Source organism: Chitinophaga niabensis (assembly GCF_039545795.1).
Lineage (GTDB): Bacteria > Bacteroidota > Bacteroidia > Chitinophagales > Chitinophagaceae > Chitinophaga > Chitinophaga niabensis_B.
In genome coordinates this window covers 5,001-120,343 of sequence record NZ_CP154260.1, presented here as the reverse complement: position 1 = coordinate 120,343, position 115,343 = coordinate 5,001, and the positions used below count along the sequence as shown (strand labels likewise).

General features: G+C 46.0%; 90 protein-coding genes, 2 rRNA genes and 1 pseudogene (2 of these 93 cut by a window edge). 37 read left to right on the top strand and 56 right to left on the bottom strand.

Annotation, left to right across the window (positions count from 1 at the left end; genetic code table 11):
* The 3 genes from AAHN97_RS00470 to AAHN97_RS00460 all read left to right on the top strand — a co-directional run.
* Positions 1 to 2,127 carry the 3' portion of a gliding motility-associated C-terminal domain-containing protein gene (locus AAHN97_RS00470; protein WP_343305622.1) on the top strand. The gene continues 465 nt to the left of window position 1, outside the view, so 2,127 of the gene's 2,592 nt are visible here — the last part of the coding sequence; the start codon falls outside the window, past its left edge; it ends in the stop codon at positions 2,125 to 2,127.
* 163 nt (positions 2,128 to 2,290) lie between these two features.
* Positions 2,291 to 4,183 (top strand): T9SS type B sorting domain-containing protein, encoded by a 1,893-nt coding sequence (locus AAHN97_RS00465; RefSeq protein ID WP_343305621.1) that lies wholly within the window; start codon positions 2,291 to 2,293, stop codon positions 4,181 to 4,183.
* 12 nt (positions 4,184 to 4,195) lie between these two features.
* On the top strand, positions 4,196 to 4,948 hold the full coding sequence (locus AAHN97_RS00460) for an SDR family NAD(P)-dependent oxidoreductase (protein ID WP_343305620.1): 753 nt from the start codon (positions 4,196 to 4,198) through the stop codon (positions 4,946 to 4,948).
* 422 nt (positions 4,949 to 5,370) lie between these two features.
* Here AAHN97_RS00460 and AAHN97_RS00455 read toward each other — a convergent pair whose 3' ends face one another.
* A complete protein-coding gene (locus AAHN97_RS00455) occupies positions 5,371 to 5,871 on the bottom strand; it encodes a DinB family protein (RefSeq protein ID WP_343305619.1) in 501 nt (166 codons plus the stop codon).
* A gap of 152 nt (positions 5,872 to 6,023) precedes the next feature.
* Between AAHN97_RS00455 and AAHN97_RS00450 the strand changes: the two genes are divergently transcribed.
* Positions 6,024 to 7,121, top strand: coding sequence for a glycoside hydrolase family 26 protein (locus AAHN97_RS00450; protein ID WP_343305618.1), 1,098 nt, complete (start codon positions 6,024 to 6,026; stop codon positions 7,119 to 7,121).
* Positions 7,122 to 7,179: 58 nt separating this feature from the next.
* Here AAHN97_RS00450 and AAHN97_RS00445 read toward each other — a convergent pair whose 3' ends face one another.
* The 5 genes from AAHN97_RS00445 to AAHN97_RS00425 all read right to left on the bottom strand — a co-directional run bounded on the left by AAHN97_RS00445 (position 7,180) and on the right by AAHN97_RS00425 (position 22,999).
* Entirely contained in the window at positions 7,180 to 9,822 is a 2,643-nt protein-coding gene (locus tag AAHN97_RS00445; RefSeq protein WP_343305617.1) for a hypothetical protein, read from the bottom strand.
* 4 nt (positions 9,823 to 9,826) lie between these two features.
* Positions 9,827 to 10,336 carry a DUF4402 domain-containing protein gene (locus tag AAHN97_RS00440; protein WP_343305616.1) on the bottom strand — a complete coding sequence of 170 codons (510 nt, stop codon included), beginning with the start codon at positions 10,334 to 10,336 and terminating at the stop codon, positions 9,827 to 9,829.
* Between the two features lie 11 nt (positions 10,337 to 10,347).
* The gene (locus AAHN97_RS00435; RefSeq protein ID WP_343305615.1) at positions 10,348 to 21,522 is read right to left on the bottom strand and encodes a LamG-like jellyroll fold domain-containing protein; all 11,175 of its coding nucleotides are present in this window, start codon (positions 21,520 to 21,522) and stop codon (positions 10,348 to 10,350) included.
* Between the two features lie 48 nt (positions 21,523 to 21,570).
* Positions 21,571 to 22,407, bottom strand: coding sequence for a fimbrial biogenesis chaperone (locus AAHN97_RS00430; protein ID WP_343305614.1), 837 nt, complete (start codon positions 22,405 to 22,407; stop codon positions 21,571 to 21,573).
* A gap of 79 nt (positions 22,408 to 22,486) precedes the next feature.
* Entirely contained in the window at positions 22,487 to 22,999 is a 513-nt protein-coding gene (locus tag AAHN97_RS00425; RefSeq protein ID WP_343305613.1) for a DUF4402 domain-containing protein, read from the bottom strand.
* Between the two features lie 615 nt (positions 23,000 to 23,614).
* Between AAHN97_RS00425 and AAHN97_RS00420 the strand changes: the two genes are divergently transcribed.
* From AAHN97_RS00420 to AAHN97_RS00405, 4 genes are all read left to right on the top strand, one after another.
* Positions 23,615 to 24,673, top strand: coding sequence for a response regulator (locus AAHN97_RS00420; RefSeq protein ID WP_343305612.1), 1,059 nt, complete (start codon positions 23,615 to 23,617; stop codon positions 24,671 to 24,673).
* Positions 24,674 to 24,992: 319 nt separating this feature from the next.
* Positions 24,993 to 26,222 carry a PAS domain-containing sensor histidine kinase gene (locus AAHN97_RS00415; RefSeq protein ID WP_343305611.1) on the top strand — a complete coding sequence of 410 codons (1,230 nt, stop codon included), beginning with the start codon at positions 24,993 to 24,995 and terminating at the stop codon, positions 26,220 to 26,222.
* Between the two features lie 12 nt (positions 26,223 to 26,234).
* On the top strand, positions 26,235 to 27,287 hold the full coding sequence (locus tag AAHN97_RS00410) for a response regulator (protein WP_343305610.1): 1,053 nt from the start codon (positions 26,235 to 26,237) through the stop codon (positions 27,285 to 27,287).
* A 162-nt stretch (positions 27,288 to 27,449) separates the two neighbouring features.
* Positions 27,450 to 27,974: a CAP domain-containing protein gene (locus AAHN97_RS00405; RefSeq protein WP_343305609.1), complete on the top strand. Its 525-nt coding sequence runs from the start codon at positions 27,450 to 27,452 to the stop codon at positions 27,972 to 27,974.
* Here AAHN97_RS00405 and AAHN97_RS00400 read toward each other — a convergent pair whose 3' ends face one another.
* The 5 genes from AAHN97_RS00400 to ruvA form a co-directional block, all read right to left on the bottom strand.
* Positions 27,975 to 29,162: a hypothetical protein gene (locus AAHN97_RS00400; RefSeq protein WP_343305608.1), complete on the bottom strand. Its 1,188-nt coding sequence runs from the start codon at positions 29,160 to 29,162 to the stop codon at positions 27,975 to 27,977.
* A gap of 2 nt (positions 29,163 to 29,164) precedes the next feature.
* The gene (locus AAHN97_RS00395) at positions 29,165 to 31,444 is read right to left on the bottom strand and encodes a TonB-dependent receptor (RefSeq protein WP_343305607.1); all 2,280 of its coding nucleotides are present in this window, start codon (positions 31,442 to 31,444) and stop codon (positions 29,165 to 29,167) included.
* Between the two features lie 124 nt (positions 31,445 to 31,568).
* The gene (locus AAHN97_RS00390; protein ID WP_343305606.1) at positions 31,569 to 31,892 is read right to left on the bottom strand and encodes a hypothetical protein; all 324 of its coding nucleotides are present in this window, start codon (positions 31,890 to 31,892) and stop codon (positions 31,569 to 31,571) included.
* Positions 31,893 to 32,028: 136 nt separating this feature from the next.
* The gene (gene sprA, locus AAHN97_RS00385) at positions 32,029 to 39,300 is read right to left on the bottom strand and encodes a cell surface protein SprA (RefSeq protein ID WP_343305605.1); all 7,272 of its coding nucleotides are present in this window, start codon (positions 39,298 to 39,300) and stop codon (positions 32,029 to 32,031) included.
* A gap of 37 nt (positions 39,301 to 39,337) precedes the next feature.
* Positions 39,338 to 39,928 (bottom strand): Holliday junction branch migration protein RuvA, encoded by a 591-nt coding sequence (gene ruvA, locus AAHN97_RS00380; protein ID WP_343305604.1) that lies wholly within the window; start codon positions 39,926 to 39,928, stop codon positions 39,338 to 39,340.
* 90 nt (positions 39,929 to 40,018) lie between these two features.
* Here ruvA and AAHN97_RS00375 point away from each other — a divergent pair, with 90 nt between their 5' ends.
* A complete protein-coding gene (locus tag AAHN97_RS00375; RefSeq protein ID WP_343305603.1) occupies positions 40,019 to 41,020 on the top strand; it encodes a beta-ketoacyl-ACP synthase III in 1,002 nt (333 codons plus the stop codon).
* Positions 41,021 to 41,186: 166 nt separating this feature from the next.
* Here the strand turns inward: AAHN97_RS00375 and AAHN97_RS00370 are convergent, their stop codons facing one another.
* The 3 genes from AAHN97_RS00370 to AAHN97_RS00360 all read right to left on the bottom strand — a co-directional run bounded on the left by AAHN97_RS00370 (position 41,187) and on the right by AAHN97_RS00360 (position 42,851).
* A complete protein-coding gene (locus AAHN97_RS00370; RefSeq protein ID WP_343305602.1) occupies positions 41,187 to 41,456 on the bottom strand; it encodes a hypothetical protein in 270 nt (89 codons plus the stop codon).
* A gap of 208 nt (positions 41,457 to 41,664) precedes the next feature.
* Positions 41,665 to 42,348, bottom strand: coding sequence for an NUDIX hydrolase (locus AAHN97_RS00365; protein ID WP_343305601.1), 684 nt, complete (start codon positions 42,346 to 42,348; stop codon positions 41,665 to 41,667).
* 8 nt (positions 42,349 to 42,356) lie between these two features.
* Positions 42,357 to 42,851: a DinB family protein gene (locus AAHN97_RS00360; protein WP_343305600.1), complete on the bottom strand. Its 495-nt coding sequence runs from the start codon at positions 42,849 to 42,851 to the stop codon at positions 42,357 to 42,359.
* 72 nt (positions 42,852 to 42,923) lie between these two features.
* On the opposite strand from AAHN97_RS00360, the gene AAHN97_RS00355 reads away from it, so the two are divergent.
* Together AAHN97_RS00355 and AAHN97_RS00350 are read left to right on the top strand one after the other, a co-directional pair.
* Complete coding sequence (locus tag AAHN97_RS00355) at positions 42,924 to 44,126, top strand: trans-sulfuration enzyme family protein (RefSeq protein ID WP_343305599.1); 1,203 nt, start codon at positions 42,924 to 42,926, stop codon at positions 44,124 to 44,126.
* Entirely contained in the window at positions 44,123 to 44,596 is a 474-nt protein-coding gene (locus tag AAHN97_RS00350; protein ID WP_343305598.1) for a GNAT family N-acetyltransferase, read from the top strand. Before AAHN97_RS00355 ends, AAHN97_RS00350 begins: the two co-directional genes overlap by 4 nt.
* 41 nt (positions 44,597 to 44,637) lie before the next feature.
* Here AAHN97_RS00350 and AAHN97_RS00345 read toward each other — a convergent pair whose 3' ends face one another.
* The 5 genes from AAHN97_RS00345 to AAHN97_RS00325 all read right to left on the bottom strand — a co-directional run bounded on the left by AAHN97_RS00345 (position 44,638) and on the right by AAHN97_RS00325 (position 48,304).
* Complete coding sequence (locus tag AAHN97_RS00345) at positions 44,638 to 45,030, bottom strand: hypothetical protein (protein ID WP_343305597.1); 393 nt, start codon at positions 45,028 to 45,030, stop codon at positions 44,638 to 44,640.
* A gap of 56 nt (positions 45,031 to 45,086) precedes the next feature.
* On the bottom strand, positions 45,087 to 46,181 hold the full coding sequence (locus tag AAHN97_RS00340; protein ID WP_343305596.1) for a hypothetical protein: 1,095 nt from the start codon (positions 46,179 to 46,181) through the stop codon (positions 45,087 to 45,089).
* A 60-nt stretch (positions 46,182 to 46,241) separates the two neighbouring features.
* A complete protein-coding gene (fabD, locus tag AAHN97_RS00335) occupies positions 46,242 to 47,150 on the bottom strand; it encodes an ACP S-malonyltransferase (protein ID WP_343305595.1) in 909 nt (302 codons plus the stop codon).
* A 115-nt stretch (positions 47,151 to 47,265) separates the two neighbouring features.
* Positions 47,266 to 47,871, bottom strand: coding sequence for a GTP cyclohydrolase I FolE (gene folE, locus AAHN97_RS00330; RefSeq protein WP_343305594.1), 606 nt, complete (start codon positions 47,869 to 47,871; stop codon positions 47,266 to 47,268).
* 19 nt (positions 47,872 to 47,890) lie between these two features.
* Positions 47,891 to 48,304, bottom strand: coding sequence for a 6-pyruvoyl trahydropterin synthase family protein (locus tag AAHN97_RS00325; RefSeq protein WP_074240296.1), 414 nt, complete (start codon positions 48,302 to 48,304; stop codon positions 47,891 to 47,893).
* 74 nt (positions 48,305 to 48,378) lie between these two features.
* Here AAHN97_RS00325 and mqnB point away from each other — a divergent pair, with 74 nt between their 5' ends.
* Together mqnB and AAHN97_RS00315 are read left to right on the top strand one after the other, a co-directional pair.
* Positions 48,379 to 49,026 (top strand): futalosine hydrolase, encoded by a 648-nt coding sequence (gene mqnB, locus AAHN97_RS00320; protein WP_343305593.1) that lies wholly within the window; start codon positions 48,379 to 48,381, stop codon positions 49,024 to 49,026.
* An 8-nt stretch (positions 49,027 to 49,034) separates the two neighbouring features.
* Complete coding sequence (locus AAHN97_RS00315; protein WP_343305591.1) at positions 49,035 to 49,823, top strand: 1,4-dihydroxy-6-naphthoate synthase; 789 nt, start codon at positions 49,035 to 49,037, stop codon at positions 49,821 to 49,823.
* 59 nt (positions 49,824 to 49,882) lie between these two features.
* On the opposite strand, the gene AAHN97_RS00310 is transcribed toward AAHN97_RS00315, so the two are convergent.
* From AAHN97_RS00310 to AAHN97_RS00270, 9 genes are all read right to left on the bottom strand, one after another.
* Positions 49,883 to 51,169 carry a cryptochrome/photolyase family protein gene (locus AAHN97_RS00310; protein ID WP_343305590.1) on the bottom strand — a complete coding sequence of 429 codons (1,287 nt, stop codon included), beginning with the start codon at positions 51,167 to 51,169 and terminating at the stop codon, positions 49,883 to 49,885.
* Between the two features lie 2 nt (positions 51,170 to 51,171).
* Positions 51,172 to 52,002, bottom strand: coding sequence for an aminotransferase class IV (locus tag AAHN97_RS00305; RefSeq protein WP_343305589.1), 831 nt, complete (start codon positions 52,000 to 52,002; stop codon positions 51,172 to 51,174).
* A 15-nt stretch (positions 52,003 to 52,017) separates the two neighbouring features.
* Entirely contained in the window at positions 52,018 to 52,674 is a 657-nt protein-coding gene (locus tag AAHN97_RS00300) for a 3-oxoacid CoA-transferase subunit B (protein WP_343305588.1), read from the bottom strand.
* A gap of 11 nt (positions 52,675 to 52,685) precedes the next feature.
* Complete coding sequence (locus tag AAHN97_RS00295) at positions 52,686 to 53,378, bottom strand: CoA transferase subunit A (RefSeq protein WP_343305587.1); 693 nt, start codon at positions 53,376 to 53,378, stop codon at positions 52,686 to 52,688.
* 19 nt (positions 53,379 to 53,397) lie between these two features.
* Positions 53,398 to 53,853 (bottom strand): DUF4296 domain-containing protein, encoded by a 456-nt coding sequence (locus AAHN97_RS00290; RefSeq protein WP_343305586.1) that lies wholly within the window; start codon positions 53,851 to 53,853, stop codon positions 53,398 to 53,400.
* Positions 53,854 to 53,857: 4 nt separating this feature from the next.
* Positions 53,858 to 54,772, bottom strand: coding sequence for a DUF4835 family protein (locus tag AAHN97_RS00285; RefSeq protein ID WP_343305585.1), 915 nt, complete (start codon positions 54,770 to 54,772; stop codon positions 53,858 to 53,860).
* Complete coding sequence (gene coaBC, locus AAHN97_RS00280) at positions 54,765 to 55,964, bottom strand: bifunctional phosphopantothenoylcysteine decarboxylase/phosphopantothenate--cysteine ligase CoaBC (protein ID WP_343305584.1); 1,200 nt, start codon at positions 55,962 to 55,964, stop codon at positions 54,765 to 54,767. The genes AAHN97_RS00285 and coaBC overlap by 8 nt, the downstream gene beginning before the upstream one ends.
* A gap of 76 nt (positions 55,965 to 56,040) precedes the next feature.
* A complete protein-coding gene (locus AAHN97_RS00275) occupies positions 56,041 to 56,340 on the bottom strand; it encodes a DNA-directed RNA polymerase subunit omega (RefSeq protein ID WP_234979687.1) in 300 nt (99 codons plus the stop codon).
* A gap of 10 nt (positions 56,341 to 56,350) precedes the next feature.
* Positions 56,351 to 57,154 carry an outer membrane protein assembly factor BamD gene (locus tag AAHN97_RS00270; protein ID WP_343305583.1) on the bottom strand — a complete coding sequence of 268 codons (804 nt, stop codon included), beginning with the start codon at positions 57,152 to 57,154 and terminating at the stop codon, positions 56,351 to 56,353.
* A gap of 350 nt (positions 57,155 to 57,504) precedes the next feature.
* On the opposite strand from AAHN97_RS00270, the gene mraZ reads away from it, so the two are divergent.
* The 13 genes from mraZ (at position 57,505) to ftsZ (ending at position 73,558) form a co-directional block, all read left to right on the top strand.
* Positions 57,505 to 57,972: a division/cell wall cluster transcriptional repressor MraZ gene (gene mraZ / locus AAHN97_RS00265; RefSeq protein WP_153663893.1), complete on the top strand. Its 468-nt coding sequence runs from the start codon at positions 57,505 to 57,507 to the stop codon at positions 57,970 to 57,972.
* 10 nt (positions 57,973 to 57,982) lie between these two features.
* Positions 57,983 to 58,891, top strand: coding sequence for a 16S rRNA (cytosine(1402)-N(4))-methyltransferase RsmH (gene rsmH, locus AAHN97_RS00260; protein WP_343305582.1), 909 nt, complete (start codon positions 57,983 to 57,985; stop codon positions 58,889 to 58,891).
* Positions 58,892 to 58,971: 80 nt separating this feature from the next.
* Positions 58,972 to 59,349 carry an FtsL-like putative cell division protein gene (locus AAHN97_RS00255; RefSeq protein WP_234979689.1) on the top strand — a complete coding sequence of 126 codons (378 nt, stop codon included), beginning with the start codon at positions 58,972 to 58,974 and terminating at the stop codon, positions 59,347 to 59,349.
* A gap of 83 nt (positions 59,350 to 59,432) precedes the next feature.
* A complete protein-coding gene (locus tag AAHN97_RS00250) occupies positions 59,433 to 61,484 on the top strand; it encodes a penicillin-binding protein (protein WP_343305581.1) in 2,052 nt (683 codons plus the stop codon).
* Entirely contained in the window at positions 61,484 to 62,950 is a 1,467-nt protein-coding gene (locus AAHN97_RS00245) for a UDP-N-acetylmuramoyl-L-alanyl-D-glutamate--2,6-diaminopimelate ligase (protein WP_343308263.1), read from the top strand. The genes AAHN97_RS00250 and AAHN97_RS00245 overlap by 1 nt, the downstream gene beginning before the upstream one ends.
* An 80-nt stretch (positions 62,951 to 63,030) precedes the next feature.
* Positions 63,031 to 64,227 carry a phospho-N-acetylmuramoyl-pentapeptide-transferase gene (gene mraY / locus AAHN97_RS00240; protein ID WP_343305580.1) on the top strand — a complete coding sequence of 399 codons (1,197 nt, stop codon included), beginning with the start codon at positions 63,031 to 63,033 and terminating at the stop codon, positions 64,225 to 64,227.
* A gap of 5 nt (positions 64,228 to 64,232) precedes the next feature.
* Complete coding sequence (murD, locus tag AAHN97_RS00235) at positions 64,233 to 65,567, top strand: UDP-N-acetylmuramoyl-L-alanine--D-glutamate ligase (protein ID WP_343305579.1); 1,335 nt, start codon at positions 64,233 to 64,235, stop codon at positions 65,565 to 65,567.
* 15 nt (positions 65,568 to 65,582) lie between these two features.
* Positions 65,583 to 66,743: an FtsW/RodA/SpoVE family cell cycle protein gene (locus tag AAHN97_RS00230; protein ID WP_343305578.1), complete on the top strand. Its 1,161-nt coding sequence runs from the start codon at positions 65,583 to 65,585 to the stop codon at positions 66,741 to 66,743.
* Positions 66,724 to 67,863: an undecaprenyldiphospho-muramoylpentapeptide beta-N-acetylglucosaminyltransferase gene (gene murG / locus AAHN97_RS00225; protein WP_343305577.1), complete on the top strand. Its 1,140-nt coding sequence runs from the start codon at positions 66,724 to 66,726 to the stop codon at positions 67,861 to 67,863. Before AAHN97_RS00230 ends, murG begins: the two co-directional genes overlap by 20 nt.
* Position 67,864: 1 nt before the next feature.
* Positions 67,865 to 69,217 (top strand): UDP-N-acetylmuramate--L-alanine ligase, encoded by a 1,353-nt coding sequence (murC, locus tag AAHN97_RS00220; protein ID WP_343305576.1) that lies wholly within the window; start codon positions 67,865 to 67,867, stop codon positions 69,215 to 69,217.
* Position 69,218: 1 nt separating this feature from the next.
* Positions 69,219 to 70,247 carry a cell division protein FtsQ/DivIB gene (locus AAHN97_RS00215; RefSeq protein ID WP_343305575.1) on the top strand — a complete coding sequence of 343 codons (1,029 nt, stop codon included), beginning with the start codon at positions 69,219 to 69,221 and terminating at the stop codon, positions 70,245 to 70,247.
* A 14-nt stretch (positions 70,248 to 70,261) separates the two neighbouring features.
* The gene (gene ftsA, locus AAHN97_RS00210; RefSeq protein WP_343305574.1) at positions 70,262 to 71,677 is read left to right on the top strand and encodes a cell division protein FtsA; all 1,416 of its coding nucleotides are present in this window, start codon (positions 70,262 to 70,264) and stop codon (positions 71,675 to 71,677) included.
* A 108-nt stretch (positions 71,678 to 71,785) separates the two neighbouring features.
* On the top strand, positions 71,786 to 73,558 hold the full coding sequence (gene ftsZ / locus AAHN97_RS00205; RefSeq protein WP_343305573.1) for a cell division protein FtsZ: 1,773 nt from the start codon (positions 71,786 to 71,788) through the stop codon (positions 73,556 to 73,558).
* An 83-nt stretch (positions 73,559 to 73,641) separates the two neighbouring features.
* Here the strand turns inward: ftsZ and AAHN97_RS00200 are convergent, their stop codons facing one another.
* The 3 genes from AAHN97_RS00200 to AAHN97_RS00190 all read right to left on the bottom strand — a co-directional run bounded on the left by AAHN97_RS00200 (position 73,642) and on the right by AAHN97_RS00190 (position 78,893).
* The gene (locus AAHN97_RS00200) at positions 73,642 to 75,363 is read right to left on the bottom strand and encodes a DUF4091 domain-containing protein (RefSeq protein ID WP_343305572.1); all 1,722 of its coding nucleotides are present in this window, start codon (positions 75,361 to 75,363) and stop codon (positions 73,642 to 73,644) included.
* Between the two features lie 56 nt (positions 75,364 to 75,419).
* Entirely contained in the window at positions 75,420 to 77,387 is a 1,968-nt protein-coding gene (locus AAHN97_RS00195; RefSeq protein WP_343305571.1) for a KUP/HAK/KT family potassium transporter, read from the bottom strand.
* A gap of 141 nt (positions 77,388 to 77,528) precedes the next feature.
* On the bottom strand, positions 77,529 to 78,893 hold the full coding sequence (locus AAHN97_RS00190) for an OmpA family protein (RefSeq protein WP_343305570.1): 1,365 nt from the start codon (positions 78,891 to 78,893) through the stop codon (positions 77,529 to 77,531).
* Between the two features lie 427 nt (positions 78,894 to 79,320).
* Between AAHN97_RS00190 and AAHN97_RS00185 the strand changes: the two genes are divergently transcribed.
* The 3 genes from AAHN97_RS00185 to AAHN97_RS00175 all read left to right on the top strand — a co-directional run bounded on the left by AAHN97_RS00185 (position 79,321) and on the right by AAHN97_RS00175 (position 82,591).
* Positions 79,321 to 80,286, top strand: coding sequence for a polyprenyl synthetase family protein (locus AAHN97_RS00185; RefSeq protein WP_343305569.1), 966 nt, complete (start codon positions 79,321 to 79,323; stop codon positions 80,284 to 80,286).
* 134 nt (positions 80,287 to 80,420) lie between these two features.
* The gene (gene recJ, locus AAHN97_RS00180) at positions 80,421 to 82,124 is read left to right on the top strand and encodes a single-stranded-DNA-specific exonuclease RecJ (protein ID WP_343305568.1); all 1,704 of its coding nucleotides are present in this window, start codon (positions 80,421 to 80,423) and stop codon (positions 82,122 to 82,124) included.
* A 107-nt stretch (positions 82,125 to 82,231) separates the two neighbouring features.
* On the top strand, positions 82,232 to 82,591 hold the full coding sequence (locus tag AAHN97_RS00175) for a hypothetical protein (protein WP_343305567.1): 360 nt from the start codon (positions 82,232 to 82,234) through the stop codon (positions 82,589 to 82,591).
* Positions 82,592 to 82,615: 24 nt separating this feature from the next.
* Here AAHN97_RS00175 and AAHN97_RS00170 read toward each other — a convergent pair whose 3' ends face one another.
* The 3 genes from AAHN97_RS00170 to htpG all read right to left on the bottom strand — a co-directional run bounded on the left by AAHN97_RS00170 (position 82,616) and on the right by htpG (position 86,096).
* Complete coding sequence (locus tag AAHN97_RS00170; RefSeq protein ID WP_343305566.1) at positions 82,616 to 83,323, bottom strand: hypothetical protein; 708 nt, start codon at positions 83,321 to 83,323, stop codon at positions 82,616 to 82,618.
* Positions 83,324 to 84,139, bottom strand: a complete 816-nt coding sequence (locus AAHN97_RS00165; protein WP_343305565.1) for an alpha/beta hydrolase-fold protein — start codon at positions 84,137 to 84,139, stop codon at positions 83,324 to 83,326.
* Positions 84,140 to 84,272: 133 nt separating this feature from the next.
* Positions 84,273 to 86,096: a molecular chaperone HtpG gene (gene htpG / locus AAHN97_RS00160; RefSeq protein ID WP_343305564.1), complete on the bottom strand. Its 1,824-nt coding sequence runs from the start codon at positions 86,094 to 86,096 to the stop codon at positions 84,273 to 84,275.
* Between the two features lie 172 nt (positions 86,097 to 86,268).
* Between htpG and AAHN97_RS00155 the strand changes: the two genes are divergently transcribed.
* The 5 genes from AAHN97_RS00155 (at position 86,269) to AAHN97_RS00135 (ending at position 91,376) form a co-directional block, all read left to right on the top strand.
* Positions 86,269 to 89,502 (top strand): Ig-like domain-containing protein, encoded by a 3,234-nt coding sequence (locus tag AAHN97_RS00155; protein ID WP_343305563.1) that lies wholly within the window; start codon positions 86,269 to 86,271, stop codon positions 89,500 to 89,502.
* Between the two features lie 166 nt (positions 89,503 to 89,668).
* Positions 89,669 to 90,022, top strand: coding sequence for a 30S ribosomal protein S6 (gene rpsF / locus AAHN97_RS00150; RefSeq protein WP_074240326.1), 354 nt, complete (start codon positions 89,669 to 89,671; stop codon positions 90,020 to 90,022).
* A 3-nt stretch (positions 90,023 to 90,025) separates the two neighbouring features.
* The gene (gene rpsR, locus AAHN97_RS00145; RefSeq protein WP_074240327.1) at positions 90,026 to 90,292 is read left to right on the top strand and encodes a 30S ribosomal protein S18; all 267 of its coding nucleotides are present in this window, start codon (positions 90,026 to 90,028) and stop codon (positions 90,290 to 90,292) included.
* Positions 90,293 to 90,298: 6 nt separating this feature from the next.
* The gene (rplI, locus tag AAHN97_RS00140) at positions 90,299 to 90,745 is read left to right on the top strand and encodes a 50S ribosomal protein L9 (protein ID WP_074240328.1); all 447 of its coding nucleotides are present in this window, start codon (positions 90,299 to 90,301) and stop codon (positions 90,743 to 90,745) included.
* A 217-nt stretch (positions 90,746 to 90,962) separates the two neighbouring features.
* Positions 90,963 to 91,376 carry a hypothetical protein gene (locus AAHN97_RS00135; protein ID WP_343305562.1) on the top strand — a complete coding sequence of 138 codons (414 nt, stop codon included), beginning with the start codon at positions 90,963 to 90,965 and terminating at the stop codon, positions 91,374 to 91,376.
* A 36-nt stretch (positions 91,377 to 91,412) separates the two neighbouring features.
* Here AAHN97_RS00135 and AAHN97_RS00130 read toward each other — a convergent pair whose 3' ends face one another.
* From AAHN97_RS00130 to AAHN97_RS00040, 19 genes and pseudogenes are all read right to left on the bottom strand, one after another.
* A complete protein-coding gene (locus AAHN97_RS00130) occupies positions 91,413 to 92,687 on the bottom strand; it encodes an ABC transporter permease (RefSeq protein WP_343305561.1) in 1,275 nt (424 codons plus the stop codon).
* A gap of 101 nt (positions 92,688 to 92,788) precedes the next feature.
* Positions 92,789 to 94,165: an NADH-quinone oxidoreductase subunit N gene (locus tag AAHN97_RS00125; RefSeq protein ID WP_343305560.1), complete on the bottom strand. Its 1,377-nt coding sequence runs from the start codon at positions 94,163 to 94,165 to the stop codon at positions 92,789 to 92,791.
* A 20-nt stretch (positions 94,166 to 94,185) separates the two neighbouring features.
* Positions 94,186 to 95,625: a complex I subunit 4 family protein gene (locus AAHN97_RS00120; protein ID WP_343305559.1), complete on the bottom strand. Its 1,440-nt coding sequence runs from the start codon at positions 95,623 to 95,625 to the stop codon at positions 94,186 to 94,188.
* A gap of 25 nt (positions 95,626 to 95,650) precedes the next feature.
* The gene (gene nuoL, locus AAHN97_RS00115) at positions 95,651 to 97,549 is read right to left on the bottom strand and encodes an NADH-quinone oxidoreductase subunit L (protein WP_343305558.1); all 1,899 of its coding nucleotides are present in this window, start codon (positions 97,547 to 97,549) and stop codon (positions 95,651 to 95,653) included.
* 24 nt (positions 97,550 to 97,573) lie between these two features.
* Positions 97,574 to 97,891, bottom strand: coding sequence for an NADH-quinone oxidoreductase subunit NuoK (gene nuoK, locus AAHN97_RS00110; protein WP_126249360.1), 318 nt, complete (start codon positions 97,889 to 97,891; stop codon positions 97,574 to 97,576).
* 44 nt (positions 97,892 to 97,935) lie between these two features.
* Entirely contained in the window at positions 97,936 to 98,430 is a 495-nt protein-coding gene (locus tag AAHN97_RS00105; protein ID WP_343305557.1) for an NADH-quinone oxidoreductase subunit J family protein, read from the bottom strand.
* 12 nt (positions 98,431 to 98,442) lie between these two features.
* Positions 98,443 to 98,964: an NADH-quinone oxidoreductase subunit NuoI gene (gene nuoI, locus AAHN97_RS00100; RefSeq protein ID WP_343305556.1), complete on the bottom strand. Its 522-nt coding sequence runs from the start codon at positions 98,962 to 98,964 to the stop codon at positions 98,443 to 98,445.
* A gap of 24 nt (positions 98,965 to 98,988) precedes the next feature.
* Positions 98,989 to 100,047, bottom strand: a complete 1,059-nt coding sequence (gene nuoH, locus AAHN97_RS00095; protein ID WP_343305555.1) for an NADH-quinone oxidoreductase subunit NuoH — start codon at positions 100,045 to 100,047, stop codon at positions 98,989 to 98,991.
* Positions 100,048 to 100,055: 8 nt separating this feature from the next.
* Positions 100,056 to 101,159: a 2Fe-2S iron-sulfur cluster-binding protein gene (locus AAHN97_RS00090; RefSeq protein ID WP_343305554.1), complete on the bottom strand. Its 1,104-nt coding sequence runs from the start codon at positions 101,157 to 101,159 to the stop codon at positions 100,056 to 100,058.
* Between the two features lie 56 nt (positions 101,160 to 101,215).
* Complete coding sequence (gene nuoF, locus AAHN97_RS00085) at positions 101,216 to 102,583, bottom strand: NADH-quinone oxidoreductase subunit NuoF (RefSeq protein WP_343305553.1); 1,368 nt, start codon at positions 102,581 to 102,583, stop codon at positions 101,216 to 101,218.
* A 408-nt stretch (positions 102,584 to 102,991) separates the two neighbouring features.
* Positions 102,992 to 103,501 (bottom strand): NAD(P)H-dependent oxidoreductase subunit E, encoded by a 510-nt coding sequence (locus AAHN97_RS00080; protein ID WP_343305552.1) that lies wholly within the window; start codon positions 103,499 to 103,501, stop codon positions 102,992 to 102,994.
* Between the two features lie 28 nt (positions 103,502 to 103,529).
* Positions 103,530 to 104,744, bottom strand: coding sequence for an NADH-quinone oxidoreductase subunit D (locus AAHN97_RS00075; protein WP_343305551.1), 1,215 nt, complete (start codon positions 104,742 to 104,744; stop codon positions 103,530 to 103,532).
* A 25-nt stretch (positions 104,745 to 104,769) separates the two neighbouring features.
* Positions 104,770 to 105,294 carry an NADH-quinone oxidoreductase subunit C gene (locus AAHN97_RS00070; RefSeq protein WP_343305550.1) on the bottom strand — a complete coding sequence of 175 codons (525 nt, stop codon included), beginning with the start codon at positions 105,292 to 105,294 and terminating at the stop codon, positions 104,770 to 104,772.
* A gap of 19 nt (positions 105,295 to 105,313) precedes the next feature.
* Positions 105,314 to 105,877 (bottom strand): NADH-quinone oxidoreductase subunit B, encoded by a 564-nt coding sequence (locus tag AAHN97_RS00065; protein ID WP_343305549.1) that lies wholly within the window; start codon positions 105,875 to 105,877, stop codon positions 105,314 to 105,316.
* Positions 105,878 to 105,944: 67 nt separating this feature from the next.
* Positions 105,945 to 106,340, bottom strand: a complete 396-nt coding sequence (locus tag AAHN97_RS00060) for an NADH-quinone oxidoreductase subunit A (RefSeq protein WP_074240343.1) — start codon at positions 106,338 to 106,340, stop codon at positions 105,945 to 105,947.
* 374 nt (positions 106,341 to 106,714) lie between these two features.
* A complete protein-coding gene (locus AAHN97_RS00055; RefSeq protein WP_343305548.1) occupies positions 106,715 to 108,463 on the bottom strand; it encodes a tetratricopeptide repeat protein in 1,749 nt (582 codons plus the stop codon).
* 309 nt (positions 108,464 to 108,772) lie between these two features.
* Positions 108,773 to 109,285 (bottom strand): hypothetical protein, encoded by a 513-nt coding sequence (locus AAHN97_RS00050; protein ID WP_343305547.1) that lies wholly within the window; start codon positions 109,283 to 109,285, stop codon positions 108,773 to 108,775.
* Positions 109,260 to 110,498: a tetratricopeptide repeat protein gene (locus tag AAHN97_RS00045; RefSeq protein WP_343305546.1), complete on the bottom strand. Its 1,239-nt coding sequence runs from the start codon at positions 110,496 to 110,498 to the stop codon at positions 109,260 to 109,262. The genes AAHN97_RS00050 and AAHN97_RS00045 overlap by 26 nt, the downstream gene beginning before the upstream one ends.
* Positions 110,499 to 110,535: 37 nt before the next feature.
* Positions 110,536 to 111,404 (bottom strand): annotated as a pseudogene (locus AAHN97_RS00040) (substrate-binding domain-containing protein).
* Positions 111,405 to 112,006: 602 nt separating this feature from the next.
* Here AAHN97_RS00040 and AAHN97_RS00035 point away from each other — a divergent pair.
* The 3 genes from AAHN97_RS00035 to AAHN97_RS00025 are packed head-to-tail and all read left to right on the top strand — an operon-like array spanning position 112,007 to position 113,812.
* A complete protein-coding gene (locus tag AAHN97_RS00035) occupies positions 112,007 to 112,438 on the top strand; it encodes a low molecular weight protein-tyrosine-phosphatase (RefSeq protein ID WP_343305545.1) in 432 nt (143 codons plus the stop codon).
* A 31-nt stretch (positions 112,439 to 112,469) separates the two neighbouring features.
* Positions 112,470 to 113,468: a histidine--tRNA ligase gene (locus tag AAHN97_RS00030; protein ID WP_343305544.1), complete on the top strand. Its 999-nt coding sequence runs from the start codon at positions 112,470 to 112,472 to the stop codon at positions 113,466 to 113,468.
* A 35-nt stretch (positions 113,469 to 113,503) separates the two neighbouring features.
* The gene (locus tag AAHN97_RS00025) at positions 113,504 to 113,812 is read left to right on the top strand and encodes a His/Gly/Thr/Pro-type tRNA ligase C-terminal domain-containing protein (protein ID WP_343305543.1); all 309 of its coding nucleotides are present in this window, start codon (positions 113,504 to 113,506) and stop codon (positions 113,810 to 113,812) included.
* 109 nt (positions 113,813 to 113,921) lie between these two features.
* Here the strand turns inward: AAHN97_RS00025 and AAHN97_RS00020 are convergent, their stop codons facing one another.
* The 3 genes from AAHN97_RS00020 to AAHN97_RS00010 all read right to left on the bottom strand — a co-directional run.
* Entirely contained in the window at positions 113,922 to 114,878 is a 957-nt protein-coding gene (locus tag AAHN97_RS00020) for an SDR family oxidoreductase (RefSeq protein ID WP_343305542.1), read from the bottom strand.
* Positions 114,879 to 115,011: 133 nt separating this feature from the next.
* Positions 115,012 to 115,123, bottom strand: a 5S ribosomal RNA gene (gene rrf / locus AAHN97_RS00015).
* Positions 115,124 to 115,213: 90 nt separating this feature from the next.
* Positions 115,214 to 115,343, bottom strand: a 23S ribosomal RNA gene (locus AAHN97_RS00010) (it continues 2,753 nt past the right edge of the window).

Below are 115,343 nucleotides of genomic sequence, written 5' to 3'. Positions count from 1 at the left end.
GGTAATCATAACGGTTTTGATACGAACAGCAGCCCCTCCTTTTCAAAAGAAAGGGGCGTGATCGTTTGTGCCAATAACAGGTTCAAATATGATTTCGCCGCGGAAGATCCGAATGGTGATTCGCTGGCCTACTCATTTTCTACCGCATTTACAGGAGCAACCAGGGATGATCCGAAACCAGATATATCTGCCCCTCCCGGCCAGACTGTTACTTACAAATCGCCCTTTTCGGCCAACCAGCCATTGGGAGATAAAGTAACCATCGATCCTGTAACCGGCGTTATTTCCGGTATTGCCCCCAGAAGCGGCCTGTACATTGTAACAGTTACCGTGAAAGAATACCGTAATGGTATTTATATCGGTGAATCCCGGAAGGAATTTCAATTCACGGTAGAATCCTGCGTGCGGCAGGTAGTAGCTGCGATGCCGGATAAGTATAATGACTGTGATGGCTACACGATCACCTTCATCAACAACAGTACACCGAACAAAGAATATGTATGGGACTTTGGTGATGGTAATACTTTAACCACTACCAGCCGTGATCCTTTTCAATACACTTACGCTGTTCAAAACACCTATAATGTAAAGCTGACTGTAGACAAGAACAGTAGCTGCGGCGACAGTGCTTTTGCCAAAGTACTTGTTTACCCTGTATTAAAACCTTCTTTTGATGCCAGCGGGCTTTGCATCACCAAACCTACACAGTTCATCAATACTTCCACTAACGACATCGGTAATTTTGAATACTACAAATGGGATTTTGGTGATGGAGCCATCCTGAATGATACGGCGAATGTGAGAACAACGAGCTGGCAATACACCCGGCCCGGCGATTACATCGTTAGTTTATATACGAGAACAGACAGAGGTTGCGAGAAAACATTTAAAGACACACTTAGCATTTATGATAAACCGCCATTCACCACTACCAATGATACACTCCTTTGTATCAATGACGGATTAAGGCTGAGGGCGGAAAGTGCGCTGCCGGGATCTTATCTCTGGGGGCCAACACCATTATATAATATCACAGGGGAAACTACCCCCAATCCATTTGTAACACCAAAAGTGGATTATACCTATAATGTTACGTTCACTGATAATACCGGCTGTACCAATACCAAAGAAGTGAAAATAGATGTGCGGGATAAACTATTGGTACGTACCGGGGCAGACAGTGTAATCTGTACCGGGGACCCTGTGAACCTACAGGCAGTAGCAGACGGCGCTTATCAATTCACCTGGACTGATCTTGACACCCGTGCCATTATGGGTACCACACCCAACATAACAGTAACGCCCGCACGATCAAGTACTTATGAAATAAGAGTAAACCTCGGCACCTGTACTGCAGCAGATTCCATCAACTTCAGAGGGGTAGATCCACCCAATGCTTTTGCCGGTTTGGATACCGCCATCTGTTATGGAGAAAAGCTCTGGCTGCATGCCAGCGGTGGCGCTTATTATTCCTGGACACCTCCCGGCACCCTTACCAGTCCACGGCTTCCCAGCACATTGGCCTGGCCTAAAAACACCACTACCTATGTGGTAACCGTTACGGATACACTCGGTTGTCCCAAACCGGTCACTGCATCCAGAACCGTTACCGTGATTCCTCCCGTTCCTGCTTTTGCCGGGAATGATACCATTATTACCAAAGGCCAGTTATTCCATATGCATGGAAGTGGCGGATACAGCTACACCTGGACGCCGGCAGACGGTCTGACCAATCCGAATATTGCTGACCCTGTCACCAATATCAACCGCGATTTCACTTATCACCTGGTAGTCAGAACGATAGAAGGATGTGTGGGAGAAGACGATATTAAGATCCGGTATATGACCGGCCCTGAAATTTATGTACCCACTGCGTTTACTCCTAACGGTGATGGTGTGAATGATGTATTCCGGCCCCTGCCGGTAGGGATCACCAAACTGGAATCCTTCCGGGTGTATAACCGCTGGGGAGAAGAGGTTTACAGCACCAATGAATACATGAAAGGATGGGATGGCACCCGCCGCGGTCAACGGATAGATTCCGGTACTTATGTATGGATCGTAAGAGGTATGAATGAAGCAGGCGTTATGATGGAACGCCGGGGAACGGTTGTGTTGATCCGCTGATAAATGATAATAACTCACTAAGAAAGCATTACACTTGAGCTTCTTTTTTATGTGCGGATAAGCCCGCCGATCGCACTTAAAACCCTTTATTTTCCGTAAATTCAGAGAGCACAACAAGCCTTACCCCATGGGCAAATTTGTATTCCTCGTTATCTTGAATTGCATGCTTTTTTGCATCGCAAACGCCTATCACATCATCGGCGGGGAGATCTTTTACCGCAACGTAGGATTCAATGCGCTCAATGGTAATTTCCGCTACGTAGTTACGCTCAAATTATACCGCGATGGTGATTTTGTATGCGGCAGCCGGCAGGGCTGCCTGGATTATTTTGAGAATCCCGTGCCGATCAACATCTTTAATGCAGCAGGTAACCGCGTAGGGCCTCCCAAAATACTGAACATACAATACACCCGTCCTTTGAGGGACACCCTGAAGAATCCCTGCCTTGCCCCACAGACCATTTACCTGGAAGTAGCTTTTTATATCAGTGATACCATAGACCTTGCTCCCGTTGCCGGCGGATATTATATTTCCTATCAACGTTGCTGCCGCGGGGAAGCCCTCACCAATATCTACAATTCAGAAAGAGAAGGCTCTACTTTCTATACTGTTATACCAGGAACCGGATCAAGGCCCGGCAATAACAGTGCTTATTTTGGTATAGATGAAGCGCCCGTGATCTGTGCTGGCCTTCCCTTCCGTTATAACTATTCTGCCACAGATCCTGACGGTGATAGTTTAACGTATGAACTCTGCAGCGCCCTGGCGGGAGGCAATACCCGGAACAATGAATCTGTTTCTCCACCACCATACACCACAACAGTCAGTTATATACCTCCTTATCATGGAGGCGTTCCTATGGGAGGAAATCCCGCCATGGCTATTGACAACAATGGTCTTATCACGGGCATCCCGGACAGGCCCGGGAAATTTGTTGTATCCGTATGCGTAACGGAATATGACCGGGTTACCAAACAATCGCTGGGCACACATCATAAGGACCTCCTGATCACGGTGTACAATTGTGTCACGCGGATCACTGCGTCCACTCCTTCCCTGCTCAATAACTGTAGTGATACCTTAGGATTTTCCGTGCCCATTACCAATAACAGCGTGGCAGGTTTTACCTCTACTTTCCTGTGGACGTTCAGTGATGGTACGGATACAGTCACTAATACCCGTGATGTATTCTTCCACCAATTCCCTGATACAGGAGTATATCGTGTTAAGCTGGTTGTGAATCCTGGGTTGCCCTGTACGGATAGTACCACCGGCAGGATCAACAATTATCCCGGACTGCGTGCAGGCTTTACCGTAGATGGTTTGTGCCGGGAGAACCCAGTGTACTTTAATGATACCTCTTCCTACCGGTACGGCCGTATTACCAGCCGGAAGTGGGATTTTGGGGTACCCAATACGAGACTGGATACTTCTCTTGCACAAAATCCGGTATATAAATTCCCTAAGGGAGAGGTGTATACGGTCAGGCTGATGCTGCAAACCAACCGGGGTTGTGAAGCAGAAGTAACAAGGAACCTCAGGCTTTACGAAGTGAATCCCTTTGCGGGGAACGATACCATCCTTGCCCGTGGGGAAACGTTGAAATTCCAGGCATCCGGAGGGGATACCTATGCCTGGTGGCCCCCCACAGGACTTAGTGATGCCAACATACGTGATCCGCTCTTACGCTGGAACAATGAGATAGATTTTGTGCTGCGGGTATCCACCCAGCAGGGATGTGTGGGTTATGATTCCATCAATGTTAAATATTACACCGGCCCAGAGTTCTATATCCCCAATGCTTTCACACCTAACGGGGATGGTACAAACGATTACTTCCGGTTCATTCCGGTGGGGATCAAAGAGTATCATTTCTTCCGCATCTTCAACCGCTGGGGGGAACTGATGCACAGCTCCCTGGACTTCCGCAGAGGATGGGACGGTTATTTCAAAGGCCGTCCGGCTGCCATAGACACCTATCTCTGGATACTGGAAGGGGTAGACATGAATGGCAGGAAACTTTTCAGAAAAGGAACGGTAACTTTGTTGCGCTAAAATGAACGTAACATGAAAATTGCCCTGATCACCGGCGCCACTGCCGGTTTTGGAGAAGCATGCGCAGAAAGGTTTGCCAAAGAAGGATACCATCTTGTGATCACCGGCCGCAGGGCAGAGCGGTTACAGGAAGTGCAGCAGCAACTGGAACAGCGATATAAAGTAAAGGTTAAAACCCTGGTATTTGATGTGAGGAATAAAGGGGCGGTAGCAACTGCACTGGGTTCCCTGGAAGAAGAATGGCGTGCAATAGATGTATTGGTGAATAACGCAGGCCTTGCCCTGGATCTTTCCACCATTGATGAGGGTAATACGGAAGACTGGGATACCATGCTGGACACTAATGTAAAAGGCCTCCTTTATGTTTCCCGTACCGTGATCCCCTGGATGCGTGAGCGGCTTAAGGGCCATATTGTGAATATTGGTTCCACTGCCGCTAAAACCGTTTATGCAAAAGGGAATGTATACTGCGCAAGCAAAGCTGCCGTGGATGCACTTTCCCAGGGTATGCGGATAGACCTCCTCCCCTACAATATCAAAGTAACCGCAGTACATCCCGGTGCCGCGGAAACGGAATTCTCTCTGGTACGCTTCAAAGGAGACGCCTCCCGCGCCAAAGATGTCTACAAAGGATTCACACCCTTAAGCGGGAAAGACGTGGCTGACGTGGTGTTTTACTGCTGCTCCCTGCCTCCGCATGTTTGTATTAACGACCTGGTGGTGACGCCAACGGCACAAGCCAACGCTTATTATATCCACCGGTAAAAAATTACACATACGTGTTATATTACAGTTTATGATTATTATATATATTTGAAATCCCGGGTAATATTAGTGTAGATACGATACTGTAACGGCCACGGAGCCGGATGCCTTATAAATACCACCAAGTAGAACGAGAGTATACATTGCATTGAAAGGATGCAACCATCAAACGAGCCTATTGATAATCCTATATACCATATCCCTATGCTAACTTTTGTTACTATGTACGTCATCAGACTGTACTATCCTAGATGGAAAGAATTCTTTAGTTTCTATTTTGACAGCTCCCGTAGAAACAATTATGGCCGTTGGGCCATGCGTCAAAGCTGGAAGGGCGAAAAACAGTACTCCTTCGGCTATAGCTGAAAAAACATTCGTTTTTCATAAAAAAGGCTTTCGTTCATGCGAAAGCCTTTTTTGTTTTATGCGGTGATTGCCTTGTAGATGTTATTCAATTGATGGGTGTGCCGTTTTGTATGCACTATCATAAAATTAAGCCACTCCAGGCGGGTAAGATGGCCGGCACCGGGTAATTCAAAATCCAGGCAGGTTTTAGTAAGGTCCAGCGTGCTGCCAGCCTCGGCAATTTCTTCCCAGATCTTTTCCAGTTTACCGGTTAATCTTTGTTTCTCATGCGGCCCGTCTGAAGGGATGATAAAATCCGGCGCCTTCATTTTTGTATTGAAGTCCAGGAACTGGTCCCGCAGCGGTTTTACCATTACATCCGGTGGCCTTTCTGTTTCTGTTGTATTGCCGTACAGCAGACCGGCAGATACTGCTTTGATCAGGTGTTCGCCTACCTGCCCTGCCGTCCAGCTGCCTTCAAAGGGTATCTTGTTCAATTGCTCTTCGCTGAAAGCATTCAGTGTTTGTAATAAGGCTGTTTGGGTTTCTTTGATTTCCGTATTTAGTTCAGTTGCCATAATGTGCGTATTTTATACCTGCAAGGTAAGTGCTATACTTTTTTTGAAATGGGGGGAATGCGTTAATAAAGAGGCTTTTTGCGACATAATTGACAAGGATTGGGAAAAAAAGTACTAATACGGGATACCGTAGATGTTTATTTTTACCTGTTATGAAAACACTCTTCTTCCTTTGCTGCTGTGTGCAGATCAGCATGGCGCAAACTATCGACAGAAAGGCCACTCCTGAAACGAAGGCATTGTTCAAAAACCTTCTTCAACTCTCTAAGGAGCATGTGTTATTTGGCCATCAGCATGCTACGGAGTATGGGCATGGTTGGGCAAATGAAGCAGACAGGTCTGATGTAAAGTCTGTAGTGGGCTCTCATCCTGCAGTGATAGGTGTTGATTTCATGGGCTTCTCCGGCAATTCTCCGGAAGCGGTAAAACAGGCAAAAGAACTGGTCAGAAAAACAGTGACAGATGCTTATGACCGTGGTGGTGTGATCACAGCTGCATGGCATTTCTCCAACCCGGTTTCCAAAGGTGGTTTCTATTGGGTGGACTCTCTTTCCTTGCCGGCAGTTAAATATATTATTCCCGGCGGCAGTGCACATCACACTTATAAAGAAATCCTTCGCGGTATTGGAGAGTGGGCACATAGTGTAAAGGGAAAGAATGGAACCCTCGCGCCGGTTATCTTCCGCCCCTTTCATGAATTTGACGGGGATTGGTTCTGGTGGGGGAAAGGCCATACCTCCCGGGAAGACTTTATTTCATTATGGCGCTTTACGGTTTCTTACCTGAGAGACAGCCTGCAGGTGCATAATTTCATCTATGCTTTTTCACCGGATAATAAATTCAATACGAGAGATGAGTTCCTGGAACGTTATCCCGGAGATGAATGGGTAGATATGGTAGGCATGGATAATTACGGGGATATGGGAAGAGACCGGTATGACCTGGAAACGGCTGCGCGTAAGTTAAAGATCGTATCTGACTATGCACTCGAAAAAGGCAAGCTGGCCGCCTTCACGGAAACAGGATTGGAATCCATTCCCAATACAAACTGGTGGACAGGTACGCTTTCAAAAGTATTGAAAACACCGGGGCTGCAATTGAGTTATGTGTTGGTGTGGCGAAATGATATGAAGAGCCCTACGCATTATTATGCACCCTTTCCGGGGCAGGTGAGTGTACCGGATTTTAAACTGTTCTATGATGCTCCGTATACTTTGTTTGAGAAGGATCTGAAGGGGATCTACCGGTAAAAAATTACCCCCCGGGGAGCCGGGGGGGCTCATCTTTGTTAAACCCTATTTATAGTACTTATTTATTTTGTTCCTCCGTATGCTGCAATGACTGTAGCCGGAAATCCAAACCCTCCACCACATCACCTTCATTGCTGTCTTTAATTTTGAATGGAATGCGAATAGGCTTTGCCGTCATTCCCAATTTTCGCAATTGTGTTTCATCAAGACTGGCAGTATAGTTACCGGGAACAAGCCCCATAAAACTAAAAAAGCCATCAGGTTCAGTCAGGATGCGTGCAGCAAGGCTACTGTCGCTTCTGAAAAAAGACACTGTGATACGGCCCAATCCCTTTTCGCCGTTGCCTTCCTTCAGGTATACTGTGCCTGATGCTTCTCCCATCACTACAACGGGCACTTCAACCAGCTTTACCCGGTTAGGTTCAATAACAACACTTATAACCGGATATCTCATCTTCCAGGCCAGGTGTTCAAAGTTGCTTCTTTTCAGATCAACGATATAATTTGCGTATGGCTCCAGCTCTAATATACTAATGGAAGTATCTCTTCTGTTACGCATGATCCGGCCGCCATTTACCGCTATCTGCAGGCCATCTGCTTTTGGTTCGTCCGCATCTCTGCGCCCGTTGGCATTCCGGTCAAGGTAAGCCTGAAGAATAATACCTCCCAGGCCTACGCTGCTCCGGTTACTGAAATTCACACCAGATCCGCCCCCCATTGACAAACCGCCCCTGGCAGATTGTACCAGCGTGTTTTCGTCATTGTTCCGCCATGCGGAAAGCCCTATCTGCGAGAAAGAAAAATCAAACCGGATACCTATCCCCACGTTTGTTAAATTGCTTTTAAAGTTCTTCTCATAAGATATGTTCATGTAAGCATGGCGGAGCAGGTATTTCCCTACTTCCGTTCTTACTGACATTACCTTGTTATTACTGTATTCATACTGTACCTGTGGAGTTATTACTATCTGGTATGGCAGCCGGAAAGAGAATGATAAATTACTGTATACATAAGGATCTACCTGTTCTGTTAAGATCGCATAAGTAGTGAGATTGGCGCCTATACCCTTTACAGCGCCGGACATCAACCATTCCGCAGTGCCGTATGTTGCTCCCGGTAAAATGATCTGATTCAGCGTTAGCCTTGAAAACACCGCCATGTTCTTGCCAACAAAAGGCTTGGATACTATCAGCTTACGCTCTTCCAGGTAATTATAATTAATGGCCCGCTGCCCCTTTTTATACCTGGAATAATTCAGTTCAAACTGGAGATTGGAAGGCAAACGGTAAGTCATGATCCCACGCGCTCTGACATCATAAACATAGTCTCCGGAGAAAAGGAGGCCAGGCGCCAACCGCATGGAGGCATTTATAAAAGGCATCGCTTTCCCGGTAGTTACAGAAGAAAGGTATTCCATCCCTCCACCCATTGTTAAGTGCTTTCCTGCACCATAATTAAGGCTGACACGTCCAAATCTGCTGTTAACGCTGTCTTGCACCATTCCGGCGCTGGCTGTATATTCAAATTCGCGGTGAGGAAGGAAGTTAAAAGGGATGCTGATATGTTCTTCACGAAAACGTTCTTCACCCCAGGGGCCATAAAAACGCAGCTTTATCAGTGAGTTGCCATATACCAGGGGGACTTCGAATGTAAAAAAACCGGATGCATCCGCCTTCTTAAAATCAACCAGCTCATTGTTCACATACAACTCCACAGACCAGCCGGGTTCTGTAAAATTGCTGAGGGTATAAGACCCGAAAGAGCGCCTGTAGGTAGAAGGCGTGTTGGTGAACTGAACACCTATAACAGGATCATAAATGGAAGAAAAGGATTGTGCGAAGATCTTTCCTGCCGTTACCTGCCGCAAGCCCCTGTTATTATTATTAACAAAACGCCAGCGATAAAACTGCAACCGCTCATCAAAGGGTTTAATGAATTGATAGTTGCTATCATGAATAAGCGACTGCTCTTGTTTTGAGTAATTATTGTAGTTGAGTGATACACTCGCTTCTCCTCCTGCCAGTGTAGCTCCCAATGCAAGATTCAGCCTTGTATCACTTGCCCCTTTAGAACGTTGTGTTGCAATTACAGACCAGTCCGCCATCCCGAACCGGAAGAATGGATAACTTCTGTTAATAATTGTATCTGCTTTTAGCTCGCCTTTCAGGCGGCTGATATTGCGGTACATCTTTTCCTGCCGCTTTTCACGGATAGCAGGCAATTCCAGGTTTGTACGCATACTTACCGAAAGGCTGCGGAAATTGAATTTGCAATCCAATCCGAATATCCGGCCGAAGAGCGCTGTTTGCATAAACAGGTGACCGGCAGTAGTGATAAGCGCATCGGGCTGTAATTTAATGACCTTTCCCTGGTAGGTGATCTGCTGATGTTTTTTATCAATGATAAAAAGCGCCTCCTCCGTAATAAAAGCACCGGACACGGTATCTCCCGATGCGGATAGGGTATTCCTGATCTTTAGAAAACTGAATATTTCTGTTATGGAAAGATATCCTGAGTCACGATAAACGATCCCTGAAACCTCTGTTCCGCCAATGCCTTCCACTGTCAGGAAAATGGATGTTTCATAATACTCCTGGTCCTTCTGCTGGCCAAATGAAGCAAAGGTAAAGCCTGCAATGATTGTCAATACAATGCATAACACGCGAAATACAAAAACTATATGCGCAACACAGGTGATCATTTATTTATTCCTGGATGAATGTGACTGAAAAAGATCCGCTATAGGAACCTTCCGGGTTGGCCAGCGGGCTTCCTATCGTAAGCGTTCCACCAATCCTTACCTGTGTGCGGCCCGGCGGAGTTGTTGTAACAATAAAGGGAGACCCTGTACTGGCGGTGCCAATATGCAATTGTATATTCCCACCATTACTGCCTGACAACAATACATCCGGACCATTCAGAATGGAAACGAGCGTACCTGGGTTAGCTTCTACTTCAAAGATGGCCGGTGAAAAAGGGAAACCAAGGTTGGCCTGCATAATAGTACCGGTTACAGCACGCGAACCATCCGGATAAACGATCACCGTACCACCTGAAACACCCTGAAAAAAAGCGCCAAAGATCAGCCCCTGTGCAGGGTTCACATAAATAGAGATCGGGCGTGGGGGAGGCTGTTGTGCATACGCAGCAAGGCCATTAAAACACAACAGCAAAGCGGCCAGTTTTACAGTGGATAATATTCTCGGACTCCTCATTGTTTGCATAATTAATGGCTGATAAATACTTTTTTAGAAACCATTTGTTGCTTTGTATAAAAGCTCACGATAAATATCCCGTTGGTGAATTGTGATCCCAGGTTGTGACGGCCATTGCCAAAAATTCGCTTTCGAAGGATGATCTGCCCCAGCATATTAGTGATCACAACATCACATTTTTCATCCTGCATATCGCTGATATCCGCATACAGGTTCCCTCCCATTGTATAGGTATTGAATGTTCCTGTAACAGGGGTGGCTGGTGGCACATCTTCCTTCGTCCGGAAAACCAGGAAGAACCTGTTCTCATATTTACCAGCCTCTAACATCAGGCGGTATTTTGGTATTTTCTGCAGGTCCTGCTTAATGCCTGTTTTTACATCATACAGGTAAACATACTGCCCTGCGGGAATTCTTTCCATCGTAACGGTATTAAAGGTGATCCATCCCGTACGTTCTATTTTCAGCCCAAGTGGAATAATAGTGCTGTCCTGCACGTTTGGCCAGGCACTGATAGAAAGTTTTGCCGTATCAGTTCCACGCATGTATAAGCTGGGCACCCGTACATCTGTGTTCATCAATTTGAGCGCATCCATTTCCTGGTCAAATACCGGTTTGGCATCAGCGTCAAAATAAACAACGGCATGGTCCACGGCATTTCCTTCATCAGCAAATCCCGCGCTTATCCGCAAGAGCGGAGCGGTCAATGGCATAGGCCGGTGAAAGTCAGGCAGGAGGTTATTAATACGTGCGTTATTATTAATGGATAAAGTAGCCTGTACCGGGAAGGCACCATCGGAAACATGCACAAAAAATCCCTGCATGGCAGCAATCACATTACCTGCTATTCCATTGCTGGAAATACCGTTTATGTAAGAGCTGTATGTTCCGGTATATTGATCCGTAGTACCGTTATCAAAATAATAAACCGCATCATCAATACCTGGACGGCTCCATCCGCTGGAAGCATTCCAGTCGATCGGTGAAGGATATGGATTGCCTACCAGATTAAAGCCCAGCGTATAGATCCTGTTGTGATTGTACAATGTGGTGCTGATAGTATTGTTGTTGACCACGCCGGTCACATCCACCGTTTTGGGAGAGGAAGATGTACCAAAGTTGGCCGCATATCCTTCACCAGGATTCAGTACGCCGGAAGCATTCACATAATTAACCCATCCGGAAGAAACCAGGTTTTCATCATACCTGTAAAAAGTGGGGAAAGAAGCGCCCAGATCAAGGTCGTCTGAAAATTCACTGACGGTTGCGGCCTGGAATGGGGAACTAAAATATTTATAACCGAAACCGGAAGCAAGATAACGCTGCATGGTAACATTACCCAGCACATCCCCTGCTCCGCGGCCATCTATCAATGCTGTTTGCGCAGCGGTTGAAACGAGCGTAAGGTTTCCGCCGGCATGCAACTGACCGTTGGAGGCCAGTAATATTCCGGTGAGTTGCAGTGGGCCTGCCAGGGTTACACCTTCAATATTATTAATAGTAAGATCTTCTATTTCATTTCCTGTGAACGCAGCTGCGGGAATTGTTTGTGCTTCCTGCCCATTCATCACAATCCTCCCATCATTCGCAACAAACGTTCCATTGTTGCTGATATCGCCACCGATCTGTAAGGTCTGGCCGTTTATGTCTAACGTTCCGGCAGTAACCATTACATCATTACTTACTGCGAGATCTGTTCCCTGAAGCAGTGCTGTAACATTGGAACTGTTTACCTGCAGATTATACACGGGGTTTGTTGAAGTAATGATCATGGTCTGGCCAGAAGGAGTGGAAGCATTCCCTATTTGCAGCGTACCATCTGTAAAGCCAGGCCCGGCGGCCGACAGGTTATTATATGCCAGGTGCTGACCTGTACTGCCACCGGCCCGCTGAATGCTGATGGTACCTCCGGACACATCAAATATGCAGCCTGCCGCATCCATATTAAAGGGTGCAATCCCTGCAGTTGTACTTCCAAGAGTATTAACGTTCAGCGTTCCTCCTTTCATCAGCATGGACCATGTTGCGCCGGGATTACTGATCCGGGAAGCAAGGTTGAGCACGCCGCCTGAAAGATTGAAGATGGCTGTGCTCTTTGGTATCGCCACATTGTCCGCCACGCTGCCTATATTCATTATTCCACCCGTAACCTTTACCAGGCCGGCTATCGTCCAGTTCATATTGGCGGCGTTAATTGTTCCGGCATTTACCCATAAACCAGCAGTGGCAGGTATTAAGAAACTGCCTGTAGTAATGTCCGTATTAAATGGCGTGATGCTCACACCATCACTGTTCAGATTAAAGGATCCGTTGTTAAGGGTAAGGAAGCCGGATGGCGCAGAAAAGTTAGTGGCTGCAACATCCAGGTAATTGACATTATTATCGCCAAGGTTAATGTTGACAAGGTTGAAACTTGTGATAGCTCCGGCCCCGGAAACTGACTGATTTCCGTTCTTATTAAATGTTACATTACATAAGCTATTGGCATCCGACCGGAGATTAAGTGTGCCGTTGTTCAGCACATCGCCGCCCACCGTTAATAAATGTGTAGCATCTGAGGTACTGGCTACGTTAAGCATAGCCCCGCCGGCAACTGTTATATTCCTGCCTACAGTTATTGTTTTGGGTACTGCATTATCTCCGAGGCTGACTGTTCCGGCTGTAATGCTCAGATCATTATTGATGGTTGCATCAAGGAGTTTAACCACTCCCCCTGTGTTTGCCGCATTGAGGTTATAATAGGGTATGTTTAAAACGGACTGATCAGCAGAACCGTTATAACTGATGGTGGAAGAATTAGCTGTTGCGTTTATAGTGGCAGCTCCTGTTATGGATAACGTTCCTGCAATACCTGTTGAGCCAACGCTCATAAACTTTTCTCCGGCATTACTCAGAACAAGGTTCTGATAATTAAAAACAGCCACTGTTTGCATGCCATTTCCATTAAAATCAATCGTACTGCCTGTGGTCGTATAACTATTGCTGCCTGGCGTAAAAGCGCCTGCAATACCAATGGAACCACTGGCCGTCAAAACTCGCCCTCCTGTTGAAGTACTGGTTAGATTGTTGTAATTGTGTGCAGGAATTGTTTGCGTGCCGCTACCGGTAAAACCTACTGTACCTCCCGACAGATCAATTGTTCCGGAAATAGCAGGGAAGGCTGCCGCAGTATTAAACGTACCATCTGTCAACGTAAAGTTGCCGGATACCGTAAGTGAATTACCCGGGGTGGTGGTTAGTACAAGATTGGCGTTATTCAGCAGCAGGTTGTTGGTGGTGGCCGCTACGTTGATATTTATTGTATATGCGCCAGTGAGTTCCACATTATCTGTAGCAGTAGGCACGCCATCAATATTCCAGTTCGCAGCATCTCCCCAGTTATTTGTTCCTGCGCCGCCATCCCAGGTTTTCACATAATTATTCAACTGGCCGATCTGGAAATCGAAGAATGCAGCAAGCCCAACAGCCTCTGTACTTGTAGGTGTAACAAGGCCAATTTCAGGATACGTCCAGGAACCATCGTTATACCTGCCTGCGATCAATGCATTTGTGGTTACACCCGCATCCCGGTCTCCTTCAACATAATTAAAAGTGACATTATAGCTCGTGAACACGATCCCGCTATTTGACAAGGTCCAGAACCTGTTCACACTTTTGGCAGCATTGATGGTAGAATTATCAATAGCAGGGTGATCACCTGATGTAGTGGATACGGTAAGATCACCCGCGGTGGTAACACTTGAAAACACTACAGAAACAGGCGTATAATTCAATGAATCGCCCACTGCAAATGTGGCTTCAGTAGCCCCGGTGCCGATATGTTTCCGCAGGCGGCCAAATACCCATCCGGAATTCTGGCCTGCATTGGTAATTGTTCCGGAAGCAGGCTGAATGAGAAGATTGTTATTTGTCGCGATATTCCCTGCAACAAAATTCAAAACACCATTCACTGTTACATTAGAAAGCTGGATAGTTGATCCGGCTGTTTTGTTGATGGTAAGATCATTAAAGGCAGATATCGTATTAATTTCCTGTAAGCCTGTTCCATTCAGTGTAAAACCGGAAGTTCCGCTGTTAATAACTCCCGGGGCGGTTAAATTGCCGCCCAGGGTATGCACATAATTGCCGGCATTCAAAATAGCGCCGGTGTTGACGGTTAGATTATTTTTCATCTTCCAGGCAGACGAAGGAGTTATACCAGCGGGATTTGTATTCGAAATAATAACATTATGAAATGAATCAGGTACCCCTGCAAGGGTCATTGCGCCGGCTCCCCCAAAAACCACTGTTCCGGTGCTTGAAAAATCGTTTCCAAGATTAACCGTGGCTGCCGTACCCGGGATAAAATTCAATGTGCCGGTGCTGGTAATTTTCCCATTGTTCGTAACCGCGCCCAGCATGCTGTGTGTAGTAACGCCTCCATTAAATGAAGCGCCGGGACCTACTACCAGTGAATACAGCACAACCCAGTTAACACTCGGGTTGATCCCCCCTGTGTTATTTATATTAAGATAACCGAATTGAGGCGGGGAAGTGGAATTAAGCACCGGAGGAACAGTGCCATTAAAATTCACCCGCAATGCGACTGTGCTGACGGCATTGATCAGGCTGAGTGTTTGCACAGTGTTTCCTGAATAAGTAGTGGTTCCCAGGGTGTATAATGTGCCACTGTTGATCAGGTCTCCATGTAATACGGTATGTATGGTGGGCCCGCCGGATAACGATCCCGTACTTGTAATATTCAGCAGGCCATTGAATGTTACATCATTAATGATCGTATAACTTCCAAAAACCGTTAGCTGGTTAAAGGTGGTATTTCCTTGTATGTTCTTTGAAGTACCATTACATAATACGGTACTGGCAGAGGGGATAAAAGTACCATTGTCTACCCAGTTCCCGTATAATGTAATGGTATTTGCGCCGCCGTCAAAAACTGCTCCGCTCTCTATAGTTAAACTGCCTTTAACGGTAACAGGCGAAGCCAATGTTTTAACACCGCCATTGCGCATGATAAGATGCCCGAAACTGACATTTGGTAAAAGCAATGTCTGCGCGGCGATGCCTGCAAAGATCACTGTGCTTGAATCGTCCAATACATAATCTGTAAAATTACCGGGAGCATTCTCTGCACCAATGATAATAGTACCTGCGCCGCCAAGCGTGGCGGCTCCTCCTGGTGTACTCCGGTTACAGGCAAACACCTGGATATCGAACGTGCCGGATGTTACCGTGATGTTCCCATTTATTATTATACTATCCGTTAGCCTCGCTATGGAGCCTACCGGTTTATTGACGATCAGATTATTAAATGTTGAAGCGGAAATGGTTTGCGTTCCGGTACCGTCAAAAATGATAGTGGACCCCTGGCCGGAATAAGTTCCGCTATTTAGCCAGTTGCCGCCAATATGCAGTGTTCCGGTATTTTGCACCAAGGCTCCCGGGGAGATAGTAACATTTCCGGCTATTGTTGCTACATCCATATTATCCAAATTACCGGCCATTATCAAAACATTTCCCTGCACATCCATGGAATCACGGATAGCTGCGATCCCACCCGCTTTATTTATGGTCAGGTGATTATAGGTCAGATGTGCAACGTCCTGATTCTCGTTTCCGTTGTAGAGCACTGTTCCATTTCCGGGGCTAAATATTCCTCCTGTGTGATTGAAATCTTTAAAAATGCTTAGTGTTCCGGTACCACTGCAAGTTATACCGGCATTTCCCGACTCTGTCAGTGAACCTAAGACACTGATAGTTCCTGCAGCCACATTAAGATCAATGGAGTGATCATTCACGCCATCGCTCAGATTTAAATCCCCGTTCACGGTAAAGGTTTCATCATTTACATCGATGGTATGCACTACCGGAGCACTCCAGGTACCATCCACGTTTCCGGAAACTGTAAGTGATCCGCCAGTGGCAATTGTCAATGTTACCTGCTGAGCGCTTCCAAAATGAATATTCTTGGCATTTGCGCCGGTACTGATAGTCGGCTGGAAATTAAAGGAGGCTGTTCCTAAATTCACAATGTCTGAAGCAGAGGGGGGTGCGGAAGGTGCTCCTTCCAGGGCTGTCCAGTTTGCAGCATTATTCCAGTCAGTGCTCACGCTTCCATTCCATTGAATCAGGTTGGCGGCCCCGGATAGTGTCCAGCGGCCTGTGATATTTGTTATTCCGCTGAGTTCTACATAATTGGAGGTTGTACTGTTAGCCGTTTTGCCAACAGAGGACCAGGAAGCGCCATTATATCTCCACAGGGCCATAGCGGCTTCATCATTACCGTTTAGCTGTGTTTCCTCATAATCAAGACTAAGGGTAGCATTATATGTGCCTGACGGAACAACCACCGTGTACTGCTGGTTAATGGCGCTACCAAAAGGAAAATCATCAATGTGCGTATCTGTAATGGAAACCGTGATACTGGTCACCCCGGATACAGATGAAAAAGTGACGGTATTATACTGGCCACCAAAAGCATATGGAACACCCGTTGTAAAACTATGTGTACGTTGAATGTTCCCCCTTATCCTGCCGCTGCCGTTCCGCGTATCTGTAATAGTGAGCGTATGGGTATCCGTGAAGATCTTACCCATGGTCATATTAACAACAGCAGCAGTTATATTACTTTCCAGGATCGCTTCTATTGCGGAAGTGGAATTATTTATCGTGAGTATATTAAAAGTGGTATTACCCCGTATATGGGATGATGCCGGGCCAAGGAATTGAATGGTACTGGTACCGGCTGTAAAACTTCCATTGTTTATCCAATCCTTATAAATAGAATGTGTGAACCCGCCCGGCACAAATGTAGTGCCGCTTTCAATGGTGATATCCTTATTCACGGTTATATTCCCAACGGCCGTTTTGCTGTTCCCATTGGAAAGCACAAGGTTTTCATAAGTAATAGCATTGATATACTGTGCTCCGGAACCGTTGAAATTTACGGTATTGTTCGCAGATGATGTGACATCCAAAATACCGGATGTAATGTTTAATACATTAGCAATTCCTAAAACGGAATTGGCGGACAATTTCAGAGATGTGCCATTAACGGTAGCATTGTAAAGGTTTGCTGTTCCGCTGAAGGTGGATGTTCCGGTAAATGTAGCCGTACCTGCAGTAGCGGATAAACTTCCATTTATGACAATACCTGATGATATCGAAAAATCAGTGTCTGTTACAATTGAACCGGGAACAGTCAATAAACCGAAATTCTTAACCCCTGTTCCCGAAATGGTTTTTGAAACACCGCTCAGTATAACAGTTCCTGCATTTCCGGTAAAACTCCCACTTATGGATAGGTTACCCGTAATGGTTAAGCTGGCTGAAGAACTCACGGTTCCGCTAATGGTTAGATTATCCGGGGAAATCCCTTCGCCGGTAATAGTTGAGCCGCCCCCCGTCATCACTATCGTTCCACCGGAAGCCTGGCTAAAAGTACCAGCTCCCGTGGTGGCAAGATTACCTGATAAGGTGATAGTGCCCGCAGAAAAAGTGACCATTGATGCGGCAACGGTAAGGTTATTAAAATTTTGCACACCTGATCCGTCAACTGTTTTTCCTGCACCTGTAAAAGTAACGGTGCTGGTATTCCCGTTAAAAGTCCCGTTGTTCAGCCAGGCCCCGCCAATACTGTGTGAATAGCTGCCTCCGTTAAATACGGTGGAAGCGCCGATGGATACATTCCCATTGACGGATACATTGGATGCAGCCGTGAATGTAACGGAAGTGCCTGCATCCAATACGCTGGTGAGGTTACCGATAATGGACAATGCCGTAGCGGGGAATGTTTTAACTGCTGCACCGCCTGAACTGCTCAGCGTGAGGTTACCATAATTCTGATTTGCGATGGCTTGGTTAGTGCCCGCATAGGATACAGTACTGGCCACTACCAATGTATTAATAGTATAATTAGCCGGGTAGGTATTAGTTCCTCCTATTTTTAAGGTGGCATTATTCGAGACAGTTAACACACCGCCTTCGGTAAGCCGGTTGGCCGTATATACACCCAGATCCAATATTCCGCTGGATACGGAAAGGTTATTCTTTATACTGATATTGGTATTCAAAGTAACTCCGGCAGTATTGGCAATCGTTAGATTATTAAACGTAGTGGCAAACGCTCCACCAATTGTCTGTGCCGCTGTTCCATTCAGAGTGAGGGTACCTGTTGCACTAAGTCCGCTGATTCCGGCATCGTTTATCCAATTGCCCCCTACGGTGAAATTAAAACCGTTGGCAGACAATGTTCCGCTGGAAATAGTCAAATGATTACTCACCGAAATGGGGCCTGGTAAAAGGAGACCGGCGCTATTGCTGAGTGTTAAGTTATAGAATGAGGAAACACCCGAAAATGTCTGCTGGCCGGAAGTACCATTGAAATTCACCGTTCCTCCATTGGTGAAAGTGCCGCTGTTGGCCAGGGCCCCGGCAATATTTAAAGTACCGGCAGCAGAAATAGTGAGTGTGGCGCCGGCATTGACGGTAAGATTGTTACAGGCAATACTGCTGGTAACAGATGGCATCCTTGTTGCGCCGGCTGCGATAATAACATCTGTTGCGGCGGTGGGTACAGTACCTGTGCACCAGTTTGCTGCATCTGCCCAATCCGTACTTACATTCCCTGTCCATTGTCCTGAGCTGCCTGAAGTAGCTACATTGGTATAAGCCATTGCCGTACATCCTGATGCTGTTACCGTCAAAGTATATACGCCGCTTCCTGCAATGGAGTAAGTAAAAGAAGGGTTCTGCTGAGAAGAGGTAAAGCCATTCGGCCCTGACCAGGAATAGGTGGCACCACCTAAAGTAGTAGCGCTAAGGCTTACAGGAGAACCAACACAGGCAGGCCCATTGTTTCCTGCCCCGTCCGGCGAAGTATATAATATGGCTACTTCCGTGCTGTTCAGAGCTCTGTTATATATCAACACATCGTCCAGCGAACCATTAAAATAAAAACTGGATGGTTGAGATGTCCATCCATTCAGATTATCAAAACCTAATTTCCAGTAACCGGTATAATCCTCACCGGTGGTAACGGAAACATTGGCACCAACCTGTGTACCATCAATATATAAAATCATGCCTGTAGTGGCAGACAAAGTTGCAGTTGCCAGGTGCCATTTATTATCATTATAGGCCTGCGCGGAGCTGACAACTGTTACGCCTGATCCATATGTACCGAAATAGATCTGACCGGCGTTGTTCATATAAATATGACGGTCATACTGCCCGCTTGAACCAATACGTTCTCTTCCGAAACCGATTATTTTACCACCTGTGGTAGTCGCAGTTTTAAACCAGACGGATATGGTGAAATTGTTGGGATTTGTATATGCATTCGTTGTTGACATGTATTGAGAAGTGCCGTTAAATGCATAGGCCCGGTTAGCGTTGCCGAACCGGTCAGTTGTCTGTGACGGTGCATTCTGCAATGTACCGGTGTTATTGGTAGCATGGTCATTTGCATCACCGGTGAAAGTATACTTAGATATAAGGTTGGTTTCCGGTATCTGGGATATGCCGGGAGAAGTTACGTTAACAGTGATGGTAGCCGGCAGGCTCACACAACCGTTAACGGTTTGCGTGACCTCATAATGGGTGGAACCCTTTTTAAGTGTTGAGGGCGTTGGCGCGGTAGGAGAACCGGCATTGGCGATAAACTGGATATTATTAAAACATCTGCTCCCTGCTGATGAAACGCCGGTAACATTGATCGTTCCCGTGGGCTCCGTTATAGGAAATACCGGGTCATCACTTCCTATAACGCCTGATCCGGATAAGACACCAATACTATAATTTCCAGGAGTTACGATATTATAATTAAACAGGCTGGTTTTAGTAATAGATGCACCGCTCGCCGTTTGAGTAAGCGTAGTGGAGGAAGTGGCGATAACAGTACCTGTACTGTTATAAAGCGCCAAAACAAGGCCATTCACAGACTGATAAGGAGGAATATAGCAATCAACAGAAGTGATCGTAACATTAGATACGGTGGTTGTGAAATGGGTCTTTTTATTATTATCGGTATATACGCCATCCACATAAGTAAGAGTAGGTAACGTACTGGTACCTCCGGCAGATCCGGATACGGTAGTGCCTGTGCTCCATAAAAGATTTGTTCCTGTAGCAGATAATGGCACAGCAACAGCATTCTGGCAATACGCAACAGGACTTGTAACGGAGGGCGCGGCGGGTGTTGAGCAGGAGGTAGCATTGCTGCCACTTAAGGCACTACTTAATCCTCCTTCGGTAATAGCATATACTTTCCAGTAATAGATAGTGTTTGCTGATAATGCGGTTTGAGCAGAGTTGGTAGCATTGGCTGCTGTTTGTGCTGCAAAAGTATAATTTACACCATCAGTTGATCTGTAAATAACAAAGCCTCTTTCATTAGAGGACAGATCATTCCAATGCAGCGTCATAGTGCTATTGGTCACATCAGTAAATGTAAGGCTACCAGGAGCTGCCGGAACCGGCGGGGTAAAGGCATAAGTTCTTCCCGTGGTGCGTTTGGTAGTTATATTTGCCTCCGAAGTTGAACTGGCGCTATTCCCTGTATTATTAACAGATAGAAAATTACCGGACCCCGTTCCGGTAGCGGTAATACCAATGGATCCGGAAGGGCTGTTAGCGGAACCTGCATCTGATCTATATACAAATTCTATTCTACCGGTACTTTCATGAAGCTTTACCTGGAAAGAACAAACGGCACCTGAAGCCTGGTAATTCCATTTGATATTCAGATATTGCACGGTAAAAATGCGGCTCCCTGCAGCACCGGTTGTTTTATAGGTAACATTTGAAAACGCAACTACATCCAGGTCATCCCACAAAGGAGCGATCACAGGCCTTGGAGCGCCTCCCGAACTTAAACTATTGGTATAGACATCATTCGTCTGAACAGTACCGAGAGATAGCCAGCCGTTTGTACTGGCTGCTACAGAGGTATAATGAACACCCATATACCAGAAATCAAATCCTATAGGTATAAGTGCAGATACGGCATCATCCGTTGATCCGGACCAGGTAGTAGTACTGGGAGTGGTTAAAGCAGTAAATGTACCGTTCGATGCACTGAAAGAATAACTGGTAACTGTTTGCGCAGTTGCAGGCAGGTTGGTTAAGATGAATAGGAAAACAGGTACTATAATCTTATACCCCAAGGAGGATATGTAAATGTTTTTCATACAATACGGGATTAAATCACGCCTTCATAGCACGTATTCGCCGCACAATTAAAATAATGCGTATTCCGTTTCCGCAATTTTAGATGATTTAGCGTCTGCGGGAGACGCGTATATAATCTGCAATTTTCCACTCTTGTAATTAATCCCGGGCTTTTCATTCAGAAGGATGCTTAATCTTCTCCTGGCCGTAGGTGTATAAACGGCAATCCCATTTATTTCTCCTACCAGTGTTATTTTCCCGGTTGATGAAATGTGGTTAACCTTCAGGTCTCCGTACACAGACCTGTTGCCCATACGGTTGAATGTCATATTTAGCTGATATTTTTTGTCTTCCCCCATTGACAGGGATACCTCTGAAATGTTCATGCTGGCGGTAGTTCCCCCCACCCGAACGATAACAGGTATGGTAATCCCAAATACAGGTTTTAACCGCACAGATATACCGGAGCTGTCTTTAACAGGAAGTTGCTCTCCCAATGGTTTTTCAACAGGTATTGCCCGAAAGTAAATATGCGAACGGTATTCAGCAGGAGGAAGCTGATTGCTGTTTATTAACTGAAGTTTTACCGATTGCGCTTCGTTGGGAGCAAGTGTTATACTTCGTGGGAAAATCCGCAGGTTATTTTTAGCAAAAAACTGTCCGGAGTCCGGCGTGGTTACCTGCTCAAAAGTGCCGTTCTCATTCATTCTGATATCAATGAAAGAAACCTGGTACGTGGCGGTATCTGTACCATTATTTGCCAGGTTAAGCTCCTGTATCCTCTTTGAACCCTCAAAAACAATCCTGCCGGGAGTAACTAACAAGCCTCCCTGTGCTGATGCGTTTGTATAAAAGAAAAAAGAGAATATGCCTACAACGCCGCATCTGATTGCACATTTTTTCATTGATACTGATAATTAAAGCACTGAAAATAAAAATCCGGATGCAGTACAATGTCAGCTGCATCCGGAAGAAGACACATGATCAATTGTAATTTACGGTTACATCAAAAGGTACAGTTGAAACATATGTACCTGCGGGTTGTGCTGCACTTACGTTAAGGGTAGCGCCAACAGTAAGCGTTTGTGAACCGGAAGACAGCGTTCCAACGGCGGAAGGGTTGCTGGTGAATGCGTTAACCGTCATTGTATTAGCGCCACTGGTAATAGTCAAATCTGTTGACGGCAGCGTGATACTGTAGGTATAGTTGCCAGTGCCTCCTATTGTAAAAGCAGCTGCAGCAACAGTACCATTGTTTGCCGGCAGCGTAACGCCACCAGTTGTGGTACGCGCTCCAGCAGGAGTGAGGATCACTGATCCGGCTGTACTTGATCGAACAGCCACATTACCGAAATTCATGTCAGCGGTTTTAGTAATGCTGATAGGAGTGACAATTGTAGCGGTTGCTGTGGCACTTGCTGTTTCCTGAGCAAATGCCCCGGTAGCAAATCCTGACATTGTAAATACCGCCAGAAAAAACCAGAGAGTTCTTTTCATAGATAAATTTTAAGTTGAGAAAATGAGGATAGTTTTACCTGAAAAACTCCACTAGCTGAAAACTACCAAAATACAGTGGGAGAATGGGTTTAAAATCCGGAGATTATATTCCTCTCATTTGACCTCCTTTTTTTAATCGCTGAAGTACTAAAAGTCTATATATAGGATATGATAAAAAGCCGTTGTTGCAGGTATAGGAATATGTCTGGTGTTTCGTTATTTATATACAAAAATAAAGTAATCGGGAATCCCCACCGATGATTGTCATCATCCCCCCGATGATTGTGATCAGCGCCATGGACCTGATTCTTAGAAAAACAAGACCTGAATCTTGAACAATTTTACTGCTGTTATTGTTTAATACTTCTATCTAATGAAAATTGATATGAATAACTTATATTTATAGTACCACGATTAACTGTTATAAGAAGTACCTGTTATAAACATAATATTATATGATTTCGAGAATGAGCCAAGCGCAGTCTTCCATGCGCTGAATACGCATATGCGCCATATCCGTAATAACAAATTTATTCGCTGTAAAATACTGCTATAGTCCAATAGTTGACTGATGGAGGTATGATTACAATTAACCCTACTCTAAATTGTGTATTAGTGAAAAGGATCTTAATAATAGAAGACAACGATGAAATCAGGAATAACCTATCCGAAATTCTTCAACTGGCAGGTTATTCCACCTTAACAGCAGTAAATGGAAAAACAGGAATAGAAACAGCCATTGCCGAATTGCCTGATCTGATCATCTGTGACATCTCAATGCCTGTACTGGATGGTTATGGTGTATTACACCTGCTACATAAGAATAAAGCGTTAAGGAATACGCCATTCATCTTCGTGTCCTCAAAATGTGAAAAAGATGAGATCAGAAAAGGCATGGAAATGGGGAGTGATGACTATATCACCAAACCCTTTAATGCAACAGAAGTGCTGAATTCCGTGGCCATGCGGTTAAAAAAAGCAGACCGGATCAAACAGGACCTGGCACCCAATTTCAAAGGCCTGCAGTCCCTTTTAAGTGCTGCAACAAATAAGGATGTACAGAAATCGATAAAAGAAAGCGGAAGTATTCAGCGTTATCAAAAGAGCCAGGAAATATATGTGAAAGGTCAAACGCCCTCCTGCCTTTATTTTATTCTTAAAGGAAAGGTTCGTACCTATAAGCGGAACGATGATGGCAAGGAGCTGATCGTTGGTCTGTATAATGAAGGCGATTTCTTCGGGTACACTGCGTTACTGGAGCAAAGAGCATACAGTGAAAATGCAGATGCACTTGAAAATGCAGAGCTGATCACAATTCCACGGGAAGATTTTGAAACCCTTCTTTTTAATAATTATGGCGTCCTGCATAAGTTTATGCAGTTGCTTTCGAAGAATGTTACTGAAAAAGAAGAACGGTTGCTGGGGATCGCCTATGATTCCCTCCGCAAAAAGGTGTCCACAGCCCTGCTGTTCCTGTATAAAAAATACAATCCTTCGGGCACGGAAAAATACAGCATTGAGATGAGCAGGGATAGCCTTGCTGCATTAACGGGCGTGGCCAAAGAGTCCCTTATCCGTACACTTGGTGATTTCAGGGATGAAAAAATGATAGAGATTAGGGAAGGAGCGATATTCCTGATCGATAAAAAGAAACTGGAGCGCATATTAAACTAATGAGAGCCTGGTTATCAAGGCTCTCATTCATAAGCATTGCGGCTCTCTATAGGATATGGAAAATTAAGCTGTATAAATATAAGTATAAGGAATAGGACCAGGTATAGGGGAACCTATTTGTTCACCATTTCAATGCAAAGATACGTGGATGCAATAGGGTGAACAATGATCACGATCCTTTTTAAAATGATTGTGATCACCTGAAACTACTGCTGTTACAGCTGTTAACACCGAAGGCAGGAAAAATCGCCTATATTACATGTAGGCGTATGGTTTATATCCGGCAGCTATTTAACCCTTTCCCTCATATTCCATGTATATGAATTATAGCCATGTTATTGATTCTAATGTGCTCTTCAATAATGCTACTATGGGTATCATTATTGCAGACGAATCGGGTTGTATCCTGATGGCTAATCCTTTTCTGTTAAACGAGTTTGGGTACAGTGAATCGGAAATCAACGGTCAAAAAATAGAGAAACTGATCCCCCAGCGTTTTCATTCACAACATCAACAGCTTAGGGAAGTTTATAGCGCGAATCCCCGCAACCGGACAATGGAAGAAAAGCAGGACATTCTGGCCGTTAGAAAAGATGGAAGTGAAGTACCTGTAGAAGTGAGCCTGGGTAGTTATAAAACAGATGGGAGGCAGTTTTTCATTGCTTTTGTAAGTTTTATACCTGGCAGGAAGAATGCTGAAAATACATTGAAACAGTTAAATACAGAACTCGAGAAAATAGTAACGGCGCGAACTGAATCATTAATGGAAACAGTCAGGCAATTAGGAGAACAAATTAAAGAAGCAAAAGCGAAAGACGCAGAATTACAGCGGGTGAATAATTTTCTGAATGAATCTCTCGAAAAAGAAAAAGAACTAAACCAACTAAAATCACGTTTTGTATCCATGGCTTCCCATGAATTCAGAACACCCCTTAGCGCTATCCTCTCTTCCGCCTACCTGGTTAGCCAATATAATGATCAGGCAGAACTACAGAAACGGGAAAAGCATGTCCAGCGAATTGTTTCCTCCGCAACCTTGCTGACAGGTATACTTAACGACTTCCTCTCCGTGGGAAAGATCGAAGAAGGAAAAATTACCGAAAAGAAAGTTGACTTTAACCTGGAAGATCATATTATGACTATCATCAGTGAAATGGACGGGCTTAAAAAAAACAAGCAAAAGATAGCATACCATCATACAGGGAATGTCATCGTACAATCAGATCCCATCCTGTTAAAACACATTGTGCTGAACCTCGTATCCAATGCTATCAAATTCTCTCCTGCAGATGGAGAGATTGTTTTACAAACAAGCGTTTCAGAAAAAACATTGGTATTGTCCGTTAGCGATAATGGGATGGGCATTCCTGAATCAGACATGCAGCATCTGTTTGAACGGTTCTACAGGGGAAGTAATGTATCTAATATACAGGGCACCGGGCTGGGATTACATATTGTAAGGAAATACGCTGAGGTTATGAATGGTTCTATCAGTTGCCGGAGTGAATTAAATAAAGGCACTGAATTTTCGATCACTATCCACCTCTAAAATCAGTTCCGCTTGAAAAAGATATTAATTATAGAAGATAACGTTGAGATCCGGGAAAACATCGCGGAGATACTTGAACTGGCCAGCTATACCGTTTTAACTGCTGAGAATGGAAAAGAAGGCATGGAAACGGCCATTGCGCACTTACCGGACCTGATCATCTGCGACATTATGATGCCTGTGCTGGATGGATATGGGGTATTACACATGCTCCAGAAAAACGAGCAGTTATGGAATACTCCCTTTATTTTCCTTTCCGCAAAGGCAGAAACAGCAGAGATCCGGAAAGGAATGGAAATGGGGGGAGACGACTATATTACCAAGCCCTTTAATACCACAGATCTTTTAAATGCAGTAGCAAGCCGGTTGAAAAAAGCAAGGCAGATCAGCAAAGTAACATCCCTTACCCTATATGGATTGAACACCCTTATTCATGCCGCAACCAATAAGGAGATACAGGAGTCAATGAAAGAAAACAGTGAAACGCAGCGGTATAAAAAGAAACAGGAAGTATACATAGAAGGTCACCGCCCCTGCTGCCTTTATTATATCATGAAAGGGAAGGTCAGGACCTACAAGCGGAATGAGGAAGGAAAAGAGCTTGTCATTGGCTTATATAATGAAGGTGATTTCCTGGGGTATACAGCTTTACTGGAACAAAGGGCTTATAGTGAAAATGCAGATGTACTGGAAGATGCGGAACTGGTGATCATCCCCAGGGAAGATTTTGAAGCCTTGCTTTTTAATAACCTGGGGATCCTCCATAAGTTCATTCAGCTGCTTTCCCGGAATGTCACAGAAAAAGAGGATCAACTATTGGGGATTGCCTATAATTCGCTCCGGAAAAAAGTATCTATTGCTCTTTTGTCCCTGTATAAAAAATACAATCCTTCCGAAAGCGAAAATTATAGTATCGATATGAGCAGAGATAGCCTGGCTGCGTTGACAGGTGTAGCCAAGGAGTCATTGATCCGAACCCTGGGAGATTTCAGGGATGAAAAAATTATCAACATAAAAGAAGGACGGATCTATATTACAGACAGAAAGAAACTGGAATTAATTTAAGCTGTTTCCAATCCCTATCACCGGTATTGATGATCACCATCATCTGAAATCCCCGTTCTCATCAGAACAATTCAGCACAAAACTCATTCCCCCCGTTGCCTGACGTCATCATTTAAAGATGTCATCCTTCCTACCTTTACTGCCAATTAAATAATAAATCTGATGAGATGTACGATCCCTGTGTTAATGTTATTTATACTGGCTGGTTGTTCCAAAGAACCATTAACAATAATGAACCCTCCGGCAAAAGTTGCTACAGCGATAGCGGATACAGCATTTGCATTCGACAATCCTGTGAACAAAGCACTATTGCTTGAACTGATCAATGATTACAGAAGCAAAGGTTGCAACTGCGGAGACACCTTTATGGCGCCGGCTGTTCCCCTCACCTGGAATAAAAACCTGGAAAGAGCTTCCTGGCTGCATAGCAAAGAGATGAGTGACAGCGGTTATTTTAGCCATGCGGGCAGGAATGGCAGCAGCCCGGGAAGCCGGATCGCAGCAATGGGCTATAAATGGAAAGCATATGAAGAAAACTTAGCGCTGGGGATATTAACAGAGGTTACACTTGTTAAAGGATTGATGGGCAGTGTCGTACACTGTAAAGCCATGATGAACCCTAAAGTGAACGAAACCGCCGTTGCCCTGTATAAGAATTTCTGGACACAGGAACTGGCTGCTCAATAGCTACAGCGTCACTAACTGTACACACACTTGTTCCCGTTTCCCTTTCACTTTTTTATACGCCACTAACACCTTGCCTTCCCCAACCGTTTTCAACACCGGGAAGTTAGCATAAACACCTGCCGGTGTAATAAACCCGGCAGCAATCTTTTCACCGTTACCTGCTTTGTGCTGAATCCCGATCCTGCTGCCGCTGGTATCTACTGCTTCGTCCCATACCAAAGCAAGGTCTCCATTCTTCAAGGCAGCCAGTTGTGGATGTTTGGCAGTAGGCAATGCACTGATACTTTCTCTCCGCGTGTAGGTGATACCGTTATCAGGGGATTGGCAATAGAAAACGCCTTGCCCTCCTCCCATGGTGAACCACGCAAAGTGCAGGCCCTGCGCATTCTTCACTAATGCAGGCCCCGTATGCGGACAACCATTGATAGCCCAGTTATCTGCGCTGATCCGTACAGGCGGGGAAAAAGTAGCACCGCCATCTGCAGATACAATATGTACCATATCCCGGATCGTATCATTGATGATGTCTCTGAATGTTGCATGTAATCCGCCATCAGCGTCTACATACAAGGCAGTACGGCAGCATTGGCAAACCGTTTGTGCAATCTGCCTTTCTTTCTGGAAGCCTGGTTCTTTGCCGGTAGTGGCGATGTATAAAGTTGAACCTTCTTTTGTATCGTTCTTCCGGTTATCCAGCCATATGGTAACCGCTTCGCCGGAAGGCAGTAAGGCCATATCAAAATAGCGCTGATCATAACTGGCAGTATCTGTTACCAAAGGTTGTGCAGGCAGCCAGTTTTCACCGGCATCAGTGGATCGGGTGTAATATACTTTGCCTGCATATTTATTGCGCGGGTCACCGCTTTGTATGCCATACATGGCTATTACTTCACCATTAGGCCTGAATACCATTTTAGGCATGTTCTCTGCGTGTGCCTGGATGCCAGCTGTGGCAGGGATCAGCTTTCCTTTTGAAAACGTCAGGCCTTCATCCGGGGAAACGGCATAGTATAACTGCTCATTTTCCACCCAGCTTACTACGATCTGTCCTTGTGCATTGCGCGTCATATAAGTACAGGAGGCATCGCGGGAAGTATCTGATAACACCAGTTCTTTTCCTTCTGTAAATGATGTTGTTTTTGTATCACATGCTGCTAAGAAAAGCAATCCTATCAACCAATATCTCATGTTTATTTTTTTGCGCTGAAGGTATAAGCCACTCCAACATTAAAAGTTCTATTCGGGCCGGGGCGGTAACTTTTGCCAAAGGCACTTTTATCTACAGTTACAGCATACATTACATCTGCCACGTTGCGGCAGTTCAGCCAGCATTCAAAGCCCCCGATACTATATCCCACGCGGGCATTCAGCAGATCATACCCTCCATATTCTTCTGTATTCGCCGGGTCCATAAAGTATTTACCCACGTGCTGCCATTCCAGTCCAGTGCGGAATCCTTTCAGGAAAGCAGGTTTCCAGGTGATCTCTGTATTGGTGATCACAGCGGGGGCACCATTCATGCGGTTACCGCCGAACTGTTTCCCCTTGTCTTCATACGCCACAAAATCATGTACGGCATAAGTGCCACCGGTACGGAAAAGGATGGAAGGAACAGGTGCATAACGCAGGTTCCATTCTACTCCGCTGTGGCGGGTTTTACCGGCATTCTGATTTTCGGAAGAACCATCCGGCAAACGTACACTTACTATTTCATTTGTACCATCCATGCGGTAAAGGCTCACATCCACATATCCTTTGTTCTTTGCGAAAGAGAACCATCCGCCGATCTCGTAGTTGTTGTATGTGGCAGATCTAAGGGTGGGTACTTTTACACCGCGATAGAGTTCCGAGATATTAGGAGGTGCAAAACCCACGCTGTAATTGGCGTACAATCCACGGTCCTGACCAAAATCGTACGTCAATCCCAGCTTAGGCGTCCAGGCATGAAAGTAATTACGTTCATCGGGAGAACCAGTAAAAGCGGAAGGAGGAAGATGATTATCAAAATTGTAATCCATCCTGTCGTAACGCAATGCGGCAATTACTTTCATGTGCGCTATGGGGCTCATCTCAGCCTGCGCATACAAGGCTGTATTTAATAAACCGGCATGGTAATCCGTTAATACGGAATCTGTTGGGGTGTAACCGGTAAAATATCCGGCCGCATCTCTGTCAACATCAATATAGTTAGCAAAATATTCTGCGGGGCTGTAATCTGCACTGAACCCGGTTATCAGCGAAGCATTCTTCCAGCTGAAACGTTTCTTATGCTGTATGAGCAGACCATAACTCTGAAAAGCATCACTGTTTATTTCACCGCGGGCCTTTAAGGGATTGTTGGTGGTTTTGATGGCATAGAAAGGGTTCTGCCCTATTTCATTATGGCGATAGAAGGCTGTGAAACTGGTGAAGTTATTGGCATTCCACTGATGCTCCAAAGTGCTGCGCACCCTGAAAGCTTTTACCATCCTGTAAGAGAAGGTGTGAAAGCTTTTGTAGTTTTTGGAGAAGAAGTTGGTGCTGTCTACCCCGCCTGTCTGATCTGTTTGGTAATCTACCAGAGAGATCCCGTTCGTCCAGGTAGTGCGGTCGTTGATCTTGTATTCGGTTTTTAAGGTGAGTGCCAATTTGTGGAAGTCGCTATGTTCAATATATCCGTTGTGCTGATTGGCATAATAACCTCCCAGGATCACGCCCAGTTTGCCTTTAGTGCCAGATATGCTGAAGTCTGTGCGTTTGTATCCCCAGTTGCTCATTTCCGCCTGCACTTTGGCTGTAGGTAATAAAGTAGGAGATAATGTGATGAAGTTCACGGCGCCACCAACAGCTTCGCTGCCATATAAAGATGAGGCCGGGCCGCGGATCACTTCTATTGTTTTCAGCGCAGCCATATTTATTTCAATGAGTGCATTGTGGTTAAAGTCTCCCGTGGTGCGGATGGGAATACCATCTTCCAGGTAGAGGAAAAGACTGCGATAACCAATGGGCTGGCGGATAGCCATGGTATGTTGTTCATTTCCGAGGTCTACCATGTACACGCCGCTCACTTTGTTCAATACCTGTTCCAGTGAAGTAGCTTTTGTTTCTTTGAGCTGCTGGGTGGAGATAGCACTGATAGCGATCGGTGCTTCCGTGCGGAACTGTTTATCCCTTCCGGCAGTAACAATCACTTCATTTAAACGGGTGGAAAGCGGTTCCATGTAAATGACCATCTCTCCTTTTTGTGCGGCGGGCATGCGTTTAGCAACATAGCCAATATATGATACCTGTATAGAATCGATCAGGTGTGGTTCTGAGAGTGTGAACCTCCCCTGCGCATCTGTTGTGCAGCCGTTGGCATTGCACTGGATGGTAACACCGGGGAGTGCTTCCCTTGTTTGCGCATCAATTACCCGGCCCTGTAGTTGCATTTGGGCGGCGGTGGGTATGCAGGGAAGGGTTAATAAAAAAAGTATAAAAATGCGAAGCATGTTTTAGCTTTTAGCTTGTACGTATTGGGGTTACTATGCGTTGCCAGCAGGGCACGCTTTATGGATGCAAAGATGCATTATACCCGGGGCCCAGGTAAGTTGAAGATGTTTGAATTGCCCGTAATCAGGCCTGAGGTGGGTGAAATACCGCATGAAGGGGATCGCGGTGTGCGCCGCCATTATAAGCGGTAAAGAGTTCTTTAACAGCTATGGAAGGGCTGAGATGGAATGAAGTGTTGATCACTGCGAAAACCACTTCGTACTTATCTTTCAGGGCATTGCCGTTCTGTTCTTTCTTCGTTTCCTTCTCCATCTGCTTCATCAGCTGACACTGACCATGGCAGGCCAGCTGGGGTTTGGCTTTGTTAATACACAGCACTTTAGCAATGTAATCCCTGTTCATCATGAATTCCGCCAATACCAGCCCCTTGCTGAATGTTTGCAGCATAAGGCTTGTTAAAGTGATTATGACGAATACGTATTTCATGAGAAGAATACGCAAATGTAGGGATTAACCAGACTTATACAATGATTTTCATCATCACCAAAAACGGGGACCCGGTGTTGCCGGGCCCCCTGGAATATTATTGTGCGAGCATGAACCGTAACGTCAAACCTCCGCGGGTAGTGGTGATCGGGTAGGCTGTAGAGATCACCGGAATGGTCTGACGGCGGTCATAGAAGAACTTGATATTTAAGCGGTTGTTCACCACATAGTCTATTGTAGGCTGAATACCGATCACTTTCTGACCGCTGGTGGGGATCACCAGGTCAGCATCCAAACGGTTGTTCACGGTTTTATCGTCACGGAAACTCAGGTCCAGGCGGAAGTTGAGGTCGTTTTCCAGACGGTTACCGCCATCTTTGCCAACTTTGAATGGCAGCGGGAATCCGCGAACACGGTATCCTGCGCCCATGGTTATTTCGCTGGAACGCATTTCACTCAACTGGTAATCGATCAGGCTAAGACTCAGTGTACGGCTGCGTTTGAAGCCCAGGCGCACGTTCAGGCTGTTGGTAAAGGTCATATCTGCTTCCAGCAATGGTGCAAACTGTTCCGTAATGGTCATGTTCGGCAGCAGGAAGTAAGGTACGTAATTACCGGAAACAGAGTCGCGGAAGGCCGGATAACCTAACAGCAATGGATCATAGAACATCAATGCGGTATTGTAGGAGTTCATGCTGAGGGCTCCTACGTATGCATGTGTTAAAGTGAAGTTGGTCAGGAAATCTGTGAATGGTTTCACCCTGCTCAATCCATTATAAGTGATCCGCCAGTTAGGTCTTGGCAGGATGTTCTTGAACGGATTGGATCTTACGTTGGTTGCGCCCTGTTTCAACAAACCGATGGTTTCAGGGCTCTTACCGGTGTAAGCTGCCAGGAATGCAGGGATCAGTACATCCTGCGCATAGCGGCCATAACCATAACGGTACTCCGGATCTTTAGGATCAAATTCAGGTACGGAACCTCCACCATTATAAGGGTTCTCTTTACCTAAACGGGCAGAGATGATCTTACGGTAAGACTCAAAATCCTTGAAAGTGGTAGATACACCATTCTCTGTATTGATCTTACCCCACATGGTTTTAATGGCAATGAAAGTTATTTCAAAACCACCGGCATCATATGGATTGAGGTGACCGAAAGCACCATTACCGATGGTATCCTTATAGAGTTCAGAGTGCGTTTTTGTGAATGACTTGGTGAGATTGAGGTCTATCCGCAGATCGCGTACCGGCTCAAGGTTCACCTGTACATCCAGCTTTTGCGTGAACTGTTGTTGGAACTGGATATTGAAAAGGGTGTCGCGGGAAAGGAGACCTTTCTTCGAGAAGTCGTCCATCCATTTCTTATCAGGCTGGTAACCGAATACAAATGGAAGACCCGGAGCCATAGATGCAAAGTTCATCCCTATCAGTTTCGTACTATCCAGGTAACCGGGTAAACGGGTACCGGCGTTTTCTGAGTAGTTGATCGTTGCTCTCTTTAAAGACATGGCTACACGCATCAGTGCTTTTACGAAACCTGATACCTGCGCATCTTCTTCAGCTGCTTTTGGTGCTGCTTTTGGTGCAGCAGCATTGTTCATGATCGGCGGCTGTACAAAATCGCTACCGGAAGAAGCATTCATCTTCCTCAGCCATTTACTCTTATTATAGAGGTCTGTGAACTTCAATTCGGCATTCACCATTTTCTGATGAGAGTTCTCAATGGCGTTACCAAGGTACATTGCCAGGCGGGATGCGCCTATCCACCTGTATTCTGTTCCATAACTTACGGCTACGTTCGTCCAGCTCAGGAGCGGGAATTTTGCAGTAGGCAATGTATACGTAATGGTGGCATTGTGGAAATAGTTGGTGGTACGGCCTAACTTGAAGAAGTTATTACGCACACTATCTTTCTTTGGCCCGGTATTGATACGGCCTGTTGGTTCATCGATGCGTGCCATATTGGTGGCATTGAAATCGAGGGACAGGTTACGGCTGATGTCCAGTTTGAAGATATAGTAACGGTCGAAGGTGAAATACTTATCGTATGTTTCCTGTAAAAGGAATGGTCCGCCACCTACGTTACGCATGCGGGTTGCACCAAACTGCCTGGTCACATCTGCACGGAAGCTGATGATAGAAGGAATGTAGTTAAAGTTGAATTCTTTCACCAAACCAAACCAGGGAGATTTACTCTTGATCAGTTTCCTGAACGGTTCAATGAACTTAGGTGTTCCTGCAAAGTTGTAACCTAAACCACCACGGTGACGGGTGAGCACATCACTCTGGATAACAGGGTTGTGCCGGTTGATCTGTGAATAGGAGTAGCTGATATCAAAGTTCTCAATATCCCAGAGGCGGCTCTTCGATTTACCAACTGCCATTTTACGCACATTGGTAAAGTTGAGACTGGTGATAGAGGTAAAATCCTGTGCATTCTTACGGATAGAATCCCTTTGTTCTTTATCTCTCGCCAGTGCCAGTTTATCTTTCAGTTTGATGTCCAGATCATATGGATCATATTCCGGATTGCTCACGGTTTGAGAATATCCTGCGTAAACCGGAACCGTGATGCCGGTACGTTTTGGCAATAATTTTCCAAGATCAAGATTCGTGGCTACATCATATTGCAGGTAGTTATCACGGAAACGTTCATTCACCCGCTGATCAATTCCTCCAAAACCTGCGGTATGCATATTACCGCTGAAGGTAACAGAACCCAGGTCTGCCAGTTGCAGGTCCATCCGTGCTAAAGCAGCATAACCGCCTTTTTCATCCAAACCGGTGAGGCGCAGTTCATTGAACCATACTTCCGTACATAGTGGCATCCCATCATTCTGTGGATTCAATACACCGATCATGATACTGCGTACATCCCCTAAACTTGGATTACCCATAATAGCAATGAAGTTATTACCATCTGCCTGTACGTATGGGATCAATGGAGATGCTCCATCATTATTACGTTTCTGTTTCAACTGGCTGAAACGGTCCAGCTGAAGATCGAGGTTGTTGAGATCAGGCCATATGGCAGCTTCCGTAGTAGAATTCCAAGGCGTTACTTTCAACGGAATGCGGTATTCGTAGTAGTTCTCTGTAAAGTCACTACCCACCCGCACGATCGCCTGCAGATCATTATCCTTTAAAGAAGTGGGAACGTTTACGGCTTCCGCGTGTATGAACATCTGGATGCGGCTATATTGACGAAGGTCCAGGTTCAGGTTTTTATACAATGCCCTTGTATCACCATCTTTCAGATCGCAGATCTGTGCGGACAGGGATTGTTCATTGAGCAGGATGTTTGTATTATTTGTACTCAGGGTATTCTGACGCAGGATACCGGGAGGCAGTACATAAGGAATAGGTTTGCGGCGGGAGTTCTCTTCAATGTTCACGGCGGACGCATTGAAAGCTGTTGTTTGATCTACCGGGATAGGATCACCTGGTTTCAGTTCATACAGGTAACGGCGCCATTGGTTACGTACGAGGTCCAGTTTTGCAAAACGCAGCACAACGGAATCTTCAAAGCCGGTGAGGAACATCCGCATGAAACGGATGGATTTGAAATCCGGGATATTACCCACTTTTCTGTCGTACTGGTTCACAGGTACTTTGAACTGGTACCATACTTCATCATGTGTGGAATTATCAGGGTACTGTACCGTGGTGGTAAATTTGTCCACCAGGTAATTGCTACCCACCTGCATATTGGGTGTAATGTTCACCCGGTACTGGAAGTACTCTTCCGTTTCGTTCATGGTGTTATCCCTGTTCAGGTCTTCTGATTCAGGATAGTTGGTAGCAGCCTGTGAGAACTGTGAGTTATTATCAGAAACCGGGGAGTTGCCTTCCGGCCCGTTAATATATTTATACCTTCCCAGGATGCCGGTACCTTTTCCACCGGTAGGGTTTGGCGCCGCATCATAATCTCCATGACGGTACCATTTGTAATTATCGTTGGAAGGATCTTTTATGGCATTGCGGTAAGCATCAGAACTGGCGCCGAAAACGGCTAAGAGATCGTTCAGATAGGCAGCGCGGAAATGTTGTTCATCATCATCCAGCAAACCATCGAAACCAACATCCTGGTAACGGCGGATGGCGGGGTCGTTATCGAAAGCCTGCGTGATCTGCTGCTGGAATTTGGGAACACGGCCCCAGCGGCTGGAGTCCAGTTTGTTCCTGTCTGTTATTGGATTAGGTAATCCGTTCTCAAAAGCTTTCCGGGAATCCTTCAGTACATCTTCAGAAACGTTACCTAAGTTGAAATATAACTGACCGCCTGTGCTGGTTTGATTGGTGATGAAAGGATCCTGGATCCAGAATTCGATGAACTCAATATTCGCCGTTTCAAAGTCACTGTTATCGATGGCGCGCATCATACCTCCCCAGCGGGACCTTGGGTTACGCAACCTGCCGTTCGGGAACAATGCCAGCGGTGAGGATTCAAAGTTGTAAGGCCCTTTTTCTTCCGGATAATAAGCAAGGTCCAAAGTACTTAACTGGCTCTGGCCGAAATCTGTGGAACGGTTCGGGAACACATCTTTCTGGTAAACGAGGCGGGTACGCGGATCACTTTGTGATGGGCCTACGCCTGGTGGCAGATTCGGTGAGTTCGGGATCTGTAAAGTAGGTTCAATAATATACCAGGCCAGTAATGCCCTGTTGCGGCCATAAGGCAGTGTATCATTTAAAGCAGCTTCGGGGAAAAGGATATTACCGTTTGCATCCGTAGCATCTCTGGGTGTAGAAGCCAAAGCCCAGCTGGTAGAAGGGAATTTGAGATCATATCCGTTGCGTGCTCCTTCAAAATCGTCTATCATTACCTGCCCCTGTTTGCTACCGGCTGCATTCACGAGTTTGCTGTGGCCTGGGAATAAACGGGCCACCTCTCCTGTGAAATTAATGGTGGCAGGGCGGGTGGATTGGAAGTTGGGTAATTTATCCAGCATGCGGGTAAGGCCGCGCCATTCTGAAACATAGTTTGCATCCAGCCCCACTACGGTATTCTTGATCGGGTCATCCCCATAATTCACTTTCTGGTAGTAAGGTCTTTCACTCATTCTTACTACCGTACCACCAATGTTCAATTTATCGTTCACAAAATAATCCAGGCGCGTACCCATGTAGTTACGGACCTGTTGACCGAAGAGGGCATTATTTTCAAACTGCACATTGATGGGAACACCTGAACTCAATACACCTCCGTTGATGATCTTGATCCGGCCCAGGTTATAATCGATAATGAAATCCACGTTCTCGCGCAACATCTGGCCACCGGCTGTAACAGTTACAGAACCTGGAGGGATGTTATAAGCGTTCAGTGAAATTTCAGAAGAGTTGGAAGATTTATAGGAACCTTTGAGGATGTACCTGTTCAGGTTCGGGAATTGCTGTGCGATCACTTTGATGGAGTCGTACAGCATGGGGTAGAGATATTGTTTTTCCAGTACGGGATCTCCCTCAAATGCTCTCCGCAGGCCTTCCGAGAAAGGTTCCAGCACGGGGAAGATCACCTTCCCGTTCATGGAGTTGATCGTATATCCTTCCACGTAATCGAACACCCCATCCGGTTGGGGGTCGTTCTGGTTGTTGAGCCTGTCCAGGTTGAGGATGGTAATGATCGGTGCGCCTGCAAACTGGCCTTTGGCATCGGGGAGGTATCTTTTTTCACTCGGCACCCTGTCTCCTACTCCTGTTCCGGTACCCGGGTCTTTGAATAAAACATCCAGTTTAAAATCCTGCCGGTTGATCTGGAAGGCGTTGGTGGCGTAGATGTTTTTCATCATCAGGTCCCAGATAGGTAATGCGGGACGGGCGGATGTAGCTTTGAGGAGTTTCAGGAACAGGATCCGCTGGTTGGCGGAATTATTCTGGTCTGGCGGTACATCCTGTGAAAACTCACCCACTTGGTAAACACGGCCATTATAAGAATACTGATACGCTACGGCCAATACCTCATCCGGCTGCAATTGCTGGTTGAGCGAAATGAAACCCAATTGACGGTTCACTACGTAATCCGCAGAATCCAGTTTACGGGCAAAAGTTTTTTCAAACTCCTGCACCGGTTGCAGGCCCATTGCCAACAGGCGGCTTACCACAGTCCCTGAATTCCTGGCCCCGGGATCGCTTACCAGGTTGGAATAGAGGATATTGGTTCCGTTGTTGGGCTTACGGTCTGAAGTGGTAACAGTAAGGCTGGTATTAAAAGGACGGAATTCTCCAAGGTCCATCAGACCTACGATATCCCTTGTATCTGTGGTGGCCCCTGTTTTATTGGTCACCCAAACTTCCACCCGGATGATATTCGTTTGGGTACGGATAACGGGCAGGGTGGCCATGGCATAATTAAAGGTATCGCGGAAGAACTGGCCCATCAGGAAGTGCCGGTTGTCTTCGTATTCATCTGCTTTGATAGTAAAATCCTGGATACTGTTTCCTCCCCGCAGCACCATGTTCTGCTTTTGGGATTTTTGATTACTCAGTACACTGGTTACCGTGAGGCGGCCAAATTGCAACTGGGTTTTGACCCCAAAAAGGGATTGCACCCCGGAGATCAGGGAGCTGCTGAGCGGAAAACTTACGTTACCCGCTTCTATTTTTTTAATGATCTCATCCTGGTAGCCGGTATATTCCAGTTTTACCTGGTTTTCAAAGTCGAAGGTGGACTGGGTATTATAATTGGTGATCAGCTTCAGCTTCTCCCCGATCTTCCCGGTCACGTTCATATTAATATCTATGTCGAAATCGAAACCTCCGTTCTTACGGGCCCGTTCCACCAGCACGGGGTTCTTTACGTTCTGCCCCTGGTAACCAAAAGTAAGTCCCAGTGATCCCTGTGGTTTAATATCCACTTTGGTCCCCCCGAAAACCCGGTCGAACAATTTATCACCATAATATAACTGGGGAGCGGTAGTCCTTTGGTTGAGGTTACCGATGGTATTGGCCCTTTTTTGCCAGTAATCCTGTTCGCTTTGTTGTGCCTGGAGGCGGTAAAAATCGGCAAAGCTCATCACGGTAGGCTGCCGGTAGTTTTGGCTGCCGATCTTTTCCGTAACGATATATTGTTTTGTAACGGGGTCGTATTCAACCTCTTTTCTGATGAGAGCGGGATCTTTCAGATCGATCGCATTCTTCACGGGGTCGGTCACAGCGCTGCCCCTCCGGTCACGGATGGGGAATTTCAGCGTGTCAGGCTTCGCAGTAGTATCTGGCTTCGCGATATCAGTTTTCCGGTTAACCGCAATCTCACTATTACTTTTATAGGTATTTCCCGAACTATTTCTTGGTCTGGCGGCCGATTCCACAATGATAAAAGAGACAACACCTATTACTGCAATAGCACCATAGTAATTCTTTCTTGGCAAGCGATCTTAGGTTTTATAGAGGTCAAGGACTATAAATTTATAAACTTTTGAGGGATTTCTTTATAAGTACCTCCAATTCATTTAATTGAGGCTCTGCTTTCAGTACCCTCTGTACTGCCTGCTCAGCCATATTACGGGCAATACCCAAGGTTACCAAAGCATTTAACGCGTCATCCTGTATTGTATTGTGAGAAGTTACAGATAAATGTAATACATCCTCCTTACCGTGTTTCTTCATTTTGTCTTTCAGCTCAAGAATGAGGCGCTTGGCCGTTTTAGCCCCTATTCCTTTTACCCCTTCCAGCATTTTTTCATTTTCCATGAGGATGGCCCGCTGAATGTCTTCCGGATGGAGGGAACTGAGCATCATCCTGGCTGTGCTGGCCCCAATGCCGGAAACGCCGATCAATTGGAGGAACATACTGCGTTCCGCATCATCAAAAAAGCCGTACATGGTGTGGGCGTCTTCCTTGATATGTACGAAAGTGAGCAATTTGCAGGTTTCCAAATGCTGGATCTGTGACCAGGTGTGCAGGCTGATCTGAACTTCGTACCCCACTCCATTAACATCCAGATGCAGGAGGGTGGGTGATTTATAAGCCAGTTTGCCGTTTAAATATGCAATCATAATAATTTATCAGGAGGTAAATTTAAATCATAAATAGAAATATTCGTTTAAGTCGTACTTTTACGCCCATTTTAAACTTATCCAAATATTATGAGCAAAATAACGGCCGCCATCACGGCGGTGGGTGGGTATGTTCCCGAGTATGTACTGTCTAACCAGGAATTAGAGAAACTAGTAGAAACAACAGACGAATGGATCACCACCCGAACCGGCATCAAAGAAAGGAGGATACTGAAGGGCGAAGGGAAAGGTACTTCTGAGTTATGCGTACCCGTAGCCCTGGAAATTTGCAAAAAGAGAGGCATCAGCCCGGAAGACATAGACCTGCTGATAGTGGCCACCGTAACGCCGGACATGGTATTCCCGGCTACAGCCAACGTGGTAACGGATAAGATCGGTGCGAAAAATGCATTTGGGTTTGATATCAGCGCAGCCTGCTCCGGCTTCCTGTATGCACTGGATACCGGTGCAAAGTTCATTGAAAGCGGGCGCTATCAAAAAGTAATGATCATTGGAGCAGATAAAATGAGCTCCATCATCGACTATACAGACAGGGCAACCTGCATCATTTTTGGCGATGGCGCCGGTGGTGTATTGCTGGAGGCTAACACAGAAGGCTATGGGGTAATTGACAGCATCCTGAAAAGCGATGGTCATGGCCGCGAGTTCCTGAACATGAAAGCAGGAGGTTCCAGCCGCCCTGCCACCCAGGAAACCGTAGCTGCCCGTGAGCACTATGTATACCAGGAAGGTAAAACAGTGTTCAAATATGCTGTGGCAAACATGTCTGACGCGGCCCGTGGGGTAATGGAACGTAACCACCTTACCGCAGATGACATTGCCTGGCTGGTACCACACCAGGCCAATCTCCGGATCATCAACGCCACTGCCAGTGCAATGGGTTTACCGGAAGAAAAGATCATGATCAATATTCAGCGTTATGGTAATACCACAGCCGGCACTATTCCTTTATGCCTCTGGGATTGGGAAAGCAGGCTGAAAAAAGGAGATAACCTGGTATTGGCTGCCTTTGGTGGTGGTTTTACCTGGGGGGCCTGCTATGTGAAATGGGCTTACGATTCCAAGAATTAACAGAAAACTATAGTGAAAAGGGGATGTTCCTGAAGGGAGCATCCCCTTTTCTTTTGCCGAAGGAGTAACAAACTCTAAGCCTATGTAAAGCCTATGTCAAGCCTATCTCAGGTATAAGAAAAGGCTACTCCTGGTGAGGGTAGCCCTGTAATTTTATCCGGCTGGTTTAAAAGAAACCGGGTTCTTCGTTAATGTAAAAATCAGAGCGGTAAAACCCATACAGGTCTGTGCCACAGAAAGGGCAATAACGGATGCTGATATGGTTGACAACTTTCTTCTGTCCTTCTTTATATCCGGGCGTCAGGTAAAACCGGTAGACGTTATGGGTATCCATCCGGAATTCCGGATAAGGTTTCACGATCCTTAAATTGATCCCTTCTTCACGGGATACCTCATGTCTGATGCCAAACCTGGCGCAGCAGTACTTACGATACATATTCGGGCCATTTTCTTTCGTAGTTAGGTTATAATGGTAAAATAGGGGGGCTTGCGGGGCAGGGTCTGTTAAGGAGCATTCAACATTACATAATAACCTTTATATACCGGATGCAGATTTGCTACGGAAAATGAATATGGGTGCCATATCGGGTGAAACAAACACATCCCTGGGTTTCAATAATTACTATGTAAAACGTGACTCCTTCTTAAATCTCAAATACCAGCCCATGCTCCGTGAGGGCGTTATACTTCTTTTTGTCGAACCGGTAAAGGTGTGCCCCTTTTTTAGAAGTGCTCTTATCTTTTTCGTCTAGTTTTTCCAATATATCCATTGCCAGTATCTTCTTCCTGAAGTTACGTTTATCTAATGGACGCTGGTATATTTCTTCGTATAAATTTCTCAGTTGCGGCAGGGAGAACTTCTCTGGCAGCAGCTCAAAGCCAATGGGGTGGAAATGGGCCTTGTCCCTCAAACGGGCCAGGGCATCATTCAGCATTTGTGTATGATCAAAGATGAGTTCCGGGATCTGGTGAAGGGATAACCAGTGTGCGCCATGTTGATTGGCCAGGATACGGTCGTGCTCACTGATGCGGATCAGGGCATAATAGGCCACTGATATTACTCTTGCGCCGGAATCCCTTTCCACATCACCATAACACATCAGCTGGTCCATATAAATATCCTGGATACCCGTTGTTTGTTGCAACACACGGGTAGCAGCATCATTGGTACTTTCACCTTCCTGCACAAAACCTCCCACCATAGACCATGCCCCCTCCATAGGAGCTACTTTTCTCTTGATAATGAGCAATTTCAGTTTCCCGTCCTCAAAACCAAAGATGATACAATCTACCGCAACTAAATGTCGGGGCGCGCTTTCGTATGGCATGCTGATGATTATTTTTTGATCCTTGTATATTCTATAAAATCCGTCTGCGGTATCTTTGTAATCCCCGTCTGGCGCAGCATGGTAACCAGCTGGCCCCGGTGATAGGTGGAATGATTGAACGCAGACAGGATCACATGTTCCACCGCCGATTTACAAATGCCTCTCACCGCATGATGATATTCAATGGTATGCGCCAGCTTGGCATCCGAAGCTGTTGCTATAAAATCTTTCAGCAACTCGCTTTGCCGGGAGAACAGCTGCACAAATTCTTCCCAGCTCCCGGAAAAATCCCTTGTTGGCAAAATAACCTGCGCAGCCAGGTGTAACCGCTGATACCAGACACTCTCCGAATCCCATATATGGTAAATGGTTTTTCTCATGGAAGAGAAACTGCTGCCAAGATCTTTGTCCAGCTGCTCTTTCGTTAAACCATTCAGTAAAACAATGATCCGCTGGTTAGCCCAGATATTATACATCGCATACCTTAGTAGGAGATCCTTCATCTAAATCTTATTTTTACAGCGATAAAACATTAACAAGATAATCAATACCCGAAAACAATACAAAATCAAACCATGAAACAAGCTCCGCTTACCGGTTTCAGTTCAGTATGTGTTCATGCCGGGCATGAACAGGACCCGCAATATGCCCATCTTACACCCATATATGCTTCTTCCACTTATGTATATGATTCTGCAGAACAGGGCATGCACCGGTTCAGCGGGAAAGAAGATGGTTATATCTATACGCGCTGGGACAGTCCTAATTTCCGGGAGGCGGAAGAAAAGATTGCAGCACTGGAGGGTTTCGGGCTTTCGCTGCCATTGAAGGCCAAACTGCATGCATCCGGTATGGGCGCGCTTTCCACCTTGTTCTTTTCGAACCTTACCGCAGGGGATAAAGTGATCTCACATTATTCATTGTACGGCGGTACAGATGAGATGTTACGGAAAACATTGCCGCCATTGGGTATTGAGACCATCTTCATAGATATGCAGGACCTCAACAAAACGGAAGAGATCATTAAAGCAGATCCCTCCATTAAGATGATGTACCTGGAAACACCCGCCAATCCTACATTGAAGTGTGTAGACCTGGAAGCATTGTGCGGGCTTGCGCAGCAATACAAACTGATCTCCGCCGTAGATAATACATTCGCTACCCCCTATCTTCAACAGCCTTTCGCTTATGGTGCAGATTATGTATTCCATTCCACCACCAAGTTCCTCAATGGCCATGGTACTGCAATTGGCGGTGTATTGGTAGGAAAGGATATTGAGATGATGAGAGGGCCGGTAGAAAAAATGGCCCGTATGCTGGGCGCCAACAGTAATCCTTTTGATTCTTTCCTGCTCACACAGGGCATCAAAACACTGGAAGTACGCATGGAACGCCATTGCCATAATGCCATGGAAGTAGCAGGTTTCCTGGATGGGCATCCGGCAGTGGCCAGGGTGAATTACCTCGGGCTTGCAGATCATCCGGATTTTATGATCGCTTCCCGCCAGATGAAACATGCCGGTGCTATGCTGAGCTTTGAGCTGAAAGACGGACTGGAAGCAGGAAAACGTTTCATTGACCGTTTGCAGATGTGCCTGCGTGCAGTATCCCTGGGAACCTGCGACACGCTAATATGCCATCCTGCATCCATGACGCATTACAGCGTACCAAAAGAACTGCGGGAGAAGTATGATATCACGGATGGTTTGATCCGTGTGAGTGTTGGCATTGAAGCAGTAACAGATATTTTAAACGACATCGAACAGGCTTTAGCATGAGTATAGTTATCAGAAAAGCAGAAAGAACAGATTGTGTAAGAATGATGGAACTGGTGCGGGAACTGGCTTTATATGAAAAAGCGCCGCAGGAAGTAACGGTTACACAGGAACATTTTGAAGAAAGCGGGTTTGGCCCGAACCCCGTATGGTGGGCATTTGTAGCAGAAGTAGATGGCGTGGTGCAAGGTATTGCGCTGTATTATATCCGTTATTCCACCTGGAAAGGATGCCGCATGTTCCTGGAAGACCTGGTTGTGTCTGAAAACGCCAGGGGTAAAGGATTGGGGAAGTTGTTGTTTGACAGGCTGATAGAAGAAGCGAAAGAAAAGAACTTCTCAGGCATGGTATGGCAGGTATTGGAATGGAATGAACCGGCTATTAATTTCTATAAAAAATACAATGCAAAGTTTGATCCGGAATGGTGGAACGGTAGTATTGAGTTTACTGTTTCCCGAAAAAGCGAAGTTTGATCGAAGCTAGGAAATGGTAGTATTGAGTTTACTGTTTGATGTTACTGTTTCTCAAAAATAAGTTCTGAGGAAAGACCACCTGGATCCACGAAGAAACGGCCGATCCTGAAGCTCTTTTTATCTTCCGCCATTTTGAAATAGAAGCGTTGCTGACGGGTTTTGAGCAACAGGCTATCACCCTCAATGGCATAAAAGTAGATACCGGATTCATTGGCGCGGCTTACATATTCCGGTAGTTTGCGGGATTGAAAAAAGAAACTGCCTTCCGTTCCATCAGCATTGGTCATGGGTAAGGAAGGTTGTGCATCATGTTTAAATACAATCACTTCTTCACGCTGGCTGGTTTCTACCCAGCGTTCTTCATACTTGTCTGATTTACTGCAGGAACACAGTGCGATAAAGCTTGATAAGGTAAGGACTAATGCTGCGCGCATGGGATTAGTTTGTGTTCATAGAACGGGTATAGGGTCCCAAAAGTTACAGGTCACCACTACTGATTGGTTTCCAGCTTTCTAAGCCGGGCCTCCTGTTCTGCCAGTTTTTTCTGTTGTGCCTGGATCTGCTTATTTTGCTCTATCATATAAAGCGTTAACTCCTCTATTTTCTGTAGCAATTTAGCCTGGTTATCCCCAAGATCTATTCCTTTTTCACTCACTTCTTTAGCGGATGGTATTTCCGGAAGATGTTTATTTTTTTGGATAAAGGACTCCAGCTGCATAAGGGAAGGAAGCTGATAAGTTGGTGCAAATACAAAGTCTGGCCATGCAGCCGGGCTTATTGTCACCTTTACTTTTCTGGCCTGAATAGTTCCATTTACAGAAAGTTTTTCCTGAGGATAAGATGTTCCAATACCTACATTACCTCCGCCTGTATTAAAAAGGACATTATTTCCGTCTCTGTTAATAACAAGCGGCTTGCTGTTGTAAGACTGAATAAGTGCAACAGCCTCGTTGCCACCTAATGCCAGATAGCTGGAATTCTGAGTTATCATGAAAGCATAATTCCCTTCGTTGGTAGCTGATTCTGCTGAATAAACGTGGAGTTTTGCAGTAGGCCCGGTTAAACCAATCCCTACATTTCCGTTTGAACCATTGATGTACAACCTGTTTTGGGAAACGCCTGAATTATCAGCCAGATTAAGGAAGAAACGGCCTTCATATCCATTGCGTGAAATGGCCATACTCCCTATTTCATGCGGGAGGTCCTGCAAAAAGCTGATCTTACTGCCATAGTTAGCGGTATTGTTGATCAATCGCAAAGCATCTCTCTGGCCGGCAACATCAGTACCGATGAGTTTTGTAAAACCATTTAATATAATAGCCCCTGTTACAGGATTTAGCAGGATGTCTTTCCCATACATTCCAATATCCCGGTATTGCAATGCTCCTCTATCATATCCCTGAATAAAACCATTGCCATCGGCATATCCAATTTCTACTCCAGCTCCTGAAGCGGGGCTTCTGTTTGCTCCGGTAACCCGGATCATGTTATCTGTTGAATTTCCTGCGTTAGTAACGTCTTGCAGTTGTGCAAAAGAAGAGAGGCCTGTTAACACAATCAGGCAGGTTAAAACAAACTTCGGCATAGGTATTATATTTTCGATAAAGCTAAAAAAAACCGGGGAAGTTCATCCCCGGATCTTTAATTATTTCGCCACGGCTTCTTCCAAACCTGTGGAAATGCCGTCTGTAACAGCTGTCTTATCAATCTTGGCAATCAGCCCCTGCAATACTTTACCGGGCCCAACCTCTGTAAAACGTTGAGCACCATCTGCTATCATGGCCTGCACACATTGCGTCCAGCGAACGGCTCCCGTGAGCTGGCTGATCAGGTTCTTTTTTATCTCTGCCGGATCAGACACTGCTTTTGCCACCACATTCTGGTAAACAGGGCAGGTTGGCGTATTAAAGGTCATTTTTTCGATCGCTGCCTGTAGCTCTGCCTGGGCAGGAGCCATTAACGGAGAATGGAAAGCCCCACCCACAGGCAATAACATAGCCCTTTTGGCACCTGCTGCTTTCATGAGTTCCATCGCACGTTCCACTGCAGGAACTGTTCCGGAGATCACCAGCTGGCCCGGGCAATTATAGTTGGCCGGTACAACCACATCATCTGTAATAGTAGCACAAACCTCCTCTACTTTAGCATCTTCCAGTCCCAATACAACTGCCATGGTGCTTGGTGTAGCTTCACAGGCTTTTTGCATGGCATTGGCGCGGATGGCTACCAGGCGCAGTGCATCTTCAAAAGCCAGGGTGCCATTGGCCACCAGGGCAGAAAATTCTCCCAGGGAATGGCCGGCAGTCATAGCTGGTGTTGGATTATCCAGGCAAAGGAAGCCGATCACAGAATGCAGGAACACAGCGGGCTGCGTTACTTTGGTCTGTTTAAGGTCTTCATCCGTTCCGGTGAACATGATATCAGAAATGCGGAAACCCAGAATTTCATTGGCTTTCTCGAACAAAGATTTCGCTTTGGGATTATTGTCGTAAAAACTTTTGCCCATTCCCTGGAACTGGGAACCCTGGCCTGGAAAAACGTAAGCGTGTTTCATTGGTTACGATTTGTATTACATTAATTATCAGCGAGCAAATATATGTAAAAAAATATGGTTTAACCTAGCAACTGAAAGTTAGCCTGGTTAAACCATAGGAATTTTGAGATGGTTTCTATCTTCTGCTGATGAGGTCTGAGCTGATCAGTTTCATGAATTCTGCACGGGTGGCAGCATGTTCAAACTGACCGCTGAATGCGGAAGTAGTGGTAACAGAGTTCTGTTTGGATACGCCGCGCATCATCATGCAAAGATGTTGTGCTTCGATCACCACTGCCACGCCCTGTGGTTCCAGTGTTTCCTGGATCGCATCCAGGATCTGGTGTGTTAAACGTTCCTGCACCTGCATGCGGCGGGAGAACACATCCACCACCCTGGCAATTTTGCTCAGGCCAGTGATATAACCATTAGGGATGTACGCAACATGTGCTTTCCCGAAAAAAGGTAGCATATGGTGTTCGCACATCGAGTACAATTCAATATCCTTCACAATCACCATTTCGCTGTAAGCCTCTGTGAACTTAGCGCCGTTGAGGATAGCTTTAGCATCCAGGCCGTAACCCTGTGTGAGGTACTGCATGGCTTTTGCCATACGTTCCGGGGTTTTGAGCAACCCTTCCCTTTCCGGATCTTCTCCCAACAATTCAATCGCTTCCCTGTAATTTTCTATTAGTCCGGATGTAACTTTCTCATCGAATGATTCTTCCTTCTTGTAAGCCATGTTCTGTATTTGTTATCGCTTATTTGCCTCCGAAGTACTCCACGTAGATCTTGGCAGTTTCGTGGAGTTTAATACAATGTAACTGAACTGTTTCCGGCAGTGCCTTTTCCAGTTGTTCCCATATGGCGATGGCCACATTCTCTGCAGAAGTGAATTTACCTGCCATGAAATCTACGTCCAGGTTCAGGTTTTTATGGTCCATCTTCTCGATAATGAGGTCTTTGATGAGTACGCCTAATGTTTTGGCATTGAATACGAAACCTGTTTCCGGGTCAGGATTGCCTTTAACGGTTACATGCAGGTCATAGTTATGCCCATGCCAGTTGTCATTTGCACATTTGCCAAATACTTCCAGGTTCTGTTCTTTGCTCCAATGCGGGTTGAATAACTTGTGTGCCGCATTAAAATGCTCCACGCGCGTTAAATAGATCATTTTATTTCCTAATAAATTTCTGCAAAAATAACGCAATTAGACGAGATACCCGTTGCGCAATGTACCTTTACGGGATGAAAGTACTTGTCACAGCCGCTACACAGCCAGAGATCAAACCTTTGATGAGCTGGCTGGAGGAAGAAGTTACAATAAACGGACAAATTGAGGTGGAGGTGGTGATCACAGGGATCGGGATGTTCAGTACGGCCTATCACCTCGGTAAGTATTTTGCAAAAAAAAGGCCGGATCTGGCCATACAGGCGGGTATTGCGGGTAGTTTCCAGCATAGCTGGCCTATCGGGGAAACTGTGGTAATAGAACAGGAAGTACTGGGAGACTTGGGGGTGGAGGATAATGATCAGTATAAGGATCTTTTTGATATAGGGCTTTGGAACACTGATATGCCTCCTTTTACACATAATTATTTACCCAATACATCTAAGTTTGCACAACATTTACGCAGGGCACGAGGGGTTACGGTAAATATGGTAAGCGGGTCTGCTCCCACGATTGCCCGGCTGGAAGAAAAATACCAGCCTGATATTGAAAGTATGGAAGGCGCCGCCTTTCATTATTGCTGTTTGATGGAGAAGATCCCTTTTTTACAACTCCGCACTATTTCCAATTATGTGGAAGTGCGGGACAAAAGCAAATGGAACATCCCACTTGCTGTAACGAATCTGAATAATACACTCCGTGCGTTATTGCAGGAGATAAAATAAATTGGATCATGCGTCTGACATTAGGATTTTCACCCTGCCCGAATGATACCTTCATCTTCGATGCACTGGTGAATCAAAAAATAGGAACGGAAGGATTTAGTTTTGAAACGAAGTTGGAGGATGTGGAAACCCTGAACCAATGGGCTTTCCAGGGGAAGCTGGATATTACAAAGCTCAGCTTTGCAGCGGGACTCAAAGTAGCGGATAAATACAGACTGCTGAACAGTGGTAGCGCATTGGGCCGTGGTTGCGGACCATTGCTGATTGCCAGGAAAGAGATTCCTCTTACCGAAATAAAAGACCTCAGCATTGCTATTCCCGGAGAGAATACAACCGCTAATCTTCTTTTCAGCATTGCATTTCCGGGTGCCGCGCGTAAAAAAATAATGGTGTTTTCCGACATAGAAAACGCTGTTTTAAATGGAGATGTGGATGCCGGTGTGATCATTCATGAAAACCGTTTTACTTACCAGTTGAAAGGGTTGGTAAAGCTGATAGACCTGGGAGAATTCTGGGAAGCCACAACAGGACAGCCTATTCCACTGGGTGGCATTTTTATCCGGAAAGATCTTCCGGAAGCGGTGCAGCAAAAGGTGGATGAATTGATCCATGCCAGTCTTGAGCATGCTTTCTCCGGTTATCCTGCATTATCATCTTATGTAACAGATCATGCGCAGGAAATGGATGAACAGGTGATGCGGCAGCATATTGATCTTTATGTAAATCAATTCAGTCTTGATCTGGGGGAAGAAGGAAGAATTGCGGTGGAGAAGCTGAAGGAAATGGCGGGGAAATAAGGAAGTTTAAAGTGCTAAGTGTTGCCTGATCTTTGTGATATTTTAAGTTGTGGGGGTATTCATTTCTTCAAGGCCTTACTATATACTTCCAGCACACGTTTACGGGCAACTTCATGTTGTACAACAGGCAACACATAAGTGAGGTCATCTACTTCCGGCACCCATTTATGAATGTATTGCAAGCCCTTATCAAACTTCTGTGTTTGCAGAGTAGGATTGAACACCCGGAAATAAGGAGCAGCATCACAACCACTGCCGGCCGCCCATTGCCAGCCGCCATTATTCGCAGCAAGATCATAATCGAGTAACTTCTTCGCAAAATATGCTTCCCCCCAGCGCCAGTCTATCAGCAGATGTTTGGTCAGGAAACTGGCTACGATCATCCGCACACGATTATGCATATACCCTGTTGCATTCAGTTCCCGCATCCCTGCATCTACAATAGGATAGCCGGTCTGACCATCACACCAGCGCTGAAATTCATTTTCGTTATTACGCCATGCAATTGCATCATATTCTTTCCTGAAAGACTGATGCACCACTTGCGGGAAATGCCATAGGATCGCCTGGTAAAAATCGCGCCAGATCAATTCATTCAAAAATGTTTCATTCAGTTTATGTGCCCTTTGTGCTAAAGCCCTGATACTGATAGTGCCAAAACGCAGATGCACACTTAGCCTGGATGTACCATCCACAGCGGGAAAATCCCTTGTTTTATCATAGTGCCGGATGAGGGCATCTTCTGTATTTGTTTCAGGAAAATCGTTGTTTGTTGTTTCAAATCCCATGTCTTTAAGAGAGGGGATTGGCAAGAGTTGCTGTTTGTGAAAATTATCTTTTGCCGGGTAAGGTTTCAGGTAGAAGTCATTCAGCTTTGCTTTCCACTTTTTGCTGTAGGGCGTAAATACCGTATATGGTTCTCCGTTATCCTTCAGCACCTCATTCTTTTCAAAGATCACCTGGTCTTTGTAAGTATGAAAGGGAATGTTTAAAGTCTTCAATTGCTTTTCTATTGCGGTATCCCGCTCACGGGCATAGGGTTCATAATCATGATTTGTGAAAACAGCTTTTACTTTGTAACGTTTGGTCCAATATGCAAAGGCTTCTTCCGGCGTGCCATAGAAAACATCCAGTGTACTGGCGCTTTGTATTAGTTGTTGTTGTAATTGCCCGAGTGTATCGTGAATGAATTGTAATCGCCTATCTGCCCGGTCCTCCAGATCATTCAGGATGTTTGTATCAAAAACAAAAACGGGTACAACAGGTACACCACTGCGTAGCGCATGATACAAAGCTGCCTGGTCTGAAAGCCTGAGATCGCGGCGGAGCCAGCAAAGTACAACCATAATTATAAGATAGATTCATACAACAGTTCATGCAGGATAGCGCCTGTTGCATTTCCGTAACTCACTTTGCGGAATGTTCCTACCCACCTGATGCCGTAAATAGCATTCGTAAGAAAGATCTCTTCCGCATCCTGGAGGTCTGAAATAGTGAGTGGTTTTTCTTCGATCTTAAAAGGCAGATCAGCCTGCAGTAAGTATTTGCGCATCACACCGCAAACACAGCCTTCGCTGAGTGGCGGTGTATAGATCTTACCATTCTGTACCGCGAAGATATTGGCAATGGTAGTATCTGCAGCACGGCCACGTGCGTTCAACAACAATACTTCACTCAGCTGCTGTTGTTTGGCATATAATGCGCCCATGATGTAGGGCAGGCAGTTATTGGATTTTATGTTGGACAACTTGTCGCCGGACTTTGTAGCATCCGGATAAACATCCAGCCTTAAGCCGGCGTTGTTCAGTTCAAAGATGTGTTTAGGAAGTTCCCAGCATTGGATAATGAAATGAGGGGTATGATCAACCGGGTCGTACAAACCAGTACCGGCGCGCCATACGGTAAGCCTTACGCGTGCCAGCATGCTCACATCGTTCATGCGGCAGAGTTCCTGTATCAGGCCAGTGAAGTACTCTTTGGAAAAATGCGCAGGGATATGAAAGTGCAGGATATGCAAACTCGCTATCAGTCTTTCAAAATGAAGATCTGCTAACAACAGTTGCCCCTGATAGACTTTCATCGTTTCAAAACATCCGTCGCCATAGCGAAAACTGCGATTATCCACGGTGAGCAATGGCTTGTCACTCGCCACGAATTTTCCGTTATAACACAATTGCATACTCCTAATTTACGATTATATTACCATTTCAGGAATTTCTCCCTCCACTACCAAACGGCCGGCTGTTTTAGCTACAATTTCAGCCACCGGTACTCCCGGTGCCCGTTCCAACAGCTTAAAGCCATCAGGTGTTACTTCCAGTACAGCCAGTTCCGTGACGATCTTTTTAACACAGTGCACCCCGGTTAATGGCAAGGTGCATTTGGGTAGTAACTTGCTTTGCCCTTTTGGGTTGGTGTGCATCATGGCCACAATGATGTTTTTGGCAGAAGCTACCAGGTCCATGGCACCTCCCATTCCTTTCACCATCTTTCCGGGGATCTTCCAGTTGGCAATATCCCCGTTGTCTGATACTTCCATAGCTCCCAGTACAGTGAGGTCAACTTTTCCTGCACGGATCATTCCAAAACTTTCCGCAGAGTCAAAAAAGGCGCCGCCGGGTAATACTGTTACTGTTTCTTTACCTGCATTGATCAGGTCTGCATCTATATCTTCTTCCAGGGGGTAAGGCCCCATACCCAGCATGCCGTTTTCAGACTGCAGCATAATGGAGATGCCGGAAGGAACAAAATTGGATACGAGTGTAGGAATACCAATCCCAAGGTTCACATACATGCCATCCCGCAGTTCCTGTGCAATGCGTTTAGCGATACCGTATTTGTCGAGCGCCATTGTAATTGATTTTAGATCTTCACTGTTTTGCGTTCAATACGCTTTTCATAATTGCTTCCCTGGAAAATGCGGTGTACATAAATTCCCGCAACATGGATCTCGTCTGCATCGAGTTCTCCCGGCTGCACCAGCTGCTCCACTTCCACAATCGTTACTTTGCCGGCTTTTGCCATAGAGGTGCTGAAGTTCCTGGTAGTTTTTCTAAAAACAAGGTTGCCCATGGTGTCTCCCTTCCAGGCTTTCACCAAAGCAAAATCCGCATGCAGGGCTAACTCCATGAGATAATCCTTTCCATCAAAATTGCGGGTTTCTTTTCCTTCTGCTATTTCCGTTCCATAACCTGCGGGGGTAAAAAAGGCGGGGATGCCCATTCCAGCCATTTGAATCCGGGTGGCTAATGTTCCCTGGGGAATAAGGTCTACTTCCAGCTCTCCGGATAACAATTGCCTTTCAAATTCTGCATTCTCCCCTACGTAGGAAGACATCATCTTTTTAATCTGTCTTGTTTTCAGTAAGAGTCCCAGTCCAAATTCATCCACGCCGGCATTGTTGGAGATACAGGTAAGTGTGTGAATGCCTTTACGGACCAGGGCAGCAATGCAGTTTTCCGGAATGCCGCACAGGCCAAAGCCCCCGAGCATAAGGGTAGCGCCGTTGGGTATGTCGGCGATAGCTTCATCGGCGTTAGCAACTACTTTCTTCATGTTTTGGTGTTATAATTAATTAGGGTAAAGTCAGGATCATACTATCCGCACGAGGCCAGTAGAGGGAGTCTCTGCGGGTTCTGCCGGGGATGCCGTTTTTCCGCTCGTCTTCTTTTCGTTCCAGCGAATCCACTACTTCGCGTTTCCGCTTCACAATCTCCTGCATCTCTTTATACACTTCCTCCAGCTTGTCCGGATGATGTTCATAATACTTATAGCTGTGCTGAAACTCTTCCCGGCTGATGCCATGCAGTTGAAGGATCTGCACGTAGTAACGTTTTACATTTTCTTCGCGGATGGAATCAGCTACCCGCACGGTATCTATTCCCTGGTCCCTTCCGTATACTTCCGCATAATTCATATCCAGCAGGATGTCTCTCATCTTATCCTTTGCCAGCACATCCTTTGGTACACGATCCGCCTGTCCGCAGGCGAATAACAAACTGAGTAAAAATACTCCGGCCGTCTTACGCATGAATCTATCTTAATTGTTGATATTTATTAGCATTTGGTATATCCAGTGTGGCCAGGATCTGTCCTGCCCTCACTTTTTCCTGGGGAGGCGCTTTGGAAAAGATCTTCAGCAGCTCATCGCTTTTTGCATTAAAGAAAACCTGCAGCAGCATGGAGTTCGGCATTTCTTCCTGGATCCCCGCGAGCATATTCAGGCAGTTCATTACAGCAGCTCTTCCTTTATTCACATCTTCATACATCTGGTCCAATCCCTGGCGGTGATACTGGTACATCACATCATGAAAGCGGCTGAACTTTACATTCAGCAGGTTATCCTGCAACCAGTAACGGTTACGGTTACCCTCAAAAGCCTTCCAGCCGGAAATGTCTTTCCCGTCCGGCGCATTGTTTACAATGTTCAGCGCTTTTTTGAAAAAGTTGTCGCCACCACGGGGGGAGAAAGAATCGTAATCCATTCCCAGTATGATATAGATATAATATGCAAGAGAGGCAGTGAGATTGGATACCAGCGGGTCATTGGCCACAATACGCTGTTCGTTGAATTCCAGCGGTTGGAATTCGATGTATTTGAACACGATATTGTTGTCCTGTGTGTTCAGGATGCTGGTAGTATATCCGGCATTAAAAACCGGGCGGGTGGCCTGTATGGTAAGGGAAGCCTTGTAAGTGTTGTTGCCCAGTGCCTGTGTTACGTTCAGCAGAAAGTTACACTCAATGCGTTCAGCGGGGGTGAATGCATCATCCGTCCAGCGGCGGTTATTGAGGAATTCTGCGAGGGCGCTTTGCAGGGTATTGAAGATCTTCCTATCTGTACCCGTGCTCAGTTGTGCGGCCTGTACAGAAACATTGGCCCTCAATTCCTGGGCACCTGCATTGAAACAGCAGAACAGGCAGAGGGAGGATAGCAGGTATTTAAGCATGTTGCAAGTCGATTATAGCCAATACTATATTTCGGGCCACCTCCTGTTTTGATTGCAGGGGCAGTGCCTGTTCTTTTCCATTCCGGGACAAGAGCAGTACTTTGTTTGTATCGTAATTGAAACCGGCGCCGGCATCGTTCAGGGAATTGAGCACTACCATATCCAGGTTTTTGTCCTGCAGTTTCTTGAGCGCAAACTCACGCTCGTTGTTTGTTTCGAGGGAAAAACCTATCAATAGCTGGCCATTCTTCTTCTGGCTGCCCAGCGTTCGGGCAATATCTTTTGTTTTTTCCAGTTCAATGTTTAACTCATCATCCTTCTTCTTCATTTTCTTATCTGCCACATTTTTCGGCCTGTAATCCGCCACTGCAGCGGCCATTACAATAATATCCGCTTTCGGTGAAAGTTCCATACAGCTGTTAAACATATCCGCTGCCGTTACCACACGGGTAGTAACAACACCGTTATGCTGGGTGGAAAGATGGGTAGGCCCTAAAACCAATTGCACTTTTGCACCCGCTTCTGCTAATGCTTCAGCAAGCGCTATGCCCATTTTTCCACTGGAATGATTACTGATAAAACGAACGGGGTCTAGAGGTTCCTGAGTTGGGCCTGCAGATACGAGGGCCGTTTTGCCGGCCAGGGGCTTTTGCCCTTCTGTGAAGAAATCACGGAGATAAGCGATGATGGCTTCCGGCTCGGCCATTCTGCCTTCCCCGAATAAACCACTTGCCAGTTCCCCTTTTTCAATGGGTAGCTGCTGGTGACCGTAAGAGATCAATTTAGCTACATTGGCCCTGGTGGCAGGATGAAACCACATATCCTCATCCATGGCAGGGGCAAATAATACAGGGCAGGTGGCAGAAAGGTAAACTGCCAGCAGCAGGTTATCTGTAATGCCGTTGGCCATTTTGGCCATGATATTGGCAGAAGCGGGGGCAATCAACATTACATCCGCCCAGCGGCCCAGCATTACATGGTTACTCCAGCTGCCATGCTCACTGATGGTTACCCCTACTTCCTGTTTGGAGAGCGTGGATAAAGTGAGCGGCGTAATAAATTCTGTGGCAGCGGGGGTCATGAGCACTTTTACCTGTGCTCCTTCTTTTACAAGTAAACGCACCAACAGGGCAGCTTTATAAGCTGCAATGCTGCCGGTAACACCTAATAGAATCTTTTTCCCTTGTAACATGTAGTAAAACAAAAGCGGCAGAATGTATCTATTCTGCCGCTATGAAGTTAATATTTTTCGTGATAACTGAAGGGGATCAGCTATACAGATCGTCATCGTTTTTACGGAAGTAGATCTTGTTATCCAGGAACTCGTTGGTAGCCTGAATAGCAGAATTAGCCAGTCTTTCGTAGAAGCGGGATATTTCGATCTGCTCTTTGTTCTCATGCACTTCTTCCAGATTATCCGTGTGGCTGGCGAACTCTTCCAGTTTGGAATGCAGTTCTTCCTTTACAGTAATATTGATCTGGTTTGCCCTTTTGGCAATAATGGCAATAGATTCATACAGGTTACCAGTCCGATTTTTGATATCGGTGGTGTTCCTTGTTTCAACCATAGGGTTTATGCTACTGGTTAGACTTCTCTTTATTTTGCTCATTTTCCAGCGTTTTAATGTTATTTTTTGCTAAGGTATAATATTTTTCGGCATCGTCCTTCAATTTGCTGGACGGGTAGCGGTCTGTAAACTCCAGGTATTCAGTCACCACGGTCTCATAACGCTCCATTTGCTTGGTAGGTATGCTTTGTTTGGCATACTGGTAATAGCATTTGATTGCCATGAACTTGTAACCGTCACTTTTCTCAGAATCCGGGTAAGCGCGCATGAGGCTTTTGAATGAAACCCCTGCTGCTTTGTAATGCCCCAGGTTATAATACAGTTCGGCTGCGTTATAGTCCTTTTGCTCCAGCTTGCGGCGTAACAACTCTATCACCACATTGGCTTCCGCCGCTTTAGGGGAAGTGGGGTATGAGTTGATGAAGGTCTGCATGGCTGCAATGGCCTTCATGGAGTTGGTTTGATCCAGCGGCACCTTGGGAGACAGCTTATAATAACTGTAGGCGTGCTGATAGTCCACTTCCATCGCTCTTGGGCTGCTGGGCAGGGCTTCGAGGTAGTTCTTGAAATGGAACGTAGCCTGTGTATAGTCTTTCAGGTAGAAAGAGCAGTAGGCGTACTTATAGTACAGATCTTCAAACTTCTCGGTGCCTTTAAAGATGGGAATCAGTTCCTCATACAGCGTTTGCGCCATTTGGTACTTCTTCTTGTCGTACATCTTATTAGCGTACGCCAGTTTCTTTTCAAGATCGTTACTTTTTTCGATCCGCCTTAATTCCCTGTTACAGGAAACAGCGCCAACTAAAAATGCCAAAAGGCCAGTGTATAAGAGAATTTTCCTCATAAAAAAGAATCGCAAAGGTACGAATTAAAAGCAAATATTGTTAACGGCAGAGAAAGAGCAGTTAAAATTTTGCAAAAATGGTGTAAATCAGTGTCTAAGGCCTACAGAATGGGCTTATCCACAGATAAGCGACTCCTGTCAACAATTTATCCACATTTATATTCACAGTATCCACACTCCCACCCTGAAAACAACCTTGAAACACTGACTAACAGGCACAAATAACCTGTGGAAAAAATATATAATCCCTTTTTTCGGTTAAAAGTGGGAAAAAGTGTTATTTTGTGTTAGAAAGTAGGATTTTAGCTACTGATCAAAGCATGACAGGATTTTTAGGTGAATATGAAGCAACGCTGGACGCGAAAGGGCGTTTTCTGCTCCCTGCCGGATTTAAACGGCAGATAGCAGAAAGTGCAGGGAACCAGTTTGTGCTGAACCGTGGCTTTGAAAAGTGCCTGACTTTGTACCCCATGAATGAATGGCAGCCTATACAGGAGAGGATTGGCAAGTTGAATGATTTTGATCCGAAAGTTAGGGAATTCCGCCGCTATTTTCTCAACGGGGCCACCATTCTGGAGCTGGATAGTGCAGGCCGGCTGAACATCCCAAAGAACCTGATGGTTCATGCGGGGCTGGATAAGGACATTGTGCTGACGGCTGCCAACAACAAGATTGAGATCTGGGACAAAACGAAATACCAGGAGTTCTTTGATAATTTTTCACCGGAGGCCTTTAGCAGCTTAGCGCAACAGGTAATGACCGGAGAGGGACAAAATTTGGGATTGTAAAGCGGCGCATATGGAACCATCACAGTATCACCTGCCCGTTCTGCTTCATGAAGTAGTGGAGCATTTACAGATCAAACCCAATGGCACTTACGTGGATGTCACTTTTGGCGGCGGCGGGCACTCCAGGGCTATCCTGGAAAAACTCGGGCCCCAGGGAAGACTGATTGTGTTTGATCAGGACGAGGATGCTTACCGTAACCGGATCATCGATGACAGGGTCACTTTTGTCCGCGAAAACTTCCGTCACCTCCACCGCTTCATGAAACTGCATAAAGCTTTGGATGCGGATGGATTACTGGCAGACCTGGGTGTTTCCTCTCATCAGTTTGATACAGGTGCCAGGGGATTTTCCACCCGTTTTGACGGAAACCTGGATATGCGGATGGATACCCGTAATGCAAAAACGGCTGCGGACATTCTGCATACCTACTCTGAACAACGGCTCCTGCAGATCTTCCAGGATTACGGAGAAGTAACCAACTCCAAAACCCTGGCAAAAACGATTGTACAGTTGCGGAAAGCGCATCCGTTACGCACCATTACTGAATTCAAATCTCTCATACAGCCTATCGTGAAAGGCAATCCTGCAAAATACCTGGCCCAGGTCTTCCAGGCCCTGCGGATAGAAGTGAATGATGAGCTGGGTGCATTGAAAGATCTGCTCACACAATCACAACAGGTATTGAAGCCGGGAGGTATACTGGCAGTGATCACCTTCCATTCCCTGGAGGACCGGTTGGTGAAGAATTATATGAAAACCGGAAGTTTTGAAGCCACGGACGATAACCCCTACGCTTTTGAAACACCGCCAAAGCTGTTCAAACCGGTCACAAAAAAACCGGTAACAGCCAGTGAAACAGAATTGAAGGCAAATCCGCGGAGCAGAAGCGCCAAGTTAAGGATCGCAGAAAAAGTATAATAGCGCCGGTTACTTCCATCCTATCCCCTAGTTACTGAGAAAAGATTTTTTGAGAATAAACTGTTGCTAAACCTTGTAATGTGTTGCAGGAAGAAGAAAAGCATATGAATGAAGAAGCGGGTGCGGAAGCACTTCCACAGGAGCCAAAAAGAGAATGGCGCCTGCGGATCAACTACCAGCTCATCACGCAAAACCTTCCCTTCCTCCTTTTCCTGGCAGTATTGGCACTGGTGTATATCGCCAACAGCCATCTGGCAGAAAAAAAGGTCCGCCGCATCAACAAGCTCAGCAAAGAGATAAAAGAACTGAAATGGGAATATCTGAGCGTAAAAAGCGAACTGATGTTCCGGAGCAAATTAAGTGAAGTAAGCAAAGCCGTGGAACCGCTGGGATTGAAAGAACTGAATGCACCACCGCAACGCATTGAAGTGAAAACGGAAAAAGCGGAACAACAATAATATTCATAAGATACTGATACCTGACCCGGCAAATGGAAATTAAAAAGGACATACTATGGCGAGCTTATCTGTGCTTAATTGGCATGGGGATCTTTGCTGTGGCTATCCTCGGCAAGGTATTCTATATACAACATGTGAAAGGCGATTACTGGCGCAGTATGTCTGACAGCCTGCATACTTCCTATATGGACCTGGATGCAGACCGTGGCACGATCTATTCTGAAGAAGGGCGTATGCTTTCTACCTCCATCCCCTACTTCGACATCCGGATAGATTTTCAGGCAGACGGGCTGATGGATAAGAAAGCCAACATCTTCAAGGATAATATAGACTCTCTCTCCGTCCGCCTGGCGGCCCTGTTCATGGATCGTTCCGCAAATGCATACAAGAAGTTGCTCGAGGAAGGATACAAGGATAAGGACCGCTACTTTCTTCTTAAAAGAGATATCAAATTCGATGACTACCAGGAACTGCGGACCTTTCCAATGTTCCGGCTCGGAAGGAATAAAAGCGGGCTCATAGCTGAGACTAAAAATAAAAGGATCAATCCTTTCAAACTACTGGCCAATCGTACGATTGGCCTTGCGCGTGAAAATTCGCAGAACGTAGGACTGGAAAGAACTTATAACGAAAGCCTGAACGGCGTTACCGGTAAACGCCTCATGCGCCGCATTGCCGGCAACACTTTTATGCCTGTGGAAGGGTTTGACATCGAACCTGAAAACGGAAAAGATGTGATCACCACCCTGGATGTGAACATGCAGGACATTGCTGAAAACGCACTCATGAAAATGCTGGTGCAGAACGAAGCAGAACACGGCACCTGCATACTCATGGAAGTGAAAACCGGTAAGATCAAAGCCATTGCCAACCTGGGCCGTCAAAAGGATGGCAGCTATTGGGAAGATCTGAACTATGCCCTGCAGGTGGGAGAACCGGGCTCTACTTTCAAACTGGCTACCATGATCGCCGTGCTGGAAGATGGCTTTGTAACACCTAATAATATGGTGGACCTGAATTATGGCAGATGGCCGGTAGGTAAAAGAGTGGTGTATGATTCCGAACCACATCACCTTACCACGGTAACCATTAAACGCGCATTCGAAAGAAGTTCTAACGTAGGGATGGCAAAACTGGCCTACCAATATTATTATAAGAACCCGAATGAGTTCGCCAATCACTTTAAAAGATTACACCTCGATACACCTACTGGAATTGACATTGTAGGGGAAGGGAAACCGGTGATCAAAACAACCGCTTCCCGCAGCTGGAGTGCCAGCACCCTGCCCTGGATGGCTTTTGGATATGAAGTATTACAAAGCCCTCTGCAAACAGCCATGCTTTATAATGCAGTGGCTAACAACGGAAAGATGATGCGGCCTTACCTCGTGAACGCCATTATGGAGTTTGGTAAACCGGTCAAATCGTTTGAACCCACAGTTGTACTGGACAGCATCTGCTCTCCCCGTACACTGGCTCAGCTGAAGGATATGCTGGAAGGTGTGGTACTGAATGGTACCGCAGTAAAACTGCAAACACCTTACTACCGTATCGCCGGCAAAACAGGTACAGCGCTGGTAGCTAACGGAAACCGCGGATATGCGGACAAGATCTACCAGTCTTCATTTGCAGGTTATTTCCCTGCAGACGACCCGCAATTCACCTGCGTAGTGGTGATCAAAAACAAACCCCATGCTGCAAAGTTCTATGGAGGAACTGTAGCTGGGCCTGTGTTCAGGGAAGTAGCGGATAAATTGTATGCGCTGGCTATTCAGAAACCCCGTCCTATAAACGGTGTTTCCGTACTGGACACACTCATGGCCATGAAAGGCGGCAAAGGAAGTGAATGGCGCAGTGTAGTAACAGCATTGAACTTACCCTGGCAGGGAGTGATCAACAACTCCAACTGGGTAAGTACAAATGTGAAGAACAACAAACTCAGCTTTGAACCCTTGTCGCAAACCCAGGGCCAGGTACCTGATGTGAAAGGAATGGGATTGAAAGATGCATTGTACCTGCTGGAAAATGCAGGGCTGAGGGTAGTGATCAAAGGTGCAGGAAGAGTTACATCACAATCCCTGCCCGGCGGAACCAATATTGGAAAAGAACAAACAATCATAATAGAACTCGGTTGATGAAGACGCTGCGGGAAATATTATATAACGTGAACATCCTGGCGGTGCAGGGCAATAATGATATTGCCGTGCGCGCTTTGAGCATTGATTCACGGCAGATCAAAACAGGCGATGCTTTCATCGCCATTCGCGGTTTTGCGGCAGACGGGCATCAGTTCATCTCCAAAGCAATTGCACTGGGTGCTTCAGCAGTCATCTGTGAAACACTGCCGGACACTATTTCCCCGGATGTATGTTATGTACAGGTAAGCAATAGTGCGCAGGCAGGTGGCGTAATGGCCGGCAACTTCTTCGACAATCCTTCTCAGAAACTGACATTGATAGGAGTAACGGGTACAAATGGTAAAACCACCATTGCTACCCTCCTGTTCCGTTTGTTCACACAAATGGGTCATCATTGCGGACTGTTATCTACCGTTCAGAACCAGATAGGCGACAGGATTGTTCCGGCAACCCATACCACACCTGATCCTATCAGCCTGAATGCATTGCTGGCAGATATGGTGGCAGAAGGTTGTGATTATGCTTTTATGGAAGTAAGCTCCCATGCCATTCATCAGCAACGGATAGCAGGACTGAAGTTCGCGGGCGGGATCTTTTCCAATATCACGCACGATCACCTGGACTATCACAAAACCTTTGATGAATATATCCGTGTAAAGAAATCTTTCTTTGATCAGTTACCCAATAATGCTTTTGCCATCACCAACCTGGATGATAAGCGCGGACCCGTGATGCTGCAAAATACCAAAGCCCGCAAAGCTACTTACAGCCTGCGGAGTATGGCAGACTTTAAAGGCAAGATCATTGAAAACAATATCACGGGCCTGGTGATGCTGGTAGGAGAAAGAGAAGTGCACTTCCGCCTGATCGGAGAGTTCAATGCCTATAACCTCATGGCTGTATATGGCGCAGCGGTTCTGGCTGGCAAAGATAAAGATGAAGTACTGGCAGCACTCAGCGATCTGAAAGGAGCTGAAGGCCGCTTTGATTATATCATTTCCAAAGAGCAACGTGTGATCGGTATTGTGGACTATGCCCACACACCGGATGCTTTGCTCAATGTGCTGGCTACTATAAAAAACCTCCGCCAGGGTCATGAGCAGATCATTACCGTGGTAGGTTGCGGAGGAGACAGGGATACCACCAAACGCCCGGTGATGGGAGAAGTAGCTGCGGAACACAGTGACAAAGTGATCTTCACTTCGGATAATCCCCGTTCTGAAGATCCGGGAGAGATCATCCGCCAGATGGAAGCAGGTGTTGGTGTACACCAACGTAAAAAGGTCATCTCCATTTCCGATCGTAAGGAAGCTATCAAAACCGCCTGCAGTTTTGCAAAGCAGGAAGATATCATCCTCATTGCCGGAAAAGGTCATGAAAAATACCAGGAGATCAATGGGGTAAAACACCCTTTTGACGATAAACAGGTGCTGCTGGAAATGTTCGCGTTGTTAGAAAAATAAATCAGAGATCACGATCCATTTATATGTTATACTACTTATTCAATTATCTAAAAACAGAATTTAACTACACCGGTACCGGAATGTGGCAATTCATCACCTTCCGGGTAACGATGGCGTTATTACTGTCACTCGCGATCTCTTTGCTTTTTGGTAAACGTATTGTCCGGTACCTGCAAAAGAAACAGATCGGCGAAACGATCCGTGATCTGGGTCTGGAAGGACAGGTAAGCAAAAAAGGCACTCCTACCATGGGCGGCCTGATCATCCTGGCGGCCATCGTGATCCCTACTATCCTTTTTGCCCGGGTATTGAATGTATACATCCTGCTCATCCTGCTTTGCACCATCTGGCTGGGATTGATCGGGTTTATTGACGACTATATTAAAGTATTTAAAAAGAATAAGGAAGGTCTTGCCGGGAGGTTTAAAATACTGGGGCAGATAGGGCTTGGGCTCATCGTGGGGCTTACGCTTTATTTCAATGACAACGTAGTGATCTCCCGAGAAGTAATGAACGGCAAAAAGATGCCGGCGAATGAAAGAGTGATCAACAGTTCCGAAAGGATAACCGTGGATGGACAAAAGTTTGTGGACGTTAAAACACCCATCACTACCATTCCTTTCGTAAAGAACCATGAGTTCAATTATTCCAAACTGATCTCCTGGATAGGACCCGGTGCGGAGAAATATACATTCATCCTGTACACCCTGATCGTGATCATCATTATTGTTGCCGTGTCCAACGGAGCCAATCTCACGGATGGGCTGGATGGATTAGCAACAGGGGTCTCGGCAGTGATAGGGATCTGCCTTGGCATTTTTGCTTATGTGAGCGGTAACATCAAGTTTGCGGAGTACCTCAATATTATGTACATCCCCAACCTCGGTGAACTCTCCATATTCATTGCAGCCCTGGTAGGCGCCTGTGTGGGTTTCCTCTGGTACAATGCTTTCCCTGCCCAGGTTTTCATGGGTGATACGGGCAGCCTTGCACTGGGAGGCATCATTGCATCACTGGCCATTATTGTGAGAAAAGAATTACTCATCCCCATCTTCTGTGGTGTTTTCCTGGTAGAAAACCTGAGCGTACTGATCCAGGTGACCTATTTCAAATACACGAAGAAGAAGTATGGCGAAGGAAGAAGGGTATTCTTAATGAGCCCCCTGCATCACCATTATCAGAAGCTGGGGTATCATGAAAGTAAGATCTCCGTGCGGTTCTGGATTGTGACCGTGATGTGTGTGGTATTTGCCATTGCTACCTTAAAAATGAGATAAGGCCCATGAAACTCGTAATACTGGGAGCTGGAGAAAGCGGAATAGGTGCAGCATTGCTGGGAAAACAAAAAGGATTTGAAGTATTTGTTTCGGACGGCGGTCAGATCAAAGACATCTATAAACAGGAGCTGGCGGTGAATAACATTCCTTTTGAAGAAGGGCACCACTCCTGGAACATTATACTGGAGGCAGATGAAATTGTGAAAAGCCCGGGTATACCGGAAAAGTCCGAGTTGATGAAGAAAGTGAGGGAGCGTGGCGTATCAGTGATCTCAGAGATCGAATTTGCGTGGCGCTTCAGTAAGGACAAAAAGATCATTGCCATCACGGGTAGTAACGGTAAAAGCACCACAACAGCGCTCACTTACCACATTTTCAAAACAGCCGGCCTTAACGCCGCACTGGTTGGTAACATTGGCATCAGCTATGCCCGCCAGGTAGCCTTAGAGCCGGCAGACTATTATGTTATAGAGATCAGCAGCTTCCAGCTGGACGACATACGTGATTTCAAACCGGATGTAGCCATCCTGCTGAACATCACACCGGACCATCTGGACCGCTATGATTATAAAATGGAAAACTATGTGGCATCAAAATTCCGCATAGCCATGAATCAAACGAAGGAGGATTTTTTCATTTACTGTAAAGACGATCCAGAGATCAGGCATTATTTAGAAACGAAACCCATTTATTCAGAACCAATACCTTTTAGCATTATGGAACCATTGAAAGAAGGTGGATTTATAGAAAACGAACAATTGAATATTCACGTGAAAGACGAGCCGGTAATTATGTCGATGTATGACCTGGCATTAAAAGGAAAGCACAATTTGTATAATTCAATGGCAGCAGGGATAGCAGGTCGCACAATGGATATCCGGAAAGAAAAGATCCGGGAAAGCCTGGCTTCATTCAAGAGCCTGGAGCACCGTATGGAATATGTAGCCACTGTGCGTGGTGTAGACTTTATAAACGACAGCAAGGCTACTAACGTGAATTCAGTATGGTTCGCATTGGAAAGTATGGAACGCCCGGTAGTACTTATCATGGGCGGTGTGGATAAAGGCAACGATTACAGCGCCATCCGTGACCTGGTACGTGAAAAAGTGAAGGCCATCATTTGCCTGGGCGTAGATAACCGCCCCATCCATGAAGGTCTTTCCAAAGACATAGAAGTAATGGTGAATACGGACAATATGAAGGATGCCGTAGCGGCTGCCTTCCAGATGTCCAGCAAAGGAGATGTAGTACTGCTCTCCCCTGCCTGCGCCAGCTTTGACCTCTTCAAGAACTATGAAGAGAGAGGCCGCCAGTTTAAGGAAGCAGTGAGAGAACTTTAACCATAAATAACAAGCGTGAACAACTTACTTCAAAGGACAAAAGGTGATAAGGTGATCTGGACGATCGTGTTCTTCCTGTCTGCAGTAAGCTTGTTGGCAGTGTACAGTTCAACCGGCTCTTTGGCATATCGGGTTTATAGCGGTCATACGGAGTATTATCTTTTCAAGCAGCTCTCCGTATTGATACTGGGTGTTATGATCATCTATTTCGCGCACCGGGTGAATTATACGATTTACTCCAGGGTGGCTCAGATAGGTTTCATCCTGTCCATCCCCCTGCTGATCTATACACTGGCTTTTGGTTCCAATCTGAATGAAGCCAGCCGCTGGATCAGGCTGCCTGTGATCAATCTCACGTTCCAGACCTCAGACATTGCGAAGCTGGCCTTGTTCATGTACGTGAGCCGTCAACTGTCACGCAAGCAGTTGGTGATCACGGACTTCAAAAAAGGCTTTCTGCCTATCATCATACCGGTTGGTGTGATCTGTGCATTGATCATGCCCGCGAACATGAGTACGGCATTGCTTTTAGGAGCCAGTTGCATGTTACTTTGTTTCATTGGCCGTGTACCGCTGAAGTTCTTGTTATCCATGATAGGGGGCGCAATAATATTGATCGTGCTGATGTTCGCAGTAGCAAGTTTAACAGGTTACGGGCGTGCGGAAACATGGAAGAAAAGGATAGAAAGTTTTACCAGTGACGAAGCACATGAAGTGCCCTACCAGGTACAGCAGGCAAACATTGCCATCGCAGGTGGCGGTACAGTAGGAAAAGGACCAGGTAATAGTACGGCAAGAAATTTCTTACCGCACCCTTATTCGGATTTTATTTTTGCGATTATTCTTGAGGAGTATGGTATCTTTGGCGCCTTTTTAGTGTTGATTGCTTATCTCGTACTGCTCTTACGAAGTATCAGAATATTCAAGAATTGTCCATACGCATTTGGTGCATTCCTCGCATTAGGCCTGAGTGTTACATTAGTGATACAGGCATTGATGCATATGGCCGTAAACGTACACCTGCTACCGGTTACAGGGTTAACCCTGCCACTGGTGAGTATGGGAGGATCATCCGTGATCTTTACGAGCCTGGCCATCGGAATTATACTGAGTGTTTCAAGAAGTGTAGAAGAAACTTCAAAGAAAGAGGTTACCAATGTGGCAGTTGCCGCATAAAGAAAACATAAAAGAAGAAAAGACATTGGCATACAAAGTGATCATAGCAGGCGGCGGTACAGGAGGACATATCTTCCCGGCCATTGCTATTGCAAACGCGCTCCGCAAGCTGGAACCGCAAACGGAGATCCTTTTTGTAGGCGCCAAAGGAAAAATGGAAATGGAGAAAGTGCCGCAGGCAGGCTATCCCATCGAAGGATTGGAGATTGCAGGTTTCAACCGCAGCAATATGTTGAAGAACATCCTGTTGCCGTTCAAACTGCTGAAAAGTTTACGTCAGGCAAAGAGTATCCTTACCCGTTTTCAACCGGATGCCGTAGTAGGTGTTGGTGGTTATGCCAGCTTTCCTATTTTAAGGCAGGCACAGCGCAGGGGAATTCCCACGCTGATACAGGAACAAAATTCCTATGCCGGAAAAAGTAATAAGATATTAGGCCGTAAGGCTGGTAAGATATGTGTGGCGTACGAAGGAATGGATAAATTCTTTCCTGCTGATAAACTCCTCTACACAGGCAATCCTGTACGGGGAGCTATTACAGAAAGTGCCGTAACAAGAGAAGAAGCATTACGTCATTTCGGATTGCTGGATGGCAAACCTACCATTTTTGCGGTAGGTGGCAGCCTCGGCGCGAAGTCCATCAATGAAGCCATACTGCCTCATCTTGCGGAATTTGTAAATAAAGATATCCAGCTGATCTGGCAAACGGGAAAGCCGTTCTATGATACAGCAAAATCAGCCGCAGCAGCATTTGCCACACATGTGAAAGTCTATGACTTTATCAACGTGATGGATTTTGCCTACAAAGCGGCAGATATGGTGATATCGCGTGCAGGGGCATTAGCCATTGCTGAGCTTTGCGTAGTGAAGAAGCCGGTGATCTTTGTGCCTTATCCATTTGCGGCAGAAGATCATCAAACGCAGAATGCACTCAGCCTTGTACACAAACAGGCTGCCCTGATGATCAAAGACGGCGAAGCACAAAGCCGCCTGGTGAATGAAGCATTCAGCCTGGTACAGAACAAAGCACTGATGGACCAGCTGGAACAGAACATTGCGCCACTGGGAAATAAAAATGCAGACATGACTATCGCCCGGGCAGTGCTTGGGTTGATTAAATAATATGGAACTGAAGAAAATACATAGGATCTATTTTGTTGGTATCGGTGGTATCGGTATGAGCGCGATTGCACGTTTCTTTAATGAGAAAGGTGTGAAAGTGAGCGGGTACGATAAAACAAGCACCGGGCTGACACAGCAACTGGAAGCAGAAGGCATCGACATTCATTATGCAGAAGACCTGGATAAGATCGACAAAACTGCCAACCTTGTTGTGTACACCCCCGCTATTCCGGCCACACAAAAAGAACTGGTGTATTATCGCGAGAATGGATACGAAGTAGTGAAGCGCAGCGATGTGTTACAGGAGATCACCCGTGAATTGTTTGCCATCACCGTGGCAGGCACCCATGGAAAAACAACGGTTTCTACCATGATCGCTCACATCCTTCGTCATACAGGATATGGCTGCAACGCCTTCCTGGGTGGCATCAGTTCCAACTACGGAAAGAATTTCTGGAGCAGCGAAAAGCAGGTAGCGGTGATTGAAGCAGATGAGTACGACCGCTCTTTCCTGAAACTGAGTCCGGATGTTGCTGTACTCACCGCCATGGATCCGGACCACCTGGATATCTATGGTACCGAGCAGGCTGTAGTAGATGCCTTCATTCAATATACCAGGAATATCAAGCCAAATGGCACCCTGCTGGCAAGGCATGGTTTACCGCATGGCGCAGAACTGGAAGGAGACAACAAACTTTTTTACAGTCTGCAGAACGATGCGGCCAATATATATGGGAAAAATATCCGCATGGATAACGGAGGTTACGAGTTTGATGTAGTGCAGCAGGATTGGCTGATAGATAATGTGAGGCTGTATATCGGAGGCATGCACAATGTGGAGAATGCCATTGCAGCTATCGGTGTGGCACACCTCTTAGGCATCAGTAATGAAAAGATCAGGGCAGCGGTAGCTGATTTTAAAGGTATCCGCCGCCGGTTCGAATACCTGGTGAAGAAAGATAACGTTGTATATATAGATGATTATGCACACCATCCGGAGGAATTAAGAGCACTGATCACCAGCGCAAAATCTTTATTCCGTGGAAAGAAATGCACCGTCATCTTTCAACCACATCTCTTCTCCAGAACAAGGGATTTTGCGGATGGATTTGGAGAAACACTCTCCATGGCAGATGAAGTGATCCTCCTTCCTATCTATCCGGCAAGGGAGTTACCGATAGAAGGGGTGACCAGTGAAATGATCGCCTCCCGTATCCATGGCCCGGAAGTGAAGATCCTAAAAAGGGATGATGTAGTAACGTGGCTGAAGGATCATCCTTCCCAACTTTTAATCACGGCGGGTGCAGGAGACATTGATCTGTTGCGCGAACCGATACAACATTTATTGAACTGACATGCAAAGCAAAACCAAAATAGCCTTCAAACGTATTGGTATTGCCCTCCTCTGGAGCGGTGTACTGATAGGCTTTATGGTATTGCTCGTGGCCGCAGTGCGGGAAAAGGATCATACGAAATGCAAAGGCCTGAAGGTAACGCTCAAAGGAGATGACCGGAATGCCTTTATAGATGAAAAGGATATTAAAGCGCTGATCAATAACTCCAAAGACCGTAAGCAAAACCCGGTGGGCATGCTGATCAGCGATATCAATATCGGCAACCTGGAACGTATTGTTGAACGGGATCCATGGGTTCGCTCAGCGGAACTGTTCATCGATAACAACGAAGTGTTGAACATCGAAGTGGTGCAACGCGATCCGCTGGCCCGCGTGTTCACTTTCTCCGGGAATAGTTTTTACCTGGATGAACAGGGAGAACGCATCCCTGTTTCGGATCGCTTTTCTGCCAGGGTGCCTGTATTTACCGGTTTCCCAACAGATGCGGTGCAGTTGAAAAAGGAAGACAGCCTGTTGTACACGCAAATGGGAGAAATGGCCCGCTTCATTGCAACAGATACTTTCTGGAATGCGCAGGTGGAACAGGTGATCATTACAGGAGACAGAAAATTCGAGTTCATTCCCAAGCTTGGCGACCATGTGATTGTTTTTGGCGAGGGAACGGATATAGCCACGAAGTTTAACAAACTGCTCATTTTCTACCGCGAAGGTTTAAACAAAGCAGGATGGAACACGTACTCAAGACTGAACATTGCCTACCATGAAGAGGTGATAGGTACCAGAAGAGATGGCAAGAGCGCACCGCCGCCGCCCATGTACAAAGATTCTACTGTTGCAGATGTAGCGGTAGATGATGATGATCACAGTACACCGGCACCGGCCACGACACCTAAACCAGCAGCGGCTAAACCCAAAGCTGACAAACCAACTGCTACTAAAAAGCCCGCAGCCAGAAAGCCTGAGAAAAAAAAGGCAGAAGGGCCAAAGCCAAAAGCAGTATATAACAAACCTAATCGTAATCGCAACTAAAACAATAAAGTACCATGAATCAGGAAGCTCCCATCATTGTAGGTCTCGACATTGGCACCACGAAGATAGCAGCCATCGCAGGAAGGAAGAATGAATACGGGAAATTGGAAATCCTCGGATTCGGGAAGGCCCCATCATTTGGTGTTCAGCACGGTATGGTGTTGAATATCGATCAAACTATCAAGGCTATACGTCAGGCCCTGGAAAACTGCTATGCCTCCAACCCTAACCTGGAGATCAATGAGGTATATGTAGGCATTGCCGGCCATCATATAAAAAGCCTTCAGACGCGTGGTGACATTGTACGCAATGACACAGACGCCGAGATCTCTCAGAAAGACATTGACCAATTGATCAATGATCAATATAAAACCGTGATCCCTGCCAGCGATCAGATCATCGATGTGATCCCGCAGCAATATATTGTGGACAGCCTCCAGAATATCACCTACCCCATTGGTATGAGTGGTGTAAAAGTGGGCGCTAACTTCCACATCATCACAGGCGATAAGAACGCGATCCGGAACATCAACCGGAGCGTGGAAAAATCCGGCCTGCGTATCAAAGACCTGGTATTACAGCCGCTGGCATCTGCCGCCGCTGTTATGTGCGATATGGATTTTGAAGCCGGTGTTGCGATCGTAGACATTGGAGGTGGCACAACAGACCTTGCCGTGTTCTATGAAGGTATTCTGAAACACACAGCCGTGATACCATATGGTGGTGAGAACATCACCAACGATATCAAGAACGGTCTGGGCGTTTTAAAAACACAGGCAGAACAAATGAAAGTACAGTTCGGTTACGCCCTTGCGGACGAAGCCAAGAACAATGCATATATCACTATCCCGGGTCTCCGTGGCCAAAGCCCTAAGGAGATCTCTGTAAAGAACCTCGCACACATCATCCAGGCAAGGATGAGCGAGATCCTGGATTTTGTGGTGTATCACCTGAAACAGATCGGAATGGACAATAAGATGCTGAATGGCGGTATCATCCTCACGGGTGGTGGCTCTCAGCTGAAACACCTGATCCAGTTAACGGAATATACTACAGGTGTAAGTGCAAGGATCGGTTATCCGAACGAGCACCTGGCCAGTGGTCATACAGATGAGCTGACCAAGCCCATGTATGCTACCTGCGTTGGTTTGATCCTGAAAGGCTACAATGATTATGAAAATGACAGAAGAGCACTGGAAGAAAATTATGTGAAGATCAACACCAGCTATTTTGCCAAAGAACAGGCCGCACGCAAAGCAGAAGATGAAGAAGGCTGGATGGAAGAAGAAGAGCCGGACACAGTTGAATCACCTACCGCAAGGCAGGATAGGAAGGCAAGAGAACGTAATGCATCTCTCAAAGGATTCCTGGACAGGATGAAAACAAAGATCATCGACATGTTCACCGAAGAAGAGGATGCAAAACTGTAATTACGCTATGGCGTGATTGTTGCAATTAATAATGAATTCAAATAAAACGATCAAAACAGCGCGTAGGAACAGTACATCAAATACTAACCCAAAAAAAGAGAAAGAGTCATGATACATTTTGATCTTCCAAAGGAAAAATCCTCTATCATCAAGGTAATAGGCATTGGTGGCGGAGGTAGCAATGCAGTCAACCACATGTTCAGCCAGAACATTGATGGAGTGAACTTCATTATCTGCAATACCGATGCACAGGCTATTGCAAACAGTCCTGTACCCAATAAGGTACAACTGGGACCACACCTGACGCAGGGTTTAGGAGCAGGCGCCAATCCGAGGATCGGCGAACAGGCTACAGAGGAATCCTTTGAAGAAATCAAAAAGATCCTGGAGGTGAATACCAAAATGGCATTCATTACTGCAGGTATGGGTGGCGGAACCGGAACCGGCGGAGCACCCATCATTGCCAGGATCTGCAAAGAATTGGGGATCCTTACTGTGGGTATTGTTACCACTCCCTTTTCATATGAAGGGAAAAAACGTATGCAGCAGGCAGAAGAAGGTATCAACCGTTTGAAAGAATGTGTGGATACTTTATTGATCATATCCAACGACAAACTCCGTCAGAAGTTCGGTGACCTGAAATTCAAAGCGGCCTTTGAAAAAGCGGATAACGTGTTGGCCACAGCGGCTAAATGTATCACGGATGTGATCAACTCCACCGGTCAGATCAACGTTGACTTTGCGGACGTTTGTACCGTAATGCGCAACGGTGGCGTGGCTATTCTGGGAGCTGCACTGGCAGAAGGAGAAAACCGTGCACAAATAGCGATCGAAGAAGCATTGACTTCTCCGTTGCTGAATGATAATGATATCAAAGGAGCCAAATGGATCCTTATCAATATTTCTTCCGCCGAAGGTGAATTCGAGCACACACTTGATGAAATGGATACGATCCAGGCATATGTACAAAGTATGGCCGGTGAGGATTGCGATGTGATCCTGGGTGTGGGCTATGATCAGACCTTAGACCGCAACCTGGGGGTTACCATCATTGCTACCGGGTTTGAACAAAATCCTATTCAGCAACTGAAAGCTACTGCAAATCAGCAGCAACAGGTGATCAAGGAAGAGCCTAAGATCGTTATGACACTGGGGCAGGAAGGAGATGAAAAGAAGATGCACAACCAGGGCATGCTGTTCTCTGAGGAAGAACCAGAGATCAAAGATGTAATGGCACCAACATTGGTAGTACCTGTAGTATCTCACCCCGCTCCTGCTACTTCATTTGAGCAACCTGCCGTACAACAGCCAAGGGAAACCTACACGCTGAACATTGAACCTGTTGAACCGGTAAATGTACCACAGCCGCAAGCTCAACAGCAGGTGCAACAACAAGTACAACAACCAGTTCAACCGCAGCAGCCAGCAAGTACGCCTGCTTCCGGAGGTTATCTCAACCGCCCTTCCAATATATATGTGGAACCGGTGAATAACAGCACTGAGGACCAACCGGAAATGAAGATGGTGTTTAAGGAAGATGCAGCGCCAGTTGCACCGGAACAACCTGTGCAGCAGCCTGTACAACCTGTTCAGCAGCCACAGCAACTGGTTCCTCAGCAGGAAGAGCCTAACGATGAACAGAAACGCAAGCAACTGGAAAGGGTAGCCAAACTGCGCAGCATTAGTTTCAATGTGAAGAACATGGAAAATAACCAGGAGATAGAAAATGTGCCTGCCTACCTGAGAAGGAATGTAGACCTGGATAATGGCGCCGGCTCTGCTGAGCAGTTCTATTCCAGCTACACAGTGGGCAACGACCAGGATAACAAGGCGGAGATCAATACGATCAATACCTTTTTAGATGGCAAAAAACCAGACTGATCTTTTTGAATATTATAAAGTTTGATTGTTTTTTAGTTGTGTTAAAAAAAATCCTCCGATTCCTCGGAGGATTTTTTTTATTCCTATAATGTATTCAATGTTGTTGTGGCCTTGTTCACCATATCCCCTGCCGTTTTCGCTTTCAGGGCATTGATCTCAAAAGCTTTCAGCACCTTATCTATTTCTGCGCCTTTCCCTTCTGCTCTCAGCACCCGGATCTTCTCATATACCTGGATACCTTCTATCATCCGCTCAAAACGCATGGACGATCTTGGACCAGGATAAACCAGGTAAGTGTCCCCGGCAGCCCAGGTACGGAAACGGGAATCCTGCAGCGGTTCTTTCACCCAGCAATTATATGCCCAGCGCAGATAACCGCTGTAATTCTTTGCCGCAGCATGCCATCCCAACCAGGCAGATTCAGCTAAGGGTGAAAAAGTGAAGGTGTTAGGATAACCTTCTGAACAGCAGGTATAATAAGTACTTGGCCATCCTTTTTCAAAACGCCATTTGCGTTCTTCTTTCGTGAAGTCCTGTCCGGATGCTACACAATAATCAAAGATGTCATTCACCAGCTCTTTATGATAATTACCAGCCAAAGACACTTTGAAATCTTTATCAACACTGCGGATCAGTTTAATGGCATTCTGCATGGCTTCCATCGGGCGTTCGTCCATTGCAATGCAGGTAATGTCAAACCAGCCTTTTGCTTTCAGGTGTTTGGAAAAATCAGCCAGCATCGGGCGCCAGTGATCATCATATTCTTTGGTACCGGGTTTAGCTACAATAAAAGTATCTTTTCCACTGGCTTCATTATAATAATAGAATTTCAGGTTCCAGGGGATCATGCTGTAGCAGGCTACCTGTTTTTTAATGCCGGTCTCCTGCATAAACGCAACCCACTTATCAAATACGGTATAATCAAAATTCCAGGTGCCGTCTTTCTTTTTTGTCCACTTCACCATGTCTCCATAAATATCTTCCGTCTGGCTGTTCCAGGGATCGTAAATAATACTGGTGGTGATCACTTTCTGCCCTGCATTGGCCAACATTTCCATATAGGGTTTCATGGCAGCAAAGTGTTCTTTACTCCACAATTTGGTATTGTGTACCCTTGCAACGGCATAAGGGCTTTGCCAGAGGTCCAGATGAAAAGCCCAATCCCTGGGTTGTGGCAAAGTACGGTTGGATACCACCACTTCATAATTGAGCTTTTGCTCCTGCACTTTCACATAACCTTTATAAACACCTGCAGGCGTTTGAGGGGGAACGGTTACATTTAACCATACAGGCTGTGTGGTATTGGCAGCGATATTAATAGCAGGGATAAAATCGATGCCATCTGCTACCAGGGAAGAGTCAAAAGAACCAGGGGGGCGATGTCCGCATCCACCACCTTCGCTGTTCAGTTCATCCGTCATCACATAACGGACAAAACCCGGTGTAATGGCGCTGGCCGGGATCTTATTTCCATTATTGTCTTTCAGATCAGATTTCCCGATGCTTACAGCGGTGAGTGGTTTCGTGGTGTAGATCACCAATTGCGTATGCACTTTCTCTCCTCTCCAGGCTTTGGCGCTCCAGGAGGATCTGAGAGATGAAGCAAGGGGTGCATAGTTTTTTTCATAACGTACATCCGCACTACCAAAGTGGGCATGTACACCAGGCTGAACTGTACTCCAGCTTATGGGATCAATTGGGCGCGGGTCTGGCAGTTCGCGATAGTCAGATTGAACACCATTCTGGGCAAAGGTTGCACAGGATAGCGACAACAATAAAGCTGTAGCGTAGACGTGTTTTAGCATGATAAGCGTTTTTAGGAATTGCTAAAATAATACACGACACGTTAGCAAGCAACCTATTAATCTTCGTATCTGTAACGTTCCTGCACCCTTCTCAATTGAAGATTGGTAACCGGCGCTACCACCAATGGGAACTTCTCGATGGTTACGTAACTGGAATCCAGTCCAAAACCACGTTCCTCGGAAAGCCCGATCTTTTTAAGCATGAAGTAAATGCGCATGATGATCCGCTCATGCAGGGGAAGGTCATTATCGTGAGAGAGGAATTTTTCCATAACGATGAACTGGAAGTCGCCCACCACATTGTTTTTACTCAGCGATTCGTAGCGGCTGGTGATATTCACTTCCTTATTACGCACCATATCTTCCACCACCATTCTGAACATCAGGTTGATCCTTTGCTCCACCCTGAACCCAAGACGGAATTCCACCCTGATCACTTCATTGGGAATAATGGTTTGCACGGTGTATTCGCTCATATAAGGTTCATCCACTACATCCACATGTACGAACCAGTAGATATCGGCACGTTTGGGTTTCTTATTAAGGATGGAGTAAATGATCTTATGCTCTATTTCTTTCGGGTTATCTGCACTACTCATATATACGAGGTGCGTGGCATATTTAGGGATGGTAGTGTCATTGCTCAGTTCCTGTAAAATAGGCAGGTAATCCTCCAGTTTTACAAATTCCACATACCTGTTCTTGATCTTGCGGGACCGGAACCAGGAATACATGACCAGGAAAAGTGCGCCTCCTACGATCACTGTTACATAACCACCGTGCATGAATTTCACGAGGTTGGCAAAAAGGAAAGAGAACTCAATGGTCAGATATACAACAAGATATAACCCGATCCAAAGCAGCCTTACCCTTCGCGTATACAGGTAGAATGCAAACAGGCAGGAGGTCATCAACATACAAATGGTGATGGACAGGCCATAAGCTGCTTCCATTGCGGAAGATTCCTTAAATATCAAAACGATAGCCACACAACCGGTGAACAACATCAGGTTGATGCCCGGAATGAATAACTGACCGCGTAATTCAGTGGGGTAATTGATCTTCAGCTTTGGCCAGAGGTTCAGGCGCATTGCTTCAGAAATAAGGGTAAACGATCCGGAGATCAGGGCCTGACTGGCAATTACAGATGCAATCGTTGCAATTAACACCCCAAATATCACAAACCATTCCGGCATGATCAGGAAGAAGGGATTTTCTCCATGGAGCGTACCGCCACGCTGGGTTAATAACCAGGCGCCCTGCCCCAGGTAGTTGAGGATCAGGGAAGATTTTACAAATATCCAGGAAACACGGATGTTACCTCGGCCGCAGTGACCAAGATCTGAATAGAGGGCCTCTGCCCCCGTGGTACAGAGGAACACTGCTCCCAGGATAAGGAAGCCGTGCGGATATACTGCCAATAATTCAATAGCGTAGTACGGGTTAAATGCTTTTAATACGGTGAGGTCATCCGCAATATGGGAGATCCCTAATACCGCCAGCATGCCGAACCAGATCACCATGATGGGGCCGAACATTTTACCAATGGACATGGTACCGAACTGCTGCATAAAGAACAGCAGTGTAATGATCACGAGTACGATCTTTACAATTGTCCACTCACCCAGGTCTTTAAATACAGGCAGCGTGCGTAAACCCTCTACAGCTGAAGTGACGGTGATGGGTGGGGTAATAATACCATCCGCTAATAAAGCGGCCCCTCCTATCATTCCAAATATAACCGTCCATTTCCCATGCCGCCTGACCAGTGCATAAAGTGAAAAAATCCCGCCTTCACCTTTGTTATCGGCTTTGAGGGTCAGGATCACATACTTTACTGTTGTTTGAAGTGTGAGGGTCCAGATAATGCAGGAGATACCGCCGATCACCAGCAGGTCGCTGATTTCGTTGGTTCCAACAATTGCTTTGAACACGTAGAGCGGAGAGGTACCGATATCGCCGTAAATGATTCCCAGTGCCACGATCAGACCGGCCAGGGTAGCTTTATTGAAGTCTTTTACCACGCAGAGTACAATATAAAAGATTAAAGGCAGGTCAAATTTAGTAATAAATACGGAGCAATCGCGTATTATCTCCTTACCATAAAAAAAGAGGTTGCTCAATATGAGCAACCTCTTTTAAATATTTACCAGTGTGCAACTGTATTAGTTGGCAGGAGCCAGGTCTACAGTGTTAGCATCACCAGGAGTGTTTTGTTTGATGAAGCGACCGCGATCGATACCTTGTTTTTCAGCCAGGTAGTCGATTACAGCGTCAACACGGCGAGAGCTCAGATCAACACCACCTTTCTTACCTTTAGCACCAGCGTGGCCAGTAACCAGGATGTTGCAGGAAGGATTAGAACGGAGTGTGTTAGCTACGCTACCCAGTACAGCTTCAAAATCGTTAGAGATTTTGGTTGCGCTGCCTTTGAAAGCTACGCTTGGGAAGATCAGGCTAGCGCAGTTAGGCTGAGCTACGATGTTTTTGCAGCACTCAGGATCTGGGCATTTACCTACGCCATCAGCATCAACTGGGAAGCAGTAAGTAGGCGTGATCAGTTGTTTGTCTTTGTAGTCAGGAACACCATCACCATCAGTATCCTTAGCTACACCGTGAGAATCAACGGGAGCACCAGCTGGTGTGTTAGGTTCGCGATCGAATTGATCAGTAACACCATCACCATCAGCATCAGGCAATACCGGAGTAGGCAGCTTCATGCGGCGTGGGCTGTTCAGCTCGTTGTAAGCGAAATCCAGCGGATTAACCCACCATAATGGTTCAACACGTTTGTTGGGGTTACCGAGGTTGAAGTTCAAACGAACGGAAGTGTAAGAGAAGAAATCTTTGCTACCATCGTAAGCACCGGCGGTGTAACCGTCCAGGTAATCATCGAAAGGCAGGGTCAGTTTCTCTTCAACACCAATGTTGAAACGTTTAGAAACTTTGAAAGCGATACCAGTACCTACTTCCAGCGCATGACGCAGGAGTTGGTTATCATCTCTACGACCGATCTGAACGCGGTTACCTTGTGCAGGTGCATTTTGTTCATATTCTTTGTCGTGATAATTTTTCAACGCATCGCGGATATCTTTCTTCTTGCCGCTGAAGTTGATGTTAGCTCCACCAGCACCATAGTTATATCCAGCACCGTTAGCATTCAGCGCGTCAACGTCAACATCTGCCAGCATCAGACCGTAACCAGCCAAAACGTACCAGTTAACTTTAGGTTGAGCTTTGTAGAACAGGATGTTGCTCAGAGAAGCGATGAGGTTCAAAGACAGTTGGTGAGTAGCAGTCCTGTAAGCAGGAACAACTCTACCACCATTCAGGTTAGCAGTTGCGTTGTAAGCACCGCCAACTGTGTTAGGTTTCAATTGATAATCCAGACCGTAGTCGAAAGAACCGGTGTACTCACCTCTGATAGAGAAAGTATGACCGAGGGCTTTTCTCAGGGAGAGACCGCCACCGAAACCGGGAAGAGCAGCAACGTCACCTTTAATAAAGTGGTAACCGCCGTGAACTCCCAATTCCCACATATTTCTCGGCTTGGCCGGATAGTCAGATTGGTTGTTTCTGAAACTGTTGAATTGCGCCATATTCTTCGCTGAAACTTTAGAGGAGTCCAGCGCATCGTATGAGGGCTTAACCTGCGCAAAACCGGGAGATGCTGCCAGAAGAGTCATTGCACCTGCCAGTAGTAAGTACTTTTTGCTTGCCATAATTGTTTTTTTATTTAAAAACTGTTAAAGATTTTACAATTAACGCGTTTTTTACCAAGCAAAGGTAAAAATCCTTAATGAATATACAAATTTTTCTTGCGATTTTATTTGTATTGATAACTCCCTCAAAATTAAGGGCTATTTAAAAGAACACTCGGGTATTATCTACAAATTCGGGGCCAAATTATCAGAATGTGCTATTTTAGGGGTAGCTTAGCGAAGCTTTTTTTAACATATGGAGGAAATTAAACAACTGATTGGGAAGGAATTACAGGATTTCGAAGGAAAGTTTGCAGATGCTGTAAAAAGTGATGTCCCCCTGCTGGACCGGATCATGCATTACATCGTAAAACGCAAGGGAAAGCAGATCCGGCCGATGTTCGTGATCCTTTCCGCCCGGATGTTCAGCGCTGAGATCAATGAAAGTACTTACCGGGCTGCTGCTCTTGTAGAAGTATTACACACCGCCACCCTTGTTCATGATGATGTAGTTGACGATTCCCTCGAACGCAGAGGCTTTTTTTCTGTAAATGCTCTTTGGAAGAATAAGATTGCCGTACTGGTGGGGGACTATCTCCTCACTAAAGGCCTTTTATTGTCCCTTAATAATAATGACTATAAAGCGCTCCAGATCCTGTCCAATGCCGTAAGGGAAATGAGCGAGGGGGAATTGCTCCAGATGGAAAAGACCCGGAAACTGGATATTAAGGAAGAGGTGTATTTTGATATTATCCAGCGAAAAACAGCCTCCCTCCTGGCCTCAGCTTGTGCTGCAGGCGCCTGGAGCACCTCAGCCAGTGAAGAGATCACCCAAAAAATGCGCCTTTTCGGCCAAAAAGTAGGGATTGCCTTCCAGATCAAAGACGACCTTTTCGATTATGGCTCCGCCAACATCGGAAAACCTACCGGAATTGATATCCGGGAAAAGAAAATGACCCTCCCCCTGATCTACACCCTTCAACATGGCTCTGCAGAACAACGCAGACACATCATTAATATAGTAAAGAACCACAATAAGGAAAAAGACAAGGTCAACGAAGTGATCTCCATGGTCAACGAAAGCGGCGGTATAGACTATGCCCGGCAAAAAATGCTGCAATACCGCGATGATGCACTGGCTATTCTGCATGAGTTCCCCGAAAATAATATCCGGGCAGGACTGGAAACACTGGTGAGATTCACCACTGACAGGAAATTTTAAGGTTTTTATCCGTTTTAGCACAAACAATCTTCGATTTAGCGGTCATTGCAGGCGATTATACGCTAATCATCCTTATATTACGGTTATTGAAGACTGATTAGAACAATGGAAGCAATTTCCACAAGTACCAATTCATGCAGAAACGCTGGACAGTAAAGAAATATCAACCAATACCGGAACAACAGCTGCAGGCAGCTTTGCGCATTCATCCCTTACTATGCAGATTACTGGTGCAAAGAGGCATCAAAAAATTTGATGAAGCCAAACATTTTTTCCGTCCAACACTGGAAGATCTCCACGATCCCTGGATCATGAAAGATATGGATAAAGCTATCTCCCGTATAGAAGAAGCTTTTTTCAGACATGAAAAGATCCTCATTTACGGAGATTACGATGTAGATGGTACCACCGCCGTGGCAACTGTTTACAGCTTTCTCGAAACCATTTACTCAAACCTGGAATTTTATATCCCTCACCGCTACCGGGAAGGATATGGTATTTCCATGCAGGGCATTGAATATGCCCGGGATAATGATGTGAGCCTCATCATCGCATTGGACTGTGGGATCAAATCCACAGACCATATTGCACTGGCAAAAAGCTGGGGAATTGATTTCATTATCTGTGATCACCATCTGCCAGATCCTGTTCTGCCAGACGCCGTGGCCATCCTCAATCCCAAACAGCTGGATTGCCCCTACCCTTATAAAGAATTAAGCGGATGCGGTATCGGCTTCAAACTGATCAGCGCACTGGCCCAGAAAAAAGGTATCCCCATGAAAGAGGTATACCAGTATTTGGACCTTGTGGCCACCAGCATCGCAGCAGATATTGTTCCCATGACGGGCGAAAACCGTATACTGGCCTTTCATGGAGTAAAACAGGTAAATGAAACGCCGAGCTCCGGTATCAGGGCTTTGATACAACTCAGCGGACTTAAAGAAAAGCTGACCACTTCCAATCTCGTATTCGTTATTGCTCCCCGCGTAAATGCAGCCGGCAGAATGGACGATGCCCGGAAAGCAGTGAACCTCTTCATCGAAAAGGATTACGAAAAAGCTTATGCCTTCGCCGAAATGCTCCATGCAGATAATTTCGACCGGAAGGAAATTGATATGACCATTACGCAGGAAGCTATCAGCATCATTCAGCAGGATACCCTGCAACATACCCGAAAATCCACGGTATTGTTCCAGCCACACTGGCACAAAGGTGTAGTAGGGATCGTAGCTTCCCGCCTGATCGATAAATATTTTTACCGCCCTACTATTATCCTTACACAAAGTAATGGACAGGTAGCAGGTTCGGCACGTTCAGTGGCAGGATTTAATGTATACGAAGCCATCCACCAATGTAAAGATCTGCTGGAAAATTATGGCGGGCACTTCTATGCAGCTGGCATGACCATGAAGCCGGAAAATGTGGAAGCCTTCCAGGAAAGATTTGAATCCATTGTAGCCGCAACAATAGATCCGGACCTGCTGGTTCCGGAGATAGTGATCGATTCAGAAATAAGCTTTTCGGACATCACACCCTCCTTTTATAATATCATGCGGCAATTTGAGCCCCTGGGGCCGGAAAATCTCAAACCTTTATTCATCGCAAGGAATGTAACAGATACCGGCTATTCCAAGATTGTAAAAGAAGAACACCTGAAGCTGTCTGTCAAACAACGTAACAGCAGTTCCATTTCCGGCATTGGCTTTTTTATGGCTGATAAGTTTGAACTGGTGAGCAGTAAAAAACCATTCGATATTGTTTTCACGCTGGAAGAGAATGAATGGAACGGCAATACCACCCTTCAGTTAAAAGTTATAGATATCAGGGCTTCCGCGTAGAATGATACAATTCTGCGATAGAATGATACGAATCGGCCAGAAGATTCAAAGGCCTGTTGTTATTTTTAGAGAGTTGAACCCACATTAACCCTCTAAAAATTTATCTTATGATCAAACGAATTTCACTGTTAACTGCTGCAATCATTTTTAGCTTTGGCTTTAGCATGAAGGCAACTTCCGGCGTCAAAATTCCTGAACCCGCACCAGCCTTGCATGCACCCGCTTTTGCATGGAATTTCATTTATGCCTTTGGCAATGGTCCTGTATCAGGCTTAAGCTGGTCAGGTAACTACCTGTATATTTCTTCAGGCAACTATACAGTGTATTCCGCAAACGGATATGGATTCCTCACACCATCAACACCGGTTTACTGTAATGCCGTAGATAATGCCAATACCTATGTGCAGGTTGCGCCAACCGGTGGCAGTGGCCCGGTAGTTTCTTACTATGATTTCCAGGAATTCTAGCAGAAGAGTTTCCCTATCGGCGGGTTATTTCTTTTGCCCGCTCAGCCAGGTGAATAAAGCAGGGTCTTTGTAAACCCTGGTCCAGGCATCATGCCCGCCGGTAGGGCTTTCTTTGTAATAGATCTGTGTACTGCCACAGGCTTTAACGGCGTGTACTATCTTTCTTGTTTCATTTACTTTGATGGTAGGATCATCTGTATTGTGAAAGGTCTGGATAGGTAACGCTCTCATGCCACAAGGGTTGATCCGTGAAAGCCCGTAACCCGCAATTGGAACAATCGCCGCAAAACGCTCCGGATGTGCGGATGCCCAGATCCAGGTGCCATACCCTCCCATACTTAAACCTGTCAGGTAAACACGATTGGTATCGATCCGTAAGGAACGTTTTACATCTTCATATAATGAATCCAAGCTGGGCAATTCCCAGGCAGGCGCTGTCAGTTTACATTGCGGTACGATCAGGATAAAAGGAAGATCATGCTGCAGTATTTCCGGCACACCAGCAATCCTGGCCTTGTTCAGATCATCACCCCGCTCCCCTTTTCCATGAAGGAAAAAGAGTACAGGCCAACGCTGCGTACTGCGGCGGCGATATTTATCCGGTAAGTAAACGAGGTATTTTTTGATGGAAACACCAGGACGGGAGATCGTTCTTTCAGAAAGGTCCTGTGCCCGGCCTGAAAAACAAAAGATAATCGTGAATAAAATGGTATAGGTAGTATATCGGATCATTTATTTCTTTTGCTCACTTAACCAGGCAAACAGGGCAGGGTCTTTATATGCTTTGGTCCATGCATCATGGCCTCCTGTTGGGTTCTCTGTATATTTTACCAGGGTGGATCCGCATTTCTTCAATGCATCCACCATGTCCCGTGAGTTGGAAACATTAACGTCACCATCATCCACATTATGGAACACCCAAATAGGCTTGTTCTTTAACACGCAGGCATTAGACGGTGTACCTCCACCACAGATGGGTATTATTGCTGCAAATTTATCAGGACTTCCCTGTGCCCACGTCCATGCACCATATCCACCCATACTAAGGCCTGTAAGATAAATACGGGAAGGGTCCACATTATACTGTTTCAGCACATCCGCATATAACGCATCGAGATTGGCATTGTTCCACCAATCATTACCTGCTTCTGCTTTGCATTGCGGAGATATCAGTATGTAAGGAAAATCTTTGTCCTTAGCTGCAATACCGGCAAGACCTGCATTTTTCACTTTATTGAGGTCTGTTCCTCTTTCTCCCATGCCGTGCAGGAAAATGATCACCGGCCACTTCACCGTGTTTTTCTTCTCATTATAGGAATCAGGGATCTGAAGCACGTAGTCTGTGATCCCTTTGGGATTATTTACTTTCTTAAAACTAACACCAGGTGTCTGTGGAGTAAAGTCGTCTATTACTACCGGTGGAGGATTTCCAGTGCCGCCACCACCCGGCACTACAGGTACAGGATCTGTCTTTTTAGAACAAGCCACCATCATTATCAGGGCAAAACTGATTGCCACCATGTCACTAAGTCTCGTGTTAGCATTCATAAGGTCTGCAAAATAACGGTTTTTAGAATGCGCAATCATTATACCAAAAGAAAAAGCTGGTAACGCCATAAGCGCTACCAGCTTAGCAATTATTATAATCCATGGGGAATTTACATATACAATTCCTTCAGACCTATTCTTTTCCCATCAACTCAACGCTGCGGTTCACAAATGCCGTCAGTTCTGCTCCCTGTAATAAATTCTGGGAAAGCAAAGCCAGATCAGCCAGGTTACGCACCAGCTTTTGTTGCTTTTCTGCATTCCCTTCTCCGAGGATATTCAGATAGATAGGATGATTAGCGTTCACCGTCATAGTGATCTCATCCGGCATACCGGCAAACATACTGGCGGAACCGCCCATCGCTGCCATATCTTTCATTCTGCGCATAAATTCAGAACGGGTTACGATCACCGGTTGGTCCTGTGCACTTAATCCTTTCAATTCCACTTTGATATTAGGCTGCGGAATTTGCTGGCCGAACATCTCTTTCAGTTTGCCTTCCTGTTCTTCACTTAATACGCTGATAGCCTTTGCTTCGTTGTTGATCAGGTTATCTGCAATATCTGCATCCACCCGGTTGAATTGTACATTCTCCCACTTGGTTTCCATCTGGTTGATGAAACCTGCATCCACCATCGTATCCAGCTTCACTACTTTATATCCTTTCGCTTGTGCAGCCTGAATATAACTATCCTGTTGAACAGGGTTTGTAGCATACAGGATCACCAGCTTACCTTCTGTGTTAGTTTGCAGTGCGCCTGTAGCTGTACGGTATTCTTCCAGTGTATAGAAAGTACTGTTATCTACATCTGCCATTACATGGAACTTGCTGGCTTTGTCAGCAAATTTATCTTCCGTCATCATCCCATATTTCACGAACAGGCCGATATGCTCCCATTTTTCTTCAAAGGATTTACGGTCTGTACGGAACATTTCATCCAGCTTATCCGCTACTTTTTTAGTGATGTGCGCATTGATCTTTTTCACATTGGGATCTCCCTGCAAATAACTCCTGCTCACATTCAGCGGAATGTCCGGAGAATCTATAACACCATGCAGCAACATCAGGAATTCAGGAACAATGTTCTTCACTTCATCCGTTACATATACCTGGTTGCTGTACAGGCTGATCTTATCTTTCTGTATCTCGTATGATTTGGTGATCTTGGGGAAGTACAGGATACCGGTAAGATTGAAAGGATAATCCACATTCAGGTGGATCCAGAACAACGGCGGTTCTGCAAAAGGATACAGTTCCTTATAGAAGTTCTGATAATCTTCTGCCGTTAATTCAGCTGGCTTTTTCACCCATGCCGGAGAAGTATTATTGATCTGTGTATCCTGGAAACGGATGGGAACAGGCAGGAAGCGGCAGAATTTTTCCAGGATGGTGCGGATGCGGTTCTCATCCAGGAACTCTTCACTTTCTTCATTGATATGCATCACAATGTCAGTGCCGCGTTCTTCTTTTGTTGTTTCTTCCAGTTCATATTCCGGGCTGCCATCGCATTCCCAGCGAACTGCTTTTGCATCAGGGCGCCAGGATCTGGAATAGATCTCCACCTGGCTGCTCACCATAAAAGAAGAGTAAAAACCAAGGCCGAAGTGGCCAATGATATTCGCTCCGTCTGTCTGTCCTTTATACTTGTTCACAAATTCTTCCGCACCGGAAAAGGCTACCTGGTTAATGTATTTATCTACCTCTTCAGCCGTCATGCCCACACCGCGGTCAGAAATAGTAATGGTCTTTTTTTCTTTGTCCAGCGATACAGTGATGTCTGTATTTCCAATATCACCTTTAAATTCTCCTACGCTGGCTAGTGTTTTAAGTTTCTGCGTGGCATCCACGGCATTACTTACCAGCTCACGTAAAAAGATGTCGTGATCGGAATAAAGGAACTTTTTAATAATGGGGAAAATATTCTCTGTTTGTACACGTATAGCGCCTTTCTGCATAATTGATCAGTTTTTAACGGAGGTTGCTGGTCAAAGGCTGTGCCAGCGCATGCCTGGCTGACAAGATGACCGTCTGCCCTTAAGTTAACAAAAACTTCTTTTCCTGTATAAACGAACTGGTGTAAATTCGGGTAACCATATTTCAGAACCCCTTTCAAACCCAAAACCCTTTATGAAAAGAGCTTTACTCCTGGGATGTTTACTGGTACCCCTTTTTGCCCTTGCGCAAACAAACCCGGTACCACAGTCCGTACCCTACTTACAGACATTTTCCGCCATGCCCCACAATTCAACTGTTTTACCGGACGGTTGGCTGGGCTGGGTGTTGAGCGGATCGCCTTCCGGCAGTTTTAATGTGGCGCCGGCAGTCTCGGATAAAGCCCTTGCGGCCAACAGCACTGCCTCTTCCACCACAAACGGCGTTCACAATTACAACGGCAAAGCCGGTTTCCTCAATAGCGGCTCGGTAGACAATGCCTTGGTGCTAAGTGTGAACACAACCGGCAGCACCAATGTGAGCGTAGGTTTTGAGGTAATGACCATCCGTAATCCCTACGACAACAACAGTAATACCCGCATCAATGAAGTGGTATTACAATACCGGGTAGGCACCAGCGGTAATTTCACCAATCTGTCATCCACAGCCTATCAGAACAATACCACCCTGCAAACCGGCTCCGGGATCACCACGCCCCAGAACCTCGTTTTCAAACAGGTATTGCTTCCGGCAGAATGTGAAAACGCCCCTGTTGTACAATTGCGTTGGGTGAACCGTCAGATCAGCGGAGCCGGCTCCCGTCCCGGTTTTGCGATTGACAGCATTACTGTTGGCGGAGTGAGCGGAGACGTTACTCCGCCTGTGATCAGTAGTTTATCTCCTGCCAATGGCGCCACAGGTGTACAACCCGGCAGCAGCCTTGTGATCACTTATGATGAGAACATCCGTAAGAATGCAGGTAATATAACTATTCATGGTATCCCTCAACAGGTATTAGATATCAACAATCCTGCTATCCTTATTTCGGGTAACACACTCACCATTCCTGCCACCCTGCGTGGGAACCGTAGCTATTATGTTACGCTGGACAGTAATGCCATCCAGGATTCCAATGGGAATGGTGCTGCCGGAATTTCAGACAGTACGCAATGGTCCTTCGCCACCGGCAGCCAGTTGCTGGATTTCGAATTTACCACCTGTACTAATAGCCTCTCCGGAGGTTTCAGCCAATATAGTGTGATAGGAGCGCAAACCTGGGCCTGTACCACTTTTGGCCAAACCGGCAATGGTGTGCAGATCAATGGGTTCGCCAGCGGAGCAAGAGATAATGAGGACTGGCTGATCACACCCGTGCTGGATCTCAGCAGTTTCAATTTCCCGCTTTTATCTTTTGCCACAAGAAGTGCATTTGCCGGACCTGCGCTGGAATTAAAAATATCCACAGACTACAGTGGCAGCGGGGATCCCCATCTCGCCACCTGGACAACCATCAATGGCCGTTTCCCTGAAACCGGCTCTGATGTATGGTCTGTTTCCCAGGGTATCAATCTGGCAGCTTTCAAAGGCACGGATGTTTATATCGCCTGGGTATATACTTCCTCTCCTGCTTTACAGGCCAGCCGCTGGACCCTGGATGATGTACACATCACCAATTCCGCCACAGCGCCTCCACCTACTGTAACCACTTCTCCGGCACAACTGGATTTTGATTATATCAAAGCAGGCAACCGTTCAGAGCCGCAACCCTTTACTTTCTGGGCCAACGATCTTACAGGACCCTTACATGTAACCGCTCCTTCCAACTTTGAAATATCGTTGGATAAAGTGCAATACTATCCCACACTTACTTTTAATGACACAGACCCTCATACGGTTTGGGTAAGGTTTGCACCTTCTGCGGCAGATCAGAATTTTACGGGCACCCTGAGTTTCTCTTCTACGGCCCTTTCCGCCAGCAGGGTAAACCTTTCCGGTACTTCCCTCCGTACGCTCAAAGTAGTGAACTGGAACATGGAATGGTTCGGCCACCTGAATTTTGGTCCTACAAACGAAGCACTGCAACAGGCCAATGCCCTGAAAGTGATGCGGAGCGTGAATGCAGACATCTTTGCACTTGTAGAAGTAGTAGATACCATCCGCCTGAAAGCGATCGTGGATTCCCTGCCTGGATACAAATACCTGATATCTGATTTCGGCTCCAGGGTAGACAGTCTTACCGCTCCATTATATGACAGCGCCCAGAAACTGGCCTTTGTATATAAGGACTCCCTGGTAAAAAGTATCCGCAGTTATGGCGTATTGCGCAAAGGAGGAAGTCCCACTGCCTACTACAACTGGTCCTCCGGCAGGTTCCCTTACCTGATGGAAGCCAATGTGATCATGAATAATGATACTGCCCGTATCCATTTCATTGTGCTGCATGCCAAAGCCAATACAGGTAATACAGCTGAAAAGATCGAAAGCTGGCATCGCCGGAAAGATGGAAATAAAGAGATGAAAGACTCCCTGGATGCACAGTATCCTTATAAGAACATACTGGTGCTGGGAGACTTCAATGATGATTTCGACAGGACCATCACTGCTGAAATGGCCCCGGATACCACTACATCCTATATAGATTTCAAACTGGATTCAGCCAATTACACGCCGTTCACTTATGAACTCAGCCTGGCCAAACAACGTTCCACAGGTTCTTTCCCTGATATGATCGACCATGCGATGGGTTCCAATGAAATGCAGCTGGCCTATGTACCACAATCTGCTAAGGTGCTGCGTTCCGTTGAAAGCCTCATCCCTTCTTATTCCACCTCCACTTCAGACCACTTCCCCATCATCACCCGTTATGATGTAAGGGTACTGGCACATCCTGTTGTGATCACTACTTTCACAGCCAGGGAAGATGACGGCGGCGTAAGATTAACCTGGAACACTACCCGGGAGATCAATAACGACAAATTCATTGTGGAACGTTCCCTGAACCAACGGAACTATACACCTATCGATACTGTTCCTGCCCTCAATATCCAGGGAGCGGCTTATCAAAGTTTCGATGGTTCCGTATTACCCGGGTACTGGCATTATCGCCTGAAACAGATCAGTAAGGACAGTACCATTCAATACAGCCCGGTACAAAGCGTGCTGGTATTGAGCAGGGAATCCTGGTTCAGGCTATTGTGCTTCATCCTGGGCAGGCAGCTTTATATCTACATGGATGCTCCGCAAGCCGGCCCGGCAAGCATACAACTGATTGATCTGCAAGGAGCTATCCGTTATCAAAGCCAGCTGAACTTCTCCAAAGGCATGAATTTGAGGAAAGTGGATGTGGGGAACATGGCTGCCGGGATCTACCTGTTGAGGGTGCAAAGCGGCAATAAAACAGAGGTGAAGAAGATATTTATTACTCGTTGATAATAAGCATATTAGAAAAATAAACGGGGATACTGCGGTATCCCCGTTTTTATTTATCTTAAAATAACGGAAATTCGCGCCAGTAAAGCGGAAGAATCAAAAATTACCCCTATCTTTGCACTCCAATTTTTATTTTTTATTTACAATTAACAAACAAGGGAAAATTATGTCAAACTACGAATTGATGGTGATCTTTACCCCTGTGCTCTCTGAAGAGGACTACAAAGCCGCTCAGAAGAAATTCGCTGACGTTATCAAGGATAACGGCGGTGCAATTGTGCACGAAAATCCCTGGGGTTTAAAATCACTGGCGTATCCAATCCAGAAGAAAACCACGGGCATGTTCCTGGTTCTGGAGTACACTGCGCCATCCGACCTCAATGAGAAGCTGAAGATTCAGCTGAACCGCGATGAAAATGTATTGCGTTACATGGTGAACAAACTGGACAAACACGCTCAGGCGTACAATGCCCGGAAAAGAGGTAACCTGAATGCTGAACCTAAACCAGTAGAAGCTTAAGTTATGGCAGTAAAACAAGAAATTAAGTACTTAACAGCCGTTAAGCAGGAGAAGCGCCAGAAGAAATACTGCCGCTTCAAAAAATTAGGTATCAAGTATGTAGATTACAAGGATGCCGAGTTCCTGAAAAAATTCCTGAACGATCAGGGCAAGATGCTGCCTCGCCGTATCAGTGGTAACTCACTGAAATTCCAGCGCAAGGTAGCTGAGGCTATCAAGAAAGCTCGTCAAATGGCTTTATTGCCTTATGTTACTGACCTTTTAAAGTAAGAAACAATGCAAGTAATCTTAATACAAGACGTAGATAATCTGGGCCAGAAGAATGAACTGGTGACCGTAAAGAACGGTTACGCCAGGAACTTCCTGATCCCTCAAAAGGTTGCCGTAGAAGCAAGCTCTTCCAACCTGAAGCAACTGAACGAACGCGTGAAAGTGCAAAAGGTAAAAGAAGAAAAAATGCTGGCTGAAATCGCGAAAGTGGTGGAAGTCCTCAAAGCTTCTCCTGTGAAGATCGGTGCTAAAACCGGTACTTCAGGCAAGATCTTTGGTAGTGTTACCGGCGTTCAGATCGCCCGTGCTATCAAAGAACAAAAAGGTTATGAAATCGACCGCCGTCGTATCCATATCCTTGGTGATGTAAAAGAACTGGGTTCTTACAAAGCACGCCTCGATTTCGGTAAAGGAAACGATACCGAACTGGAATTCGAAGTGGTAGCTGAGTAATCTCTCCCGCTGATATTTGTAAAAAGGGCTGTTCGTTAACCAATGAACAGCCCTTTTTAATTCATTGTACGTCAACCTCTTGTCCACAGTCCCTCCACACCCGGTCCACAGTCTCTCCATCACTCACTTTGCCATCCTGTATCAACCGTCCTGCCTCACTCAACAATTCCCCCAGCTTATTTGTAATATCTGTCAACCCAATACAATCCCCTTCATTATGAAAAAGATTTTCGCAGCCCTGCTGCTCCTGTCAGTAACCAGTTCAGTAACCCTCGCACAAAGTGTGCTGGACAAAGCAAAAAATACCGCCAAAGCCGCACAGGCCGCCGGCATCGATGTAAATGGCATGGCCAACTCAATCCTGGGGAAACTGTCGCCGGCACTATCCCTCACTGAAACGCAAAAGCCAAGTGTACTTACAGCCGTAACCGGTTTCCTGAAAGATAAATCAGGCATCCTCGGTTTGGCCAATACGGACAAAGCGGCTTATGCCTCTAAATTTGCTGGTCTGCAAGGTGGATTATTTAAAAAATTGAAGACAGTGCTTACGGTGGCGCAATACACCAAGTTCCTGGGGTTAAAACCTAAAACGAACGATGCAACGAATGCATTATCCCAACTGTTCTTCTAAAGAAACACTATTGCCGGGGGAAGGTTTCTCCCGGCATTATTCGTACCGTAAAGCCACAATAGGGTCCAGCTTAGCCGCTTTCACGGCTGGATAAATTCCCGAAATAAGTCCTACAGTTGCGCACAACAGGATCCCTCCCGTGATCCACAGCCAGGGTACCAGGAAAGTAGTGCCCATTAATAAAGACACCGTATTCCCCGTCAGCATTCCCAGGATCACCCCGCAAATGCCTCCCAGCACACTGATCATTATAGACTCTACAATAAATTGCTTTTTAATAGTGGACGATGTAGCGCCCAGGGCTTTGCTCACCCCTATCTCCCGCGTTCGTTCTGCCACAGATACCAGCATAATGTTCATCAAACCAATGGCAGAGCCAAAGAGCGTAATGAACCCGATCACACCTGCCGCCATGGTAACCGTTGCCAGACTATTGAATAACATTTCTGCCACACTATCACTCCGGCTCATGTAAAAGTTATTCTCCTCAAATGAGTTCATCTTCCGGATAATCCTGAAATCGCCGGTAGCCTCTCCGATGGCTGCATCTATCCTGGAAATATCATTTACATTCACATTGATCATGTAGGAAGCATTGGGCCTGTTGAACACCCGCCTTGTACTGGTCACCGTAGTTACCACCACATTGTCTGCACTGAAAAGATTACTGCTGCCTTTCGTTTTCAAGATCCCTATTACCCGGTAACGCACATTCCCTACCCGCACATTTGTATTCAACGCATATTCCGGTTTATCCGGGAATAATTTCTTCACCACATCATTTCCCAGGATGGCCACATTCCTCCCGGATTCAATATCAGTTTTATTGAAATTACGGCCCATGAGAAGGTCGTAATTGGATAGTTGTAAATAGTTCTCATCTCCCCCCACCACCTGTACCGTAGGATTTGTTTTCTTGTCATCTTTATACACCGTCATACCTCCGCCTGCACGAAAGGAAACACCAACAGTAGCCGGAAAACTATAACGTTCTTTGAAAGCCATGGCTTCATCAAAGGAGATCACCTTGTTCTTATTGGAATTCCGCACTTTCAGCTTCTGGTTGGTACCACGGGTGGCATTCCCTCTCCCGCCTATCCGGATGTTCAGTTCCCGGTTGCGGATGGTGAAACCATTGGCTCCCATATTGGCGAAACTGTCATAGATCTTGTTCTGCATCACATCTATAGCCGTGAGGATACCTACAAGGGCCCAGATACCGAAAGCTATAATAGCCACGGTAAGGATCGTCCTTAAACGGTTGGCGCTGATGGAGCGCAGTGCCAGGAAATATATATCGCGAACTTGCATAAATACGGGTTATAGTAAAGTTAATGTAAATCTGTACGCAAAAACGCATAAAAAAAGCGCTCCTTGATAAGAAGCGCTTCAATATGGAAGAACGGTAATTTTTACAGGAACTGCAGGAGCAGGTTCGGGAACATCCCCAGCAGGATGATCACGGCGGCACCTACCACCAGCACACTTTTGAAGCCAGTAGTGATGGGTTCTGATGTTTCAGCATCCCCCGTTTTGAAATACATGGCTATGATCACACGGAAGTAGTAGTAAGCACTCACCGCAGCACATAAAACCGCCAGGATCACCAGCCACAGCAACTGACCCTGCTGAACAGCTGCACTGAGTACAAAATACTTGGCAAAGAAACCCGCCGTTAAGGGAATACCTGCCAGTGATAACAGGAAGATGGTATTCACCACCGCCAGCAAAGGATGTTTGCGGGCAAGGCCATTATATCCTTCAAAAGTATAGTCCTTCAGTTTCAGCATAATAGCAAAGATGCCGATGGTAGCTATGCTGTAAGCCGCTGCATAAAGGATGATCCCCTGCATGGCCATTTCGTTCATGGCTACAACAGCAAAAAGCATAAAACCTGCCTGCGCAATACTGGAATAGGCCAACATTCTTTTTACACTCTGCTGGAATACTGCGGTGAAGTTGCCGATCAGCAAAGTAGTAGCAGTAATGAGCGCAATGATCAATTGCCAGTGGGCACTGAGGTTACCTCCTGCAAAGCTTACATGGAACAAACGCATGAAAGCAATAAAGCTGGCAGCTTTTACCACTGTGGCCATAAAGGCAGTGAATACGCTGGGAGAACCATCGTACACATCCGGCGTCCAGAAATGGAAAGGAGCAGCGGATACTTTAAAAGCCAGTGCAAAACCCAGCAGGATGACACCGCATAAAGCCAGTGGACTCAGATCGCCGGTACCAAGCCCCATTTCACGGATATTGAAAGTACCGGTAGCACCATAGACCAGGGCAATACCCATCAAAAGGATCCCTGTTGTAAAGGAACCCATCAAAAAGTATTTCAGGGATGCCTCATTACTTTTCAGGTTCTTTTTGTCTACACCCGCAAGAATATATTGCGGAATAGAAATGATCTCAATAGCCAGGAACAACATGAGCAGGTTGTTGAAAGAACCTGACAGTGTGATGCCGGAAAGGATAAAGAATACCAGTGCAAAATAATCCGCCACATCATCTCCCGCTTTTTCAAATGCGCTGCCGCAGAGAACAAAGTAGAGGAAAGTAGTAGCAATAGCCACTGCATTGAAGAGCACAGAGAATTTACTTACTTCAACCATGTTGTGCAGGATCACAGTGCCATTGGTCACCAGCTGGGCATCGAACCAGTTGGCAATAAAAGCAATGATAGTGCCGGCGACAGCATAATATTTAATGTGCTGCCTGTTCTTCACAAACAGCCCCGTAAACATCAGTACAATCCCAAATACAGCAGTAGAAATTAATGCGTTCATATCTTAGCGTTACAGAATCTCTATTTAAAATTAATGGCATTCACTAACAATGAAGTAGTGTTCACCAGTTCCAGCAGCGGTTTGGGATAAAAGCCCAATACAAAGATCACCGCTATCACCACTCCAATGGCAAACGTCTCTCCTGCTTTCAGATCAACAATAGCAGCTGTTTGTGCATTGGCTTCTCCGAAGATCACCTTTTGCAGCATCCGCAACATATACACTGCTGCCAATATCACAGCAACACCGGCTACTGCAGCAAACCATGGATTATACTGGAATAAACCACTGAACATCAGGAACTCCCCGATGAACCCATTGGTCAAAGGAAGCGCAATATTGGCGAAGCTCACGATCACCAGCGTAATAGCCAGTTTCGGCGCATACGTGGCAATACCGCCCATTTCATTCAAATTCTTTGTATTGATCCTGTTCTGTATCACTTCTACCAGCATCCACAAGCCTATGATATTGATACCGTGGTTGAACATCTGTACCATCACACCCTGCATGCTTTGCTCGTTATTGGCAAAGATCGCAGCACTCATTAAGCCAATGTGTGCAATAGAAGAATAAGCGATCAGGCGTTTCAGATCAGATTGCATGATAGCAATACAGGAAGCGTAAATGATCCCGATCACCGACAATACAATGGCCGCCTCCTGCCACATGTAAGCACCTTTTGGTAAAACAGGCAGTAACCAGCGGATCACGGCAAACAAACCCATCTTCACCATAATGCCACTCAGCACCATAGTTACAGGTGTGGGAGATTGTTCGTAAGTATCCGGCTGCCAGGTGTGGAAAGGGAATACCGGCATCTTAATGGCAAAGGCCACAAAGAATAACCAGAATAACCAGGATTGTTCTGCAGCACTCAGCTGGTTAGAAGTAAAGATCGCCCAGCTGAAAGAACCGCCTGTCTGACTGTAGATATAAATAATACCCACCAGCATCAGCAGCGATCCTGTAAAAGTGTACACAAAGAATTTAAAAGTAACCGGCACAGCTCTTTCCCCACCCCACATGGAACAAAGGAAATACACAGGGATCAGCGCCAGCTCCCAGAACATATAGAATACCAGGGCATCGTAAGCAGTGAATACACCAATCAATCCGGCCTGGGACAATAACATCAAACCATAAAATGCACCCGCACGCTCATAATCCCTGCTGAAAATAGTGATAAAGATGAGCGGGAAGGAAATAGTTGTAAGCAGGCACAGCATCAGGCCCATGCCATCCATTCCTACATTGAACTGTGTGCCCAGTTGAGGGATCCAGTCTACTGTAAACTGTAAGGCATCAGGGGCAGTCTCAAACTGCGTCCAGGCAATCACCGTGATCACCAGGGAGGCTAATGATGACAACAGGCTGAGTACTTTCGCACCCGGGCCTTTCGTTCCGAATGTGATCAGACCTGTTATCAAAGGAATCAATATGAGTAATACTGTCAACATATCTTTTTCTTAATCCGCTATCGATTTATAAAAACAAACTGATCACAAACAACACGATCATACCTATCACCATCGCAAAAATGTAGAAGCCTACCTGGCCGTTCTGCAGTAACCGGAACTGCCGGCTGCTCCATTTCACACCACGGCCCACGCCATTTACGGTAGCATCAATACCAGACCTTTCAACGGTATCCTGGAAAAATCCGCTCAGTACCATCAAAGGTTTTACGATAACGGCATCATACAGTTCATCCACATACCATTTATTTTCCAGCACTCTGGCAAGCCCTGTATTAGCCACACCGCTATCCTGGTAATTCCTGAATCTGCTTCTTGCAAAAAAGATCACAATGATCACCAGTCCGGAGCTAAGTCCCATCAGGATCCACTCCAGCTCATGGCTCAGATGATGTGCGTGCAGGAAAGGAACAGAAGGTGCAAACACCGGCGCCAGGTATTCACCCAGGAAATGTGGTACGCCAAATACTTCCGGCATGCCAACATAACCACCGATCACGGAAAGTATGGCCAGAATGATCAGCGGGAATGTGATAGCAGCAGGGCTTTCATGCAAATGATGCTCCTGTTCATGTGTACCACGGAATTGGCCGCTGAAAGTGATGTAATATAAACGGAACATGTAGAAGGCCGTCAGTAAAGCACCGATCAAAGCCCCTGCATAAATGATCTTGTTAAAACCAAAGGCATGTGCCAGTATCTCATCTTTAGAGAAGAAACCGGAGAGCCCCGGAATACCTGCAATAGCCAGGCATCCGATCAGGAAAGTGATATTGGTGATGGGCATCCATTTTTTCAGCCCGCCCATCTTACGGATATCCTGCTCGCCGCCCATGGCATGGATCACAGAACCGGAACCAAGGAACAACAGGGCTTTGAAGAAAGCATGCGTCATCACATGGAACACGGCAGCTGTATAAGCACCAACACCCAATGCAATGAACATATAACCTAACTGGCTTACCGTAGAGTAGGCCAGTACCTTTTTAATATCGTTTTGTTTCAGGGCAATCGTAGCAGCCAGTAAAGCTGTTACCAGGCCAACCACCGCAATGATCGTTTGAATGCAGGGTGCAAGGGTATAGATCACGTTGCTGCGTGCCACCATATAGATACCTGCAGTAACCATCGTGGCAGCATGTATCAGTGCAGACACAGGAGTAGGACCTGCCATCGCATCCGGTAACCAGGTATACAAAGGAACCTGTGCAGATTTACCCATGGCACCAATGAAGAGCAGCATGGCCACAGCAAAAAGGATCCCGCTGTTTTCGCCAAGTGCCGGCACCTGTGCAAATACATCCGTGAAAGTAACAGAACCAAACTGTTGGATCAGTAAAAAGATGCCCAGCAAAAAGCCAAGGTCACCGATCCGGTTCATGATAAAAGCCTTGTTAGCCGCTTTATTATATGCTGTGTTCTTAAACCAGAAACCGATCAGCAGGTAAGAGCAAAGCCCTACGCCTTCCCACCCGATGAACATCATCACGTAGTTAGCGCCCAGCACCAGTATCAACATGGAGAACACGAACAGGTTGAGGTATGCAAAGTAACGGGCAAAACCTTCGTTACTTTCCTCATGCATGTAAGAAGCAGAGTAAATATGAATAAGAGAACCAACGCCTGTGATGATCAGCAGGAACAAAGCACTGAGCTGATCTACCTGGAAGGCAAAGGGAATATGAAGACTGCCTACGCTGATAAAGTCGAACAGCGTCACCACCTGGGGTGCAAAACCCGGTTGGCGCACTTCAAAAAAGATGAGCAGGCTGATCACAAAACCAGCCAATATGGTACTGCTGCCAATTACGCCTGTCAGCGATTTAGATAAATACCTCCTGCCCAATCCATTGATCAGGAAACCTAACAACGGTAAGAACGGTACCAGCCAAACAAGATGTATCATCGATCTATACTATTTTTAAATTCCTTAGTTTTTCAACCTGCTGAGAATATTGATGTCCACCGAATGTGTGTTGCGGTACATCATAACAATAATGGCTAAGCCTACAGATACTTCCGCAGCTGCTACTACCATTACAAAAAATACAAAGAGCTGAGCGGAAGCAGCATCTATCCTGCCGGCATCCACCCACATTTTAGAAAATGCTACCAGCAACAGGTTCACCGCATTGAGCATTAACTCTATGCACATGAAAATGATAATGGCGTTCCTGCGCATCAATACTCCCATAATGCCTATGCAGAACAAGGCGATACTCAGGAAGATGTAATATTGAACCGGCATATTATATGATTAGCTGGCCAGAGGCCAATGAACATTCGTGATGATTATTTCTTTCCAATTACAACCGCACCTACCATTGCGCTCAGGAACAATACGCTGCTAAGCTCAAAAGGCACTACATAACTGGTGAACAATGTTTTTCCAAGGTTAGAGATCAGGCCAATGTCTGAAGACGCGCCGGCATTGATAGCAGGCAAACTGGCTTCCCTGAGTGCACCTACCAGCACCAGCAATAAAGCGCCGCCGCTGATAGCTCCTGCATACTTTAACCAGTTACGCTTCTGTGGCTCTATGTCCGCATTGAGGTTCATCATCATCAGTACAAAGAGGAACAGTACCATGATGGCGCCGGTATACACAATAAGGTGTACCACAAAAAGGAATTGCGCATTCAGCATGATGTAATGCCCTGCAATTGCCACAAAGCAAACGATCATGCACAACACGCTGTTAACGGGATTTTTGCTTAAAATAACACCCAATGCAGCTGCAATGGCTATTGAAGAAAGCACAATAAAAATAATCTGTTCTATACTCATTCCCATTGCTAGTTAGTCTTTCTTAGTTACAGTGATTGGATGCTTTGGATCAGGGATCAGCAGATCATCTTTTCCATAGATAAAACCTTTACGCTGGAAATTAGAAGGAGCAAAGGTCTCTGTCATGTAAATAGCTTCTTTGGGGCAGGCCTCTTCACAAAAGCCACAGAATATGCAACGCAGCATATTGATCTCGTAACGGGCAGCATATTTCTCTTCACGGTATAAATGTTCCTCTCCTGTTTTACGTTCTGCCGCTTCCATTGTAATGGCTTCAGCAGGACAAGCAACCGCACACAATCCACAGGCTGTGCAACGCTCACGGCCTTCCTCATCCCTGTTCAGTACGTGCAGTCCACGGAATACCGGGCTGAAAGGTCTTTTTTCTTCAGGATAACTTACTGTCGCTTTCTTTTTGAATATATGCTTAAAGGTAATCCCCATGCCCTTTGCAATAGCCGGCAGATACAGCTTCTCCCAGAATGTCATGGGTCGTCTGTCAACCGGTTGTGCTCTGTTCGTTAGTATTTGCATATAATGAGTTTCGAATGTTTTTAATTAAAAGCCGATCGAGCGGTACAACACCACAGCGCCGGTAATGAGCATATTCACCAATGCCAGTGGTATCAATACCTTCCAGCCTAACTTCATCAGTTGGTCGTACCGGAAACGTGGCAAGGTCCAGCGCACCCACATGAAAAAGAAGATGAACGCAAATGTTTTCAGGAATAACGCACCTATCCCTAAAATGGTCACCGTGTTGGGGCTGAGGCCCAGGCTGTCCATAAAGGGGAAGTGATATCCGCCGAAATATAAAGTGGCCATTAGCGCAGAGCTGATGAACATATTGATATACTCCGCAAAGAGGTAAAAGCCCAGTTTCATGGAAGAATACTCCAGGTGATATCCACCGTTCAGTTCGTTTTCTGCTTCCGGCAGGTCAAATGGGGTACGGTTACATTCTGCAAAAGCACAGATCAAAAAGATCAGGAAACCAACAGGTTGTAACAACACATTCCAGATACCGCTTTCCCGTTGTTGCTCTACCATATCTTTTAAAGAAGGAGAACCGCTGATCATGAACAGCGCAATCAGGGAAAGCCCCATCGGCAACTCGTAAGAGATAACCTGGGAAGCACCACGGCAGGCAGCCATCAGGGAGAACTTGTTATTGGAAGCCCATCCGCCGATCATAATACCATATACACCCATACCTACCACCATGATCACCCACAGTACGCCGATATTGATATCTGCGATCTGAAGGCTCACTTCTCTTCCTGCAATGTTCAGCACATCTCCCCAGGGGATCACGGCGCTGGTCATACAAGCAGTAAGCATAGCCATGGACGGGCCTAATATAAATAGGAACTTATTTGCCGTAGCAGGAATGATCTCTTCTTTGAAGAATAATTTACCACCGTCTGCCAATGGCTGCAATAAACCAAATGGACCAGCGCGGTTAGGACCACGGCGGTCTTGTATCCATGCGGCAACTTTTCTTTCGCCCCAGGTGGAATACATGGCAATTACCAATGACGCTGCCAATACTGCCGAGATGAGCAGTATCTTCTCTGTTACATAAAACCAGTCAATTGCTATTGTGAGTAAGGTCATATCTCGCTTTATTGAACGCCGTTGCTTTTATTTTTGGGAAAATCGTTGGAATGTGCGGGGCCGTCTATCTTACTAAGATCAACAGCAGGCATATTCACCTCGCTGACACTGTGAATGTCCAGCAACAATTTCGGTGCACGGCCATCCATTACTTTTGCGATTGTTTCATCCGGTTTATGCACGCCCACATAGTGTCCCTGAGAAATAACACTGTGGCGGGAGATCTTACGCGGTCCTTCTACCGTCCAGTCTTTCGGATCTTTCCTTTCAAACCGGCAGGTATCGCAAATGAATTCCTCCACCTCTCCGTATTTGTCTTTCCGCGCAGTTACCCGGAATATTTCATCACCTCTCATCCACAATACTGCTTTACCGGAACATTTATCACAGCTGCAATGTGCATCCACTGGCTTCAGGAACCATACCCTGTTTTTGAAACGGGCAGTTCTGTCTGTCAATGCACCAACAGGGCAAACATCAATTACGTTACCGATGAAATCGTTGTCCAGTGAATTCTGGATATAAGTGCTGATCTCAGAAGCATCGCCACGGCCAAGGATACCGTGTTCACGTTTATTGGTGAGCTGATCAGCTGTGAACACACAACGGTAGCAAAGGATGCAGCGCGTCATGTGCAGCTTGATGTGATCACCGATATCTATCTTGTCGAAAGTTCTGCGTTTAAATTCATAGCGGGTAGCAGAAACGCCATGTTCATAGCTGAGGTCCTGCAGATCACATTCTCCGGCCTGGTCGCACACCGGGCAATCCAGCGGGTGGTTCAGCAGCAGGAATTCCACTACACCTCTGCGGGCGTCCAGTACTTCAGGAGAAGTAATGTTGCCAACTTCCATCCCATCCATTACCGTGGTACGGCAGCTGGCTACCAGCTTAGGCATGGGGCGCGGATCTGCATCAGATCCTTTGGATACTTTTACGAGGCAGGTACGGCATTTACCACCGCTGCCCTGAAGTTTTGAGTAATAACACATTGCAGGCGGCACCACATCGCCTCCAATCAAACGGGCGGCATTCAGGATCGTTGTACCCGGCTCCACCTCTACGGTGATGTTATCTATCTTAACCTTAAATAATTTCTTTTCTTCCGCCATTGTTCTAAAACTTTGCATTCCCCGGAAAGCCATTCATCCGGGTGAAAATTATTTTATCAAACAGCAGCAGCAGTTGCTACTACCGGCAAGGGATCTGCATAATGTGCCAAACCAAAGTTGCGGATCTGCGCTTCTTCAGGATGCGTCACGTGCCATTCAAACTCATCACGGAAATGACGGATGGCTGCAGCTACAGGCCATGCAGCAGCATCGCCCAGCGGACAAATAGTATTGCCCTCGATCTTGCGCTGGATATCCCAGAGTAGATCAATGTCAGTCATTTTGCCTTTACCGTTCTCTATGTTCAGTAATACTTTTTTCATCCAACCGGTTCCTTCCCTGCAGGGGCTGCATTGCCCGCAGCTCTCATGATGGTAGAAACGCGCGAGGGACATGGTATGGCGTACCACGCACTGATCTTCATCCAACACAATAAAGCCGCCGGACCCCATCATGGAACCGGTAGCAAAACCGCCATCATTCAAACTTTCGTACGTCATCATCCTTGGCTCGCCTTTCGCTGTTTTCAGCAACAGGTTTGCAGGCAGGATGGGAACAGAAGATCCTCCGGGAATGCAGGCCTTCAGGCGTTTGCCATTGGGTATGCCGCCACAGTATTCATCAGAGTAAATAAATTCTTCCACAGAGATGTTCATGTCTATTTCATAAACACCTGGTTTGTTGATGTTGCCGCAGGCTGAGATCAACTTGGTACCGGTAGATTTACCTGTACCGTATTTCGCATATTCATCTCCTCCGATATTGATGATGGGTACCACTGCTGCCAGCGTTTCCACATTGTTCACCACCGTAGGGCATTGCCATAAACCCTTTACAGCAGGGAATGGTGGCTTGATGCGGGGATTACCGCGTTTACCTTCCAGGGATTCTATCAATGCAGTTTCTTCACCACAGATGTAAGCACCTGCACCACGTTGCACATAGATCTCCAGATCATAACCGGTTCCTTGGATGTTCTTACCCAGCCAGTTATTTTTTTTCGCATCGTTGATCGCTTCTTCTAAAATATCAGGGATCCAGGCGTATTCACCACGGATATAAATGTAAGTGCTATGGGCTCCGAGAGCAAAGCTGGAGATCAGCAGGCCCTCGATGAGCAGATGGGGAATGAATTCCATCAGGTAACGGTCTTTGAAAGTACCTGGTTCAGATTCATCCGCGTTACAAACAAGATAGCGGGGTACGCCTTCCGGCTTAGCCAGGAAGCTCCACTTGAGGCCGGTTGGGAAACCTGCACCACCGCGGCCACGCAGTCCGCTTTTCTTCACTTCTTCAATCACCTGATCCGGGCTCATGCTTTTCAGGGCTTTTTCAGCAGCGGCATAACCACCGTTCTTCCGGTAGGTATCATAGTACCGGATGCCTTCTATATGCGCCTTGTCTAACAATAATTTTCGTCCCATTGTCTTCCTTTATATAGTGTTCCTTTTGATCGGAACAGGATTATTTTACCAGCTTTTTTTTATTCTGTTCAGCCGCCGTTGTGTCACTCACTTGTACGGTTGTTGCGCTATTCGGCGGATTGGTGTTGTTGCTGTTTCTCATTCACAGCTGTTCTGCAGGCTGATGCTTTTTGATGGCTTCCATCTCTTTGCATTCATTGATGTTCCATCACCACACTCACTCCTCTTCACTGCACCTGCTTTCACTTTTCTGATGCTTCCATCTCTTCATTGATGTTCTATCACTGCACACACTCCTCTTCACTGCACCTGCTTTCACTTTCCTGATGCTTCCATCTCTTCATTGATGTTTTATCACTGCACTCATCCTCTTCACTGCATCTGCTTTCACACTTCTATTCTCCTCCTTTACACTGCAGCCGCCTCACCAGCCTTAGCCCTGCACTCCGCGATGATCTCATCCACTTTTGCTTTGGTGAGATGCTCCCTGAAGTGTTTACCTAACTGCATCATCGGCGCATAACCACAAGCCCCGAGGCACTCCACTGTCTTCAAAGTAAAAAGCCCGTCAGCCGTTGTTTCACCATTACTGATCCCCAGTGTTTCTTTGATATACGCAACAATATTATCAGAACCATTCAACATGCAGGGCCCTGTATGGCATACCTCGAACAGATATTTACCAACAGGTTTCAGATTGTACATGGAGTAAAAGGTAGCCACCTCATACACTTCAATCGGTTCTATCTGCAGCAGCGATGCCACATAATCCATCGACTCCGCACTCAGCCAGCCGCCGAACGATTCCTGCGCCAGGTGTAACACCGGCAGCAGTGCACTCTTCTGCTTCCCTTCCGGGTAGCGTGCTATGATCTCTTTTACTTTATTCAGCTTCTCTTCAGAAAATTGAACGGCCATTTATAAAACTTCTTTATTGTTATTCTTCTTAAGCATCCAACTCACCCGCAATCAGGTTCAGCGAACTCATACAAATGATCGCATCACTCAGCATCGCTCCCTGTACCATCTCAGGATATGCCTGGTAGTAAATGAAACAAGGCCTGCGGAAATGCAAACGGTATGGGGAACGTCCGCCATCACTGATAAGATAAAAACCAAGTTCACCATTCGCACCCTCTACAGGATTATACAGCTCACCAGGTAAAATATCAGTTTCACCCATCACAATCTTAAAGTGATAGATCAGCGCTTCCATCTTCGTGTATACATCAGATTTATCAGGGAGGTAATAGGCCGGAACATCCGCATGGTAAACATCTTCTGGCAGTGACTTCAGTTTATCCATCGCCTGACGGATGATATGGAGACTTTGCCATTGTTCCGCATTACGCACCAGGAAACGGTCGTATGTATCACCGGTAGTACCTACAGGAATAGAGAATTCAAAATCCTCATAAGAACAATATGGATTAGCGATGCGCACATCGTAATCCACACCGGTAGCCCTTAAATTAGGACCGGTAAAACCGTAGTTCATAGCCCTTTCAGCAGTAATGCCACCAACACCCTGGGTACGTTCCATGAAAATACGGTTACGGGTAAAGAGGTTTTCAAACTCCTTCAGCACCGCAGGATATTCCGCAAGGAATTTCTCGATCTTCTGGAAAGCAACCGGTGTAAAGTTCCTTTCAAAACCACCTACGCGGCCAATATTAGTAGTGAGGCGGGAGCCGCACACTTCTTCATAAATTTCATATACCAGCTCACGGTACTGCATTACATAGAGGAACCCTGTAAAGGCCCCGCTATCCACACCAATTACAGAATTACAGATCAGGTGGTCCGTAATACGTGCCAGCTCCATGATGATCACGCGCAGGTAATCTACCCGTTTGGGGGTTTGGATGCCCAGCAGTTTTTCCACCGTCAGGTGCCAGCCCATATTATTAATAGGAGCCGAACAATAGTTCAGCCGGTCTGTTAATGGTGTGATCTGGTAATAAGGTCTCCGCTCTGCTATCTTCTCGAAAGCACGATGAATATAACCCACAGTAGGCGTGGCGGACACAATGCGTTCGCCATCCATTTCCATAATATTCTGGAACACACCGTGCGTGGCAGGGTGTGTAGGACCCAGATTGAGCGTGCTTGTTTGCTTCTCTATGGAACCGTCTGGTAATTTTATATGTTGCTCTGACATATCCTGGCTAAATAAAATTCAAAATTTAGATCCCTGCTGTGTTTCCTCCACGGCCAAACATCTCATCGTCTTTATCCGTTCTGCTCTGGTCTTCCAGCGGAAATTCCTTACGCATCGGGAAGTAATCCATCTCGTCCACATTCAGGATGCGGATCAGGTTTGGATGACCTACGAAATCAATACCGAAGAAATCATACGTTTCTCTTTCCATCCAGTTAGCGGAAGAAAAGATCTGCGTGGCCGTGAACACCTGAGGTGTATTTACATCCGTAAACACCTTGAAGCGCAAACGCACATTATCAACAAAATTATGCAGGTGGTACACTACAGCCAGCTCAGCCCCCTTTTGATCAGGATAATGCACTGCCGTAAGATCAGAGAGAAAACGAAATTGCAGGTCCTGTTCATCATAAAGGAACTGCATCACTTTGAGGTTGATCTCCTTGGAGGCATGAAAGCTCATCATCCCGAAAGACTCCTCGAAATTGGTAATTGCATCGCCAAACTTCTCTGCCAGCCTGTTTTTTATATGCTCGTTCGTCAAAGACATGTATAAGCTATTAACTTTTCTATTGTATTCCGTAGGAATTCATCAACTCCTGGTACCGGTCTGAATGGCGGCGGCGTAAACTTTCCTGCCCAACCAATTCCTGTATACGCATGAACCCGTCAATGATCGCTTCAGGGCGTGGCGGGCATCCTGGTACATACACATCCACCGGTATCACCTGATCAATACCCTGCAGCACAGAGTAGGTATCAAAAATACCGCCGCTGCTCGCACATGCACCCACAGCAATTACCCAGCGTGGCTCTGCCATCTGCAGATACACCTGGCGTAATACAGGGGCCATCTTCTTCGCAATAGTACCCATCACCATCAGCAGATCGCACTGCCGGGGTGTGAAGCCTAAACGTTCAGAACCAAAACGGGAGATATCGTAGTGAGCGGCCATGGTGGCCATAAATTCAATACCACAACAGGATGTGGCAAACGGTAATGGCCAGATGGAGTTGCTCCTTGCGGCACCAATTACCTTATCAAATGAAGTAGCGAAAAATCCTTCGCCGGTATACCCTTCCGGTATTTCTACCAGCTTCACCTTGTCGTTAAACTGAACAGGACGAGACATAATCTTTACCCTCCTTATCCCCCTGCGTTAACAGGGAGAATTTTATAAATAGTTAACTTAATCCTGACTAATCTTCCCAGCGCAATGCTCCCTTCTTGATAATATAGAAGAAACCGGCCATGAAGAAACCTACAAATGCCAGTACAGCCCAAAAACCATCCCAACCTAAAGCCTTAAAATTAACAGCATAAGGGTAGAAAAAGATTACCTCCACATCGAATAAAACGAAAAGGATAGCCGTGAGGAAGTACTTAACCGCCACTGGCTGACGGGCATTACCCATTTGTTCAATACCACTCTCAAAATTCACCAACTTATCGCTGGTTTTCCGCTTAGGACCTAAAAAATGGGTGGCAATCATCGTAACGCCAACAAACCCCAAGGCTGCAATCAGTTGCAAAACGATAGGGAAATAACTAAAAGGAGTACTGCTGGCAGTCAAAAATTCAGAGGCAAAAAACATAAGCTTCCCAATATAATTGTCCGAAAGCGCAAAAATACTGCAAGAAATGCATAAATCAAATCCATGACGGGGGAAAATCTAATCTTTTTTTTGTATATGTAATATAATCAGATATGATTGTTTGGGTTTCCGGGGTTTCCAAATGCATAGTTGTTTGGGTATGACAATTCCTAAACAATTGAGCGTAAAGCACTAACAACAAAAATGCCTCCGGTAGTAACCGGAGGCACCTAAAAATAAGTTACTGAAATATAGTTACTTGGCTTTGCTCTGCTTTTTGTTTTGGCGGAGCATTCTTACCGTATTCTTACTACATTCTTACAGCTCAGTTTTACTGGCTGGCTTTTGTTTTAGCCGGGCATTCTTACCAGATGCTAACTGCTGGCTTTTGCCTTTGCCGGAGCACTTGTTTTGGCCGGGGCCGAATTCTTATTGCTCAGGTTATCCTTGATCTGTTTAATAGGTTCACTATTCGGATCAAGCGGCAAAAGCTTATCCATGTACTTCTGCATATTGGTTTTATCGTCCTTGTTATAATAGTATACCATCAGGTAAGTATATGCTTTTACCAGCCCGGCCTTGTTCTTTTGGCTATCCGCTTCCGCCATGGAAATATACTTCTCAAAATAAGGAAGCGCCAACCCGGTTTTAGCCTCCACATCCTTACCTGCAGACGTCATGCCCTGCCAGTAATGGCCCGTGGTCAGTTCCGGATAGTTGGAGGACAGTTTGGCAAATGCCTCCGCTGATTTGTTCAGCATATTGGTATCCGTAGTGTTACCTGCAGAAGCACGGTAATAATTAAACCCTACATTAAAATAATCCACTGCAGCAGGTTTCTCTTTCAGCTCCGTTTTCAGATCAATATACTTTTGATACCATTCTGCCGCTTTATCATATACGCGGGCTGCATTAAAGGCCTTAGCCACACCTTCATACCTGTCCAGGTCTTTTAACGTATCCGAAGCAGCAAATTTCTCAAGATAGGTTAAAGCCTTCTGGTCAATTTGCTCCTGCTGAGCAGAATCCTGGTATTTGATACGGCCATAGATTTCACTACCCAGTTTAAAATCAATGGGTTCCAGTTTATCTTCTCCTGTTTTCTGGGCATATTCATCAAAGGCCTGCTTTGCATTCAGCGAATCCCCCTTTTGCAGGTAAGCATCCGCTATCATACGGTTCAGTTTTGTTTTATAGGAATCATTAGCCTGGGGTATCAGGGTTTTTGCCTTGGCGATCGCGCCATCAAAGTCTTTGTCAAAGAACATAATGGAAGCGAGGTAATATTCATTTTTGATACGATCTCCGGGATCAGAAAGGCTCAGGTACTTCTGCAGATTTTCCTTAGCCTTGGGTAAAGAGAACTGCTGTGGTTTGGGAGTGTAGTAAAACTGATACAGTTCGTAGAACACCGGAGCATAATTAGGGTCCAGGGTGGCCGCTTTCGCATAATCCCCTACCGCCTGCTGCAAAAGCTTGGCATTGTAGTTCACATGTCCCTGTTTCATCACTGCTTCTGCATTATTGGCTTCCAGCTCAAGGGCTTTCTCATATGCTGCAATGGCTTTACCGCCATTTTCACCACCCAGGGAGCGATAAGCGTCTCCCAGTTCTATGTAATCCGCCGCAGTGGCATTATACACATCCCGCTTTTTAGCCCCTTCATTATTCATTAACACCGTCATGGTGGTCAGCGCATAATTCCTGTCGCCTCCTTTCACTTCTGAATTGGCATCTGCTATGGCACGCGCCACTTCTCCATTTTTACCTTTTGTAGCGGTGGTAGCGGCATCGAACTTCTGGCGGGCAGCGGAAGCGTTGCCATTCAGCAGGTCCATGCGGCCCATACCTGCCGTCAGCAATGGAGAATTGGGAACTGCCTGCAATCCTTTCTGGAATGCTGCGGTTGCCCCTTGTTTATTTTCCAGGCCAAGTTCAGAGATCCCCAGATAATAATAACCTCTATCCTCCGTAGGTTTAGCGGCAATCACCTTCTCGAAATCCTGCTTTGCTCCGGCGTATTTACCGTAGTAAAGCTTCTTAAGTCCATCCTCTATTGACTGAGCCATGACCCCGCTGGCCAGGAACAGCAAGGCTATTAAAGTGCTGATACGCTTGTTCATGGGTTTTAGTTTTAATCCGTAAAATACATACCGGAGTCAGTTTAGTTTACAACCGGTATAGGTTACTCGTATAAAAAACATGCCAGAAAGAGAGCGAAGTCCGGCAAATTGGGGGCTTACTCTTCACTGAATTTACTCATTTCTAACGGTAAAAACAATGCATGAAAAGTTAAATCTGCGGGACGGAGGAAGGCTATTGGAAAAGAAATAGTTACCTATTCTATCACAGAAAAGGGCTGTTTAGCCATAAAAAAAAGGCAGCGCTCATGAGCGCTGCCTTTTACCGGATCTATTATCCTATAATTCTATTTATTTGCTGCCTTTAGAAGCAGGTGTCTTAGCGGCGGTACCACCACCAGAAGCTGCTTTGTTGGTAGACTCAAGATATTCCTTCACCTGGCGAACAGTTTCATTGGCCGGGTCAATAGCTACCAGTTTGTCCATGAAAGGCTGCATAGAGGCTTTATCATCCTTGTTGTAATGATACAGCATCAGGTAAGTGTAAGCATTCGTAAGATTCCTTTTGGATTTTGCTTCATCTTCAGGTTTGATCATGGAGATGTATTTTTCAAAAGGCTCTTTCGCTTTACCTTCCTTAGCCTGCTGATCAACTGCAAAGTTGCTCATGCCTCTCCAGTAAAATCCGTTTGCCTGAGTAGGATACTTGGTAGTGAAATCTGACCAGGTAGAATCTGCTAAAGCATATTGCTGAGAATAGTACTCATAAATACCTTTAAAGAACTGGTCTTCAATGGCACGGGGATTGTCTTTTACAGCCAGTGTTCTGCCATACCATTTAGCAGCTTTCGCATAGTTGTTCATCCTTTGAATGCCTCTGCAATACCACGGAATTTCTCTGCATCTTTTGCAGTATCCGCTTCTGCATATTCTCCAGGTAGTTACCTGCCTGCAATGTGAATTGCGCCTGAGTAGCAGAATCTCCGGATTTCAATTTTGCGTAAATAGCACTCAGGAGTTTCAGATCGTTGAGTTCGAGTTTTGCCTCCCCTAAGACCTTGGCACGCTCATCCATTATTGTTTTTGCAGCGAGAGAATCTCCCTTTTGCAAATGAGCATCAGCAGTCAGGTGCGTCAGTTTCGTTTTATACACTTCATTGGCACTGGCCATCAGCGCTTTAGCCTTGTTGATAGCCGCATCGTAATCCTTTTGGAGGAAAGACAGGGCTGCAAGGTAGTATTCGTTCTTTGCTTTGTCTGAAGGATCACTCACTTCTACATACTTTTGCAGGTACTTAGAAGCATTTGATGGAGAGTATTGATCCTTTTTCAGCGTGATGTAGAACTGGTAAAGCTCAAAATAAGCAGGAGCATAGTTTGCATCCATGTTAGTAGCTTTCGTCCAGTCACCTACAGCCTGCTGCAGCAAACGTGCGTTGTAGTTTACAAGCCCTTGCTTCATTACAGCTTCGGCGTTGTTAGGATCCAGTTCCAGGGCTTTTTCGTAAGCGCCAATGGCTTTACCGCCATTTTCACCACCCAGGAAACGGTAAGCATCGCCCAGCTCGATATAATCAGCCGCAGTAGCGGTGTACATTTGTTTTTTCTTACGGCCTTCGTTATTCAGCAGCTTCTCCATAGTGGTCAGTGCATAACCACGGTCTCCCGTAACAATTTCACTGTTAGCATCTGCAATAGCGCGGGCAACGTCTCCATTACGGCCTTCTGAGGCAGTGCTGGCAGATTCAAATTTTTGCTTTGCTTCAGCATTTTTGCCGTTCAGGAGGTCAATACGACCTAAACCTGCAGTCAGCAGTGGGGAAGCAGGTACTGCAGCAAGACCTTTTGTAAAGGCTGCGGCTGCGCCATCGCGGTTTTCCAATCCCAGCTCAGCTATACCGAGGTAATAATAAGCGCGGTCATCCGTTGGTTTGGCGGCTATCGCCTTTTCAAGGTTCTGTTTCGCGGTTTGGAATTTGCCATAGTACAAATCCTTCAAACCATCTTCCACAGATTGTGCCATGGCCCCGTTGGCTATGCAGAGCATGGCTACAAATAAACTTTTCCTTCTGTTCATGAGCAATCCGGTTTTAGTTGTGTTTTATCAGTATTTATTATTTCAAAGTAGCTTCCCGGAAGACAATATTCAGTCTTGCAGGATACAATTTAAACTTACCTATCAGGAGTTGGCCTTCCTGACCGCCGAGGAAAGTGGCAAACCCCGCGCCCAGGCCCTGATAAGGTTCTTTCAAGATATAAAACATGCCGCGTGTCAGCGGGTATGATTTCATTCCAATGTAAAATTGATACGGCTGCACAAAATCAGTATAACCATCCGCACGTAATTTCACTGTAGTCACCTGCTTTGTAAAATCAATCGCTGTTGAATCATTTGTATCTGAGATCCAGTTCACACCTATTACACCGATCGCATTCTTATTCTTGGATACGTAATCGATCACCTCAGGATTCGTTTTCGCAGCCATGGTAGTAGCTGGTAAAGGTTTACCCTTATTGATGGAATCACGGATAAAACGTACCGTGCTGGAATTCTGATTGTCAAATACAATCTGCCATGGCTTATCTCCTTCTCCCACCATGATCTTGCGCACCTGGTCCATCGTAAGGATGGAATCCGGGTTAGCGTGGTTCACGATCAGCGCTATCGCATCAGTTGCCAGCTTCAGACTTTGCGGGCGGATCTTTTCCTTTTGAAATATTCCTTCTCCTCGTCTTTCAGTTCCCTGGTAACAATGATCATTCTGGCACTATCGCTGAACAGATCTTTAAAACAATCTGCCTCAGGTTTGTATTCAGCAATGATCTTTGTTTTCGGGTATAAAGATTGAAATACTTTGATCTCTGAATCTAAAAGCGGTTTGTAAGTCTCATCTACAGAAATATGAATAGTTCCTGAAGTGGGCGTATCCTTCTCTTCTCCGTTAGAAGTTGATCCTGAATTACAAGCTGCTACAACCACCATGCCACTCATGGTTGCAAATAAAATCCTCATCCAGTTTTTAGTTCTTAAAAACATACGCACTGTCTGTCTAATGGTGACGAAATAATAGGATCAAAAAAATAATTGTTTAACTCCCCTGTACACACGAAATAATCCATACGCACATAAAATACCACCGAGTGCATAAAGTACTTCCGGTGATAAAGAAAGTTGGCCTAAGCCTAACCGCTCGGAGAAAAGTGCATATAAGCCGAAGGCTATAAAAATACTCCCCTGATCAACTCGCCCATTGGACGATAAGATACATTCATTCGTTTGTTCCTGTGTTCGTTCTCCTGTTGCATGGTGGCAAATTACAAGTATACAAAAAAAATTGTTTTCTGCTAGTCATAGAAACTTATTCGTTTGTTAAAAAATCTTCAGCAGTCTTCATTTTAGAGATGCATTGCTTCCCTGTTTCCATATTACAGCAAAGTTTTAACATATGCAATTGTACGAGAATGCATTATAGACTTCCCTGAAAATTCGGTAGGTTTGCGGTCAGAAAAATGAGGAGGAAGCGGTGCCAGCAAGGAAAATAAGCCGCTGGTTACCAGCCGTTTACTCTTCCAGAAACAGCAACAATGAAGATATTGATGGTTTGCCTCGGCAACATTTGCCGGTCTCCCCTTGCTGAAGGCATTCTCCGCCATATGGCCGCACAAAAGCATTTAAACTGGGAGATAGATTCCGCCGGCACCGGAAACTGGCATGTGGGAGACCCGCCAGACGCCAGATCAGTGAAAGTGGCCAGGCAGCATGGCATTGATATTTCAGGGCTAAGAGGCAGGCAGTTCAATGCGGGCGACTTTGATACTTTCGACCGGATCTATGTGATGGACCTGGACAACTACCGGGATGTGCTGCGCAAAGCCCGGAGTAATGCAGACCGCGAAAAGGTACAATTATTGCTCGAACACCAGCAGCCGGTACCAGACCCCTGGTACGATGATGCACTGTTTGAGCCTGTCTTCAACCTGATCCACAATGCCTGTGAACGCATTGTAAATCAGTAAAATATTATATTCAAATTCATTCCTGATCATAATGGCAAAATTAAGTATCCCCGCAGGTACACGAGATTTCGGGCCGGAAGTGGTACGCAAGCGCAACTATATTCTTGCAACCATCCGCAAAACATTTGAACTATACGGCTTCCAGCCGCTGGAAACACCAGCTATGGAAAATACCTCTACGCTGCTCGGAAAATACGGGGAAGAAGGAGACCGCCTCATTTTTAAGGTGTTGGACAATGGGGACATCCTTGGCCGTGCTCAACAGGCAAAAGACAATCGGGAACTGAGCTTATTACTCTGCGAAAAATCTTTAAAATACGATCTCACCATTCCTTTTGCCCGTTACGTGGTGATGAACCATGGCAAACTGGTACTACCCTTTAAGCGTTACCAGATCCAACCGGTATGGCGGGGAGATAAACCTCAACGTGGCCGCTACCGCGAGTTCTACCAATGTGATGCTGATGTGGTGGGAAGTAATTCCCTTGTCAATGAAGTGGAATTGCTGAAGATCTATGATACAGTACTCACTGATCTTGGCATGAAAGATTATCAGCTGAAGATCAACAACCGTAAGGTGCTGGCAGGATTGGCAGAACTCGTGGGCCGTACAGACCTGATGATCGATATCACCATTGCTATTGATAAATTGGATAAGATCGGCGATAACGGTGTGCGGGAAGAATTGGCCCAACGCGGTCTGCAGCCAGCAGAGATAGATACAGTCATGGCTTTTATTGCTGTTCAAGGCAGCAATAAAGAGAAACTGGAAAGGCTCTCCATATTACTCGCCAACTCTGAAACAGGGTTGAAAGGAGTAGAAGAGTTACGTTATGTATTAAACGGTAAACTCGCCACCTTCAATTCCGAACCACTCATTGACCTCACATTAGCACGCGGCCTCAATTATTATACAGGTATGATCGTAGAGGTAAAAGCTCCTGCGGGAGTGAATATGGGCAGCATAGGCGGTGGTGGCCGTTATGATGACCTTACGGTTTATTCGGTTTACCGGGCATTTCAGGTGTAGGTGTTTCTTTTGGCGTAGATCGTATCTACGATGTATTGGAAGAACTGCAGTTATTCCCCGCTGCTGCCCAGCAATCTACACAGGTAATTTTTTTCCATCCGGGAGAAGCCAGACTGCCGGAGGTTTTCAAATATGTGAGCCAGGTACGTGAACGGGGTATTGTAACAGAACTATTCACAGAAGATATCAAACAGGACAAACAATATAAATACGCAGAGAAGCGTGGCATTCCCTTTATCGCATATGTAGAAGACAATGCGCCGGATACCATCTTCATCAAAAATATTCCCTTAAAGCAAAGGTTCACGATCAAGCCGGAAGAGCTGGCGGACTTTGCCTTCTGATAAAATGGCCCGGATAAAGTATCCGGGCCATTTTTGTTTAAAAAAAAGCGCTGTGAACACAGCGCTTTATCGTAACTAAACAATAAACATATGTCTGTAGTATTATCTTTTATTCCCAGGCAGTAGACCCTATCTTTTTGCCAGATAAGAACCGCCAGTAACTGTAAAATTCATCGTCACATTCTTTGTATTTATAGTCAGGAATGATCTTCGCCACATAATTCTTCCAGTGAGGTATATTCCCGTCAATATCTATAAATCCATATTCATCTGAAAGGTTCCAGGAACTGTACACCCTGCCGGTTTTCTCAAATACATCCGGATCAGCCGCCAGTGCTGCCACTGCGCGCCCAACGAAATAAGGTGTCTCAGATGCGATGAAATTAGGATCCACCTTAGTCCCATCCTGCCAGTTCTCCTCTGTTACCCCAAAATGCTCCAACATGGCCTCAGATCTCAGAAAACCAGGGGTCACGGCAACGGAAGTAATATGATGCTCTTTCAGTTCCTCTGCCATTCCAAAAGCAAGGCGGATAATGGAAGTTTTCACCAGGTCATAGAACAAGTGTCCGCGATAAAAGAATCCATCCCCATCTGTTATCTCTACGATCAATCCGTTCTTTACGGGGAGCATTAATGGAATGGCATATTTACTGGTCAGGATATGCGTATGCACAGCCTGCTGCAGCATCTTAAATCCATTAGAAAGATCTTCTTCCCAGAAAGACTTACCCCATTGCATAAGTGCATCTCCTCCCCACACATCATTCACCAGGATATCCAGTTTTCCCTGTTCTTTCGTAATACGTTCAAACAGGGCTGCTACCTGTGCTTCATCACTATGGTCCGTTCTCGCAGGAATGCCGGTGCCTCCTTTTTCAGTGACCATTTCTGCAGTCTCTTCAATGGTCTCCGGGCGATTACTGCCAGATGCCAGGTTTCCGCGGGTACTTCTGCCGGTACAGTAAACCGTGGCACCTGCTTCTCCGAGCATACAGGCTATACCTCTGCCAGCACCGCGTGTAGCGCCTGCTACAACAGCTATTTTTCCTTTTAGTGGTTGCATATGTGTGTTTGGGTTGGAATGTAAAAGTGCGGAGCGGGTACGCAGTGTATCTGCGTAATGATGGGGTGGTTAACGTAAAGGGGTATAAAAACAAAAGAGCCTTACCGAATGAACGATAAGGCTCTTTAAATAAACATGGCAGCTACCTACTCTCCCGCATGATAGTGCAGTACCATTGGCCATGAGGGGCTTAACTTCTCTGTTCGGAATGGGAAGAGGTGAACACCCTCGGCAAAACCACCATAAGATCTTGTATATCTCTAGTCTTGACGACAATAATTTACATATTGGGAAGTTGTAAAACAATGCTCTTTGCAGAGCAGGGAACGAATAATAAAATTAAAGCTTACGGGCAATTAGTACTACTCGGCTTCGATATTACTATCCTTACACCTGTAGCCTATCAACGTCGTAGTCTCCGACGGCCCTAAAAGTAAACTCATCTCGAGGTAAGTTTCACGCTTA

Bases quoted from the DNA above. Each gene is read 5' to 3' on its own strand.
- AAHN97_RS00465 (WP_343305621.1), top strand. From the start codon at position 2,291: ATGCTTTTTTGCATCGCAAACGCCTATCACATCATCGGCGGGGAGATC.
- AAHN97_RS00460 (WP_343305620.1), top strand. From the start codon at position 4,196: ATGAAAATTGCCCTGATCACCGGCGCCACTGCCGGTTTTGGAGAAGCA.
- AAHN97_RS00455 (WP_343305619.1), bottom strand. From the start codon at position 5,871: ATGGCAACTGAACTAAATACGGAAATCAAAGAAACCCAAACAGCCTTA.
- AAHN97_RS00450 (WP_343305618.1), top strand. From the start codon at position 6,024: ATGAAAACACTCTTCTTCCTTTGCTGCTGTGTGCAGATCAGCATGGCG.
- AAHN97_RS00445 (WP_343305617.1), bottom strand. From the start codon at position 9,822: ATGATCACCTGTGTTGCGCATATAGTTTTTGTATTTCGCGTGTTATGC.
- AAHN97_RS00440 (WP_343305616.1), bottom strand. From the start codon at position 10,336: ATGAGGAGTCCGAGAATATTATCCACTGTAAAACTGGCCGCTTTGCTG.
- AAHN97_RS00435 (WP_343305615.1), bottom strand. From the start codon at position 21,522: ATGAAAAACATTTACATATCCTCCTTGGGGTATAAGATTATAGTACCT.
- AAHN97_RS00430 (WP_343305614.1), bottom strand. From the start codon at position 22,407: ATGAAAAAATGTGCAATCAGATGCGGCGTTGTAGGCATATTCTCTTTT.
- AAHN97_RS00425 (WP_343305613.1), bottom strand. From the start codon at position 22,999: ATGAAAAGAACTCTCTGGTTTTTTCTGGCGGTATTTACAATGTCAGGA.
- AAHN97_RS00415 (WP_343305611.1), top strand. From the start codon at position 24,993: ATGAATTATAGCCATGTTATTGATTCTAATGTGCTCTTCAATAATGCT.
- AAHN97_RS00405 (WP_343305609.1), top strand. From the start codon at position 27,450: ATGAGATGTACGATCCCTGTGTTAATGTTATTTATACTGGCTGGTTGT.
- AAHN97_RS00400 (WP_343305608.1), bottom strand. From the start codon at position 29,162: ATGAGATATTGGTTGATAGGATTGCTTTTCTTAGCAGCATGTGATACA.
- AAHN97_RS00395 (WP_343305607.1), bottom strand. From the start codon at position 31,444: ATGCTTCGCATTTTTATACTTTTTTTATTAACCCTTCCCTGCATACCC.
- AAHN97_RS00390 (WP_343305606.1), bottom strand. From the start codon at position 31,892: ATGCTGCAAACATTCAGCAAGGGGCTGGTATTGGCGGAATTCATGATG.
- ruvA (WP_343305604.1), bottom strand. From the start codon at position 39,928: ATGATTGCATATTTAAACGGCAAACTGGCTTATAAATCACCCACCCTC.
- AAHN97_RS00375 (WP_343305603.1), top strand. From the start codon at position 40,019: ATGAGCAAAATAACGGCCGCCATCACGGCGGTGGGTGGGTATGTTCCC.
- AAHN97_RS00370 (WP_343305602.1), bottom strand. From the start codon at position 41,456: ATGTATCGTAAGTACTGCTGCGCCAGGTTTGGCATCAGACATGAGGTA.
- AAHN97_RS00365 (WP_343305601.1), bottom strand. From the start codon at position 42,348: ATGCCATACGAAAGCGCGCCCCGACATTTAGTTGCGGTAGATTGTATC.
- AAHN97_RS00360 (WP_343305600.1), bottom strand. From the start codon at position 42,851: ATGAAGGATCTCCTACTAAGGTATGCGATGTATAATATCTGGGCTAAC.
- AAHN97_RS00355 (WP_343305599.1), top strand. From the start codon at position 42,924: ATGAAACAAGCTCCGCTTACCGGTTTCAGTTCAGTATGTGTTCATGCC.
- AAHN97_RS00350 (WP_343305598.1), top strand. From the start codon at position 44,123: ATGAGTATAGTTATCAGAAAAGCAGAAAGAACAGATTGTGTAAGAATG.
- AAHN97_RS00345 (WP_343305597.1), bottom strand. From the start codon at position 45,030: ATGCGCGCAGCATTAGTCCTTACCTTATCAAGCTTTATCGCACTGTGT.
- AAHN97_RS00340 (WP_343305596.1), bottom strand. From the start codon at position 46,181: ATGCCGAAGTTTGTTTTAACCTGCCTGATTGTGTTAACAGGCCTCTCT.
- fabD (WP_343305595.1), bottom strand. From the start codon at position 47,150: ATGAAACACGCTTACGTTTTTCCAGGCCAGGGTTCCCAGTTCCAGGGA.
- folE (WP_343305594.1), bottom strand. From the start codon at position 47,871: ATGGCTTACAAGAAGGAAGAATCATTCGATGAGAAAGTTACATCCGGA.
- AAHN97_RS00325 (WP_074240296.1), bottom strand. From the start codon at position 48,304: ATGATCTATTTAACGCGCGTGGAGCATTTTAATGCGGCACACAAGTTA.
- mqnB (WP_343305593.1), top strand. From the start codon at position 48,379: ATGAAAGTACTTGTCACAGCCGCTACACAGCCAGAGATCAAACCTTTG.
- AAHN97_RS00315 (WP_343305591.1), top strand. From the start codon at position 49,035: ATGCGTCTGACATTAGGATTTTCACCCTGCCCGAATGATACCTTCATC.
- AAHN97_RS00310 (WP_343305590.1), bottom strand. From the start codon at position 51,169: ATGGTTGTACTTTGCTGGCTCCGCCGCGATCTCAGGCTTTCAGACCAG.
- AAHN97_RS00305 (WP_343305589.1), bottom strand. From the start codon at position 52,002: ATGCAATTGTGTTATAACGGAAAATTCGTGGCGAGTGACAAGCCATTG.
- AAHN97_RS00300 (WP_343305588.1), bottom strand. From the start codon at position 52,674: ATGGCGCTCGACAAATACGGTATCGCTAAACGCATTGCACAGGAACTG.
- AAHN97_RS00295 (WP_343305587.1), bottom strand. From the start codon at position 53,378: ATGAAGAAAGTAGTTGCTAACGCCGATGAAGCTATCGCCGACATACCC.
- AAHN97_RS00290 (WP_343305586.1), bottom strand. From the start codon at position 53,853: ATGCGTAAGACGGCCGGAGTATTTTTACTCAGTTTGTTATTCGCCTGC.
- AAHN97_RS00285 (WP_343305585.1), bottom strand. From the start codon at position 54,772: ATGCTTAAATACCTGCTATCCTCCCTCTGCCTGTTCTGCTGTTTCAAT.
- coaBC (WP_343305584.1), bottom strand. From the start codon at position 55,964: ATGTTACAAGGGAAAAAGATTCTATTAGGTGTTACCGGCAGCATTGCA.
- AAHN97_RS00275 (WP_234979687.1), bottom strand. From the start codon at position 56,340: ATGGTTGAAACAAGGAACACCACCGATATCAAAAATCGGACTGGTAAC.
- mraZ (WP_153663893.1), top strand. From the start codon at position 57,505: ATGACAGGATTTTTAGGTGAATATGAAGCAACGCTGGACGCGAAAGGG.
- rsmH (WP_343305582.1), top strand. From the start codon at position 57,983: ATGGAACCATCACAGTATCACCTGCCCGTTCTGCTTCATGAAGTAGTG.
- AAHN97_RS00250 (WP_343305581.1), top strand. From the start codon at position 59,433: ATGGGGATCTTTGCTGTGGCTATCCTCGGCAAGGTATTCTATATACAA.
- AAHN97_RS00245 (WP_343308263.1), top strand. From the start codon at position 61,484: ATGAAGACGCTGCGGGAAATATTATATAACGTGAACATCCTGGCGGTG.
- mraY (WP_343305580.1), top strand. From the start codon at position 63,031: ATGTGGCAATTCATCACCTTCCGGGTAACGATGGCGTTATTACTGTCA.
- murD (WP_343305579.1), top strand. From the start codon at position 64,233: ATGAAACTCGTAATACTGGGAGCTGGAGAAAGCGGAATAGGTGCAGCA.
- murG (WP_343305577.1), top strand. From the start codon at position 66,724: ATGTGGCAGTTGCCGCATAAAGAAAACATAAAAGAAGAAAAGACATTG.
- murC (WP_343305576.1), top strand. From the start codon at position 67,865: ATGGAACTGAAGAAAATACATAGGATCTATTTTGTTGGTATCGGTGGT.
- AAHN97_RS00215 (WP_343305575.1), top strand. From the start codon at position 69,219: ATGCAAAGCAAAACCAAAATAGCCTTCAAACGTATTGGTATTGCCCTC.
- ftsA (WP_343305574.1), top strand. From the start codon at position 70,262: ATGAATCAGGAAGCTCCCATCATTGTAGGTCTCGACATTGGCACCACG.
- ftsZ (WP_343305573.1), top strand. From the start codon at position 71,786: ATGATACATTTTGATCTTCCAAAGGAAAAATCCTCTATCATCAAGGTA.
- AAHN97_RS00200 (WP_343305572.1), bottom strand. From the start codon at position 75,363: ATGCTAAAACACGTCTACGCTACAGCTTTATTGTTGTCGCTATCCTGT.
- AAHN97_RS00185 (WP_343305569.1), top strand. From the start codon at position 79,321: ATGGAGGAAATTAAACAACTGATTGGGAAGGAATTACAGGATTTCGAA.
- recJ (WP_343305568.1), top strand. From the start codon at position 80,421: ATGCAGAAACGCTGGACAGTAAAGAAATATCAACCAATACCGGAACAA.
- AAHN97_RS00175 (WP_343305567.1), top strand. From the start codon at position 82,232: ATGATCAAACGAATTTCACTGTTAACTGCTGCAATCATTTTTAGCTTT.
- AAHN97_RS00170 (WP_343305566.1), bottom strand. From the start codon at position 83,323: ATGATCCGATATACTACCTATACCATTTTATTCACGATTATCTTTTGT.
- AAHN97_RS00165 (WP_343305565.1), bottom strand. From the start codon at position 84,139: ATGAATGCTAACACGAGACTTAGTGACATGGTGGCAATCAGTTTTGCC.
- htpG (WP_343305564.1), bottom strand. From the start codon at position 86,096: ATGCAGAAAGGCGCTATACGTGTACAAACAGAGAATATTTTCCCCATT.
- AAHN97_RS00155 (WP_343305563.1), top strand. From the start codon at position 86,269: ATGAAAAGAGCTTTACTCCTGGGATGTTTACTGGTACCCCTTTTTGCC.
- rpsF (WP_074240326.1), top strand. From the start codon at position 89,669: ATGTCAAACTACGAATTGATGGTGATCTTTACCCCTGTGCTCTCTGAA.
- rpsR (WP_074240327.1), top strand. From the start codon at position 90,026: ATGGCAGTAAAACAAGAAATTAAGTACTTAACAGCCGTTAAGCAGGAG.
- rplI (WP_074240328.1), top strand. From the start codon at position 90,299: ATGCAAGTAATCTTAATACAAGACGTAGATAATCTGGGCCAGAAGAAT.
- AAHN97_RS00135 (WP_343305562.1), top strand. From the start codon at position 90,963: ATGAAAAAGATTTTCGCAGCCCTGCTGCTCCTGTCAGTAACCAGTTCA.
- AAHN97_RS00130 (WP_343305561.1), bottom strand. From the start codon at position 92,687: ATGCAAGTTCGCGATATATATTTCCTGGCACTGCGCTCCATCAGCGCC.
- AAHN97_RS00125 (WP_343305560.1), bottom strand. From the start codon at position 94,165: ATGAACGCATTAATTTCTACTGCTGTATTTGGGATTGTACTGATGTTT.
- AAHN97_RS00120 (WP_343305559.1), bottom strand. From the start codon at position 95,625: ATGTTGACAGTATTACTCATATTGATTCCTTTGATAACAGGTCTGATC.
- nuoL (WP_343305558.1), bottom strand. From the start codon at position 97,549: ATGATACATCTTGTTTGGCTGGTACCGTTCTTACCGTTGTTAGGTTTC.
- nuoK (WP_126249360.1), bottom strand. From the start codon at position 97,891: ATGCCGGTTCAATATTACATCTTCCTGAGTATCGCCTTGTTCTGCATA.
- AAHN97_RS00105 (WP_343305557.1), bottom strand. From the start codon at position 98,430: ATGAGTATAGAACAGATTATTTTTATTGTGCTTTCTTCAATAGCCATT.
- nuoI (WP_343305556.1), bottom strand. From the start codon at position 98,964: ATGCAAATACTAACGAACAGAGCACAACCGGTTGACAGACGACCCATG.
- nuoH (WP_343305555.1), bottom strand. From the start codon at position 100,047: ATGACCTTACTCACAATAGCAATTGACTGGTTTTATGTAACAGAGAAG.
- AAHN97_RS00090 (WP_343305554.1), bottom strand. From the start codon at position 101,159: ATGGCGGAAGAAAAGAAATTATTTAAGGTTAAGATAGATAACATCACC.
- nuoF (WP_343305553.1), bottom strand. From the start codon at position 102,583: ATGGGACGAAAATTATTGTTAGACAAGGCGCATATAGAAGGCATCCGG.
- AAHN97_RS00080 (WP_343305552.1), bottom strand. From the start codon at position 103,501: ATGGCCGTTCAATTTTCTGAAGAGAAGCTGAATAAAGTAAAAGAGATC.
- AAHN97_RS00075 (WP_343305551.1), bottom strand. From the start codon at position 104,744: ATGTCAGAGCAACATATAAAATTACCAGACGGTTCCATAGAGAAGCAA.
- AAHN97_RS00070 (WP_343305550.1), bottom strand. From the start codon at position 105,294: ATGTCTTTGACGAACGAGCATATAAAAAACAGGCTGGCAGAGAAGTTT.
- AAHN97_RS00065 (WP_343305549.1), bottom strand. From the start codon at position 105,877: ATGTCTCGTCCTGTTCAGTTTAACGACAAGGTGAAGCTGGTAGAAATA.
- AAHN97_RS00060 (WP_074240343.1), bottom strand. From the start codon at position 106,340: ATGTTTTTTGCCTCTGAATTTTTGACTGCCAGCAGTACTCCTTTTAGT.
- AAHN97_RS00055 (WP_343305548.1), bottom strand. From the start codon at position 108,463: ATGAACAAGCGTATCAGCACTTTAATAGCCTTGCTGTTCCTGGCCAGC.
- AAHN97_RS00050 (WP_343305547.1), bottom strand. From the start codon at position 109,285: ATGAACAACTATGCGAAAGCTGCTAAATGGTATGGCAGAACACTGGCT.
- AAHN97_RS00045 (WP_343305546.1), bottom strand. From the start codon at position 110,498: ATGAACAGAAGGAAAAGTTTATTTGTAGCCATGCTCTGCATAGCCAAC.
- AAHN97_RS00035 (WP_343305545.1), top strand. From the start codon at position 112,007: ATGAAGATATTGATGGTTTGCCTCGGCAACATTTGCCGGTCTCCCCTT.
- AAHN97_RS00030 (WP_343305544.1), top strand. From the start codon at position 112,470: ATGGCAAAATTAAGTATCCCCGCAGGTACACGAGATTTCGGGCCGGAA.
- AAHN97_RS00020 (WP_343305542.1), bottom strand. From the start codon at position 114,878: ATGCAACCACTAAAAGGAAAAATAGCTGTTGTAGCAGGCGCTACACGC.